Annotated in this window: 108 protein-coding genes, 1 tRNA gene, 1 other RNA gene and 2 pseudogenes (2 of these 112 cut by a window edge); 61 read left to right on the forward strand and 51 right to left on the reverse strand. The window is 71.8% G+C overall.

Translation table 11 applies throughout. The features are described 5' to 3' along the window. The 5 genes and pseudogenes from FL583_RS13575 to FL583_RS13595 all read right to left on the reverse strand — a co-directional run. Positions 1–422, reverse strand: the start of a protein-coding gene (locus tag FL583_RS13575; protein WP_142704975.1) for a beta-ketoacyl-[acyl-carrier-protein] synthase family protein. The gene continues 856 nt to the left of window position 1, outside the view; only the first 422 of its 1,278 coding nucleotides appear in the window; its start codon is at positions 420–422; the stop codon falls past the left edge of the window. Positions 423–426: 4 nt separating this feature from the next. Continuing rightward, positions 427–672 (reverse strand): acyl carrier protein, encoded by a 246-nt coding sequence (locus FL583_RS13580; RefSeq protein ID WP_142704976.1) that lies wholly within the window; start codon positions 670–672, stop codon positions 427–429. Between the two features lie 35 nt (positions 673–707). Beyond that, positions 708–1,661 carry a beta-ketoacyl-ACP synthase III gene (locus FL583_RS13585; RefSeq protein ID WP_142704977.1) on the reverse strand — a complete coding sequence of 318 codons (954 nt, stop codon included), beginning with the start codon at positions 1,659–1,661 and terminating at the stop codon, positions 708–710. A gap of 11 nt (positions 1,662–1,672) precedes the next feature. Beyond that, positions 1,673–2,578, reverse strand: a pseudogene (locus tag FL583_RS13590) (ACP S-malonyltransferase); the annotation flags it as partial. Positions 2,579–2,688: 110 nt separating this feature from the next. Beyond that, positions 2,689–3,858 carry a PucR family transcriptional regulator gene (locus FL583_RS13595; RefSeq protein WP_240746674.1) on the reverse strand — a complete coding sequence of 390 codons (1,170 nt, stop codon included), beginning with the start codon at positions 3,856–3,858 and terminating at the stop codon, positions 2,689–2,691. A gap of 74 nt (positions 3,859–3,932) precedes the next feature. Between FL583_RS13595 and FL583_RS42440 the strand changes: the two genes are divergently transcribed. The 3 genes from FL583_RS42440 to FL583_RS13610 all read left to right on the forward strand — a co-directional run bounded on the left by FL583_RS42440 (position 3,933) and on the right by FL583_RS13610 (position 5,662). Next, positions 3,933–4,361 carry a MarR family winged helix-turn-helix transcriptional regulator gene (locus FL583_RS42440; protein WP_142704979.1) on the forward strand — a complete coding sequence of 143 codons (429 nt, stop codon included), beginning with the start codon at positions 3,933–3,935 and terminating at the stop codon, positions 4,359–4,361. Then, positions 4,361–5,134 (forward strand): alpha/beta hydrolase family protein, encoded by a 774-nt coding sequence (locus FL583_RS13605; RefSeq protein WP_142705110.1) that lies wholly within the window; start codon positions 4,361–4,363, stop codon positions 5,132–5,134. Before FL583_RS42440 ends, FL583_RS13605 begins: the two co-directional genes overlap by 1 nt. Positions 5,135–5,236: 102 nt before the next feature. Then, positions 5,237–5,662, forward strand: coding sequence for a hypothetical protein (locus FL583_RS13610; RefSeq protein WP_142704980.1), 426 nt, complete (start codon positions 5,237–5,239; stop codon positions 5,660–5,662). A 91-nt stretch (positions 5,663–5,753) separates the two neighbouring features. On the opposite strand, the gene FL583_RS13615 is transcribed toward FL583_RS13610, so the two are convergent. Genes FL583_RS13615 through FL583_RS13625 form a run of 3 tightly spaced genes read right to left on the reverse strand, consistent with a single transcriptional unit; the run spans position 5,754 to position 8,243 of the window. After that, on the reverse strand, positions 5,754–6,626 hold the full coding sequence (locus FL583_RS13615) for an LLM class F420-dependent oxidoreductase (protein ID WP_142704981.1): 873 nt from the start codon (positions 6,624–6,626) through the stop codon (positions 5,754–5,756). Then, positions 6,623–7,918, reverse strand: coding sequence for a TIGR04013 family B12-binding domain/radical SAM domain-containing protein (locus FL583_RS13620; RefSeq protein ID WP_142704982.1), 1,296 nt, complete (start codon positions 7,916–7,918; stop codon positions 6,623–6,625). Before FL583_RS13620 ends, FL583_RS13615 begins: the two co-directional genes overlap by 4 nt. A gap of 13 nt (positions 7,919–7,931) precedes the next feature. Beyond that, a complete protein-coding gene (locus FL583_RS13625) occupies positions 7,932–8,243 on the reverse strand; it encodes a hypothetical protein (protein WP_142704983.1) in 312 nt (103 codons plus the stop codon). A 151-nt stretch (positions 8,244–8,394) separates the two neighbouring features. On the opposite strand from FL583_RS13625, the gene FL583_RS13630 reads away from it, so the two are divergent. The 3 genes and pseudogenes from FL583_RS13630 to FL583_RS41650 all read left to right on the forward strand — a co-directional run. Next, positions 8,395–9,507: a sensor histidine kinase gene (locus tag FL583_RS13630; protein ID WP_142704984.1), complete on the forward strand. Its 1,113-nt coding sequence runs from the start codon at positions 8,395–8,397 to the stop codon at positions 9,505–9,507. Further along, complete coding sequence (locus tag FL583_RS13635) at positions 9,504–10,151, forward strand: response regulator (protein ID WP_142704985.1); 648 nt, start codon at positions 9,504–9,506, stop codon at positions 10,149–10,151. The genes FL583_RS13630 and FL583_RS13635 overlap by 4 nt, the downstream gene beginning before the upstream one ends. Before the next feature lie 72 nt (positions 10,152–10,223). Next, positions 10,224–11,003, forward strand: a pseudogene (locus tag FL583_RS41650) (glycosyltransferase family 87 protein); the annotation flags it as partial. 293 nt (positions 11,004–11,296) lie between these two features. Here the strand turns inward: FL583_RS41650 and aceE are convergent. After that, positions 11,297–14,038, reverse strand: coding sequence for a pyruvate dehydrogenase (acetyl-transferring), homodimeric type (gene aceE, locus FL583_RS13645; protein WP_142704987.1), 2,742 nt, complete (start codon positions 14,036–14,038; stop codon positions 11,297–11,299). Between the two features lie 189 nt (positions 14,039–14,227). Here aceE and FL583_RS13650 point away from each other — a divergent pair, with 189 nt between their 5' ends. The 4 genes from FL583_RS13650 (at position 14,228) to FL583_RS13665 (ending at position 15,852) form a co-directional block, all read left to right on the forward strand. Then, positions 14,228–14,635: a YjbQ family protein gene (locus FL583_RS13650; RefSeq protein WP_170323633.1), complete on the forward strand. Its 408-nt coding sequence runs from the start codon at positions 14,228–14,230 to the stop codon at positions 14,633–14,635. Positions 14,636–14,763: 128 nt separating this feature from the next. Further along, the gene (locus FL583_RS13655) at positions 14,764–15,201 is read left to right on the forward strand and encodes a DUF3052 domain-containing protein (protein ID WP_142704989.1); all 438 of its coding nucleotides are present in this window, start codon (positions 14,764–14,766) and stop codon (positions 15,199–15,201) included. Positions 15,202–15,286: 85 nt separating this feature from the next. Then, a complete protein-coding gene (locus FL583_RS13660; protein WP_142704990.1) occupies positions 15,287–15,751 on the forward strand; it encodes a peroxiredoxin in 465 nt (154 codons plus the stop codon). Positions 15,752–15,780: 29 nt separating this feature from the next. Then, positions 15,781–15,852: transfer RNA gene (locus tag FL583_RS13665), tRNA-Val, on the forward strand. A 1,340-nt stretch (positions 15,853–17,192) separates the two neighbouring features. Here the strand turns inward: FL583_RS13665 and FL583_RS13670 are convergent. Genes FL583_RS13670 through FL583_RS13680 form a run of 3 tightly spaced genes read right to left on the reverse strand, consistent with a single transcriptional unit; the run spans position 17,193 to position 23,322 of the window. Next, positions 17,193–18,995 carry a S9 family peptidase gene (locus tag FL583_RS13670; RefSeq protein WP_142704991.1) on the reverse strand — a complete coding sequence of 601 codons (1,803 nt, stop codon included), beginning with the start codon at positions 18,993–18,995 and terminating at the stop codon, positions 17,193–17,195. Then, positions 18,992–20,767: an N-acetylglutaminylglutamine amidotransferase gene (locus FL583_RS13675; RefSeq protein WP_142704992.1), complete on the reverse strand. Its 1,776-nt coding sequence runs from the start codon at positions 20,765–20,767 to the stop codon at positions 18,992–18,994. The genes FL583_RS13670 and FL583_RS13675 overlap by 4 nt, the downstream gene beginning before the upstream one ends. 11 nt (positions 20,768–20,778) lie before the next feature. Next, positions 20,779–23,322 (reverse strand): carboxylate--amine ligase/circularly permuted type 2 ATP-grasp protein, encoded by a 2,544-nt coding sequence (locus tag FL583_RS13680; RefSeq protein ID WP_142705111.1) that lies wholly within the window; start codon positions 23,320–23,322, stop codon positions 20,779–20,781. Between the two features lie 286 nt (positions 23,323–23,608). Between FL583_RS13680 and FL583_RS13685 the strand changes: the two genes are divergently transcribed. The 9 genes from FL583_RS13685 (at position 23,609) to mctP (ending at position 33,267) form a co-directional block, all read left to right on the forward strand. Beyond that, on the forward strand, positions 23,609–24,511 hold the full coding sequence (locus tag FL583_RS13685; protein ID WP_142704993.1) for an NAD-dependent epimerase/dehydratase family protein: 903 nt from the start codon (positions 23,609–23,611) through the stop codon (positions 24,509–24,511). A gap of 116 nt (positions 24,512–24,627) precedes the next feature. Further along, positions 24,628–26,376 (forward strand): hypothetical protein, encoded by a 1,749-nt coding sequence (locus FL583_RS13690; protein ID WP_142704994.1) that lies wholly within the window; start codon positions 24,628–24,630, stop codon positions 26,374–26,376. 448 nt (positions 26,377–26,824) lie between these two features. After that, entirely contained in the window at positions 26,825–27,166 is a 342-nt protein-coding gene (locus FL583_RS13695) for a hypothetical protein (RefSeq protein ID WP_142704995.1), read from the forward strand. Between the two features lie 105 nt (positions 27,167–27,271). Beyond that, positions 27,272–28,522, forward strand: a complete 1,251-nt coding sequence (locus FL583_RS13700; RefSeq protein WP_142704996.1) for a phosphotransferase — start codon at positions 27,272–27,274, stop codon at positions 28,520–28,522. A 1-nt stretch (position 28,523) separates the two neighbouring features. After that, positions 28,524–29,348: a Nif3-like dinuclear metal center hexameric protein gene (locus FL583_RS13705; protein WP_142704997.1), complete on the forward strand. Its 825-nt coding sequence runs from the start codon at positions 28,524–28,526 to the stop codon at positions 29,346–29,348. Between the two features lie 28 nt (positions 29,349–29,376). Next, positions 29,377–30,120: a zinc ribbon domain-containing protein gene (locus FL583_RS13710; RefSeq protein ID WP_142704998.1), complete on the forward strand. Its 744-nt coding sequence runs from the start codon at positions 29,377–29,379 to the stop codon at positions 30,118–30,120. Beyond that, on the forward strand, positions 30,117–31,268 hold the full coding sequence (locus FL583_RS13715) for a bifunctional RNase H/acid phosphatase (protein WP_142704999.1): 1,152 nt from the start codon (positions 30,117–30,119) through the stop codon (positions 31,266–31,268). The genes FL583_RS13710 and FL583_RS13715 overlap by 4 nt, the downstream gene beginning before the upstream one ends. 118 nt (positions 31,269–31,386) lie before the next feature. Continuing rightward, a complete protein-coding gene (locus tag FL583_RS13720; RefSeq protein WP_142705000.1) occupies positions 31,387–31,623 on the forward strand; it encodes a DUF3311 domain-containing protein in 237 nt (78 codons plus the stop codon). A gap of 3 nt (positions 31,624–31,626) precedes the next feature. Beyond that, complete coding sequence (gene mctP / locus FL583_RS13725; protein ID WP_142705001.1) at positions 31,627–33,267, forward strand: monocarboxylate uptake permease MctP; 1,641 nt, start codon at positions 31,627–31,629, stop codon at positions 33,265–33,267. A gap of 34 nt (positions 33,268–33,301) precedes the next feature. Here the strand turns inward: mctP and FL583_RS13730 are convergent, their stop codons facing one another. Next, positions 33,302–34,075 carry a sulfite exporter TauE/SafE family protein gene (locus FL583_RS13730; RefSeq protein WP_142705002.1) on the reverse strand — a complete coding sequence of 258 codons (774 nt, stop codon included), beginning with the start codon at positions 34,073–34,075 and terminating at the stop codon, positions 33,302–33,304. 50 nt (positions 34,076–34,125) lie between these two features. Between FL583_RS13730 and rnpB the strand changes: the two genes are divergently transcribed. Further along, positions 34,126–34,522, forward strand: an RNA gene (rnpB, locus tag FL583_RS13735) — RNase P RNA component class A. A gap of 18 nt (positions 34,523–34,540) precedes the next feature. Here the strand turns inward: rnpB and FL583_RS13740 are convergent. Together FL583_RS13740 and FL583_RS13745 are read right to left on the reverse strand one after the other, a co-directional pair. Continuing rightward, a complete protein-coding gene (locus FL583_RS13740) occupies positions 34,541–35,905 on the reverse strand; it encodes a tetratricopeptide repeat protein (RefSeq protein ID WP_142705003.1) in 1,365 nt (454 codons plus the stop codon). 31 nt (positions 35,906–35,936) lie between these two features. Next, positions 35,937–36,299 (reverse strand): ACT domain-containing protein, encoded by a 363-nt coding sequence (locus tag FL583_RS13745; RefSeq protein ID WP_142705004.1) that lies wholly within the window; start codon positions 36,297–36,299, stop codon positions 35,937–35,939. Positions 36,300–36,472: 173 nt separating this feature from the next. Here FL583_RS13745 and FL583_RS13750 point away from each other — a divergent pair, with 173 nt between their 5' ends. Together FL583_RS13750 and FL583_RS13755 are read left to right on the forward strand one after the other, a co-directional pair. Further along, complete coding sequence (locus FL583_RS13750; RefSeq protein ID WP_142705005.1) at positions 36,473–36,979, forward strand: hypothetical protein; 507 nt, start codon at positions 36,473–36,475, stop codon at positions 36,977–36,979. 10 nt (positions 36,980–36,989) lie between these two features. Further along, positions 36,990–37,385: a hypothetical protein gene (locus tag FL583_RS13755; protein WP_142705006.1), complete on the forward strand. Its 396-nt coding sequence runs from the start codon at positions 36,990–36,992 to the stop codon at positions 37,383–37,385. Positions 37,386–37,387: 2 nt separating this feature from the next. Here FL583_RS13755 and FL583_RS13760 read toward each other — a convergent pair whose 3' ends face one another. Further along, complete coding sequence (locus FL583_RS13760; RefSeq protein WP_142705007.1) at positions 37,388–38,062, reverse strand: SDR family NAD(P)-dependent oxidoreductase; 675 nt, start codon at positions 38,060–38,062, stop codon at positions 37,388–37,390. 97 nt (positions 38,063–38,159) lie between these two features. On the opposite strand from FL583_RS13760, the gene FL583_RS13765 reads away from it, so the two are divergent. From FL583_RS13765 to FL583_RS13775, 3 genes are read left to right on the forward strand one after another with little or no spacing between them, the layout of a single operon-like run. Continuing rightward, the gene (locus FL583_RS13765) at positions 38,160–38,801 is read left to right on the forward strand and encodes a TetR/AcrR family transcriptional regulator (RefSeq protein WP_142705008.1); all 642 of its coding nucleotides are present in this window, start codon (positions 38,160–38,162) and stop codon (positions 38,799–38,801) included. A gap of 5 nt (positions 38,802–38,806) precedes the next feature. After that, a complete protein-coding gene (locus FL583_RS13770; protein ID WP_142705009.1) occupies positions 38,807–38,992 on the forward strand; it encodes an SPOR domain-containing protein in 186 nt (61 codons plus the stop codon). Positions 38,993–39,044: 52 nt separating this feature from the next. Then, positions 39,045–39,458: a DUF1707 SHOCT-like domain-containing protein gene (locus tag FL583_RS13775; protein WP_142705010.1), complete on the forward strand. Its 414-nt coding sequence runs from the start codon at positions 39,045–39,047 to the stop codon at positions 39,456–39,458. Between the two features lies 1 nt (position 39,459). On the opposite strand, the gene panB is transcribed toward FL583_RS13775, so the two are convergent. Next, on the reverse strand, positions 39,460–40,293 hold the full coding sequence (panB, locus tag FL583_RS13780; RefSeq protein WP_142705011.1) for a 3-methyl-2-oxobutanoate hydroxymethyltransferase: 834 nt from the start codon (positions 40,291–40,293) through the stop codon (positions 39,460–39,462). A gap of 200 nt (positions 40,294–40,493) precedes the next feature. On the opposite strand from panB, the gene FL583_RS13785 reads away from it, so the two are divergent. From FL583_RS13785 to FL583_RS13795, 3 genes are read left to right on the forward strand one after another with little or no spacing between them, the layout of a single operon-like run. Further along, positions 40,494–41,843: a glutamine synthetase family protein gene (locus tag FL583_RS13785; RefSeq protein WP_142705012.1), complete on the forward strand. Its 1,350-nt coding sequence runs from the start codon at positions 40,494–40,496 to the stop codon at positions 41,841–41,843. 9 nt (positions 41,844–41,852) lie between these two features. Beyond that, positions 41,853–42,620: a type 1 glutamine amidotransferase gene (locus tag FL583_RS13790; RefSeq protein WP_205752112.1), complete on the forward strand. Its 768-nt coding sequence runs from the start codon at positions 41,853–41,855 to the stop codon at positions 42,618–42,620. After that, on the forward strand, positions 42,617–45,715 hold the full coding sequence (locus tag FL583_RS13795; RefSeq protein WP_142705013.1) for a bifunctional [glutamine synthetase] adenylyltransferase/[glutamine synthetase]-adenylyl-L-tyrosine phosphorylase: 3,099 nt from the start codon (positions 42,617–42,619) through the stop codon (positions 45,713–45,715). Before FL583_RS13790 ends, FL583_RS13795 begins: the two co-directional genes overlap by 4 nt. Before the next feature lie 1,940 nt (positions 45,716–47,655). Here the strand turns inward: FL583_RS13795 and FL583_RS13805 are convergent. Beyond that, positions 47,656–48,639 (reverse strand): helix-turn-helix transcriptional regulator, encoded by a 984-nt coding sequence (locus FL583_RS13805; RefSeq protein ID WP_170323634.1) that lies wholly within the window; start codon positions 48,637–48,639, stop codon positions 47,656–47,658. A gap of 170 nt (positions 48,640–48,809) precedes the next feature. Here FL583_RS13805 and FL583_RS13810 point away from each other — a divergent pair, with 170 nt between their 5' ends. After that, positions 48,810–49,076, forward strand: coding sequence for a hypothetical protein (locus FL583_RS13810; protein WP_142705015.1), 267 nt, complete (start codon positions 48,810–48,812; stop codon positions 49,074–49,076). Positions 49,077–49,124: 48 nt separating this feature from the next. Beyond that, positions 49,125–49,928 (forward strand): putative protein N(5)-glutamine methyltransferase, encoded by an 804-nt coding sequence (locus tag FL583_RS13815; RefSeq protein WP_142705016.1) that lies wholly within the window; start codon positions 49,125–49,127, stop codon positions 49,926–49,928. A 110-nt stretch (positions 49,929–50,038) separates the two neighbouring features. Here the strand turns inward: FL583_RS13815 and glnA are convergent, their stop codons facing one another. Continuing rightward, positions 50,039–51,460 (reverse strand): type I glutamate--ammonia ligase, encoded by a 1,422-nt coding sequence (glnA, locus tag FL583_RS13820; RefSeq protein WP_142705017.1) that lies wholly within the window; start codon positions 51,458–51,460, stop codon positions 50,039–50,041. 174 nt (positions 51,461–51,634) lie between these two features. Here glnA and FL583_RS13825 point away from each other — a divergent pair, with 174 nt between their 5' ends. Further along, complete coding sequence (locus tag FL583_RS13825) at positions 51,635–52,003, forward strand: RDD family protein (RefSeq protein WP_142705018.1); 369 nt, start codon at positions 51,635–51,637, stop codon at positions 52,001–52,003. 129 nt (positions 52,004–52,132) lie between these two features. Here the strand turns inward: FL583_RS13825 and FL583_RS13830 are convergent, their stop codons facing one another. The 6 genes from FL583_RS13830 to FL583_RS13855 form a co-directional block, all read right to left on the reverse strand. Beyond that, positions 52,133–52,849: a DUF4191 domain-containing protein gene (locus FL583_RS13830; protein WP_142705019.1), complete on the reverse strand. Its 717-nt coding sequence runs from the start codon at positions 52,847–52,849 to the stop codon at positions 52,133–52,135. Positions 52,850–52,899: 50 nt separating this feature from the next. After that, entirely contained in the window at positions 52,900–53,085 is a 186-nt protein-coding gene (locus tag FL583_RS13835) for a hypothetical protein (protein WP_205752113.1), read from the reverse strand. Between the two features lie 108 nt (positions 53,086–53,193). Beyond that, a complete protein-coding gene (gene lipA, locus FL583_RS13840; protein WP_142705021.1) occupies positions 53,194–54,129 on the reverse strand; it encodes a lipoyl synthase in 936 nt (311 codons plus the stop codon). A 103-nt stretch (positions 54,130–54,232) separates the two neighbouring features. Continuing rightward, a complete protein-coding gene (locus FL583_RS13845) occupies positions 54,233–54,634 on the reverse strand; it encodes a PPOX class F420-dependent oxidoreductase (protein ID WP_205752114.1) in 402 nt (133 codons plus the stop codon). A gap of 89 nt (positions 54,635–54,723) precedes the next feature. Then, positions 54,724–55,365 (reverse strand): lipoyl(octanoyl) transferase LipB, encoded by a 642-nt coding sequence (gene lipB, locus FL583_RS13850; protein ID WP_420843143.1) that lies wholly within the window; start codon positions 55,363–55,365, stop codon positions 54,724–54,726. Positions 55,366–55,483: 118 nt separating this feature from the next. Further along, the gene (locus tag FL583_RS13855; protein ID WP_142705023.1) at positions 55,484–56,314 is read right to left on the reverse strand and encodes a HEAT repeat domain-containing protein; all 831 of its coding nucleotides are present in this window, start codon (positions 56,312–56,314) and stop codon (positions 55,484–55,486) included. Between the two features lie 233 nt (positions 56,315–56,547). On the opposite strand from FL583_RS13855, the gene FL583_RS13860 reads away from it, so the two are divergent. Continuing rightward, positions 56,548–57,045, forward strand: a complete 498-nt coding sequence (locus tag FL583_RS13860; RefSeq protein ID WP_142705024.1) for a protein kinase family protein — start codon at positions 56,548–56,550, stop codon at positions 57,043–57,045. Here FL583_RS13860 and FL583_RS13865 read toward each other — a convergent pair. The 3 genes from FL583_RS13865 to lpdA form a co-directional block, all read right to left on the reverse strand. Further along, positions 56,999–57,892: a TIGR01777 family oxidoreductase gene (locus FL583_RS13865; RefSeq protein WP_142705025.1), complete on the reverse strand. Its 894-nt coding sequence runs from the start codon at positions 57,890–57,892 to the stop codon at positions 56,999–57,001. The two genes, FL583_RS13860 and FL583_RS13865, sit on opposite strands and share 47 nt — an antisense overlap. Positions 57,893–57,980: 88 nt before the next feature. Further along, the gene (sucB, locus tag FL583_RS13870) at positions 57,981–59,837 is read right to left on the reverse strand and encodes a 2-oxoglutarate dehydrogenase, E2 component, dihydrolipoamide succinyltransferase (protein WP_142705026.1); all 1,857 of its coding nucleotides are present in this window, start codon (positions 59,835–59,837) and stop codon (positions 57,981–57,983) included. A 57-nt stretch (positions 59,838–59,894) separates the two neighbouring features. After that, positions 59,895–61,304: a dihydrolipoyl dehydrogenase gene (gene lpdA, locus FL583_RS13875; protein ID WP_142705027.1), complete on the reverse strand. Its 1,410-nt coding sequence runs from the start codon at positions 61,302–61,304 to the stop codon at positions 59,895–59,897. A gap of 139 nt (positions 61,305–61,443) precedes the next feature. Here lpdA and FL583_RS13880 point away from each other — a divergent pair, with 139 nt between their 5' ends. Next, the gene (locus tag FL583_RS13880; RefSeq protein WP_142705028.1) at positions 61,444–61,755 is read left to right on the forward strand and encodes a hypothetical protein; all 312 of its coding nucleotides are present in this window, start codon (positions 61,444–61,446) and stop codon (positions 61,753–61,755) included. Here FL583_RS13880 and FL583_RS13885 read toward each other — a convergent pair. Beyond that, positions 61,752–63,293: a leucyl aminopeptidase gene (locus tag FL583_RS13885; protein ID WP_142705029.1), complete on the reverse strand. Its 1,542-nt coding sequence runs from the start codon at positions 63,291–63,293 to the stop codon at positions 61,752–61,754. The genes FL583_RS13880 and FL583_RS13885 overlap by 4 nt on opposite strands. Positions 63,294–63,386: 93 nt before the next feature. Here FL583_RS13885 and gcvT point away from each other — a divergent pair, with 93 nt between their 5' ends. Both gcvT and FL583_RS13895 read left to right on the forward strand, forming a co-directional pair. After that, positions 63,387–64,538 carry a glycine cleavage system aminomethyltransferase GcvT gene (gcvT, locus tag FL583_RS13890; protein ID WP_142705030.1) on the forward strand — a complete coding sequence of 384 codons (1,152 nt, stop codon included), beginning with the start codon at positions 63,387–63,389 and terminating at the stop codon, positions 64,536–64,538. Positions 64,539–65,635: 1,097 nt separating this feature from the next. Continuing rightward, entirely contained in the window at positions 65,636–67,288 is a 1,653-nt protein-coding gene (locus tag FL583_RS13895) for a superantigen-like protein SSL4 (protein WP_142705031.1), read from the forward strand. A gap of 33 nt (positions 67,289–67,321) precedes the next feature. Here the strand turns inward: FL583_RS13895 and FL583_RS13900 are convergent, their stop codons facing one another. From FL583_RS13900 to FL583_RS13910, 3 genes are read right to left on the reverse strand one after another with little or no spacing between them, the layout of a single operon-like run. Beyond that, complete coding sequence (locus FL583_RS13900) at positions 67,322–68,119, reverse strand: adenosylcobinamide-GDP ribazoletransferase (RefSeq protein WP_240746677.1); 798 nt, start codon at positions 68,117–68,119, stop codon at positions 67,322–67,324. After that, positions 68,112–69,770, reverse strand: a complete 1,659-nt coding sequence (locus FL583_RS13905) for a nicotinate-nucleotide--dimethylbenzimidazole phosphoribosyltransferase (protein ID WP_142705033.1) — start codon at positions 69,768–69,770, stop codon at positions 68,112–68,114. The genes FL583_RS13900 and FL583_RS13905 overlap by 8 nt, the downstream gene beginning before the upstream one ends. Beyond that, entirely contained in the window at positions 69,767–70,327 is a 561-nt protein-coding gene (locus tag FL583_RS13910) for a bifunctional adenosylcobinamide kinase/adenosylcobinamide-phosphate guanylyltransferase (protein ID WP_142705034.1), read from the reverse strand. Before FL583_RS13910 ends, FL583_RS13905 begins: the two co-directional genes overlap by 4 nt. Positions 70,328–70,353: 26 nt before the next feature. Between FL583_RS13910 and FL583_RS13915 the strand changes: the two genes are divergently transcribed. Then, positions 70,354–70,551 (forward strand): hypothetical protein, encoded by a 198-nt coding sequence (locus FL583_RS13915; RefSeq protein ID WP_142705035.1) that lies wholly within the window; start codon positions 70,354–70,356, stop codon positions 70,549–70,551. Here the strand turns inward: FL583_RS13915 and FL583_RS13920 are convergent. Continuing rightward, complete coding sequence (locus FL583_RS13920) at positions 70,548–71,546, reverse strand: aldo/keto reductase family protein (RefSeq protein WP_142705036.1); 999 nt, start codon at positions 71,544–71,546, stop codon at positions 70,548–70,550. The genes FL583_RS13915 and FL583_RS13920 overlap by 4 nt on opposite strands. Positions 71,547–71,647: 101 nt before the next feature. On the opposite strand from FL583_RS13920, the gene FL583_RS13925 reads away from it, so the two are divergent. Genes FL583_RS13925 through FL583_RS13935 form a run of 3 tightly spaced genes read left to right on the forward strand, consistent with a single transcriptional unit; the run spans position 71,648 to position 74,152 of the window. Then, positions 71,648–72,427, forward strand: coding sequence for an ABC transporter permease (locus FL583_RS13925; RefSeq protein ID WP_205752115.1), 780 nt, complete (start codon positions 71,648–71,650; stop codon positions 72,425–72,427). Beyond that, positions 72,420–73,214: an ABC transporter permease gene (locus FL583_RS13930; protein ID WP_142705037.1), complete on the forward strand. Its 795-nt coding sequence runs from the start codon at positions 72,420–72,422 to the stop codon at positions 73,212–73,214. Before FL583_RS13925 ends, FL583_RS13930 begins: the two co-directional genes overlap by 8 nt. After that, entirely contained in the window at positions 73,211–74,152 is a 942-nt protein-coding gene (locus FL583_RS13935; RefSeq protein ID WP_142705038.1) for an ABC transporter ATP-binding protein, read from the forward strand. Before FL583_RS13930 ends, FL583_RS13935 begins: the two co-directional genes overlap by 4 nt. Here FL583_RS13935 and FL583_RS13940 read toward each other — a convergent pair. Both FL583_RS13940 and nadA read right to left on the reverse strand, forming a co-directional pair. Further along, positions 74,149–74,760 carry a DUF3043 domain-containing protein gene (locus tag FL583_RS13940; RefSeq protein ID WP_170323635.1) on the reverse strand — a complete coding sequence of 204 codons (612 nt, stop codon included), beginning with the start codon at positions 74,758–74,760 and terminating at the stop codon, positions 74,149–74,151. The genes FL583_RS13935 and FL583_RS13940 overlap by 4 nt on opposite strands. A 29-nt stretch (positions 74,761–74,789) precedes the next feature. Further along, complete coding sequence (gene nadA / locus FL583_RS13945) at positions 74,790–75,992, reverse strand: quinolinate synthase NadA (protein ID WP_205752116.1); 1,203 nt, start codon at positions 75,990–75,992, stop codon at positions 74,790–74,792. 113 nt (positions 75,993–76,105) lie between these two features. Between nadA and FL583_RS13950 the strand changes: the two genes are divergently transcribed. From FL583_RS13950 to FL583_RS13960, 3 genes are all read left to right on the forward strand, one after another. Then, positions 76,106–77,227: a glycerate kinase family protein gene (locus tag FL583_RS13950; protein WP_142705040.1), complete on the forward strand. Its 1,122-nt coding sequence runs from the start codon at positions 76,106–76,108 to the stop codon at positions 77,225–77,227. A 96-nt stretch (positions 77,228–77,323) separates the two neighbouring features. Continuing rightward, positions 77,324–77,689: a HesB/IscA family protein gene (locus FL583_RS13955; protein WP_240746678.1), complete on the forward strand. Its 366-nt coding sequence runs from the start codon at positions 77,324–77,326 to the stop codon at positions 77,687–77,689. Between the two features lie 135 nt (positions 77,690–77,824). Beyond that, on the forward strand, positions 77,825–78,796 hold the full coding sequence (locus tag FL583_RS13960) for a carbohydrate kinase family protein (RefSeq protein ID WP_142705042.1): 972 nt from the start codon (positions 77,825–77,827) through the stop codon (positions 78,794–78,796). 21 nt (positions 78,797–78,817) lie between these two features. Here FL583_RS13960 and FL583_RS13965 read toward each other — a convergent pair whose 3' ends face one another. After that, positions 78,818–79,018, reverse strand: a complete 201-nt coding sequence (locus tag FL583_RS13965; RefSeq protein WP_142705116.1) for a sulfurtransferase TusA family protein — start codon at positions 79,016–79,018, stop codon at positions 78,818–78,820. Between the two features lie 29 nt (positions 79,019–79,047). Then, entirely contained in the window at positions 79,048–80,199 is a 1,152-nt protein-coding gene (locus FL583_RS13970; RefSeq protein ID WP_142705043.1) for a cysteine desulfurase family protein, read from the reverse strand. 135 nt (positions 80,200–80,334) lie between these two features. Between FL583_RS13970 and ctaC the strand changes: the two genes are divergently transcribed. Continuing rightward, the gene (gene ctaC, locus FL583_RS13975) at positions 80,335–81,237 is read left to right on the forward strand and encodes an aa3-type cytochrome oxidase subunit II (protein WP_276611606.1); all 903 of its coding nucleotides are present in this window, start codon (positions 80,335–80,337) and stop codon (positions 81,235–81,237) included. Positions 81,238–81,248: 11 nt separating this feature from the next. Further along, entirely contained in the window at positions 81,249–81,665 is a 417-nt protein-coding gene (locus FL583_RS13980; protein ID WP_142705044.1) for a cytochrome c oxidase subunit 4, read from the forward strand. 83 nt (positions 81,666–81,748) lie between these two features. On the opposite strand, the gene FL583_RS13985 is transcribed toward FL583_RS13980, so the two are convergent. The 4 genes from FL583_RS13985 to FL583_RS14000 form a co-directional block, all read right to left on the reverse strand. Then, on the reverse strand, positions 81,749–82,516 hold the full coding sequence (locus tag FL583_RS13985) for a nucleotidyltransferase domain-containing protein (protein WP_142705045.1): 768 nt from the start codon (positions 82,514–82,516) through the stop codon (positions 81,749–81,751). Between the two features lie 174 nt (positions 82,517–82,690). Continuing rightward, positions 82,691–83,740 (reverse strand): anthranilate phosphoribosyltransferase, encoded by a 1,050-nt coding sequence (trpD, locus tag FL583_RS13990; RefSeq protein WP_142705046.1) that lies wholly within the window; start codon positions 83,738–83,740, stop codon positions 82,691–82,693. Continuing rightward, positions 83,737–84,150: a helix-turn-helix domain-containing protein gene (locus FL583_RS13995; RefSeq protein WP_142705047.1), complete on the reverse strand. Its 414-nt coding sequence runs from the start codon at positions 84,148–84,150 to the stop codon at positions 83,737–83,739. The genes trpD and FL583_RS13995 overlap by 4 nt, the downstream gene beginning before the upstream one ends. Positions 84,151–84,199: 49 nt before the next feature. Next, positions 84,200–85,180: a cytochrome c oxidase assembly protein gene (locus FL583_RS14000; RefSeq protein ID WP_205752119.1), complete on the reverse strand. Its 981-nt coding sequence runs from the start codon at positions 85,178–85,180 to the stop codon at positions 84,200–84,202. Positions 85,181–85,238: 58 nt separating this feature from the next. Between FL583_RS14000 and ctaE the strand changes: the two genes are divergently transcribed. The 4 genes from ctaE to qcrB are packed head-to-tail and all read left to right on the forward strand — an operon-like array spanning position 85,239 to position 89,371. After that, a complete protein-coding gene (ctaE, locus tag FL583_RS14005; RefSeq protein WP_142705048.1) occupies positions 85,239–85,871 on the forward strand; it encodes an aa3-type cytochrome oxidase subunit III in 633 nt (210 codons plus the stop codon). 49 nt (positions 85,872–85,920) lie between these two features. Then, positions 85,921–86,715 carry a cytochrome bc1 complex diheme cytochrome c subunit gene (gene qcrC / locus FL583_RS14010; RefSeq protein ID WP_142705049.1) on the forward strand — a complete coding sequence of 265 codons (795 nt, stop codon included), beginning with the start codon at positions 85,921–85,923 and terminating at the stop codon, positions 86,713–86,715. Next, positions 86,712–87,761, forward strand: a complete 1,050-nt coding sequence (gene qcrA / locus FL583_RS14015; protein WP_142705050.1) for a cytochrome bc1 complex Rieske iron-sulfur subunit — start codon at positions 86,712–86,714, stop codon at positions 87,759–87,761. The genes qcrC and qcrA overlap by 4 nt, the downstream gene beginning before the upstream one ends. Further along, the gene (qcrB, locus tag FL583_RS14020) at positions 87,761–89,371 is read left to right on the forward strand and encodes a cytochrome bc1 complex cytochrome b subunit (protein ID WP_142705051.1); all 1,611 of its coding nucleotides are present in this window, start codon (positions 87,761–87,763) and stop codon (positions 89,369–89,371) included. Before qcrA ends, qcrB begins: the two co-directional genes overlap by 1 nt. 51 nt (positions 89,372–89,422) lie before the next feature. Here qcrB and FL583_RS14025 read toward each other — a convergent pair whose 3' ends face one another. From FL583_RS14025 to FL583_RS14040, 3 genes are all read right to left on the reverse strand, one after another. Next, positions 89,423–89,707, reverse strand: coding sequence for an Lrp/AsnC family transcriptional regulator (locus FL583_RS14025; protein ID WP_142705052.1), 285 nt, complete (start codon positions 89,705–89,707; stop codon positions 89,423–89,425). Beyond that, entirely contained in the window at positions 89,704–90,258 is a 555-nt protein-coding gene (locus tag FL583_RS14030) for an NUDIX hydrolase (RefSeq protein ID WP_142705053.1), read from the reverse strand. The genes FL583_RS14025 and FL583_RS14030 overlap by 4 nt, the downstream gene beginning before the upstream one ends. A 1,317-nt stretch (positions 90,259–91,575) precedes the next feature. Then, positions 91,576–93,351: a DEDD exonuclease domain-containing protein gene (locus tag FL583_RS14040; RefSeq protein ID WP_142705054.1), complete on the reverse strand. Its 1,776-nt coding sequence runs from the start codon at positions 93,349–93,351 to the stop codon at positions 91,576–91,578. An 87-nt stretch (positions 93,352–93,438) separates the two neighbouring features. On the opposite strand from FL583_RS14040, the gene FL583_RS14045 reads away from it, so the two are divergent. The 4 genes from FL583_RS14045 (at position 93,439) to FL583_RS14065 (ending at position 99,222) form a co-directional block, all read left to right on the forward strand. After that, positions 93,439–94,812 (forward strand): NYN domain-containing protein, encoded by a 1,374-nt coding sequence (locus tag FL583_RS14045; RefSeq protein WP_205752120.1) that lies wholly within the window; start codon positions 93,439–93,441, stop codon positions 94,810–94,812. Positions 94,813–94,883: 71 nt separating this feature from the next. Next, entirely contained in the window at positions 94,884–95,162 is a 279-nt protein-coding gene (locus FL583_RS14050) for a hypothetical protein (RefSeq protein WP_142705056.1), read from the forward strand. Between the two features lie 1,634 nt (positions 95,163–96,796). After that, positions 96,797–98,092, forward strand: a complete 1,296-nt coding sequence (locus tag FL583_RS14060) for a M48 family metallopeptidase (protein ID WP_142705057.1) — start codon at positions 96,797–96,799, stop codon at positions 98,090–98,092. Further along, complete coding sequence (locus FL583_RS14065; protein ID WP_142705058.1) at positions 98,089–99,222, forward strand: glycosyltransferase family 4 protein; 1,134 nt, start codon at positions 98,089–98,091, stop codon at positions 99,220–99,222. Before FL583_RS14060 ends, FL583_RS14065 begins: the two co-directional genes overlap by 4 nt. Before the next feature lie 3 nt (positions 99,223–99,225). Here the strand turns inward: FL583_RS14065 and FL583_RS14070 are convergent, their stop codons facing one another. The 3 genes from FL583_RS14070 to FL583_RS14080 form a co-directional block, all read right to left on the reverse strand. Then, positions 99,226–99,921 carry a response regulator transcription factor gene (locus FL583_RS14070; RefSeq protein WP_051569974.1) on the reverse strand — a complete coding sequence of 232 codons (696 nt, stop codon included), beginning with the start codon at positions 99,919–99,921 and terminating at the stop codon, positions 99,226–99,228. Between the two features lie 232 nt (positions 99,922–100,153). Next, complete coding sequence (locus FL583_RS14075; RefSeq protein ID WP_205752121.1) at positions 100,154–101,719, reverse strand: sensor histidine kinase; 1,566 nt, start codon at positions 101,717–101,719, stop codon at positions 100,154–100,156. A gap of 67 nt (positions 101,720–101,786) precedes the next feature. Then, positions 101,787–103,562, reverse strand: coding sequence for an AMP-dependent synthetase/ligase (locus FL583_RS14080; protein WP_142705060.1), 1,776 nt, complete (start codon positions 103,560–103,562; stop codon positions 101,787–101,789). A gap of 127 nt (positions 103,563–103,689) precedes the next feature. Here FL583_RS14080 and FL583_RS14085 point away from each other — a divergent pair, with 127 nt between their 5' ends. From FL583_RS14085 to FL583_RS14110, 6 genes are all read left to right on the forward strand, one after another. Then, on the forward strand, positions 103,690–104,496 hold the full coding sequence (locus FL583_RS14085; protein WP_205752122.1) for a metallophosphoesterase family protein: 807 nt from the start codon (positions 103,690–103,692) through the stop codon (positions 104,494–104,496). An 11-nt stretch (positions 104,497–104,507) separates the two neighbouring features. After that, positions 104,508–104,948 carry an SRPBCC family protein gene (locus tag FL583_RS14090; RefSeq protein WP_142705061.1) on the forward strand — a complete coding sequence of 147 codons (441 nt, stop codon included), beginning with the start codon at positions 104,508–104,510 and terminating at the stop codon, positions 104,946–104,948. Further along, complete coding sequence (locus tag FL583_RS14095) at positions 104,948–106,096, forward strand: ArsA family ATPase (protein ID WP_142705062.1); 1,149 nt, start codon at positions 104,948–104,950, stop codon at positions 106,094–106,096. The genes FL583_RS14090 and FL583_RS14095 overlap by 1 nt, the downstream gene beginning before the upstream one ends. Beyond that, positions 106,093–106,335 (forward strand): hypothetical protein, encoded by a 243-nt coding sequence (locus FL583_RS14100; RefSeq protein ID WP_142705063.1) that lies wholly within the window; start codon positions 106,093–106,095, stop codon positions 106,333–106,335. Before FL583_RS14095 ends, FL583_RS14100 begins: the two co-directional genes overlap by 4 nt. Positions 106,336–106,428: 93 nt before the next feature. After that, the gene (locus FL583_RS14105; RefSeq protein ID WP_142705064.1) at positions 106,429–107,373 is read left to right on the forward strand and encodes an ROK family glucokinase; all 945 of its coding nucleotides are present in this window, start codon (positions 106,429–106,431) and stop codon (positions 107,371–107,373) included. Beyond that, entirely contained in the window at positions 107,370–108,011 is a 642-nt protein-coding gene (locus FL583_RS14110; protein ID WP_142705065.1) for an endonuclease/exonuclease/phosphatase family protein, read from the forward strand. Before FL583_RS14105 ends, FL583_RS14110 begins: the two co-directional genes overlap by 4 nt. Here FL583_RS14110 and FL583_RS14115 read toward each other — a convergent pair. From FL583_RS14115 to FL583_RS14125, 3 genes are all read right to left on the reverse strand, one after another. Next, positions 107,996–108,265 carry a hypothetical protein gene (locus FL583_RS14115; protein WP_142705066.1) on the reverse strand — a complete coding sequence of 90 codons (270 nt, stop codon included), beginning with the start codon at positions 108,263–108,265 and terminating at the stop codon, positions 107,996–107,998. The two genes, FL583_RS14110 and FL583_RS14115, sit on opposite strands and share 16 nt — an antisense overlap. An 80-nt stretch (positions 108,266–108,345) precedes the next feature. Continuing rightward, positions 108,346–109,437 carry a hypothetical protein gene (locus FL583_RS14120; RefSeq protein ID WP_142705067.1) on the reverse strand — a complete coding sequence of 364 codons (1,092 nt, stop codon included), beginning with the start codon at positions 109,435–109,437 and terminating at the stop codon, positions 108,346–108,348. Next, positions 109,434–110,216 carry an alpha/beta hydrolase gene (locus FL583_RS14125; protein WP_142705068.1) on the reverse strand — a complete coding sequence of 261 codons (783 nt, stop codon included), beginning with the start codon at positions 110,214–110,216 and terminating at the stop codon, positions 109,434–109,436. The genes FL583_RS14120 and FL583_RS14125 overlap by 4 nt, the downstream gene beginning before the upstream one ends. Positions 110,217–110,536: 320 nt before the next feature. Between FL583_RS14125 and FL583_RS14130 the strand changes: the two genes are divergently transcribed. The 3 genes from FL583_RS14130 to FL583_RS14140 are packed head-to-tail and all read left to right on the forward strand — an operon-like array spanning position 110,537 to position 113,058. Then, the gene (locus FL583_RS14130) at positions 110,537–111,256 is read left to right on the forward strand and encodes a lysophospholipid acyltransferase family protein (protein WP_142705069.1); all 720 of its coding nucleotides are present in this window, start codon (positions 110,537–110,539) and stop codon (positions 111,254–111,256) included. Then, a complete protein-coding gene (gene macS, locus FL583_RS14135; RefSeq protein ID WP_205752123.1) occupies positions 111,246–112,388 on the forward strand; it encodes a MacS family sensor histidine kinase in 1,143 nt (380 codons plus the stop codon). The genes FL583_RS14130 and macS overlap by 11 nt, the downstream gene beginning before the upstream one ends. Positions 112,389–112,425: 37 nt before the next feature. Further along, on the forward strand, positions 112,426–113,058 hold the full coding sequence (locus FL583_RS14140; protein ID WP_142705120.1) for a response regulator transcription factor: 633 nt from the start codon (positions 112,426–112,428) through the stop codon (positions 113,056–113,058). Here the strand turns inward: FL583_RS14140 and FL583_RS14145 are convergent. After that, a protein-coding gene (locus FL583_RS14145; protein WP_142705070.1) for an adenylate/guanylate cyclase domain-containing protein crosses the window boundary here: on the reverse strand, positions 113,022–113,675 show its end. The gene runs 2,970 nt beyond the window's last position; only the last 654 of its 3,624 coding nucleotides appear in the window; its start codon lies off the right edge, out of view — the gene reads right to left on this strand; the stop codon is at positions 113,022–113,024. The genes FL583_RS14140 and FL583_RS14145 overlap by 37 nt on opposite strands.

Here is a 113,675-nt window from a genome sequence, read left to right on the forward strand (position 1 = left end):
TTCTCCCGCAGGACGTCCCACTGGCCGAGCAGCGTCAGCGCGCCGCCGATGCCGGAGCCGACCACGACGGCGAGCCGCTCGGGCTCCACGTCGGGCGAGCCCGCGTCGGCCCAGGCCTCCCGGGCGGCGACGACGGCCACCTGCTGGACGCGGTCCATCCGGCGGGCCTTGACCCGCTCGATGACCTCGGTGGGTTCGACGGCCAACCGGGCGGCGATCCGCACCGGCATCTCGGCCGCCCATTCCTCGGAGAGCTGGCGCACACCGGACCGGCCGGCGAGCATCGCTTCCCAGGTGGAGGTGACATCGCCACCGAGCGGGGTGGTGGCACCCAGCCCGGTGACGAGCACCTCGTTGTCACCAGCGCCGGGGCCCCCCAACGCCGGTGTAGCGGAGACCTCAGCGGAGGGGCGCTCGGTCATGAGCTCAGGCCTGCGCCTGGGAGATGTAGTTCACCGCGTCGCCCACGGTCTTCAGCCCCTGGACGTCGTCGTCCGGAATCTTCACGCCGAACTTCTCCTCGGCGGCCACGACGACCTCGACCATGGACAGCGAGTCCACGTCCAGGTCGTCGGTGAACGACTTGTCGTCGGCGACGTCGTCCTTGGACACGTCGGCGATCTCCTCGAGGATCTCGGCCAGGCCGGCGCGGATCTCGTCGTTGCTGCTCACAGTGAGTGCATTCCTCTCGGTGGTGGGGACCGTGCTCAGGGCAGAGTAATGACCTGGCCGGCGTAGGTGAGACCGCCGCCGAAGCCGAACAGCAGCGCGGGGCCGCCCGAGGGCAGCCCGCCCTCCTCGACGAGCTTCGACAGGGCCAGCGGGATCGAGGCCGAGGACGTGTTGCCGGACTCGACGATGTCCCGCGCGATCACCGCGTTCTTGGCGCCGAGGCGCTTCGCGATGTGATCGATGATGCGGACGTTCGCCTGATGCGGGATGAACGCGACCAGTTCTTCCGGGGAGACCCCGGCACGCTCGCACGCCTGCAGGGCGAACGGCGCGAGCTTCGTGGTGGCCCAGCGGAAGACCGCCTGGCCCTCCTGCCGGATGTAGCCGTCGTCGTCGACGTGCAGTACGTCGGTGCGGCCCTCGCTGCCCCACAGCACCGGCCCGATGCCGTTCTGCTCGGACGCGGTGACGACCGCCGCTCCGGCGCCGTCGGCGAACAGGATGCACGTGGTGCGGTCCTGGAAGTCCATGATGTTCGTGAGCTTCTCGGCCCCGATCACCAGCGCGGTCTTCGACGCACCGGCCAGGATCGCCTGCTGCGCGGTGGCCAGCGCGTAGCTGAAGCCCGAGCAGGCGGTGTTCAGGTCGTACGCGCCGGGCGCGTGGATGCCGAGCCGGGTCGACACCTGGCTGGCCACGTTGGGCAGGATCGTCGGCGGGGTGATCGTCGCGACGACGATCTGGTCGACCTCGGAGGCCTCGATGCCGGCGTTGGCCAGCGCCTTGCCCGCCGCCGCGGCCGACATGTCGACGACGGTCTCGTCCGGGGCGGCGAACCGCCGGGCCTTGATGCCGACGCGGTCCTGGATCCACTCGTCGTTGGTGTCGACGCCCCACTCGGTGGCCAGGTCGTCGTTGGTCACCACGCGGGTGGGCTGGTAGTGCCCCAGACCGACGATCCGGGCGCCGGGCCCGTCGGTGAAACTCATGCATCTGCTCCGATCAGCTCAACGGCGGCCGGCAGGTCGTCGGGGGTGTTGACGGTGACGACCTGGACGCCCTTCATCGCGCGCTTGGCCAGCCCGGCCAGCGTCCCGGCGGGCGCGAGTTCGATCGCGGCGGTGACGCCGAGTTCGAGCAGGGTCGCCTGGCAGAGGTCCCAGCGGACCGACGCGGTGACCTGCTGGACGATCCGGGTGAGCGCCTGGGGGCCGTCGGCCACCGGGCTCCCGTCGAAGTTGGAGAGCAGCGTCCGGGCCGGGTCGCTGACCGCGAGACCCTCCGACGCGGCGGCCAGGCCCTGGACGGCCGGCGCCATGTACGGGGTGTGGAACGCGCCCGCGACCTGCAGCGCGATGACCCGGGCCCGGGCCGGCGGCTCCTCGGCCAGCTTGGCCAGCGCGTCCAGCGGTCCGGCGGCGACGATCTGGCCCGCGCCGTTGCGGTTGGCCGGGGTCAGGCCGAGCGCGTCCAGGCGGTCGAGGACCTCGTCCTCGACCCCGCCGAGGACCGCGCTCATGCCGGTCGGCTCGATCGCGCAGGCGGCGGCCATCTCGCGGCCGCGGACGGCCGCGAGGCCGACCGCTCCGTCGGCCGTGAGGGCACCGGCCAGCGCCGCGGCGGTCAGCTCACCGATGCTGTGCCCGGCGACGACGCCGGCCCGCTCGACGGGCAGGAACGAGGCGACGGTCAGGCCGGCGGCGACCAGCAGCGGTTGGGTCTTGGCGGTGTCCCGGATCTCGTCGGCGTCGGCCTCGGTCCCCAGCTCGACGAGGTCGAGACCGGTCACTTCCGAGTACTGGCCGAGCAGTGCGGACGCACGGTCGGCACCGTCCCAGCCGTGCAGCCACGGAGAGAGGAAACCTGGCTTCTGCGAGCCCTGTCCGGGGGCGAGTAGGGCGAGCACGTATTGAGCCTCGCAATTCTGGGCGTGCTTTCGCGGTATGGCGAGCGACTAACTCCTACGCAGCTTTTTAGAGGAAACCTCCAATCCATGGGGGTACCCGGTGACCCGTCTCACGATTGGCCGTGCATTCGCCCGATCGCGAGCGCCAGCCGCAGGCTGAACGCGTCCCGGGGGTTGGTCGGGACGAGCGTGGTGATCTCCCCGATGCGTCGCAGGCGGTAACGCACGGTATTGGGGTGAACGAACAAGATCCGTGCGGTCGCTTCGAGGGCCCCGCCGCTGTCCAGGTACACCGACAGCGTCTCGACGAGCGTCGGCCCGGCCGCGTCCAGCGGCTTGTAGACGTCGGACACCAACCGGCGGCGGGCCTCGGTGTCGCCGGCCAGCACCCGCTCGGGCAGCAGGTCGGCCGCGGCCACCGGCCGGGGAGCGGCCGGCCAGGCCGCGACCGCGCGCCAGCCGGCCTCGGCGGCCCGGGCCGATTCCGGCGCCCCGGACAGCGCGGGCACCGCGTGCCCGACGACGATCGGGCCCGGCCCGAACTCGGCCAGCAGCGTCTGGGTCGCACGCACCGGGTCGTCGGCGCCGCCGAGGACGGCCACCAGCCGCTGGCCCTGGACGCCGGCCAGCACGTCGAGCCCGGCCCGGCGTCCGGTGTGCACCAGGCTGTCGACGATCTGGTCGGAGTCCATGACCGTGGCCGAGGAAGGCGCCGTCCCGATCACCACCGAGACCGGCGACAGATCCGTCCAGCCCAGGGCGGCGGCGCGGCTGGCCAGCGCGTCGGCCGGATCGCCGCGCAGCAGGGCGTCCACCAGCAGGGCTTGGAGGCGCAGGTCCCACGCGCCGCGGGTCTCGGCCGCCCGGGCGTAGACCTCGGCGGTCGCGAACGCGACCTCGCGGGAGTAGCGGAGGATCGCCTCACGCAGCTCGGACTCCTCGCCCGGCGCGGCGAGCTCTCCGGCCTGCTCCTCGGCCACCTCGACGGTGATCTTCACCATCGCCAGGGCCTGCTGGAGGGTCACCGAGCGGGCCATCTCGCGCGGGGCCGCGCCGAACACGTCGCCGGTCACCTTCGGACGGCTGGCCGGGCTGCGCATCCACTGGACGAGCGAGCCGATGCCGGCCTGGACGACGAGCGTCACCCAGGAGCGCTGATCGGCCGGGAGCGAACGGAACCAGGGGAGCGTGTCGTCCATCCGGGCCACGCTGCGGGTGGCCAGTGCGCCGGACGCGCGCTCGATCCGCCGGAGCGTGGCGGCGAGCGGCGTGGTGGTCACGGGCGAAGCGTGCCATGTCCCGGGCTCGGCGGCGAAATCGGTTACATAGAACAACTATTCAGTAGGGTAGGGGCGTGACCACGGAGAAGCCGCTCGGTGAGGAGCTGTACGTCCGGATCGCCCGCCTGTACCGGCTGGTGTCGACGGACGTCCGGACCGGGCCGAGCGTCGCCCAGGCGCGGACGCTCGCCCGGCTGCTGGCCGACGGTCCGCAGCGGATCAGCGCGCTGGCCGCGGCCGAGCGGATGGCCCAGCCGTCGATGACCGCGCTGGTCGACCGGATGGCCAAGGCCGGCTGGGTCGAGCGCGGGTCGGACCCGACCGACGGCCGGGCCGTCACCGTGACGCTGACCGAGCGGGGAGCGGCCGAGGTCGCGGCCGTCCGCCGGGAGTCCGGCCGGGTGATGGACGAACGCCTCGCCCGCCTCCCGGACGCCGACCGGGACGCGTTGCGGGCCGCGCTGCCTGCCCTGGACGCGCTGCTGGAGACAATCACGGCGTGATGCGTTACGGCGACGACCCCGATCAGGTGGCCGACTTCTACCCGGCCGACGATCCGTCGGCCCTGGTGGTGTTCCTGCACGGCGGGTACTGGCGGGCGGCCTACGACCGGGAGCACGCGCGGCCGCTGGCGGTCGCGCTGGCCGAGGCCGGGTTCGCGGTGCTGCTCGCCGAGTACCGCCGGGTCGGGCGGCCGGGCGGCGGCTACCCGGGCACGTTGCTCGACGTGGCCACGCTGATCGACGTGCTCCCGGACGCGGTCGCGCCCGGGCTGCCGGTGCTGGTCGCCGGCCACTCGGCCGGAGGCCACCTGGCACTCTGGGCCGCCGCCCGCCCGTCCCTCCCGCCGGGCGCCCCCGGCGCGCTCCCCGCACCGGGCTCCGCCGGGGCCGCGGGAGGCCCGCCGGGCTCCGCCCGGGCCGCGCGAGGCCTGGCGGGTGTGCTGGCGCTCGCGCCGGTCGCGGACCTGGCGATGGCCTCGACGCTCGGGCTCAGCAACGGCGCGACCGAGGAGTTCCTCGGCGGGACCCCGGCGGCCGTTCCCGACCGCTACGCGATCGCGGATCCGGCCGCGCTACCGCCGCCGGGCGTCCCGGTGACGATCCTGCACGGCGACGCCGACGACACCGTGCCCCTGGACGTCGCCCGCTCCTACGCCGCCGACGGCCGGGCGTCGCTGCAGGTCCTCGCCGGCTCCGAGCACTTCGGCGTGATCACACCGAGCTCGTCCGACTGGCCCCACGTCGTGGCTGCGCTGAGGGCCCTCACCCGGTAATTCCCGGTGTGTCACATACGTGTAATTACGTCACCAGAGTTCTACTCTGTGCACATGGCGAAGCATCGGGCGATTTGTCCCTCTCTGGTAACGGTGGCGTCGGTGTTGACGCTGTTGCTCGGCGCCGCGGTGATGGCCGAGGTGGCGATCGCGTCGGTGCCCGTCCAGCTGGTCTGGCAGCTGGCGATCGCCTGGGCGGCCTGCTCGATCGCGCTCGGCCTGCGCGAGGGACGCCGCTGGGCGCTCTACGCGGCGGCGCTGCTGGCGGTGGTCAGCCCGGGGCTGGCGCTGGCCGCCGCGGACGCGGTCGGCCCGCTGGCCGCCGCACCGTTCCTGCTGGCCCCGGCCGCGGTCGCGCTCCTCGTCCCGGAGCGTTCGGCGCGCTGGCTGCGAGGCCGCCGACCGGCCACCGGGCGAACCCTCGTCAGCCGCCCGGTGCGGGTCCCGGCCGGCGCGTCGGCCGCGATCGCGGTCCAGAGCGACTACGCGCTCGTGGGCGTCGCTCCGGGTGGCCGCGTGAGCGGATGATCACCTCCCCGGGCTGAGGGTCGGTCGTTCGCGACCGGCCGGGGAGCGAAGAGGCCGGGCAGCGCTCGCGCGCTGCCCGGCTTCGTCGTTCCTAGATGTCCTTCAGGCGCGGGAGAACGCGCTCACAGATCTCGATCGTCCAGGTCGGCGGGTCGTCGGTGGCCCGGTTGCTCACCCAGACCTGCTGGACGCCGACCTTCGCGTACTCGTCCATCGCCCGCAGGAATTCGTCCTCGTCGGCGAGCGGGTCGATCCCGCTGATGATCGTCTTCTCGATCTCGGCCGGGTCGCGCCCGACGTCCGCGCAGTGCTGGTTGAGCACGTCGATCTTGCGGGCCACGGTCTCGACGTCCGGCGCGAACAGGTTGCACAGGTCGCCGTACTGCGCGACGAGCCGGAGCGTCTTCTTCTCGCCCGACCCGCCGATCATCACCGGCGGACCTGGCTGCTGGATCGGCCGGGGCTCGCAGAGCGTCGACTCCAGCTGGTAGTGCGTGCCCTCGAACGGGCCGTCGTCGTCGCTGAACATCTGCCGGGAGATCCGCAGCGTCTCCTCCAGCCGCTCGAACCGCTCGGCCAGCGGCGGGAACGGGACGCCGAGCGACCGGTGCTCCTTCTCGTACCAGGCCGCGCCGATGCCGAACATCGCCCGCCCCTCGGAGAGCACGTCGAGCGTCGCCACGGTCTTGGCCAGCAACCCGGGGTGCCGGTAGGTGACGCCGGTGACCAGCAGGCCCAGCTTGATCCGCCGGGTGATGCCGGCCAGGAAACCCAGCCCGGTGTACCCCTCGAGCATCGGGTCGGTGGCCGGCGCGAAGGCCTCCATCTGGAACCAGTGGTCCATCAGCGTGAACGTGGACGCGCCGCCCTCGTCGGCGGCCTTGGCGGTCGCGGCCAGCAGCGGCGCGATCGCGGTGTTTCCGCCCGGGTAGGTGAAGTTCGGGTAGTGGATCGCAAGTTTCACTGCTCGACCGTACGTCTCCGTGGGGTTCGCCTCGGATAGGCCTTGGCCGTTTCGGCCAGCTGCGTCGCGTGCTCGGCCTGACGGCGCCAGTGGCCGTAGAGTGCCCCGCTCGCGGCCAGCTGATCGATCGTCGTGATCGTCTCGGCGGCGACGAACGCCGGCTCGGCGTCCCGCCAGGGTGTGCCGGGCAGCGGCATGAACGTGTGCGCGTGCACCCGCCCGCCCAGCGCGGCGACCTCCCGGGCCAGCGTCAGCGACGCGTCGGCGTCCGCGGACGACTCCCCGGGCATCCCGAACAGGAAGTCCACGTTGGGCCGGAAGCCGGCCTCGGCGGCGATCCGTACCGCGTCGAGCACCGGCCCGGCCCCGTGCCCCCGTCGCGACGCGGCCAGCATCCGGTCGGAGCCGGACTGGGCCCCGATGATGATGTTGTCGTTGCTCACGTACTTCCGCAGCATCCGCATCGCCTCGGGCGTCACGTGCTCGGGCCGGATCTCGGACGGGAACGAGCCGAAGAACAGCCGCCCGTGCGACGGCAGCTCGGCCCGCACGGTGCCCAGCAGCTCCTCCACCGCGTCGAGGTCGGGCTCCTCGGTCTGGGTGCCGTACGAGAGCGACGTCGGGGTGGTGAACCGGACGTCCTTCATCCCGTCGGCCACCATCGCCCGCACGTGCCAGCGGACGTTCTCGACGCTCCGATGCCGGAACCGGGCCGAGAACATGAACGGCGTCTGGCAGAACTTGCAGGCGTAGATGCAGCCCCGGGTCAGCTCGATCGGCCCGTACTTGTGGTGGCGCAGCGAGAACGAGCCGAACGCGTCGAGTTCGCGGGTGATCGCCGGGCCGGTCCGCAGCGCGACCCCGTCGGAATCGCGCACGGCCAGACCGCGCACGCCGGTCAGCGAATCGCCGGCGTCGACCAGCCGGAGCAGCGTGGTCTCGCCCTCGCCGATCGCGGCCACGTCCCAGCCCGCGTCCAGCACCTGCTGCGGCTCGGCCGTCGCGTGCACGCCCCCGGCGACGTGCAGCACCCGGTCGTCGTCCACCAGCGTCCGGATGGTGGCGAGCTCGACCGCGAGGGCCGGGGCGTCCGGAGAGTAGAAGGACCAGAGGACCAGCACGCGGTCGGCCGTCCGCAGGCCCTCGGCGATCGCCGAGGCGGTCGCCTCCGGCGACGTCGCGAACGCGACGGTGAACGGCGTGTCCGGAGGCTCGGCCTCCAGCGCGCCGAGCAGCGCGTGGTGACCGTAGGTGTTGGCCTTCCGGTACCGCAGGACGAGGGCGACGCTCACCCGCCCATTGTCCCTAAGGGAGGGGAGGCGGCGCGGCTCCGGGGCGCTGGGTGGGGACGACGACGCCGGGCGGCGGGCCCGGGGGCGCGTCCTGGGCCGACGGCGGACGCTCCGGCGCGACGTTCCACGTGACGGTCACCGAGACCGGAGCCCGGGTACCGGGCGACGGTAGGTCGTAGGTGACGTCGACGCGATCCGGACGGCCGGGCGCGCCGCTGCAGACGCACTCGGCGAGCCAGGTACCGGACGGCGTCCGGTCCGGACCGTCCGCCGGGGAGTTGATGGTGACCGTTGTTCCGTCGGGCAGTCGGACCTGATCGGGCACGAGGGATCGCCTCCCTTTTCGGTGGCTGGGGGGAATCGCGCGCTGATCCTGGGTTACCCCCTCGACCAGCCCCTGAATCGAGACCTGTAGGCCCGTGGGCTTACGCCTGCGGGCCGCTGTGCGCGCGCCGGGTCCTGGCTACCGTGGCCGGATGACTGCTTCTCGGCGGGTTGCGGTGATCGTCGGGACGACCGTCGTGCTGGTGTTCGCGCTGGGCTTCACGCTCCCCCGGGGTGGCGGCAGCACCGGCATCGAATATCTCGTCCCGCTCGTCGTGATCTTCGGCGGGGCGCTCTATCTGCTGCGCAACCGGCCGGTGGTCTCGCTGGTCCTGGTGCTGTTCCTGGTCGCGCTCGTCACTCCGCTCAACTACCTCGAGGTCACCGGGTCGGTGAGCCTGCTGGCGATCGGGATTCCGGTCGGTCGGCTCGCCGCGCTGCGCCGCTGGCCGGTGTCCGTCGCGGGGGCCGTAGGCGCCTTCCTGGTCCAGGATCTGCTCGGCGTGGCGTTCTTCGCGCGCGAGTACGGCGACGCGATCAGCGTCAGCACGGTCCTCGCGCTGGTGACGACTTGTGCCTGGACCATCGGGAACACCGTCGGCCAACGGCGGGAGAACGCCGAACTGCGCCGGGCCGAGGAGACCGAGCGGGCGGTGACCGAGGAGCGGCTGCGGATCGCCCGGGAGATGCACGACCTGATCGCGCACAGCCTGGGGGCGATCGCGATCCAGGCCGGGGTCGGACGCCGGGTGATCGACAACCAGCCGGCCGAGGCCCGGAACGCGCTCGACGCGATCGAGTCCACCAGCCGTCAGGCGCTGGCCGAGCTCCGTCGCACGCTGACCGCCTTGCGGCGCTCGGATCCCGAGGGTGTGCCCGCGGCCCCGGCGCCCGGTCTGGCCGATCTCGAGGGGGTCCTCGCCGTTGCTCGCGATTCCGGTGTCCAGGTGGACGTCTCCCGGGCCGGCGACGTGCGGCCGCTGCCGGCGGACCTGGACCTGGCCGCGTTCCGGATCGTCCAGGAGGCGGTGACGAACGTGGTGCGCCACGCGGGAACGGACCGGGCTTCGGTGCGCCTGGAGTACCGGGCGGACGCGCTGGCGATCTCGGTGGTCGACGACGGCGTCGGGAGCGGGGACGCGCCGGGCACCGGCTACGGTCTGGTCGGCATGCGCGAGCGGGTCACGCTGCTCGACGGCGAGTTCGAGGCGGGCCCGCGGCCCGAGGGAGGTTTCCGGGTGTCTGCGCTGGTACCGCTCCCGTGACGATCTCCGTCGTCCTGGCCGACGACCAGCCGCTGATCCGCACCGGCCTGCGCGTGCTGCTCTCCGAGACGCCCGATCTGACGCTCGTCGGCGAGGCCGCGACCGGCGCCGAGGCCGTCGAGCTGGCCGAACGCCTGCGGCCGGACGTCGTCGTGATGGACCTGCGGATGCCGAAGCTCGACGGGATCGAAGCGACCCGCCGGATCACCGCGTCCGTTCCGGACACCCGCGTCCTGGTACTGACGACGTTCGACGACGACGAGTCGGTGTACGGCGCGCTGCGGGCCGGAGCCAGCGGTTTCCTGGTCAAGGACATGGGCCTGGACGACCTGCTGACGGCGATCCGGGTCGTGGCCGACGGGGACGCGCTGATCGCACCGAGCGTGACCCGCAAGCTGGTCGACGCGATGTCCGGCCGGACGGTCGCGCCCGCGTCGTCCGACGGCCTGACCCCGCGGGAACGGGAGGTGCTGACGCTGGTCGGGCGAGGGCTCTCGAACGGCGAGATCGCGACGTCGCTGTTCATCAGCGCGGCCACGGCCAAGGCGCACGTGGCCCGGCTGCTGACGAAACTGGACGCCCGGGACCGCGTGCAACTGGTGATCCTGGCCTACCGGTTCGGGCTCGTCAGCCCGGGGGATTAAGCCCGCTGACCAGTACCTTTGTCGTCCTGAGCCCGATGTGGACGGACCCCTGTCTTCGGCAGTTTCGTCGGCATGGCAAAAGTGGTGCTGGGCTTCCAATTGGCGTTGGTCGGGCTGTTCGCGTTCTTGTGGAACCCGCTGGACTTCTTCATCTACCGGCTCGGCGGGCAGGTCGTGGGGGATGGAACCCGGCTGTACCTGGAGCAGCAGGCCGCGCACTGGTTCACGTACACGCCGTTCGCCGTCGTGTCGTTCATCCCGCTCTCGTGGGTGCCGCTGGTGCCGGCCCGGGTGCTGTGGGAGCTGGCGTCGGTGGGGGCGTTCGCGGTGGCCTGCCGGGGATTACCGCGGTGGGTGCTGGTCGGCGGGCTGTGCCTCGAGCCGGTGTGGCACTCGCTGTTCCTCGGCCAGATCAACCTGATCCTGCTGGCGCTGGTGGTGATCGACTTCCGGCGGACCGGCCGGTTCTCCGGGGTGGGCGTCGGGATCGCGGCGGCGATCAAGCTGACGCCGGGGATCTTCGTGGTGCTGCTGCTGGCCGCCGGGCGGGTGCGGGCGGCCGTGGTCGCCGGGGCCACGTTCGCGGCCGCTACCGCGGTCGGGTTCCTCGTCGCGCCGGAGGCGTCGGTCGTGTACTGGCGGGACACGTTCTACGACACGACCCGGGTCGGGGTGCCGTACGTCAGCAACCAGTCGCCGTACGGGGCGCTGGTGCGCGTGTTCGGCTCGGTCGGGGAGTGGTACCTGGTGGTTCCGCTGGTGCTCGGGGTGGCGGGGGTGCTCGTGGCCGCGGTGTACGCGCGGCGGGGGGATCGGCTGGGGGCGCTGGCGGCCGGCGGGCTGACGAGCCTGCTGGTGTCGCCGATCTCGTGGAGCCACCACTGGGTGTGGGCGCTGCCGGCGCTGGTGGTGCTCTGGCGGGACGGTCGTCGGCGCGGGGCCGTCCTGGCCGGGGTGGTGTTCGCGCTGGCCCCGATGTGGGCGACCCGGCTGGTGGAACGGCCCGGTTCGCTGTGGGGGCTGGTGCCGTACCTGGTGATCGGGGATACGTACCTGCTGGTGGGGTTGGCGCTGCTCGGCGTGCTGGGGTGGACAGCACTGCGCCCCGGCACCGCTGGGGGTACCGGGGCGCTGCTACCGCTCGGTCAGGAGGCTCCGCCGGACTCGCCGGGGGGAGCCGCCGTCACGTCGTCGATGCGGTACTTGGCCACGGCGTCCGCGGCCACCGACGCCTCGATCTCGCCCCGCTGGGCCAGGGCCCGCAGGGTCGCCACCGCGATCGACTCGGCGTCGACCTTGAAGTGGCGGCGCAGGGCGTGGCGGGTGTCGGAGGCCCCGAAACCGTCGGTGCCCAGCGACGTGTAGTCGCCCGGTACCCAGCGCGAGATCTGGTCGGGCACCTGACGCATCCAGTCACTCGACGCGATGACCGGGCCCTCGGCGTCCGCGAGCTGGGCGGTCACCCACGGCGTGCGCGGCTCGGCGTCCGGATGGAGCAGTGCGTCGGCGTCGGCCGCGACGGCGTCGCGCCGGAGCTCGGTCCAGGACGTCACCGACCACACGTCGGCCGCGACGTTCCAGTCTTCGGCCAGCAGCTCCTGGGCCCGCAGGGCCCAGGGCAGGGCCACGCCGGAGGCGAGCAGCTGCGCGCGCCGCGCGCCCTCGGCCGTACGCGGAGCCTCCGCGTACTTGTACATGCCCTTGAGGATGCCCTCCTCGGACACGTGCTCCGGCATGGCCGGCATGACCATCGGCTCGTTGTAGACGGTCAGGTAGTAGTAGATGTTCTCCGGGTTCTCGCCGTACATCCGGCGCAGCCCGTCCTCGGTGATGACCGCGACCTCGTACGCGTACGCCGGGTCGTACGAGACGACCGCCGGGTTCGTCGCCGCGAGCAGCAGGGAGTGGCCGTCCTCGTGCTGGAGGCCCTCGCCGTTGAGCGTGGTGCGCCCGGCGGTGGCGCCGAGCACGAACCCGCGGCCCAGCTGGTCGGCGACGGCCCAGAAGCCGTCGCCGGTGCGCTGGAAGCCGAACATCGAGTAGAAGATGTAGATCGGGATCATCGGCTCGCCCTGGGTGGCGTACGACGTCGCCACCGCCGTGAACGACGCCACCGAGCCGGCCTCGTTGATGCCCTCGTGCAGGATCTGGCCCTGCTCGGACTCCTTGTAGGCGAGCATCAGTTCCCGGTCGACCGACGTGTACTGCTGGCCGTGCGGCGAGTAGATCTTCGCGGTCGGGAACAGCGAGTCCATACCGAACGTCCGGGCCTCGTCCGGGATGATCGGCACGAAGCGGTGGCCGATGTTCTTGTCCCGCATGAGGTCCTTGAGCTGCCGGACGAACGCCATCGTGGTGGCGATCTTCTGCTTGCCCGAGCCCTTCTTCAGCTGGGCGTACATGTCCTTGCCGGGCAGCGCGAGCGGCTTGCTGCGGTCGACCCGGCGGGGGATCGCGCCACCGAGCTGGCGGCGACGTTCCATCAGGTACTGGTACTCGTCCGAATCCTGGCCGGGGTGGTAGTACGGCGGCAGGTACTTGTCGAGCTTGTCGTCCGGGATGTCGAGGAAGAGCCGGTCGCGGAATTCCTTGAGGTCTTCCTCGGTCAGCTTCTTCATCTGGTGGGTCGCGTTGCGGGCCTCGAAGTGGCTGCCCAGCGTCCAGCCCTTGATCGTCTTGGCCAGGATCACGGTCGGCTGGCCGGTGTGCTCGGTCGCGGCCTTGTAGGCGGCGTAGAGCTTCCGGTAGTCGTGGCCACCGCGCTTGAGGTTCCAGATCTCGTCGTCGCTCAGGTGCTCGACCATCTTGCGCGTGCGCGGGTCGCGTCCGAAGAAGTGCTCGCGGACGAACGCGCCGGACTCGGCCTTGTAGGTCTGGTAGTCACCGTCGGGCGTGGTGTTCATCAGGTTCACCAGCGCGCCCTGGGTGTCCGCGGCCAGCAGCGGGTCCCACTCGCGGCCCCAGACGACCTTGATGACGTTCCAGCCGGCGCCGCGGAAGAACGACTCCAGCTCCTGGATGACCTTGCCGTTGCCGCGGACCGGACCGTCGAGGCGCTGCAGGTTGCAGTTGATGACGAACGTCAGGTTGTCGAGCTCCTCGCGGGCGGCGACGCCGATCGCGCCGAGCGACTCGACCTCGTCCATCTCGCCGTCGCCGAGGAACGCCCAGACGTGCTGCTGGCTCGTGTCCTTGATGCCCCGCGAGTGCAGGTACCGGTTGAACCGGGCCTGGTAGATCGCGTTGATCGGGCCGAGGCCCATCGAGACGGTCGGGAACTCCCAGAAGTCCGGCATCAGCCGCGGGTGCGGGTAGCTCGAGAGGCCACCGCCCTGGTGGGAGAACTCCTGCCGGAAGCCGTCCATCTGGTGCTCGTTCAGGCGGCCCTCGAGGTACGCCCGCGCGTACATGCCGGGGGAGGCGTGCCCCTGGAAGAAGATCTGGTCGCCGCCGCCCGGGTCGTCGTGGCCGCGGAAGAAGTGGTTGAAGCCCACCTCGTACAGGCTCGCGCTCGACGCGTAGGTGGAGATGTGGCCGCCGACCCCGATCCCCGGGCGCTGGGCGCGGTGGACCATGATCGCGGCGTTCCAGCGCATGTACGCGCGGAGGCGGCGCTCGATGTGCTCGTCGCCGGGGAACCAGGGCTCGCGCTCCGGCGGAATCGAGTTGATGTAGTCCGTGCTCCGCAGGGCCGGGACGCCGACCTGCATCTCCCGGGCCCGCTCCAGCAGGCGCAGCATGATGTACCGGGCCCGCTGGCGACCGGCGTTGTCGATCACTGCATCGAGCGATTCGAGCCACTCGGACGTCTCGCCGGGATCGATGTCCGGGAGCTGACTGGGTAGCCCGTCGCTGATCACCGGGAGCCGTTCGCGTGAGTTCGCCACGTCGATCCTTCACACTCGTCGGTGGGTGGGGTCCGGTCGATCACGGTCGGCGACCGGCCGAGGCCTCTTTCGCTGTACCGATCCATCCTGCCCCCTGTTGTGGGGGAAGGTTAGGGTCGGGGGACCGTTACTGGCGGGTAGTGTCCACCCTCTGCCTCGGCGGCAGACGCGACCGGCAGGATAGAACACGTGGACAGCGAGATCATCACCGTCCGTACCGGGTCCCAGCCGGTCGTGGTCGACCTGACGTCGCAGGCGTCGTCGTTTCTCCGTGGCCGGGGCGACGGGCTGCTGCACGTCTTCGTGCCGCACGCGACCGCCGGTATCGCGGTGCTGGAGACCGGCGCGGGCAGCGACGACGACCTGCTGGCGGCCCTGGCCGACCTGCTGCCGGCCGACGACCGGTGGAAGCACCGGCACGGGTCGCGGGGCCACGGGCGCTCGCACGTGATGCCCGCTCTCGTTCCGCCGTACGCGACGCTGCCGGTGATCGGCGGGCAGCTGGCGCTGGGAACGTGGCAGAGCGTGTGCCTGGTCGACCTGAATGTCGACAACCACGACCGCCAAGTGCGCTTTTCCTTCGTGACCAGCGGGTAAGAATGGTCCGTCAGTACGAATGGGGACGACGCATCGCGGCCAACACTTGCGTTGCGCTGGATGTATGTGTGGACTACCGGACTAGGCGGCGACTCGCCGCCTGACCGTAGCGAGGAGGGAACCGAAGAGTGAGCGCGACCGCGGGTCACGCCGACGGCGTCAAGAGCCCGGCAGACCGGCTCGGCATCCAGCCGGGCATGGTGGTCATGGAGATCGGCTACGACGATGACGGCGCCGTCGATCTCCGTGACGCCGTTGCCGAGCGGGTGGGCGACGATCTGGTCGACGAGGACTCCGACGAGGTCGTCGACGTCGTGATGCTCTGGTGGCGGGAGGACGACGGCGACCTGTTCGATGCACTGGTCAACGCCCTGACCCCGCTGGCCGACAACGGCGTCGTCTGGCTGCTGACGCCCAAGGCCGGCCGGTCCGGGCACGTCGAGCCGAGCGACATCAGCGAGGTCGCACCGACCGCCGGCCTGCAGCAGACGTCGAGCATCAGCGCTGCGCAGGACTGGTCGGGTGCGCGGCTGGTCGCACCGAAGGCGGCGCGCGGGAAGCGCTGACCGAGGGAGTTCCGGGCGCCTCACACCGGCAGCGCGTCGTTCGCGCTCCCGGTGCCGTTGGCATGTCTGTTCGAGGGAGTCGGGAATGCCCGTCGAGGTCGGCGATCTGGCGCCGGAATTCACGCTGATGGACCAGAACCATCAGCCGGTGTCGCTGGCCGGGTTCCGCGGGCAGCGGGCCGTGCTGGTGGTGTTCTATCCGCTGGCGTTCTCCGGGGTGTGCTCGGGGGAGTTGGCGGCGATCAGGGACGACCTGAGCCGGTTCCAGAACCAGTCCGTGCAGGTGCTGACGATCAGCGTCGACTCGTTCTTCGTCCACCGGGTGTGGGCGGATGCCGAAGGGTTCGCGTTTCCCCTGCTGTCGGATTTCTGGCCGCACGGCGCGGTGGCCCAGAGCTACGGGGTCTTCGACGAGCACAAGGGCACCGCGAGGCGGGGGACGTTCCTGGTGGACGTGTCCGGCGTGGTGCGCTGGAAGGTCGTCACGGAGGTGGGGACGGCCCGGTCGGTGACGGAGTACGCGACGGCCGTGGCCGCGGTGACATCCTGAGGGTGGCTCGCGTTACCCTGTGAGCCTGAGGGCGCATAGCTCAGTGGAAGAGCACTCGCCTTACAAGCGAGGGGTCGTAGGTTCGAACCCTACTGCGCCCACAACGGGCCGCACCCGGCCGGAACTCGGCCGGGCGGAGCCGCCGACGTCCGCTGATGGGCATTGTCGCCGCGAGAGCCATCCTCTGCAGTGAGGCCCAGGCTTCGTCGACGATGAGTTCCTTGGCCTTCTCGCGAAGGTCGTCGAGTGCTTCGCGGTAATTCTCGATGCATTGAACGAGCCCGATCAGAAGGGCGCGCCAGGCATGGTTTCGCGGTCGACTTCGGGGTTGCATCGGACAGGAGACTGTATCGAGGTGAATTAGGTCCGCGACCCGGTTCCGGTTTGCAAGGTCCCGCCGGAAGTCGCCATTCAGCTTTTTCGTGGAAGCGGAATTGATGCTCCGGCGCGGCGCGGCAGAGCAATCGGCGCGCGCACGTGGCGCAATTCGAGTTGTGGTTCCCGGCCTTCACCTGTCACCTCGATTGACGAAGCTCAACCGGTCGACCAGTCGCCATCCCATGGCGAATGTTCCGACACTTTATTCGTCCACGTTGGACCTGTCCAGGATATGGGAAATTAGGGCAGAAGATGAGAAAGCGTTCCTGGGCTCCTGGAGGGGGTGAAGATATCTGCTGCGGCACGTCGGCCATGCTTCGATCGCCTTTTCCCGCTTTCCATTGACCGCATGGCGGTTCTCGATTCTCTTTTGTCACAATCGTGGCCTACTGGCTCGATGGCATTTTGAGCTAGGTGACATCGACGCCGGCCTACTTCAAGAAGCGGGTCTTGAAGAAGGGCGGAGGCGAGCACAGGCGGCAAAATTGATTCCCAATGGCGTGGTGGCGCTGGTCCGGCCGTCACATGCGACGGACGGTGCCGTTGGTCTGGGTGTGACCCCAGACCTCGACACCCTCCGGCCTTCTCTGACTCGGAACTGCTGACCGCCGCCCTGGCTCAGGTCCGGCCCCGGATCCGGTCCGAACACCGCTGGCTACGCCTGGCCACTGACCGCCTGTCCGGAACGGCCTGCCACAGCAGTCCGGCGAACAAAAAGCGCCTCCGCGCGGCCGGCGGCCCGTCGACTCGCGTGCCGCATGAACCGGCTTGCGACACCACGCTGTGGCACGGCGACGTCTGGGTCGCCGACTCCGCGCCGATCGGCTGCGGCGCCTCCCGCGAGACCGTCCGCCGCTCGGAGCCGGCCGGCTACGCCCGATACGGCCGCCACCCCGGCCAGCACCCGCTCAAACCGTTCCGTCAGCTCATGGAATCGGTCTTCCGCACCTTGAAAAGCCAACTCGGCATGCAAGAGCACGGCGCCCGGAGCGACCGGGACCACTCCTCGAGACGTGGGCTGGGGAGGCAGACGGAGGACGCGGTGAGGTCGGCGACCGCGCGTTCAGTGCCTCAGGTGGGTCTCGAGGAAATCGGCGACCGTTCGCACGTACACCACCCGATTCGGCTTCCGCAGAATCACATGCCCCTCGTCCTCGAACCGCAAATACCGCACCGGGGCATTCCTCGCCTCCAGCGCCGCCACCACCTGCTCCGCTTCGTACAGCGGCACATTCGTGTCGTTCGTCCCGTGCACCACCAGCAACGGCGCCCGCAACTGGTCGATCCGATGGATCGGCGACAGATCGTGCAGCAGCTCGCGGTCATCCTCCGGATGCCCGTACTTGCTGACCGCCGCGGCCGCCACCCAGGGTTCCGTGCGCTCGTAGAACGTCTGCAGGTCCGACATCCCACACGTGTCGACGCCGACCGCGAAGAGATCCGGGAACCAGGTCAGCGCGGCCAGCGTGAGATACCCCCCGTACGAGCGCCCGAACACGCCCAGGCGCCGCGAATCAGCCAACCCCGACGACAGGAGATACTGCGCGCACGAACGGACGTCCTCGATGCCCGCATGCCGCTTCCCCAGGTTGTCGGCGTTCACGAAATCCCGGCCGAAGCCCGACGACCCTCGCACGTTCGGCGCGAACACCGTGATGCCCCTCGACACGAGCTCGCGGAACAGCGGGTTGTAGACCGGCCGCTCCTGCGCCTCCGGCCCACCGTGGAAGTGGATCACCGCGGCGCCGGACGTTCCCGGGTACAGCCAGCCGCTCAGCTCCAGGCCGTCGTGGGCAACGAAGTGGTGCAGCTCGGGGACGATCGAGAGAGCGGGCAGCGGCGGCGGGTAGGTCACCGGCTTGGCCGCGCCCGTCTCGACCTCCACCGTCCAGATCGTCGGCGGCAGCGACGGCCCCTCGGCCGACAGCGTGAGGGTCGACGCATCCGTGGAGAGCACCGGGTGGCCGACGACGTCTCCGGGCAGGCCGGTCAGCACGCGCTCGTCGCCGGTCCGCAGGTCGAGGATCGACACCTCGCTGCGTCCGCCCAGGACGTTCCAGAGCAGTGCGACCACGCTGCCGTCCTCGCTGAGCGTGAAGTACTCCAGCTCGGCGTCGTCGCGGGAGGCCACGACGCGAGGCGTCCCGACCGTGCCGGCCGGCACCGCGACCAGCGCGGGCAGACGTCGCCCGACGTCGGTACGAACGAACACCAGCGTGCCGTCCGGGCTGAACCGGCCGAGGTCGGTGGAGCCCTCGCCGTCGGCCGGGTACAGCTGGTGGAACGAACCGCTCGCGACGTCCACCACCTCGAGCCAGCGGGCACTCCGGGGCCCGCACCGCACCAGCGCCAAATCGCCGTCGCGGCTGACGTCGAGAGCGGCCCTCAGGTCGGCCTCGCCGACCGTGACCCGCCACCCGGTGGCCGGGTCGATGAGGTGGGCGGCGCTCCAGCCGACCGCGTCGGCTTCGGCGACGGTCAGCCAGGCGCCGTCGGAGCTCCAGTAGCCGAACCAGCCGTTGGTGCGGCCGAAGCCGCCGATCTGGTGCAGGTCGGTGCCGTCGGGCCGGACGACCCAGATCTCGGTGCGGTCGGAGCCGCCCGGGGCGATCAGAACGGCGATCCACTCGCCGTTCGGTGACCACCGCACGCCTTCCACGGGCTCGGGTCCGGTCTCGACCAGCACCGGGTTCCCACCGTCGACGGAGCTGGTCCAGAGCCTCGGCTCCCCGCTCCGGTCGGACACGTAAGCCACCGCGTCGCCGGAGGGTGAGAGCGTCGGTCCCCAGCTGGCCGGAGCCGCGGCCGGATCGGCCGCGTACGGGACCGGCTCAGAAGCGTCGACCCAGTCGAGCCCAGTGGTCATCCAACTCCCATCTTCTGCAACCACATCTCCAGCAGGCCGACCTGCCAGAGCGCGTTCGACCCGAGTGTCGTACGGGTCTCGTTCGGCTTGTCGAGCAGGGCCCCCACTTGGCCGGGCTCGAAGATCCCGCGCTGCCGGGCCGCGTCCGCCGACAAGGCATCGGCCACCTGCTCCAGCAGCTCACCGGAGAGGTGGCGGATCGCCGGGACCGGGAAGTACCCCTTGGTCCGGTCGATGACCTCGTCCGGCACTACCCCCCGCGCCGCGGCCTTGAGGATGCCCTTGCCGCCGGCGGCGAGCTTGAGCCGGGGCGGGCAGGCCGCCGCCAGCTCCACTAACTCGTGGTCCAGAAACGGTACCCGGGCTTCCAGCCCCCACGCCATCGTCATGTTGTCGACGCGCTTCACCGGGTCGTCCACGAGCATGATCTGGGTGTCGATGCGAAGCGCGGCGTCGATCGTGTCCTCGGCCCCGGGTACCGCGAAGTGCGCCTGGACAAACGCCTTGCTCACATCCGTCGAGAGCCGCCAGTCGGGCTGCAGCAGGTCGTTCAGGGCCGAGTGCGTCCGGTCGAAGAACACGTTCCGGTAGGCGTCCACCGCATCTCGACGAGGGACGTCGGACAACGGCGGGTACCAGTCGTACCCGGCGAACACCTCGTCGGCGCCCTGGCCCGACTGAACCACCTTGACGTGCTGGGAGACCTGCTCGGAGAGCAGGTAGAACGCGACGCAGTCGTGGCTGACCATCGGTTCGCTCATCGCGCCGATCGCCGCGTCGACGGCCGGAACCATGTTCCGGGTCGCGATCCGGATCTGGTGATGGTCGGTACCGAAGCGTTCCGCGACCAGGTCGGAGTAGACGAACTCGTTGCCGCTCTCGCCGCCCGCGTCCTCGAACCCGATGCTGAACGTCTGCAGGCCGGTCTGGCCGGACTCGGCCAGCAGCGCGACCACGAAGCTGGAGTCCAGCCCGCCCGAGAGCAGCACCCCGACCGGCACGTCGGCGACCATCCGGCGCTCCACGGCCAGCCTCAGCGCCGCGAGCGTCCGCTCCCGCCACTCCTCGTCGGAGAGGTCGAGGACGCGCGAAGCCTCCGGCTTCCAGTACAGGACCTCGTCGGTGGTCCCGTCCGGTTCGATCGTCCGGACGGTCGCCGGAGGCAATTTGCGGACGCCGTTGAGGATGGTCCGCGGCGCCGGGACGACCGAGTGGAACGTCAGGTAGTGGTGCAGGGCCACCGGGTCGACGCTCGTGTCGAGGTCACCGGCGGCCACCAGCGCGGGCAGCGTGGACGCGAACCGCAGCCGGCCCGGCGTCTCGGAAAGGTACAGCGGCTTGATGCCGAGCCGGTCGCGCCCCAGCACCAGCCGTGCGGTCGCCACCTCGCCGATCACGAACGCGAACATCCCGAGGAAGCGCTCGACGCAGCGCGCACCCCAGCGGTGGTAGGCCTTGAGGACGACCTCGGTGTCGGACGTCGAGAAGAACCGGTAGCCCGCGGCCTTCAGCTCCTCGCGGAGCTGTTCGTAGTTGTAGATGATCCCGTTGAAGACGAGGACGAGCCCGAGTTCCTCGTCGACCATGGGCTGCGATCCGGCTTCGGAGAGGTCGATGATCTGTAACCGGCGGTGGGTCAGCGCGAGCGGCCCGTTCGCCCAGTGGCCGCCGCTGTCCGGCCCCCGGTCGTGCAGACACGGGGCCATCCGGGCCACCGCGTCGACGTCCGCCGCCCGTCCGTCCAGCCGGAACTCTCCGCCGAATCCGCACATAGGCCTCTCCTCTACAGGATCCAGGTGTCTTTGGCGCCGCCTCCCCGCGAGGAGTTGACGACCAGGCTGCCCTCGGGGGCGACCCTGGTCAGCGCCACCGGTGCGACCACCGGCTTCTCTCCCATGAACACGAACGCCCGCAGGTCGACGTGGCGCGGGGTGAGCCGGGCGCCGTCGAAGACCGGGTGCGTCGAGAGGTGCATGGTCTCCTGGGCGATCCACCGGTGCGGTGCGGCCTTGATCTGCCGCCGGACCAGGTCGATCTCCTCGTCGGAGGCCCGCGGACCGATCAGCACGCCCTCGCCGCCGTACCCGTCGACCGGCTTGACCACCAGCTCGTTCAGCCGCCGCAGGACCTCGTCGCGCTGCTCCGGGTCGCCGCACAGGTACGTGGGGACGTGCGCGAGCAGCGGTTTCTCGCCCAGGTAGTACTCGATGAAGTCGGGGACGTAGGCGTAGATCGCCTTGTCGTCGCCGATGCCGTTGCCGGGCGCGTTGGCCAGCGTCACCGCGCCGGCCCCGACCGCGGACAGCAGCGGCGGCCCGAGCGGCCGCCCGTCGCCGGCCGGGGCGTGCACCAGCGTGTCCTCGTCCAGGCGCAGGTAGATCACGTCCACCCGGCGCCGGGTGCCGTGCCGGTGCAGGTAGACCGCGCGGTCGTCGACCACCAGGTCGGTCGTCCGCACGACCGGGACGCCCATCTCCTCGGCCAGCAGCTGGTGCTCGAACCAGGCCGAGTCGACCGGCCCCTGGCTGAGCACGACGACCTGCGGTCCGCTGCCGCGCATCCGCGGCGGCGCCGCCGCCTCCAGCGTCGACCGCAGGATCCCGGGGAGGGTCTCGGCCGACTGCAGTCCGGCCGGCCGCGGCAGGTCCGGCCAGATGTGGTCGGTCAGCCGACGGTTGGTCAGCGCGTACCCCAGGCCCGAGGGCACCCTCAGGTTGTCTTCGAGGACGCTCCAGCGGCCGGCGGCGTCGTGGACGAGATCCATGCCGGCGATGTGCGCGCGGACCGGCTGGCGGATCAGCGCGGCCAGCGGCAACAGGCCGGGAGCGCCGTCGACGACCCAGCCCGGCACGATCCCGTCGTTCACGACCTCCCGGTCGGCGTAGACGTCACGGAGGAACGCGTCCAGAGCCCGGACACGCTGGATCAGGCCCTTGCCGAGCGCCTCCCAGTCGTCGGCCCGGACGATCCGCGGGATGACGTCGAACGGGAACAGCCGGGCCGTGGTCTCGCCGGCCACCCGGAACGTCATGCGGTGGGAGCGCTGTTCGGCGTCGCGCTCGTGCTCGCGGTCGCGCAGCCCGCCGGCGCCGAGACGCTCGAGCAGCTGGAGCATCGGCTCGTAGGCCGGCACCACGGTTCCCTCGGCGGTGATCACCTCGTCGCCGTCGGAGGTGTACCCGGCCAGCAGGGCCTCCTGGCCGCCGAACCCACCGACGGTGACCGCGCCTCCGGCGCGGGTCTCGGCCAGCAGCATGTCTACGACGTCGGCCAGCCGGCCGCGACGGGCGAACGCCCGGCGCTCGCGGTCGGCGGCGCTGCCCCGGGCCAGGGCCTGGTTGGTCAGCGCGGTCACGTACTCCCAGTCGCCGGCCGCCTCGAGCTGCGGGCGCAGCGAGTCGACCAGCCCCCGGACGGCCTCGGCGGCCGGCACCGGGTGGGCGAAGCCGGACAGGTCGACGAGGTCGCCCTCCAGCCCGGACCGGGCCGCCCGCCACATCGCGGCCCGCTGCAGCGGCCCGCGGATGCGCGGCAGCGGGTACCGGGCCGCGACCGCGTCCCGCTCCCGCCGGACCAGCGCCCGGAACAGGCCCGCGAGCAGCACGACGTCGTCGACGGCCGGGCAGGCGTCGGTGACCCGCAGTTCGATCGTCGGGACGTGGGCCGACGGGCGGACGTCGAAATAGATCATGCCCGGGTCGGTGATCGTGCCCGACGCGATCAGCTCGGCGACCAGCGAGTCGTGGTCCTCGGCCGACTCGACCAGGCCGCTGGCCCCGGCGGTGGGCCAGCGCTGCCAGAGCAGGGAGCGGATGCTCGCGTAGCCGGAGTCCTCCCCCATCCAGAACGGCGAGCTGGCCGAGATCGCCAGCAGCACCGGGAGGTACTGCGAGACCCGCTGGGCGACGGCCACGGCCACGTCCCGGTCGGGCATGCCGACGTGTACCTGGGCGCCGCAGATGAGCTGCTCACGGGCGAGGAGCTGGTAGTCGTCGAGCATGCGCTCGAATCGGGCGTTCGGGGTGAGCGCGAGCTCTTCGACGTCGACCAGAGGGACCGTGCCGGAAGCGACGATGCCGAGGCCGAGGGCGTCGGCCACCTCGCAGGCCTGGCGTCGCAGAGCGACGAGTTCGTCGCGCAGGCGCTCCAGGCTGATGTGCACCTTCGTGTTGGTCTCGACGACCGAGCGGTGCAGCTCCGGGGAGAACGACGACGCAGGCAGGTGGTCGAGGAGGTCCGGGGCGCGCGGGACGAGCTCGCGGCTGTCGAGGTCGACGACGTGGAACTCCTCTTCGACGCCGAGGTCCAGCGGCTCGGACGCCGGCACGGTGGCCGCCTCCGCCAGCCGCTGAGCTTCCTGCTGGTCACCCGCCACCTACACACCGCCTTTGCGTGCGCCGCCGGGGTTGACGGCTGGGGACTGATCGTTTCCGGCCCGAGTACCTGAGGTGTGAGGAGCCGGTAAATTTCCGGCAACACATCCCAACCCCTTTGTCGTCCGGTTCGTCCAGTGCGCTCGCCCCCACGCGTTCCCTTCAGAGTGCCCGGTGGGCGCCAGTGCCAACCACCGTGAGGAATGAGTGGTAATCGGCTGATAAGGGCATGGCAGAGGCATGAGGGTGTTGCTGCTGGGGGCCGACGGCTTCGTCGGGCACCACGTGAGGGCCCGGCTCGCGACGGAGGACGGGCTGTCGGTGATCACCGCGGCCCGCCGCGGCGACGTGCACGCCGACGTCCGGCTCGACCTGACCGAGGGCGTCGTCGGAGTCGCCCACGCGCTGCGCGACGCGATGCCGGACGTGGTCGTGAACTGCGCCGGGGCGCCGTCCGGCGACATCGCGTCGCTGGCCGCGGGAAACGTCGTCGCGGTGAGCAACCTGGTCGACGCGCTGCTGACCGCCGGCCGGTCGATCCGGCTCGTGCACCTGGGGTCGGCGGCCGAGTACGGCCGCGGGGAGGCCGGGGTCTCGACCAGGGAGGACGCCGCCGAGCGTCCGGTCACCACCTACGGCCTGGCCAAGCTGGCGGCGACGCACCTGGTGCGCACCGCGGCCGGCGCGGGCCTGGACGCGGTGTCGCTGCGGGTCACGACCCCGATCGGCCCGGATGCCCCGATCTCCGGCGGGGCCGGAAGGGTGGTCGCGCAGCTGCGGGCCGGCAACTCCGGGGTGACGACGGGCCCGCTGGACGACGTGCGCGACTACGTGGACGTACGCGATGTCGCCGACGCGGTAGCGGCGGCGGCGTTGCGCCCGCGAGGGCAGGCGGCGCTGCCCGCGGTGCTGAATGTGGGGAGCGGGGTCGGGACGCCGACCCGGACGATGGTGGAGACGCTGTTGTCGCTGGCCGGGTTCACCGGGGGCCTGCGGACGGATGGAGGCGGGGCGACGTTGGTGCCGTGGCAGCGGGCGGACATATCGGCGGTGAGGGGGGCGTTGGGATGGACGCCTTCACGGCCGTTGCACACGTCGCTGAGGGATCTGTGGGAAGCAAGCGCGGCGTTGGCGCCCGTGTAACGGTGGCTGGGTCCCGGGTGAACGGGGGCGGCCCGCCAGGAACAGCCCCGGTGATTCGCCGCGCGAGAGGCGCTGGCACCCTCTTGGTGCCGTGATCCTTCCCGCCGAGGAGAGCCGTGGACGACACCGAGGCGCAGATACGAGCGGCGTGGGCGTCGGGACAGGAGGCACGCCTCTCACCCGGTCTGCCGGGCGGCCGTCCGGATGAGGACTCGCCCCTGCCGGCGGTGGAAGCGACCCTGCTTCTCCGGCTCCTGGCCGAAGGTGGCGGCCACCCCAGGGGCTTGCGCCTCCAGGGAGCAAGAATCGTCGGTGAATGGGACTGGAGTTGGCAGACGCTCGACGTCCCTATTCGGTTTCGCCAGTGCGTCATCGCCGAGCACATCGACTTGACGTATTCCACCCTGCCCGGGCTGGAGCTTCTTCATTGCCGAGCCGAAACGCTCGGGCTTTCGGACGCGAACATCGCTCACGATCTGATTCTCGACGGGAGCACCCTCGCGGGGATGCGTGCGGACGGCGCCCACGTAGGCAGCGACGTGCTGCTCCGGGACGGATTCACGTGCACCGGGGAGATCCTCGCGTCATCCGCGGCCGTCGGCGGAGAATTCGATGTTCGGCGGGCCACGTTGTCCAACCGCGGCGGATGCGTCATCGACGCCGACGGGATCACCGTGGGCGGCAACATGTACTTCTTGGAAGGTTGCGAGTCCCGCGGAGAACTGCGCCTGGTCGGCGCGAAGATCGGTGGCCAACTGGTGTTCGAAGGGGCCAAGCTGGCCAACCGCGGGCGCACCGCCCTCGCCGCCGACAGTGCGGAGATCGGAAACGCGGTGTTCTTCGTGGAGGGGTGCGAAATCATCGGCGAAACCAGGCTCCTCGGAGCCTCGATCGCCGGCCAGTTAGGGATCAGCGGCTCGAAGTTCTCCGACCCGGACGGTTACGCGCTGTCAGCGGACGGCATCAAGGTCACCGGTGACGCCTTCGTCATCGACGGATGCCATCTTCGGGGCGAGACCGGGTTCGCCGGCGCGATCCTCCACGAGATCCAGTTCGCGGGATCGACCTTCGAGAACCCGGACGGCGTCGCCCTCGACCTCCGGAATGCCCACGTCAGTGAGGTACTCCAGCTCGGTGGACTGGAACGTCGTCCGACCGGGACGATCGATCTGTCGGGCGCATCGGTCGGTGAACTCTCGGACGACGCGGAGAGTTGGCCCGTGAGGGGAAACCTGATTCTCGCCGGATTTTCGTACACCCGCCTGGGTAGCGAGGCACCCACCGACGTCGAGGCGCGGCTGGCGTGGCTTCGCCGCGCACCGGCCTATTCACCACAGCCGTACCGTCAGCTCGCCCGCGTCATGACCGAGTCGGGTCTGCCCGACCATGCTCGCCGAATCCAGATCGCGGCTCGGGACGACGAGCGCCTGCTCGGGGATCTCGGCTGGTATCAGAGGGCCGCCAACCGGTTCCTCGGCGTCACGATCGCGCACGGATACCGGCCGTTGCGGCCCGCGTGGCTCATCCTGGCCGGAGTCCTGCTCACGTGGTGGATCGTCGCGAGCAACACGGCCGTGTTCGTACCCACCGGTGACAACGTCCCGGAGAACGCCCGAACCGGGAAGCCCTCGATATCGGCGTCCCGCTGCACGACGGAGTATCCGTGCCTGATTCCGGCCGCCTACGCGCTGGAGAACATGACGCCGATTCTCGACCTGCACCAGGCGTCGCTCTGGCAGCCCACGACCGCGACGCCGGCCGGCCGCGGGGTGCGGGCGTGGCTGTACGCGACGAGCATTGTCGGCTGGATCGGTTCCACGCTCATCGTGGTAGCCCTGACCGGCCTCGCCGAACGCCGCGAGTAGCCTGTGCCCCGAGCTCCAGCCCCGATCATCCGATCATCCGGATGGCTGTCCCGCGGAGGACACCGACCTGCCGGAGATCGACGCGAAGGCGCTCCGGCACCTGTTCACCACCCGGAGGCGGCCGCCCTCGAGGGCTTCGCGTCCAGAGCGCCCCGCCTCGTCGGTGACCTCGACTGGATGGCACGCTCGCCGACAGGGGAGTCGACGCTGGCGTGACGTTCGACGGCGCCCTCGTCGAGCACGGAGCATCGTCTGACGGGCCGACTGAACTCGGGCACCCCTGACGCGGTTCGGGCGTCCGTTCGCGTTCGCTGACCTGGATGCGCCTCACCGGCCTCGCAGACCCGTCGCGAGCAGCGGCCCGAGCCCGGCGGCCACGCCGGGTAGCAGCCTCGGCGAAGGCTCAAGCGGTTCGTGGACGGGCCGATCAGGTCTGGGGGAGGGGCCAATGGGCGGAGAAGCTAGGGCCAGGCGGGATCGGCTGGCAATTGCGGCGCTCGTCTTGGGCGGGCTGGGTTTCCTCGGCGGGCTGCCCTACCTCGACCTGTACGGCGTCGGCTTTGCGTTCGTACCCAGTGGGATCACCAAGGGCCTCCTCCTGGCGTCTTGTTCGGTCGGCGGCGTGGTGCTCGGGCCGATCGCCTTTCGGCGGTGCGAGCGGCAGCGGCGGCGGGGGTCCGCACTGGCTCTGGCCGGGCTGGTCGGCGGGGCGCTCGGGTTGCCCGGGCTCGTCATGGCGATCAGCCTCCTGCACGTCGGCGGGTTCGGCGGGCTCGAATTCCGTTGGTGAGTCCGCACCGCCCTCGCTACGGTCGGGCCGATCCGCGGGGCGGGCTTCCGTCCCTGATTCCGGACGGCGCGAGGGGCTGATTCGGTGGGGCGCACGGTCAGTGCGGTGGTCACGCTCCGGGGCACCGTCCTCGGGGAGACCGGGCCGTTCCCGGTCGGCTCCGCGTGGTGGGCCGAGGTCGCGCCGGTGGCGGCGGCGCTGGAGATCGAACTCGGGGTGCCGGTCACGGTCCTTCGGCTGTTGCGCGTCGAGGGGTCGGACGGAGGGCGGGGTGGGCACGTCACCTACCTCGTGGAGGCGACTTCGCGGCCGGTGGGGGCTCTTCGGTCTACGGTGTTCAGCGATCGGCACGAACCGTTGCGGCTTCCTTGGGCCACCCCGGATGGCATCGCGGATTTGCTCCGCTGGGCGGGCGGGTTCGTCACGGTCACCGGGCGGCCGGTGCAGCACAAGTCGTGGAACCTGGCTGCTCTGTTCACGCTGCCCACCGCGGACGGGCCGGTCTGGCTCAAGGCGACGCCTCCGTTCGCGGCCGACGAGGGGAGCGCGATCGCCACGGTCGCGGCGGTGGATCCGTCGCTCGTTCCGGTCGTGCTCGCGTCCGGCCCCGGTCGGCTGTTGCTCTCCGACATCCCCGGCCGCGACCTCTGGCAGGCCTCCGACGCCCAGGTGACGAGCACGATCACCCGCTGGGTCCACGCCCAGGCCGCGCTCGCCCAACTCCCGCCCCCGCCCCCGGCCTCCGCCCCGGCCCCGGCCTCCGACTTGGCCCCGGCTCCGGCTCCGGCCCCGGCTCCGGCTCCGGCTCCGGCTCCGGCTCCGGCCCCGGGCCCGGCCTCGGTACCGGCCGGCGGGCTTCGGGACGGGCGGGGGTCCGTCCTCGGGGAGCGCTTCGAGCGGCTCCTCGCCCGGCTCGCCCCCACGCTCCCGCGCGAGACCGTCACCCGGGCCCGCGCCCTCAATCGGCGCTGGACCGACCTCGACCGGTGCGGCCTGCCCGACACCCTCGTCCACGGCGATTTCCACCCCGGCAACTGGCGCGGCTCCGCCGACGCCCCTCCCACCGTCCTCGACTTCGCCGACGTCTACTGGGGCAACCCCGTCCAGGACGGCCTGCGCGCCATCGACTACCTGCCTCCGGAGCGGCGCGCGACGGCCCGGACCGCCTGGGTCGACGCCTGGACGGCGGCCGCGCCGGGCAGCGACCCCGCGGAAGCGCTGCGCCTGGCCGAACCGCTGGCCCACTTCGCCTACGCGGTCCGCTACCAGGAGTTCCTCGACGGCATCGAGCCCGACGAGCAGATCTACCACCGAGGCGATCCGGAAGCGGTCATCGGGCACGCACTAGCCTGCTGACGTGGTCACGATCGCCGACGTCACGAAAATCTTCGACCGGCTCTACCCGCCCGCTCTGGCCGAGAGCTGGGACGCGGTCGGCCTGGTCTGCGGCGACCCCGCCGCCGAGGTCCAGCGCGTCTACTTCAGCGTCGACGTCGTCGCCGCCACCGTCGACGAAGCCCTGAGCTGGGGCGCCGACCTCCTCGTCGCGCACCACCCGCTCCTGCTCCGCGGCGTCACCGCGATCCCCGCGAGCACGCCGAAGGGCAACACGCTGCACCGGCTGATCCGCGCCGGCGCCGGGCTGTTCGTCGCCCACACCAACGCCGACTCGGCCGACCCCGGCGTCTCGGACGCGCTCGCGGCTCGCCTCGATCTCCGCGACCTGCGGCCGCTGCATCCGCACCCGGGCCGGGAGAACACCGGCATCGGCCGGATCGGTGAACTTCCCACCGCGATGACGCTCGCCGAGCTCGCCGAGACCGCCGCGCACGCGCTGCCTCCGACGAGCGGCGGCATCCGCTTCACCGGCGACCCCGACCGCATCGTGCGGACGGTCGCGGTCAGCGGCGGTGCCGGTGATTCCTACCTGGGGGACGCTACGCGAGCCGGCGTCGACGCGTTCCTCACCGCCGACCTGCGCCATCACCCGGCTTCCGAGCATTCCGAGGCGGGCGGACCGGCGCTACTCGACGTCGCCCACTGGGCCAGCGAACAGCCGTGGCTCGCACAGGCCGCCGCTGCCCTCGACGCTGCCCTCGACCCCGCTACGGTGGAGGTCTTCGTCTCCGACCTCGTCACCGACCCGTGGACTCGTGCGGTGGTTCCGGCGTGGACGTCCTGACAACCGGCACCGGGAGATTGGCAGCATCGTGAAGGCACCGGCCGCGGACCAGCTCCGCCTGCTCGACCTGCAGGCGGTCGACCTCTCGATCGATCAGCTCGCGCACAGGAAGCGCACGCTGCCCGAGCACGCCGAGATCGAGAAGACCGCGGGCACGCTGGCCGAACTGCGCGACGAGCTGTCCACCGCGGAGTCCGGCGTCGAGGAGCTCGACCGGAAGATCCACCAGCTGGAGGAAGAAGTCGACCAGGTCCGCACCCGGGCCCAGCGCGACCAGCAGCGGATGGACTCCGGCACGATCGGTTCGTCCAAAGAGCTCGAGCGGCTGCAGCACGAGGTCGAGACGCTGGCCTCCCGCCAGTCCGCGCTGGAGGACGACGAGCTGGTGCTGATGGAGGAGCGGGAGACCGCCGACGGCGCCCGCTCCGAGGTGCAGACCCGTTTCGACGCGGCGACCGAGGCGCTGGCCGACCTCGAGGTGCGCCGGGACACGCTGGAGACCGAAATCGACACCGACATCGCCGCCCGCACCGCCGAGCGGGAGCCGCTGGCCGCGCAGATCCCCGACGACCTGCGGGCGCTGTACGAGAAGCTGCGGGCGTCCAGCGGCGGCATCGGCGCGGCCGCGCTGCGCGCCCGCCGCTGCGGCGGCTGCCGGATCGAGCTGTACGGCACCGCGCTCATGGAGGCCCGCGAGGCCGACGAGGACGAGGTGCTGCGGTGCGAGGAGTGCCGCCGGATCCTGGTCCGGACGGCGGAGTCCGGTCTGTGAGTGTCGAGCACGTCCTGGTCGAGGCCGACGGCGGTTCGCGGGGGAACCCCGGCACCGCGGGATACGGCGCGGTCGTGCTCGATGCGGCCACCGGGACGGTACTGGCCGAACGGGCCGCGGGTCTGGGGGTCACGACGAACAACGTGGCCGAGTATTCGGGGCTGATCGCCGGGCTCGAAGCGGCGCAGGCGCTCGGGGCGCGGCGGGTCGACGTGCGGATGGATTCGAAGCTGGTCATCGAGCAGTGCTCGGGGCGCTGGCAGGTCAAGCAGGCCCACCTGAAACCGCTGGTGAGTCGGGCCACCGAGTTGCTGCGGTCGTTCCCGGAGACGACGCTCACCTGGATTCCGCGGGCCGAGAACTCCCGGGCCGACGCGTTGGCGAATACGGCCATGGACGGCAACGACATTCGCCGGGATCAGGCGGCGCCCGAGGTCGGCTCCACCGGTACGCCGCCACCGAGCGGTCCGGCGGTGGTTCGCCGGGCGGCGTCGGAAAAAGACGGCGGACCCGGGTGGAGGGGCGGGGCGCAACGGCGGGCCACCACGACGGTGCTGGTGCGGCACGCTTCCTCGGTGCTGTCGCCGGAGAAGAGGTTCTCCGGGCGCGGGGACGTGGCGCTGTCGGACGACGGGGTGCGGCAGGCGGAGCGGGTCGCGGCGCGGCTGGCGGCGCGGCCGGGGATCGACGTGGTGGTCAGCTCGCCGCTGCGGCGGGCCCGGCACACCGCGGAGCTGATCGCGAAGGCGGTCGGGGTGCCGGTCGAGTTCGACGACGACCTGGTCGAGACCGACTTCGGAGCCTGGGAGGGGTTGACGTTCAGCGAGGCCCGGCGGTCGTCGCCGGAGGCGGTGGACGCCTGGCTGAGCTCGCCGGACGTGGCGCCGCCCGGCGGTGAGAGCTTCGCGCAGGTCGCGGAGCGGGTCGACGCGGCGCGGGAGCGGCTGGTCGCCGACCACGCCGGCGAGACCGTGGTCGTGGTCTCGCACGTGACGCCGCTGAAGACGCTGCTGCGGCTGGCGCTCGAGGCGCCGCCGGTGATGCTGTACCGGCTGCAGCTCGACGTGACCGGGGTGTCCGAGGTCGATTGGTACGCGGACGGACCGGCCAACGTGCGCTTGGTGAACGACACGCATCACCTGGGCTGACCGCCGGGCGCGGAGATGGGACCGCTTGGCGCGGCGGCTGCTCTGCTTGAGGCTTTTGCGGGCTAGTGTCTTGTCGCCTGTGCCACGTGACTCGTCACTGCGCGTGAGGAGGACAGCGATGTCCACTACCGAGGAAACACCCTCGCCCTCGGAACAGCCGCCGGCCCGATCCGATCGGAATCATTGGTATTGGCTGCTGCTGGTGCCGATCGTCGTGCCGTTGCTGCCGATGCTGTACAACGGCTCGGATCCGACGCTCTGGGGTATTCCCCGTTTTTATTGGCTGCAATTGCTCTTCGTCGTGCTGAGCGTCGGCGTGACGCTGGTCGTCTACCGCCAGACCCGGGGACGGTGAGCGATGGACGTCAAAGTCACCGAGCTCGTCATCTTCACGGTGCTGTTCGTTTTCGTGAGTGTGCTGGGGTTCGTCGCCTCGCGCTGGCGGCGCCCCGATTCGATGGAGCATCTGGACGAATGGGGTCTGGGTGGCCGGAATTTCGGCGGCTGGATCACGTGGTTCCTGCTCGGCGGTGATCTGTACACGGCTTATACGTTCGTGGCCGTTCCGGCGCTGATGTTCGGAGCCGGGGCGCTGGGGTTCTACGCCTTGCCGTACACGGTCGTGCTGTATCCGATCGTGCTGTTGCCGCTGGTTCGCTTGTGGTCCGTGTCGCACGTCAACGGGTTCGTGACGCCGGCCGATTTCGTCCGGGCGCGGTTCGGGTCGTCGACGCTGGCGTTGCTGGTCGCGATCACCGGGATCCTGGCGACGATGCCGTACATCGCGCTGCAGCTGGTCGGTATCGAGGCCGTGCTGAAGGCGATGGGCGTCGAGGGCAAATGGCCGATCACGATCGCGTTCCTGATTCTGGCTATCTATACGTACAACTCGGGGCTGCGGGCGCCGGCGCTGATCGCGTTCGTGAAGGACTCGCTGATCTATTTGACGGTGATCGTGGCGATCATCGTGATTCCGGCGAAGCTCGGAGGTTGGGACGCGATCTTCTCGGCGGCCGGGGCGAAGTTCTCGGCTCCGGCGGCCCAGGCGGCGGGTTCCGGGGTGCTGCTGAATGCGAACAATCAGTTGAACTACGTGACGTTGGCGCTGGGGTCGGCGTTGGCGTTGTTCCTGTATCCGCATTCGTTGACCGGGGTGTTGGCGGCGCGGTCGCGGGACACGGTGAAGCGGAACATGGCGGCGTTGCCGGCGTATTCGTTTGTTTTGGGGCTGTTGGCGTTGCTGGGGTTGATGGCGATCGCGGCCAAGATCGTGCCGGTCGGGGCTGACCCTGCTGCCGGCGTCGCCGGGGACCGGAACACGGTCGTGCCGTTGCTGTTCGACTGGGCTTTCCCGGACTGGTTCACCGGGGTCGCGCACGCGGCGGTCGGTATCGGGGCGCTGGTGCCGGCCGCGGTGATGTCGATCGCGGCGGCGAACCTGTTCACCCGGAACATCTGGACCGAGTACGTCCACCGGGACGCGGGGCCGGTCGAGGAGGCGCGGGTCTCGAAGATCGTGTCGCTGGTCGTGAAGTTCGTGGCCGTGGTGCTCGTGCTCGGGCTCGACACGCAGTACTCGATCGACCTGCAGCTGATCGGCGGGGTCGTGATCCTGCAGACGCTGCCCGCGGTGGCGCTGGGCGTCTTCACGCGGTGGTTCCACAAGTGGGCGCTGGTCGCGGGCTGGGCCGCCGGGATGGCGTTCGGGTTCTGGATGCTGTGGACGGTCCCGAACCCGGCGACGAAGCACGCGCACTTCGGCGGGTCGGCGTTCAAGCTCTCGGAGCTGGGGTTCGACACGAAGTGGACGATCTACGCCGGGTTCCTGGCCGTCGGCTTGAATTTGCTGGTCGCGGTGGCCGGCACGTGGATCCTCCGGGCGGCGCACGTGGCCGACGGGGAGGACACGACGAAGCCGGCGGACTACACGGCCGAGGCCGGGGATCCGGGCGTGCGTGAGATTCCGGAGTTGGTCGGGGACGGCAAGTCGTCGACGTGAGTGCGACGGTGCAGCCCGGTCGCGGGCTGCACCCTCAGCTCTGGAAGGCCTGGAACAGCAGGACGAGCCCGATCGTGGTGCCGAACGTGACGATCGTGGCGCGCAGGGCCTTGGCGGACAGTTTCCGGGCGAGCCGCGCGCCGAGGTACCCGCCGGCCACCGTGGCCGGGGCCACGATTGCGACGCCGACCCACGACACCGGCCCGAAGATCGCGTACACCGCGACCGTCACCAGCCCGATCGTCGCCGACAGGACGTTCTTGAGCGCGTTGATGCGCTGCAGCTTCTCGTCGAGAACCAAGGCCAGGACCGCCACTAGGACGACGCCGAGCGCGGCGCCGAAGTAGCCGCCGTAGGCGGCGCCGAGCAGCGTGAGGGTCGCCATCGTGGCGGTCTGTTTCTTCGACGAGAGTGCGGCCGGGTGCCCGACGATCTTCTGCAGCCTCGGCTGCAGGCCGAGCACCGCGGTGGCCGCGAGCACCAGGAACGGGGCGACGAACTCGAAGACGTCGGCCGGGGTGACGAGGAGGAGGACGCAGCCGCCGACGCCGCCGAGTATCGCGAGGGGAACCAGGGCCATGGCCCGTTTCCGCTGGTTGGTGAGGTCTTCCCGGCTGCCCCAGACGCTCGAAAGGTAGCCCGGCGTGACGGAGACCGAGTTCGTGACGTTGGCGGCGATGCTGGGCAGCCCGGTGGCGATCAACGCGGGGAACGTCAACAGCGACCCGCCTCCGGCGATCGCGTTCACCGCGCCGGCGGCGAGCCCGGCGACCAGGAGGAGAGCGACGTTGCTCAGTGAGTGGTCCATCGGGTCTCACCGTACGTTTCCGTGGTGCGTAAGATCAGCCGGGCGGTGGACGAGTCGGCTGGGCGGTCGCGTCGGTGCCTCTTCGGGGGTGCCGCCGAGGAACGTCCGGGCTCCACAGGGCAGGGTGGTTGTTAACGGCAACCCGGGGTGACCCGCGGGACAGTGCCACAGAAAACAGACCGCCGGGCGTTTACGTCCGGTAAGGGTGAAACGGTGGTGTAAGAGACCACCAGCGCCCCGGGTGACCGGGGCGGCTCGGTAAACCCCACCCGGAGCAAGGTCAAGAGGAGTGGCTCAGGTCGCTCTGCGTGGACGATCGAGGGCGGCCCGCCCGATGTTCACGGGTAGACCGCTAGAGCCTGTCGGTGACGGCAGGTTGAGATGGATGGCCGCCGGTCGGAGCTTCGGTTCCGGCCACAGAACCCGGCGTACAGGCCGACTCGTCCGCCGCCCTGGCCTGAGCTTTCAGCTAGTGGTCGCGCCGCCGGAGTGGGCCAAGGTCTTTGCTCGGGTGGCAGCCGCTACGGCGGCGGCTTCGTCGCCTAGGGCTCGGGCCACCTCGGACTGCTTGAGCCAGTTGTACGGGCTACACGGGCGGACGTTGAGACGTTCGCTGACCAGCGCTCGGGCCAGCGGCACCCGGCCCGCCCGGATCGCCGCCTCGACCAGCGTTTTGTAGACCGCGTCCCGCTGGGCGTGGCTTCCGCCGAATTCGTTCACGTACGACCGAATCGGCGCTAGCAGGTCGACCACCTCGTCGTACTGGCCTCGGCCGAAGGCGACCAGTGCTCGGCAGACCGGAAGGCCGACCCGGGCGGTCATCGCCTGGTTGCTCACTCCCGGGTGATCCGTGCCCAGCCACGCGATCCGGTCGGCGATCAGCGCCTCGGCCAGGTCGTACCGACCGGCACCGACGTAGGCCATCACGGCGTGGGCGTCGTTGAACGCGTAGAAGGCCTCGGCCGAGCGCGCTTGCCATGGCTCCACCAGCGCCGCCCACCGGTCGGGCTGCGGGTCGCCGGCCAGCTCGAACCGCCAGAGCAGGGCGGCCGCATCCAGCAGCTCGAGCGAGACGCCGGACGAGTTCGGGCCGTGCAGGACCGTGTCGTAGATGCTCAGCGCCCGGTCGCGGTCACCGGACTCGATCGCGTACAGGCCGTAGTGCCACCAGTTGTGGACGTTGAAGAACGTGTCGGTCGACCACTGGTCGAGCCGGTCGTCGAAGTAGCGGATGCCGTCGCCGAAGCGGCCCTGCATCTCGTAGGTGTGCGCGACCGCGTGGATGCCCCAGACGTCCCTCGGGTCGCGGTCGACGGCCTCCCGGCCGACGTCCTCGGAGCGGTCGTAGTGCCCGGCCTCTTCGAGGCCGAACGCGTACATGCCGAGGACGTTCGGGTAGTGGCGGTCGTCGGGGTGCCAGGCGCTGAGCGCGGCGCCGATACGGTCGCGCAGGCTCGTCGCGTTGCCGGTGAAGAAGTCGATCTGGTGGCCGACCGCGAGCGCCAGCGCGTCGCGCGGGTACTCCACGGTGAGGTCGGCGAGCGTCCGCCCGGCCCCGTGGAAGTCGCCCGCGGCCAGCCGCCGGGCGGCGTCCAGATGGGCTTGTTCTTGGAGGTCGGGCGCGGCCGGCCGGGCGTCGGCCAGGAAGAGACGGGTGGCGACGGCGTCGTCGACATCGGTGGTGAGCAGGCCGAGGTACGCGCGTAGCGCGATGGCCATCGGGAACGTGGGGTCCTCGGCGAGGGACGCGTCGGAGGCCTCGACGACCTCGGCGCGGAAGTGGAGGAGTTCGTCGACGGCGCGGTCGAAGTGTTCCTGCGCGGTACCCATGGTTTTTCCTACCACTCGAGTAGGGAAAGTGTCAGGCCTTCACGTCGTGGCCCGCGTCGCGGAGCAGCTCCGCGGCCTTGGCCGCGTGCGCGGCCGGGACCAGCACGAGGTCGGCGTCGTAGGTGGAGGCGACAAAGACGGGGAGGTCGGCGGCGGAGAGCGGAGCGACGATGCTCAGCAGCATGCCGGGGACGTCGAGCTCGTGGGCGGTCTGGCCGGCGAACGCGCGCCAGCCGTCGGGGGAGTCGTCGACGACGCGGATCACGGTGAGGCCCTCGGAACCGCGGACCAGCGCGACCCAGTCGCCGGTGGCGACGATGTCTTCGGTGTCGTGACGTTCCACGGCGAACGTCTCCGGTCGGAGCTCGAGGCGCTGAGGCACGAACGTCGGCATGCGTTTGAGGTTACGCGCGACGACCTGTGGTGCAACGACCTCTTCCCCGGGTCGTTGTGTCACTCACGACTCAGGAATGAACACCAACCTCATTCGAAAAGACGTGAACGAATTTCCTTTCTCCGCCGTGAGTACCGAACCGCTCACAATGGAGGTGATCCATGGCAAGGCGATTGATCTTCGTGCTGGTTCTACTGGCCGGGTGGCAATTACCGGGTCCCGCGCAGGCGGCTACTCGGGATCCGGCGGCGTTCGCTGACATTTGGCGCCCGTGCGGCTGGCGCACCTCGGAGAACAAGATCGTGCGCACCTTCGACCGCTACCGGGCCGACGTGCCCGGGCACTTCCTGCGCGGCGGCAAATCCAACCTGCTCTGCGGGAACAAGAGGTTCGGCTACCGGCACATCCTCCACCGCCACCAGGCCGAGTGGGAACAGGCAGCCTTCCTGGTGCGGCGGAATTGGCGTGACGTCGCCGACTTCTCGATCGCGACCGTTGTCCGGGATCCCGACCAGGTCACCTACAACCCGAAGGTGAAGACCTATTGCTTCTCGCGCGTGGTCTATCTCGTCAACAAGAACAACGCCCGGACCGTCGGAACGAACATTCCGCGGGTGGTCGTCGCCGAGTCGACCAAGCGAATCATCACCGCGTTCCCGTCGAATGAGCAGTGCAAGTAGGGTGCAGCCCGTGGATGTCATTGGCGCGATCGTCGAGGACCTGGAGCCGTACGCGACGGCCCGATTGTCCGAGCAGCCGGGAAAGATCCTCCTCGACACGCTCAACGGCCGGCCGCTGCAGCCGCCCGCGGTCATCGTCGCGCCGGCCGATGCCGTCGCCAACTACGTGCGCTCGAGTGCGGCCTCCGCCCGAGCTCTATGGACCGACGTGGGCCCCGAGGAGGGTGGCTTGCGCCTGCTGTTGGTGCACCTCAACGAGGAAGTGCTCAGCAAGGCGCAAGCCGGCACCACGATCACCGTCGGGGACGACGAGATCACGGTCACCGGCGCACGCGGGAGCGATCTGGCGGACATCGACCCCGACGGCGAGTACTACTGGACCGCCGACCGCCCCGACGAGTTCTGAGCTCACCACGGGACCACCTGGTTCTCGTAGTCCACGAACTGCAGGCCCGGCTCACCCGATCGCTTCTCGATCGTGTCGACGATCGGCGGTACCGCCTCCTCGACGGTCCGTACCGCCCCTGGCCCACCCAGTTCCGTCTGCACGTGACCCGGATTCACCAGCAGCAACGTCCGCGGATCGGACGCGTGCCGGACCGCGTACGACTTCATCAGCTGGTTGAGCGCCGACTTGCTCGCCCGGTACACCTCGTACCCCGCGTTCGTGTTCATCGTGATGCTGCCCTGCCTCGACGACATCACCGCGATCGTGCCGGTCGGCGGCACCAGCTCGGCCAGCGCCTCGACCGCCCGCATCGGGCTGAGCACGTTCGTGACCATGACGTCCACGAACTCCTCGGTCGGCACCTCGGCCGCCGGCACGTTCCCGTTCGTAATGGCCGCGTTGACGAACAGTAGGTCCACCACCACGCCGGCCAGGCGCGTCCGGAGCGCGGCGAGTTGCCCCGCGTCGGTGATGTCGAGCGTCTCGATCCGTAGGCGGTCGTCGGCCAGCGACGGCAGGCCGCCGGGGGAGCCCTCCCGAATCGTCCCGATGACGTTCCACCCGCGCGCGAGGTACTCGGCCGCCAGGCCCAGGCCGAGGCCGCGGGACGCACCGAGGATCAGCATCGTCTTCATGTCACTCCCACAATCGTTTCCAACGCGAACGTTGGAAACGCTACGCCATCCACAGCGCCAACGGCAACGTTGGAGTTGGTCACGGTAAAGTGAAGCCATGCCCCGGGACGTCGAAGCCACCAAGCGACGCCTCCGCGACGCCGCACTCGAGGAGTTCACCGAGCACGGCCTGCACGGCACGACGGTCGAGCGCATCGCCGCCCGCGCCCGCGCCAACAAAGAGCGCCTCTACAGCTACTTCGGCGACAAGAACGCGCTCTTCACGAGCGTCCTCGTCGAAGAGCTCGACAAGGTGGCCGCGGCCGTGCCGGTCCGCATCACGCGCACCGAGGACTACGCCGAGATGGCCGGCCGCACGTTCGACTACCTGCGCGAGAACCCCGGGCTGCCCCGGCTCCTGCTGTGGGAGAGCCTGGCCGACACCGGCCAGGTCGCCGACGAGGCCGTCCGTCGCGTCCACTATCGAGACAAGGCCGAGGCGATCGGGCAGGCCCAGCGCGACGGGCTGCTCGACGACACGATCCCGGCCCACCACCTGATGTTCCTGCTGCTCTCGGTGGCCAACTGGTGGTTCGCGGCCCCGCAGGTCGCCCGCATGCTCACGGCCGGCCCGATCGACGAGGACGAGTGGGTGGCGCGCCGGGCGTCCGTCGTCGAAGCGGCCCGGCAGCTGGCCGAACCCAAGCTCCGTTTGTCCGACGACGACGTCGGGAACCGCTCGAACCGAAAGGGAGGGTGATCAGCATGGCCGATGAGACCCGGTACTGGTGGAACCTGAAGCACAAGCGGGTCGAGACCGACGACGACAAGGGCAAGTCGGCGGACCGGCTCGGGCCGTACCCGACGCGCGAAGCCGCGGAGAAGGCGCTGGAGACCGTCGCCAACCGCAACGCGATCGCCGACGCCGAAGACCGCCGCTGGAACGACTGATCACTCGAACTCCCGGGGTACCGTCAATGCTAGGCACCCCGGGAGGCAGCACATGGCCCAGCAGGAACCTGATCGTCCGCCGGTGCGGGCTTCGGACGCCGAGCGCCAGAAGGTTGCCGACCTGCTGCGCGAACACACCTCCGAGGGCCGGCTGACGATCGAGGAGTACGAGCAGCGCGTCGACAGCGCCCTCAACGCCCGGACCGTCGCCGAACTCCGCCCGTTACTGGCCGACCTGCCGGTCCACGTCGACGAGGTCCTGCCCGCCCACGCCCCCGTCGTACCGGTGAGGCGTCCGGAACGCTCCGACGGCTGGGTCCGGTACGCGTTGATCGCGCTCGCCGTCGTCATGGTGATCGGCGCGCTCGCGGCCGCGAGCCGGGGCGCGGTGGCGGCGTTCCCGCTGCTCCTGCTCGGCATCTTCGTGATCGGCGGCCGCGGAGGCGGCCGCCGCCACCATCACTGACTCAGTGGAACGTGTGCTCCTCGGCCGGGAATGATCCGGCCCGCACGTCCTCGGCGAACCGCCGGGCGGCGTCGTCGAGGATCGCATCCAGGTCCGCGTACTGCTTGACGAACCGGGGCAGCTTGCCCGTGCGCAACCCGGCCATGTCCTGCCACACCAGCACCTGCGCGTCGGTGTGCGGACCGGCGCCGATGCCGATCGTCGGGACCGGCACCGCGTGGGTGATCCGCTTGGCGACGTCGGACGTGACCATCTCCAGCACCACCGCGATCGCGCCCGCCTCGGCCAGCGCCACCGCGTCGTCCACGATCCGGTCGGCGTCGCCGCCGCGGCCCTGGACCCGGTAGCCCGACAGCAGGTTCTCGTGCTGCGGGGTGAACCCCACGTGCGCGAACACCGGGATCCCGGCCCCGGTCAGCGCGTCGACCTGCGGCGCGACCCGCGCCCCGCCTTCGAGCTTGACCGCGTGCGCCCGGCCTTCCTTCAGGAATCGGACGCCGGTCGCCAGCGCCTGCGCGGGCCCGGACTCGAACGACCCGAACGGGAAGTCGGCCACGACCATCGCGCGGGACGCCGCCCCGCTCACCGCCCGGACCAGCGGGATCAACTCGTCGACGGTCACCGGCAGCGAGGTCTCGTGGCCGAACACGTTGTTCGACGCGGAGTCGCCGACCAGCAGCACCGGGATGCCGGCCCGATCGAACAGCGCGGCCGTGTACTGGTCGTAAGAAGTGAGCATCGCCCACCGCTCACCGCGCTCCTTGGCGGCGACCAGATCACGGGCCCGGACCCGACGATGCGACGGGCCACCGTATAGAGAAATCTCCTCGGACATCTTCGTCCCCTTTCCTCCTCGAGGCCCACCGACGCGGGTCCCCGGGTGTGCGCCAATCGTCGCACTCCAGGCACAACGAACGGCGTGGGCTTCGTCACTCGGGCGATTCACCACATCGCGCCCTCACGTCGTAACGTCGTCGTAACAAGGCCCCGGAAGACTTCGGGCCACGCACCGTGAGCACTGGAGGGGTAGCCGTCGTGGACCGTCAGCAGGATTTCGTGCTGCGCACGCTCGAAGAGCGTGACATCCGCTTCGTCCGGCTGTGGTTCACCGACGTGCTCGGGACGCTGAAGAGCGTCTCGGTCGCGCCGGCCGAGCTCGAGGCCGCCTTCGAAGAGGGCATCGGCTTCGACGGGTCGGCGATCGAGGGCTTCACCCGCGTCTACGAGGCCGACATGGTCGCGATGCCCGACCCCTCGACGTTCCAGGTCTTCCCGTTCGAGGGCGCCGGCTCCGGCGAGAGCGCCCGGATGTTCTGCGACATCCAGATGCCCGACGGCTCCCCGTCCTGGGCCGACCCCCGGCACGTGCTCCGGCGCGCGCTGCGCAAGGCGGCCGACAAGGGGTTCACGTTCTACACGCACCCCGAGATCGAGTTCTTCCTGCTGGCCAACCACCCGACCGACGGCACCCGTCCGACCCCGGTCGACTCCGGCGGCTACTTCGACCACACCACCCACGCCACCGCCCGCGACTTCCGGCGGCAGGCCGTGCTGGCGCTGGAGCGGATCGGCATCTCGGTCGAGTTCAGCCACCACGAGACCGCGCCCGGCCAGCAGGAGATCGACCTCCGCTACGCCGACGCGCTGGCCACGGCCGACAACATCATGACGTTCCGGCACGTCATCAAGGAGGTCGCGCTCTTCCAGGGCGTCTCCGCGACGTTCATGCCGAAGCCGTTCACCGACCTGGCCGGCAACGGCATGCACACCCACCTGTCGCTGTTCGAGGGCGAGCGCAACGCCTTCCACGACCCGGGCGACCCGATGACGCTCTCCAAGACCGCGAAGGCGTTCATCGCCGGAATGCTGTTCCACGCGCAGGAGTACACCGCGGTCACGAACCAGTGGGTGAACTCGTACAAGCGGCTGTTCGGGGTGCAGACCAACTCGGTCAACGAGGCCCCGAGCTCGATCTGCTGGGGCCACCTCAACCGGTCGGCGCTGGTCCGCGTGCCGCGGTACGGCAAGCCGCACTCGGCCCGGGTCGAGATCCGCTCGGTCGACGCCGCCTGCAACCCCTACCTGACGTTCGCGGTGCTGCTCGCGGCCGGTCTCAAGGGCATCGAAGAGGGCTACGAGCTGCCGCCGGGGGCCGAGGACGACGTCTGGTCGCTCTCGCCCGAGGAGCGGCGGGCGCTGGGCTACCAGGACCTGCCGCACGACCTGTCCGAGGCGCTCGGCTACATGGAGAAGAGCGAGCTGGTCGCCGAGACGCTGGGCGAGCAGATCTTCGACTTCTTCCTGAAGAACAAGCGCGCCGAGTGGGACGACTACCGTCGTCAGGTGACGGCATACGAGCGTCGGCGGTACTTGCCGTTCCTCTAGCCTGCATACGTGAGCAACCCACGTTTGCTGGTAGTCGAGAACGACGCTGACGACGACGCCCGCCGACTAGGGGACTGGCTCACCGATGCCGGCGCGGAGCTGCACGTCGTCCGCGCGCACGCCGGCGAGCCGCTCCCGGAGTCGCTGGCCGGCTACCAGGGCGTCGTCGTGCTGGGCGGGGCCCAGCCGGCCTACGACACCGACGGGGTGCCGGCCTCGCCCTGGTTCCCGGCGCTGCGGAACCTGCTGCGCGAGGCCGTCGCCGAGCGCGTCGCGACGCTCGGCGTCTGCCTCGGCGGCCAGTTGCTCGCCGGGGCGCTCGGCGGCCGGGTCGAGCCGGCCGCCAGTGGGCCGGAGATCGGTGCGTTCCTGGTCGCCAAGCGCGACGTCGCCGAGAGCGACCCGCTGTTCGCGATGCTGCCGTTCACCCCGGACGTCTACCAGTGGCACGTCGACGAGATCACCGCGCTGCCGCCCGGCGCGGTGCTGCTGGCGTCCTCGCCGCGGGTGCCCAACCAGGCCTACCGGGTGGGCCCGAAGGCCTGGGGCGTCCAGTTCCACATCGAGTGCGACCAGCCGATGCTGGAGTCCTGGGCCGACGGCGACACCGGTTCGCTGGCCCGGGCCGGCCTCGACGCCGAGACCGTGCTGGCCCGCTGCGCCGCCGTGGAGGACGACGTCGAAGAGGTCTGGCGTCCGTTCGCCGGGCGGTTCGTCGCGGTCGCGTCCGGCCGGGGGGTCGGTCCGGGCGTCCCGCTGCCCGTGGTGAACCTATGACGCGACCCGCTCCGGCCGGCACGGGCCGGCTCGCCCGGCTCGGGTTCGTCCAGCCCGACCGCACGGCCGACCTGCTCGGCCCGGACGGCCTGGGCTGGTGGAACCCGCAGGCCTCGGCTCCGGACGGTCCGGAGGGCGAGGCGCTGATCCTCGCGCTCGCCCACGCGGCCGATCCTGACCTCGCCGTGCTCACGCTGCACCGGCTCAACGCGGCCCAGAAGGACCCGTCCGCGCTGGCCCTCGCCGTCCGCACCGACGCCGGCTTCCGCGACCGCCTGTTCGGCGTCCTCGGCGCGTCCGCCTCCCTCGGCGATCACCTCTGCGCTTTTCCGGACGAGTGGCGAGCGCTGGTCTCCGGCGTGTGGGAACCCTCGCAACCGTCACCGGAGCTGCTCCGCGAGATCCTTCTGGACGCGGTGGGAGCGCCCACCGACGCCGGGGAGACCTGGGGCAGCGGCGGGGTACGGGCCCGCGGTTCGGACCCGGACGTCGTCGCCGACCTGCGGCTGGTCTACCGGCGGTGCCTGCTGCGCACCGTCGCCCGCGACCTGAGCGAGAGCGGCCCGGCCGGGCGCTCCGACGTCGCGATGATCTCCACCGAGCTCGCCGACCTGGCCGAGGCCACCGTGCGGGCCGCCCTCGCGGTGGCCGCGGCCGGGCTGCCCGCCGACGCGCCGGCCGTGCGCCTGGGCGTCATCGGCATGGGCAAGTGCGGCGGGCGCGAGCTCAACTACGTCAGCGACGTCGACGTGGTGTTCGTGGCCGAGCCGGGCGCGCCCGGCGCGGACTTTCCCGACGGCGAGAACCCCGGCCCGGCGCTGCGGACCGCCACCACCCTGGCCAGCTCGATGATGCGGATCTGTCAGGAGGTGGCCTGGCAGGTCGACGCGGCCCTCCGGCCGGAGGGCAAGGACGGACCGCTGGTCCGGACGCTCGCCTCGCACGCGGCCTACTACAAGCAGTGGGCCCGGACCTGGGAGTTCCAGGCGCTGATCAAGGCCCGGCCGATCGCCGGCGACCTCGACCTCGGCATGGCCTGGATGGGCGAGATCTCGCCGCTGGTCTGGGGCACGACGACGGGTGCGTCGCGCCGCGACGGCGCGGCCGGCCGCGAGGGCGCGGTCGCCGAGATCCGGGCGATGCGGCAGCGGGTCGAGCAGTCGCTGCCGGCCAAGGAGGCCGCGCGCGAGATCAAGCTCGGCCCCGGCGGCCTGCGTGACATCGAGTTCGCGGTGCAGCTCCTACAACTGGTCCACGGCCGGGGCGACGCCACCCTGCGCAGCGGCAACACGCTCGACGCGCTCCGGGCCCTGATCGACGGCGGCTACGTGGGGCGGCTGGACGGCGAGGCGCTCGACTCGTCCTACCGGTTCCTGCGCACGGTCGAGCACCGGCTGCAGCTCCAGCGGCTGCGGCGCACGCACAGCCTGCCGACCGACCGCGACGAGCTGCGCTGGCTCGCCGCCACGCTGGGCCACCGGGGCAGTGGGGACCCGGTGGAGGGCTTCTCGGCCGAGTGGGCCCGGCACGCCCGCGAGGTGCGCCGGCTGCACGAGAAGCTGTTCTACCGGCCGCTGCTCGAGGCCGTGGCCACGGTGTCCAACGAGGACCTACGGATGGTCCCGTCGTCGGCCCAGGCCCGGCTCGAGGCGCTCGGGTTCACCGACCCGTCCGGCGCGCTGCGTCACGTCCAGGCGCTGACCCAGGGCGTCTCGCGGCGGGCGCACATCCAGCGCGCGCTGCTGCCGGCGATGCTCGGGCTGTTCGCCGACGCGCCCGACCCGGACGCCGGCCTGCTCGCCTACCGCCAGGTCTCCGACCGGCTCGGCGCGACGCCGTGGTTCCTGCGCCTGGTCCGGGACGAGGGGCTGGTCGCCGAGCGGCTGCCGACCCTGCTCGGCACCAGCCTGTACGTCGCCGAGCTGCTCACCCACGACCCCGAGGGCCTGCAGTTGCTGGCCGACGACGCCGAGCTGCGGCCGCGCTCCCGCGAGGTGCTGCACGGCGCGCTACGCGCCGCCGCCGCCCGGCACACCGCGCCCGAGGTGTCGGTGGTCGCCGCGCGGGCGCTGCGCCGTCGCGAACTTCTCCGGACGGCGTTCGCCGACCTCCTCGGCCTGGACGACGTCTCGACGGTCGGGCGCGCGCTGACCGACGTCTCGGACGCCGTGCTGGTGGCCGCGCTCTCGGTGGCGGAACGGGTCGTCGCCGAACAGCGGCAGGGCGACCTGCCGATGCGGATGGCGATCATCGGCATGGGACGCCTGGGCGGCGCGGAGATGTCGTACTCGTCCGACGCCGACGTGATGTTCGTCCACGAGCCGCTCGAGGGCGCGTCCGAGCACGACGCGACGGTGGCCGCCCGGGCCGTCGCCGAGGAGCTGCGCCGGCTGCTCAGCGCCCCGGCGCCGGACCCGCCGCTGGGGATCGACGCGAACCTCCGTCCGGAGGGTCGGCAGGGGCCGCTCGTGCGCTCGCTGGGCTCCTACGCCGAGTACTACCGGCGCTGGTCGAAGCCGTGGGAGTGGCAGGCCCTGCTCCGGGCCCGCCCGGTCGCCGGTGACGAGGACCTGGGGCGACGGTTCATCGAGCTGATCGACCCGCTGCGCTACCCGGCCGAGGGGCTGGACACGGCCGCGATCACCGAGATCCGCCGGATCAAGGCCCGGGTGGACGTGGAGCGGCTGCCCCGGGGCGCCGACCCGGCGACCCACACCAAGCTCGGCCGGGGCGGGCTGGCCGACGTCGAGTGGACCGTCCAGCTGCTGCAGCTGCGGTCCGGCGCCTCGGTGCCGGGGTTGCGCACGACGCAGACGATCGCCGCGCTCGGTGCGGCGCGGGACGCCGGTCTGGTCACCGCGGTGGACCATGATGCGCTGGTGGCGGCATGGGAGATGGCGGCCGAGGTGCGGAACGCGTTGATGCTCGTGCGCGGGCGTCCGTCGGACCAGTTGCCGCGGCACGGCAAGGAGCTGCTCGGTGTGGCGCGGGCGATCGGCCAGCCGGCGGACGCCGAGACCGGCGAGTTTCTCGACGAGTACCTGCGGACGATGCGGCACGGTCGGCAGGCGGTGGAGCGGGTGTTCTATGCCTGACACGGTCTCGCCCGCCTCACCGAGCGACGCCGACCCGCAGGCACCGACCGATCCGGCCTCGGCGGCTTCCGCGGCTTCCGCGGCTTCCGTGGCTTCCCCGGCCGACGTGCCGGACGCGGCGGCGGACCGGGCGGCGGCCGCGCGGGTGGCCGAGGAGCAGCGCGAGCCGGTGCCGCCCGCGGCCGCGCCGCCGGCGCCGTCTCCGGAGCGGGACCCGGCGCCACCGGTCACCGCGCCGGATCCGGACGCCGGGCCGCCCACGGCGGCGATGGGTGCGGCGACGGACGCCGGGCCGGACACGGCGGCGATGGGTGCGGCGACCGACGCCGGGCCGGACACGGCGGCGATGGGGGCGGTGGGGGGCGAGCCCACCGGGGTGCATCTGCGGTTGCCGGTCAGCGAGACCGGGCCGCAGCCGGCGCTGCGTCCCTGGGACGCGTTCGTCGCCCGGCTGCTGCCCGAGCCGCACCGCCTGCCGGTGACCGTCGCGTTCCTGACGTCGCTGCTGCTCGCGGTCGGATTCCTCTCGCTGCCGCTGGCCGGTACCGACCTGTCGGCCCAGGTCGCCCGTGGGCACTTCTTCGAGGAGCACGGGTTCGTCCCGATCGACTTCCGCTGGTACGGCGGCGTCTACCCGTTCGGGTACAGCGCGTTCACCGGTCCGGCCAACGCGCTCTTCGGCTCGCGGGGCGTCGGCGCGATCTCGGTCATCGTCTCCGCGGTCGCGTTCGCCTGGCTGCTCGCCCAGGTCGGCGCCCGACGTCCGCTCACGGCCGGCGTCCTCGGTGCCGTGACCGGCGTGTTCAACCTGGTCAGCGGCCGGACGACGTTCGCCATGGGTATCGCGCTGGGCATGCTCGCGCTGTGCGTGATCGCCGCCTCGGCGCACCGCTACCGGCCGCCGCCCGACCCGTCGGCCCACTGGGCCCGGGCCCTGCTCCGGCCCCGGGCGAGCTGGTGGGAGCTGGTGCTGGCCGGTTTCCTGGCCGCCGCGAGCACGGCCGCCAGCCCGGTCGCCGGGCTGTTCGTCGGGCTGTGCGGGGCCGCGCTGCTGCTCTCCGGCGTCGTTCCCGAGGGGCTCGCGCTCGGGGTCGGCACCGCGGTCGCGATGTTCGTCCCGACGTTCCTCTTCCGCGACGGCGGGGCCCAGCCGTTCAGCGAGGAGTCGATGAAGGTCTGCGTCGCCGCGTGCTTCGCGGTGGTGCTGCTGGTGCCCCGCCGGGGGTACCAGACCGTCCGGATCGCGGCCCTGCTCACCGCGGCCGGTGCGGCCGCGACCTACTACTCGCACAACCCGGTCGGCAGCAACGTCGTCCGGCTGTCGATGCTGTTCGCCGCGCCGGTGGTCGTCGCGGTCTCGACGCTCGACCGCCGGGTGCTCGTCGGCGTCGTCGCGCTGCTCTGCTGGTGGCAGCCGCCGCTGGTCGGGAGCGACCTCGCGTACGCCGGGGCCCGGGAGGCCAGCCGGCTGTACTTCCAGCCGCTCATCAACCAGCTGCAGGCCCGCGGCCCGGTGGGCCGCGTCGAGGTGGTTCCGCTGCGCGACCACTGGGAGTCCACCTACGTCGCGGACGTCGTCCCGATCGCCCGGGGCTGGGAGCGTCAGGTCGACGTGGACCGCAACCCGCTGTTCTACGACGACACGCTGACGCCGGCCACGTACCTCTCCTGGCTCTACGAGAACGCGGTCACGTACGTGGCGGTGCCGCGCGAGTCGAAGCTCGACCCGGCCGGGCGGGAAGAGGCCGCGCTGATCGAGGCGAACCTCTCGTACCTGCGCAAGCAGTGGGAGAACAGCGACTGGTCGCTGTACCGGGTGGTCGGCGGACCGTCGCTGGTGCCCTACCCGGGGCAGCTCGTGTCGTCGAAGGCGACCGGCGTGCGCTTCGCCAGCCCGGTCGCCACCGACCTGACCGTGCGCGTCCGCTGGTCGCCGTGGCTCACCCTGCGCGGGCCGGACGGCTGTATCGAGCCCGACGGCCAGTGGGTGAAGGTGCGGCTGCAGCGCGGTGGCCAGTACTTCTTGACCGGGACGCTCGACCGCCCCTGGCGCTCGCGCTGCTGAGCGGGCCGCCGGCCGGGCTGCTCGGCCGGCTGCTCAGCACGGCGCGGAGCGTGGCCGTGGTGGGGCCGGCGGTACAGGGGGTGGCTGCGGCGCTGAGGGCGGCGGGGGCAGTGGCGGTGTCGGGAGTGCCGGTGTGGGCGGTGCCGGTGGTGGGGGCGGCGGTGTCGGGGGTGGTGGCGGTGTCGGGGGTGGTGGCGGTGCGGGCGCTGGCGGCGGCTCGGGCGAGGGCTCGTGCGCGCTCGTTCTCGCCCGCGGCGGCGCAGGCCCGGCTGCGCCGGGACAGTGCCCACGCGATCGTGCGCCGGTCACCGGCCTCGTGCGCCCACTCCAGCGCCCGCCCCGTCCACAGGCTCGCGGCGTCGGCCTGCCCGGCGTCCGCATGGAGACCGGACGCCGTGACCGCGTAGCGGGCCGACAGCGACAGCAGGGCCGACCGCGTGGGCCCGGTCGCGGAAGCGACCAGCGCGGTGAGCGTGGCGAGGTGGTCGAGCACGGTGGGGAGCGCCGCCCGGGGACCGAGCAGATCGGCCGCGCGAGCCACCACCGACCAGTACCGCCGCAGGTAGGAGAGGGCATCGGCGACCGGGACCTCACGCAGACGCAGGCCCGTCGCGCTGGGCGGCGGGGTGGCCGGGGGAGCGGGCGCGGCGAGCGCCCGGCGGGCCGCGACGACCGCGCCGCCGGCCGCGAGCGCGACATCGCAGCGGCGGTAGAACTCGGCCGACCGGACGTCGCCGGACTCGGCGTTGGCGACGCTCGACCGGCTGTACCCGGAGCGCCGGGCCAGCTCACGCTGAGTGAGCCCGGCGCGGGCGCGATGGTGCCGCAGCACCGTGGCCAACCGGTGCGCGTCGGACACCGCCGACGTTCTGCCGCTACGCTCCACGACCCGGCCCCTCTCCGCCGTCGCTGTCCGGCTGTCCGTCCGGTGCCCGGCATCTTAGAAGCGCCGTCGGACATTTCCCCGGACAGACTTGGCTGGCCCCGAGCGCCGGAACCGCCGGCCCGCGACGGGGGAGAGACGTCCTGATGAGCGAGCACAACCCCTGGTTCGACGCCCGGCCGGCCGAGCCGCCGGACGCGGATCCGTGGCGGCTGCGTCCGCACGAGCGGAACCGCTGGCTGCTGGTGCGGGACGGCGATCCGATCGCGGTGCTCGGGGTGCTGGGCACCGGCGAGTGGTGGATCTGTCCGGTCGGGGAGGCGCTGCCCTGGCCGGAGACGTACTGGACGCGCGACGCGGCGGCCCGGGCGGTCATGCTCTGGTGGCGGTACCGGCGAGCGAGCGGAGGGTGAGCAAATCCGGTCGACCGGGCCGGGTGGCGTCGCTACGATGGCGCGGCCCTGGGCGGTCCGGGGCGCACAGGGTCGAGAAGGGCGAGAACGGTCCTCTCCGAACCGGAGATCGTCCGCCGCCTCCGCGCCGCCGGTTGCGTCTTCGCCGAGGACGAGGCGCACCTCCTCGTGGCCGCGTTCCGGTCGCCGGCCGAGCTGGCCGCCCGGGTCGGCCGGCGGGTCGCCGGGGTGCCGCTCGAGCACGTGCTCGGCTGGGCCGAGTTCTGCGGGCTGCGCATCAGCGTCGACCCCGGAGTGTTCGTGCCTCGGCACCGCACCGAGTTCCTGGTACGGCAGGCCGCGGTCCGGACGCCGCCGGGCGCCGTGGTCGTCGACCTGTGCTGCGGCTCGGGGGCGTTAGGCGTGGCGCTGGCGGCCGCGACCGAGGGCCTCGAGCTGCACGCGGTAGACATCGACCCCGCGGCGGTCCGGTCGGCGCGCCGCAACGTCGGGCCGCTGGGCGGGCACGTGTATCGGGGGGATCTCTACGCGCCGCTCCCGGGGAGGTTGCGCGGGCGGGTCGACGTGCTGCTGGCGAATGCGCCGTACGTGCCGACCGAGGAGATCCGGCTGCTTCCCCCGGAGGCCAGGGACCACGAGCACCGGGTCGCGCTGGACGGAGGAGCAGACGGCCTGGACGTGTTACGCCGGGTCATCGCGGACGCCGAGCGCTGGCTGGCCCCGGCCGGCGTGCTGCTGATCGAGGCCGGCAGGCACCAGGCCGCCGCGCTCGGCGAGCTGGTGGGGACGGCCGGCCTGCGCTGCCGGACGGAGTCGGCCGAGGACGCGCACGTGGTGATCGTGACCCGGTAACGCGGAAGGCCGCCGACCGCCGCTTCGGAGTGAAGCGGCGACCGACGGCCCGGCGACGTCCTGACGTGGACTCTGCCCGGCGTCACCGCCGGCCAGGAGCTACCGCTCGATCAGATGTCGTAGTACAGGGCGAACTCGTGCGGGGTCGGGCGCAGGCGCACCGGGTCGACCTCGTTGGCCCGCTTGTACTCGATCCAGGTCGAGATCAGGTCGGGGGTGAAGACGCCACCCTCGAGCAGGTAGTCGTGGTCGATCTCGAGGCGGTCGAGCACCTCGGGGAGCGAACCCGGAACCTGCGCGACCTCGGCCAGCTCGTCCGGCGGGAGCTCGTAGAGGTCCTTGTCGACCGGCGTCGGCGGCTCGATCTTGTTCTTGATGCCGTCGAGGCCGGCCATCAGCATCGCCGAGAAGGCGAGGTACGGGTTGGCCGACGGGTCGGGCACGCGGAACTCGATGCGCTTGGCCTTCGGGCTGCTCACGATCGGGATGCGCGTGCAGGCCGAGCGGTTGCGCTGCGAGTAGACCAGGTTGACCGGGGCCTCGTAGCCGGGCACCAGGCGCCGGTAGGAGTTCACGGTCGGGTTGGTGAACGCGAGCAGCGACGGGGCGTGCTTGAGCAGACCACCGATGTACCAGCGCGCGGTGTCCGAGAGACCGGCGTAGCCGACCTCGTCGTACATGAGCGGGTTGCCGTCCTTCCACAGGCTCTGGTGGGTGTGCATACCCGAGCCGTTGTCACCGAAGAGCGGCTTCGGCATGAAGGTGACGGTCTTGCCGGCGTTCCACGCGGTGTTCTTGATGATGTACTTGAACAGCATCAGGTTGTCGGCGGAGTGCAGCAGCGTCGAGAACTTGTAGTTGATCTCGGCCTGGCCGGCGGTGCCCACCTCGTGGTGACCGCGCTCGACCGTGATGCCCACCTGCTGGAGGTTGTTCACCATCGAGTCGCGCAGGTCGGCGTAGTGGTCGATCGGCGGGACCGGGAAGTAACCGCCCTTGTAGTTGGTCTTGTAGCCCCGGTTGCCGCCCTCTTCCTCGCGGCCGCTGTTCCACGCGCCCTCGACGGAGTCGACGTAGTAGAACGAGCTGTGCTGGTTCGTGTCGAACCGGATCGAGTCGAAGATGTAGAACTCCGCCTCGGCACCGAAGTACGCGGTGTCCGCGATACCGCTGCTGGCCAGGTACTGCTCGGCCTTCTTGGCGATGTTGCGCGGGTCGCGGGAGTAGGCCTCGCGGGTGAACGGGTCCGCGATGAAGAAGTTCAGCGCGATCGTCTTGTTGACCCGGAACGGGTCGACGAACGCGGTCGACACGTCCGGCAGCAGCAGCATGTCGGACTCGTGGATCTGCTGGAAACCACGGATCGACGACCCGTCGAACGCCAGCCCCTCCTCGATGATGTCCGCGTCGAACGACTCGATCGGAACCGTGAAGTGCTGCATGACACCCGGAAGGTCACAGAACCGGACGTCGATGAACCGAACGCCCTCGTCCTGGATGTACCGGAGTAGTTCGTCGGGCTGGGAAAACATCCATCCTCCGTCAGTGTGGGTCGCTTGCCACAACGTAGGAAGCGCCGGTTGCCTGCCAATGTCCCATCAGTTTCGCGGATGTTAACCGGGGTGACGGTCCGAAGGCAGGAGTGCCCATTTTCGGACAGCTTAGGACGAAGCAGCGACTCAGCGTAGTGCGGATAGGGTTCGGACGTGAGTGCGAGGACGACTGAGCTGCCCACCGGATCGTTCGGACGCCGGTTCGTGGCGTACCTGGTGGACGCGGTGCTGTGCGCGCTGGTCGCCGGTCTCTTCACGTACCCGGACCCGCCCGGGGGCTGGAGCACGCCGGTGTTCCTGGTGGCCTACACCGGGTTCGTCGGGCTGTTCGGCGAGTCGCCGGGGCTGCGGTTGCTCGGGCTGCGTGTCGAGGGTGTTGCCGACGGGCGCCCGATCGGCCTCGGCCGGGCGCTCCTCCGTACGCTGCTGATCATCATCGTGATCCCGGTGCTCGTCCCGTCCGGCGACGGGCGCCGCTACCACGACAAGGTCGTCGGCTCGATCGTCACGCGCCGCCGGTAGTTGCACACCCCCGCCCGGAGAGGGTGGGCGAGCAACCACGCACGGGCGGGCGGGACGATCCGGGCGTAATCGAACGCGCGCCGGTCGCGGAACGACCGGCGCCCGCCCGGCAGGCGTAAGAAAAAGGCTTTAACGCCCGCGGTACATTTGCTGCTTCGCGCCCTTCATGGCGCGGGCTGACTTGGGCATGGGGCCCTTGGGGATCGGCGGGCGGGCACCGCCCAGCCCCTGCAGGCGCTGCGCGACCTGACCGACCTGGCCCGGGGTCAGGTTCTTCGGGAGCTTCTGCAGGTGCGACTGCAGCTTCCGGATCGAGACCTTGTCGTCGTCCTCGCCCACGAGGACGTCGTAGACCGGCACGTCGGTCAGCACGCGGCTGACGCGCTTGCGCTCCTGGTTCACCAGCGGCTTGACGCGGTGCGGAGCGCCCTCCGCGAGGAGGATGACGCCCGGCCGGCCGACGACCCGGTGGACGACGTCCTGCTGCTGGCTGATCTGCACGGCCGGCGTGAATTTCCAGTTCTTCTGGTTACGGTTGCCCGGCATCGACTCGAGCACCGCCAGCGCCGCCCCGGGCTGCCCCTCGACCTGCGCGTACGTGGCCTTCTGGACCCGGCGGCTGAAGATGATGAGCGTGGCCAGGACCGCGATCAGCACGGCGAGCGGGACCAGCACCCACAGGCCGGTGAACCAGGCGACCCCGATGCCGATGAGCAGCGGCACGAGGAAGGCCACCAGCATCAGCGGAACGATCAGACGATCGTGCCCCCGGACGAACTGGAAAACCTGAACGATCTGTCGAAGCCGCTGGCGGAAGCCGACTTTCTCGGGGGTGGTGGAGGCCATAGCTCAAGTCTAGAGCGGCCTGTGCGTTCGTAGAACCGGGAGGTTGCGCCTCAGCGGCTCAAACGCCGGACTTCGGGAGCCGCGAACGCGGCGGCGGCCTCCCGGCGGTCTCGGGCTCGACGGGTGTCTTCGCTCATCGCCGCCCAGGCGTTCCGCCGCGCGGTGCGCTGACCCCCTTCGGGGAGCAGTGCGATCGCGGACGTGAACAGATGGCGGAGCGGCTCGACCGGAGTCACGTGCACCTCCTGCTTACTTTCCGTAGTTTCGCTTTGACGATCAGCAGCAAGCATTCTGCCGGACCGATATGTCTGACGTGTGTCCTCGGCATAACCGCACCGGGAAAGTCAGTGCGTCGCGGCCCGGGCCTCGATGGCCTGCTGGTAGAGCCGGCCGGCGCGGTACGACGAGCGCACCAGCGGCCCGGAGAGCACGCCGGCGAAGCCGATCTCCTCGGCCTGCTCGCGGAACGCGACGAACTCCTCCGGCTTCACCCAGCGCGACACCGGGTGGTGCAGCGACGACGGCCGCAGGTACTGGGTGATCGTGACCAGGTCGCATCCGGCGCCGTGCAGGTCGCGCAGCGCCTCGGTGACCTCCTCGGGCTCCTCGCCCATGCCCAGGATCAGGTTCGACTTGGTGACCAGGCCGGCGTCCCGGGCCTGCCGGATGACGTCGAGCGAACGCTCGTACCGGAAGCCGGGGCGGATCCGCTTGAAGATCCGCGGGACCGTCTCGATGTTGTGCGCGAAGACCTCGGGGGCGGCCTCGAAGACCTGGTTGAGGAGGTTCGGCTGCGCGTTGAAGTCAGGGGCCAGCAGCTCGACGCCGGTGCCCGGGTTGAGCTCGTGGATCTGGCGGACGGTCTCGGCGTAGAGCCAGGCGCCGCCGTCGGGCTGGTCGTCGCGGGCCACGCCGGTGACCGTGGCGTACCGCAGGCCCATCGCCTGGACGCTCTCGGCCACGCGGCGGGGCTCGTCACGGTCGAGCGCGACCGGCTTGCCGGTGGCGATCTGGCAGAAGTCGCACCGCCGGGTGCACTGGTCGCCGCCGATGAGGAACGTGGCCTCGCGGTCTTCCCAGCACTCGTAGATGTTCGGACAGCCGGCCTCTTCGCACACCGTGTGCAGGCCTTCGCGTTTCACCAGGCCCTTGAGCTCGGTGTACTCGGGGCCCATCTTGGCCGTCACGCGGATCCAGGATGGCTTGCGCTCGATCGGAGTCTCCGCGTTGCGAGCCTCCAACCGAAGAAGTTTGCGTCCTTCGGGCTGAACCGTCGTCACAGCCGAGAAGCCTACGCCGGATTGCGGTCGTGCTGACGGGCTGCGGAACGCAGGGTCGGGTTGGGTGGTCAAACTCACCTGTTTCGCTCGGCGGGGCCGAGCGCTAGTCGAGCGTGATCTCGACGCCGATCTGGCCCGGGCGGAGGCCGATCAGGCGCCCGATGCCGGCGGCGAGGGCGGCGAAGCGGAACTGCCAGCCGTACTTGGCCTTCATCGCGGCCTTCAGCGCGGGCATCTCGTCGCGACGGGTGACCCGGGCGTGCGCGGCGACCGGCTCGTCGAGCAGCGACCCGCCGCGCTCGCACGGCGCCACGGTCACCGCCGGGGTGTGCCGCAGCCGCTTCACCTTGCCCGAGTCGACGCCGGTCCAGACGAGCAGCTTGCCGCCGGACGGGGCGGCCCAGACCGGGGTGGGCACGGCGGTCCCGTCCCGGCGGAAGGTGGTCAGGCTGATGCACTGCTCGGCCGCGAGCGCGTCGAAGGCATCGGTGTCCATCTGGGACATCTAGCCACCCCCGAGTAGGACGGATACGGTCGGGTTTGCCTATCACGTAAGTGGCGAATCCGTCCGGCCCTTACCCCGGAGCGGGTTTCTCAAACCCCTCCGGCCAGCTGGGGGAGCCGCGGCTCGACGAGCCCGAGGACGTCGTCGATCGTCACCGTGCGCCCGAGTTCGAGGGAGAGCGACGTGACCCCGGCGTCGTGGATGCCACACGGGACGATGTTGCCGAACCCGGACATGTCGGGGTTGCAGTTGAGCGCGAAGCCGTGCATCGCCACCCGGCGGCTGACCCGGACACCGATCGCGGCGATCTTCCGGTCGGGGCCGCGCTCGTCGGCGAGCACCCAGACGCCGCTGCGCCCGGCCACCCGGGTCGTGGCCACGCCGAGGTCGGCGCAGACCTCGATCAGCATGCCCTCGATGCGCCGCACGTACGCGACGACGTCGAGCGGCCGGGGGAGCTGGACGATCGGGTACCCGACCAGCTGACCGGGGCCGTGCCAGGTGATCTCGCCGCCCCGGTCGACGTCGACCACCGGGGTTCCGTCGAACGGGCGGTCGGCGTCCTTGGTGCGCCGGCCCGCGGTGTAGACGCTCGGGTGCTCCAGCAGCAGGACCGTGTCGGGGATGTCGTCGGCGACCCGGGCGGCGTGCAGGCGGCGCTGCTCGTCCCAGGCCTCGTTGTAGTCGATGTGGCCCAGCCACCGGACGACGGTGGGCGCGGTCTCGAGCATCTCCGTCATGGTTCGGAGCGTACGCCGGGAGCGGCTCGTTGGAGCCGGGCCGGCGGAGGCGGGCGCCTGCAGCGGATCGGTGGCCCGGCCGGGTGAGCAACGGCCGGGCCACCCATCGCTACTGCAGGACGCCGGCCCAGCCGTGGGCGCGGGCGATCGCGCCGAGGGTCGAATCGTCGAGCGCGCCGAGCGCGTGGTGGTCGTTGCCGAGCCGGGCCGCGACCGCGCCAGCCAGCTCGCCGGCCCGGTACGGGGCCAGCTCGAGCAGATCGAGCGCGATGCGCCACCAGCCCGGGTCGGCGTCCGCGGCCAGCGGGCCGCCGCAGCGGTACCAGACGGCCAGCCCGTCGACGAGGTCGTCGCCGAGCCCGTCGGGGTCGGTGAGCCGGGCGACCGCGGCGACCGTGCGGGCCGCGCCGCCGTCCCAGCCGTCGAGGTGGCGCAGGACCAGCGGGTGCAGCGACGAGTCGCCGAGCGCGCCGGCCGCCTCGACCTCGAGGAGCCATACGTCGGACCGGCAGAGCGCGGCCCGGACCGCGGGCAGCGCGCGCGGATCGCGGCGCCGGGCCAGGCCGATCAGCGCCTCGCGCCGGGCCTCACCGTGCCGGTCGGTCAGCCGCGCGGCCAGCGCCTCGCGGACCGTCGCCCCGTCGACCTCGTCCATCTGCGTCCCGAGCCCGAAGCAGGCCCAGTTCCGCACGTCGCCGTCGGGGTCGGCGGTCAGGCTGATCAGCGCGTCGACCGCCAGCGGGGCGAAAGGGACGTTGATCTCCATCGCGGCCAGATGGGGGAGTGCACGGGCCACCGCGGTACGCACAGCCGGCGCGTCATGGTCGACGAGCCCCAACACGGGTCCGAACGCCGCGACCTCTCCGGCGGCGGCGTCGACGGCGCCCGCCAGATCGTCCGGCTCCGAGGTCGGGTCCCCGGCGAGTGTGGTGAGGTCCATGCGATCACCGTCCCCCGAACGCGAACGCCTTACACCGGAACGATCGCACTCTGCGGTCGAGAAGAGACTACGACGCGCCGTCACGTTTGTGTCCAGTCATCGCGGGTGCCTGTGGATGAATTCGTTTGTTGTGTGGCTGCTGTTTCGGCAGTCCGGCTCCGTGTCTTTCTGGTCGTCTTCGTCCTGTGGACGGTCGGCCCGCGATTCGTCGATCCGGCCTAGCGTCCGGCGCCATGAACGAGATTTCGCTGTCCGAAGTTCTCTCCCGGATCGACCGGCTGCGGTGCGGTGAGGCGGTCGCGCTGTTCGCCCCGCTGGCCGACGAACTGGCCGACGCGCACGAGCTGGGAGCGGCCCACCGGGCGATCAACGCGCACTCGATACGTCTCGGGGACGACGGGGTGTCCTTCGTGCCGTCACCGCGGGCCCGGAAGCGTCCGGCCGGCGTTCGTGCGCGGGCCGAGGACGTCGGCGATCTGGCCGGGGTGATCGCCGGTGCGCTGCTCGGCCGGGAGGTCGACCCGGACGGCTGGGCCGATCGCGCCGTCGCCCTCGGCGTCCCCACCGACCTGGTCACGGTGCTGGCGACGGCACTCTCCGGCCGGGCCGCACAGCGACCTACGGCGTACGAACTGGCCGCCGCGCTGCGGGCCGCGTGCGACCCGGTACCGCTCGACCGATTGCTCAGCCCAGCGCGTACCGAAGGGCCGAGTCCAGTGTCGGGTCGGTGAACGTGAAGCCGTGGTCGAGCAGGACGGACGGCACCGCCCGCTGCCCGGCGAGGATGCCCTCGTCGGCGAAGCCCCAGAGAGCCGCGCGCAACGCGAATGCGGGCACCGGCACCACGGCCGGCCGGTGCAGCTGGCGGGCCAGCTCGGCGGTGAACTCGGCGTTGGTGGCCGGCTCCGGGCCGGTCAGGTTCACCGGCCCGCGGACGCCGTCGTTCTCCAGCACGAACTGGATGGCCGCGACCTCGTCGCGCAGCGAGATCCAGGGCCAGTACTGCTGCCCCGAGCCGAGCTTGCCGCCGAGCCCCAGCGCGAACAGTGGCTTGATCCGGCCGAGCAGTCCACCCGACCGCGCCAGCACCAGGCCCGAGCGGATGTGGGCGACGCGCACGCCGGCCTCCTCGGCGGGCGCGGTCGCGCCCTCCCAGGTGCGGCAGAGGTCGGCCAGGAACCCGGCGCCGGCCGGCTCGTCCTCGCGCACGACCTGGTCGCCGCGGTCGCCGTACCAGCCCACCGCCGACGCCGAGACCAGCACCTTCGGCGGCTTCTCGGCCCGCGCGACCGCGGTCGCGATCGTCGTGGTGCCGTCGATCCGGCTGTCGATGAGCGTCCGTTTGTACCCGGACGTCCAGGGGCGGTCGCCGACCCCGGCCCCGGCCAGGTGCACGACCGCGTCCGCACCGGAGACGACGTCCGGCGCGAGGTCGTGCGCGGCCGGGTTCCAGCGCACCTCGTCGGACGCTCCGGGTTCGCGGCGCACCAGCCGGACCACCTCGTGCCCGTCCGCGCGCACCGCGTTGACCAGGGATGTTCCGATCAGGCCGCTGGCCCCGCTCACGACGATCCGCATGTCTGAATCCTCTCGCGCCCGCCGTCCTCCCGCGACTCGACACGAGAGGCCCGTCCCTTCCGGGACGGGCCTCGGGCGCCGGTACGGGTCAGGCGAGCCCGAGCTCACCCTCGAACGCGCCACCCTCGAGACGCTCCTTCATCGCGACGAGGAAGCGCGCGGCGTCCGCCCCGTCGACGATCCGGTGGTCGTAGGAGAGCGCCAGGTACACCATCGACCGCGGCGCGATGACCTCGCCGAGGTTGGGGTCGTTGATGACGACGGCCCGCTTGACGACCGCGCCCGTGCCGAGGATCGCCGAGTTCGGCTGGAAGATGATCGGGGTGTCGAACAGCGCGCCCCGGCTGCCGGTGTTGGTCAGCGTGAACGTCGCGCCGGCCAGTTCGTCCGGGCTGACCTTGTTGTTGCGGGTCCGGTCGGCCAGGTCGGCGATCTTCCGGGCCATCCCACCCAGGTTCAGGTCACCGGCGTCCCGCACGGTGGCCACCAGCAGGCCGCGCTCGGTGTCGACCGCGATGCCCAGGTGCTCGGCCTCCGGGTAGGTGACCGTGCCCTCGTCGAGGTTGAGCACCGAGTTGATCTGCGGGTACTGCTGCAGCGCCTCGACGGCGGCGACCGCGAAGAACGGCAGGAACGAGAGGTTCACACCGTGCCGGGCCTGGAAGTCGGCCTTGGCCTGCTTGCGCAGGTTGGCGATCTTCGTGACGTCGACCTCGACCACCGTGGTCAGCTGGGCCGCGACCTGCAGCGACTCGACCATCCGGGTCGCGATCACCTTGCGCAGGCGCGACAGCTTCTCGGTGCGTCCGCGCAGCGGCGACGGGGCGGCCGGGGCCTTCTTCGCGGCCGGCGCGGCTTTCTCGGCGGCCGGGGCCGCGGCCGGAGCGGCGGCCGGAGCGGCCGCGGCGGCCTTCTTGGCTTCGGCGGCGTCCAGGACGTCCTGCTTGCGGATCCGGCCACCGACGCCGGTGCCTTCGACGCTGCCCAGGTCGACGCCGTGCTCGGTGGCGAGCTTGCGCACCAGCGGGGTGACGTAGGCGCCCTGGCCGTTGTCGGACGCGGGGGCGCTGGACGCGGTGCTGGACTCGTCCGGGGCGCGCGAGGGCGCCGGGGCGGTCGCGGGCGAGGCGTCCTGCGGCGGGGTCGACTCGACCGCGGCGCGGGCGGGCTCCTCGCTCTCCTCGGCCGGCGGGTTCTCGGGCTGCACCGACTGCGGCTCGGGCGTCGGCTCGGACTGCGGCTCGGCCTTGGCGGCCGGGGCGGGCTCCGACTTGGCCGGCGCCGCGTCGCCGGAACCGATGACGCCGAGTTCGCCGCCGACCTCGACCGTGGCGTCTTCGTCGGCGGTGATGGAGAGGAGCGTGCCGGCGACCGGCGACGGGATTTCGGTGTCGACCTTGTCGGTCGAGACCTCGAGCAGCGGCTCGTCGACGGCGACGGTGTCGCCGACCTGCTTGAGCCAGCGGGTCACGGTGCCCTCGGTGACCGACTCGCCGAGCGCGGGCATCTTCACCGAGGTGTTGTCACCGCCGTCGGACGAGGGAGCGGCCTCGGCCTGGGGCGCCGGAGCGTCTTCCTCGGTGGAGGGAGCCTCGGAGGTCTGGGCCTCCTGCGCCTCCTGCGCCTCGGCCGGGGCTTCCTCGGCGGGGGCCTCTTCGGCCGGGGCCTCTTCGGCCGGGGCGGGCGACGAGGAGCCGGCGTCCTCGCCGGCGTCGCCGATGACGCCGAGTTCGCCGCCGACCTCGACCGTGGCGTCTTCGTCGGCGGTGATGGAGAGGAGCGTGCCGGCGACCGGCGACGGGATTTCGGTGTCGACCTTGTCGGTCGAGACCTCGAGCAGCGGCTCGTCGACGGCGACGGTGTCGCCGACCTGCTTGAGCCAGCGGGTCACGGTGCCCTCGGTGACCGACTCGCCGAGCGCGGGCATGGAGACGGAGGTCGGCATGGTCTGTGCGGCTCCTCAAACTATTTGATCGTTGACACGGCAGGTTTTGATTCCGCTTTAAGGGTGGGCGGGCGGGGGGTGCAGGGCTGGACCGTGTACGTGCAGAGGCTTCCCCGCCAGCGCGAGATGAGCCTCTCCGAGCGCTTCGGACTGCGTGGGATGGGGATGCAGGAGCGGCGCGACATCCTCGGGAAAAGCTTCCCAGTTGTAGATCAGCTGGGCCTCGGCCGCCAATTCACCCATCCGGCTGCCGACCAGATGGACGCCGAGCACCGGACCGTCCTTGGCGCGAAGGACGGTCACCGCGCCCGCGGCCCGCAAAATCGTAGCCTTGCCGTTCCCGGCCAGGTCGTACTGGACTTCTTCGATCTCGTAGCCCCGGGCCCGCGCCTCGGTGGTCGTGAGGCCGACCGACGCGACTTCCGGCTCCGAGTACGTGACCCGCGGGACGCCCGCGTAGTCGATCGGCGTCACCGGCAGCCCGGCCACCCGCTCGGCGACCAGGATCCCTTCGGCGAACCCGACGTGCGCCAGCTGAGGCGTCGGAATGAGGTCGCCCACCGCGGAGACCGTCGGGAGGTTCGTCCGGCACAACCCGTCGACCAGGACGTGACCCCGCTCGGTGGCGACGCCGGCCTCGGCGTAGCCGAGGCCCTCCGAGACCGGCCTCCGGCCGACCGCGACCAGCAACACCTCCGCCTCGAGCACGCTCTCGTCCTCGAGCACCACGCGGACGCCGTCCCCGGCGCGTTCGGCGCGCGCGAACCGTTTACCGGTGGAGAACCCGATCCCGCGTTTGCGGAACGCGCGTTCGAGCCGCCGGGAGGACGACTCCTCCTCGAGCGGCAGCAGCCGGGGGAGCGCCTCGACGATCGTGACGTCGGCCCCCAGGGAGCGCCAGGCGCTGGCGAACTCGACGCCGATGACGCCGCCGCCGAGCACGACCGCGCTGGCCGGGACCCGGTCGAGGCGCAGGGCGTGGTCGCTGGTGAGCACGTGCGTGCCGTCGATCTCCAGGCCGGGCAGCGTGCTCGGCGCCGAGCCGGTGGCCAGCACGACGTGCCCGCCCTCGTACGTGTCGTTCCCGACCTGGACGGTCGTCGGCGAGGTCAGCCGGCCGGTGCCCGCCACGACCGTGATGCCACGGCTCGCGACCAGGCCGGTGAGGCCCTTGTACATCTTCGCGACGACGCCGTCCTGGTAGGCGGTGACCGCGGCCAGGTCGACGCCGAGGAACTCGGCCTTCACCCCGAAGCGGGCCGCCTCGCGGGTGGTGTCGGCGACCTCGCCGGCGTGCAGCAGCGCCTTGGTCGGGATACAGCCCCGGTGCAGGCAGGTACCACCGAGTTTGTCCTTCTCGACGAGGACGACCGAGAGGCCCAGTTCGGCGGCGCGAAGCGCACAGGAGTAGCCGCCACTGCCACCGCCGAGTACGACGATGTCGTGCGCTGGCCGACCTCCGCCCACTACGTCTCCTGCGCTCCGTCCGACGATCCCGCCCAATCTTGTCACTCGGCGGATCCGGGGCGCGACGTGGGGCTGTTCCGGCACGACGAGTCCGCAGGTCGTGCCGGTTGCCTACACTTGAACGAAGGAGGTGGCCGGTGTGAGTTGGTTACGCCGCAGCAAGAGCACCCGGCCGGGCACGCCGCGCGGTGCGCAGCGCGAAGACCTCGCGCACCTGGAGGAGTTCGCCCGCACCCGGCGGGGCGTCGAGGCCTACGTCGAGCCGCAGACGAACGTCACCGCGATGACGGTCATCCTCATCGCCGCCGACGGCGAGTGGACCCGACGCCGGATCGGCAGCCCGGACGACGCCCGCAAGCTCGGGCAGCGCCTGAACATGCCGGTCTACGACGTCGCCGCGGTCGGGTACCCCAACCGCATGCGCGAATGGAGCCGACGCAACAAGGCCTAGCCGTGTTCGGCGATGTCTTCCACGAGCGCGAGAAGCGTGCGCAGGGGGACGCCGGTGCCGCCCTTCGGGGTGTAGCCGTGCGGGGTCTTCGTGTTGTACGACGGTCCGGCGATGTCGATGTGCACCCACTCGACGCCGTCCGGGATGAACCGCGACAGGAACGACCCGCCCTGCAGCATATGCCCGGCCCGGTCGAAGCCGGCGTTGATCTGGGTCACGTCGGCGATCGCCGAGTCCATGCCCGAGCGCACCTCGTCCGGCAGCGGCATCGGCCACATCGGCTCGCCGGTGCGCCCACCGGCGTCCTTGATCCGCGCGCTCAGGTCGGCCGAGCCCATCACGCCGGAGATCCGCTCGCCCAGCGACACGACCTGGCCGCCGGTGAGCGTCGAGGTCTCGACGATGTAGTCGGGGGAGTCCTCGGCCGCCCGCGCGATCGCGTCGGCCAGGATCATCCGGCCCTCGGCGTCGGTGTTGAGCACCTCGACGCGGGTGCCGCCGTACATCGTCACGACGTCGCCCGGGCGGTAGGCCGATCCGGACGGCATGTTCTCGGCCATCGGCACGTACGCGGTGACCTTCACGGCCGGCTGCAGCTGGGCGATCGCGGTCATCGTCGCGACGACGACGGCCGCGCCGGACATGTCGCTCTTCATGTCCTGCATGCCCTGGGCCGGCTTGATCGAGATGCCGCCGGTGTCGAACGTGATGCCCTTGCCGACCAGCGCGACGCTCTTCGTGCTTTCCGGCGGCGTCCAGGAGATCCGGACCAGCTGCGGGCCCGCGGCCGACCCCAGCCCGACGGCCAGGATGCCGCCGTAACCGCCGGCCACCAGGGCGTCCGTATCGAGCACTTCGACCTCGAGGCCGGCCTCGACGGCGGCCGCCGCCGCCTGGGCGGCGAAGGTCGGCGGGCGGAGGTCGTTCGGCGGGGTGTTGATCCAGTTGCGGGCCAGCCGCACCGCGTCGACGACCGCCTTAGCGCGGTCGGTCTCGGTCTGCAGTTCGACGTCCCCGCGGCCGGTCGCGTCGGCCAGGTAGACGATCTCGCGGACCGGCGGACGGTAGGTGGGAGCGAGCTCGCTCTTGTACTGGACGAAGTCGTACGCGGCCAGCGCGGCGCCCTCGAGGACAGCCTGGGTGAGCGTCGGGTCGGCGTCGACCAGGGCCAGGCCGACGCGATCGGTGCCGGTCAGCGCGCGGATCGCGGCGCCGGCGGCCCGGCGGTAGTTCTCGTGCGGCTCCGGGCTGCCCGGCTTCGGCTCGACCGGGCCGAGGCCGACCGCGGCCACGACCGGGGCGGTGGTGGCGCCGAGCGTGGCGACCTTGACGACCTCACCGGCGACGCCGTTCGCGCCGAGCCGGGCCAGCACGTCGAGCAGCCGGCCACCGAGCGCCGCGTCCACGGCGACCGCGCCGGGACCGAGACTGAGCTGCTCACCGTCACGATGAACGCCGATGATGACGGCGTCGACCTCCGCGTCGACGGCGCCGGCGGCGGAGACGGTAAGCACGGCTGCCTCGGTGGGACGCGTCATTCTCGCTCCAGAGCTTGTCCTGCGGTGACTCGGCGATGCTACGGCGCGGCACCCGGGTCGGGTACGGCAGACCCTGGCGGTACGTTCGCCAGCATGACCAGCAGCGACCCGAGTGGCCACGACGCCGCGCCCGCAAACGCTCCTGATTCGCCCGGCCTGCGGCGTTCCCCGCTGCACGACCGGCACGTCGCGCTCGGCGCGAAGTTCGCCGAGTTCGGCGGCTGGGAGATGCCGCTGCAGTACACCGGCGTGATCGACGAGCACACCGCGGTGCGCACCGCGGTCGGGGTCTTCGACGTCTCGCACCTGGGGAAGGCGCTGGTGTCCGGGCCCGGGGCGGCGGAGTTCGTCAACGCGTGCCTGACCAACGACCTCGGGCGGATCGGGCCGGGGAAGGCGCAGTACACGCTGTGCTGCGAGGAGTCCGGTGGGGTCGTCGACGACCTGATCGCCTACTACTACGCCGACGACCGGGTCTTCCTGGTGCCGAACGCGGCGAACACGGGCGCGGTCGTTGCGCTGCTGGCGGCGGCGGCTCCTGCGGGGGTGACCGTGGCGGACCAGCACACGGAGTACGCGGTGCTCGCGGTGCAGGGGCCGCAGTCTTCCGCGCTGCTCTCGTCGCTCGGGCTACCGGCCGACCACGACTACATGGGTTTCGTCGAGGCCGAGCACGAAGGTGTGCCGGTGATCGTCTGCCGGACCGGGTACACCGGTGAGCACGGGTACGAGTTGCTGCCGCTCGCGGCGTACGCGGAGCCGCTGTGGGACGCGCTGCTCGGAGCCGGAGCGGCGCTGGGGGTGCGTCCGGCCGGGCTGGGGGCGCGGGACACGCTGCGGACCGAGATGGGATACCCGCTGCACGGGCAGGATCTCTCCCGGGAGATCAGCCCGGTCCAGGCCCGGAGCGGGTGGGCCGTCGGCTGGAACAAGCCGGCCTTCTGGGGACGCGAGGCGCTGCTGGCCGAGAAGGCGGGTGGCCCGCGACGCCGGCTGACCGGGCTGGAGTCGCTGGACCGGGGCATCCCCCGCCCGGGAATGGCCGTCCTGGACGCCGACGGCGCGGCGATCGGCACCGTCACGTCCGGCACGTTCTCGCCGACGCGCAAGGTCGGGATCGGGCTGGCGCTGCTGGACACCGCGTCCGGTGCGTCGGCCGGCGACGAGGTGACGATCGACGTGCGCGGACGCCGGTCGCGGGTCCGGGTGACCGAGCCGCCGTTCGTTCCGTCACACGTGCGCTGAGGGCCGAACCCGGCGAAAGCCGCGGGCGTTGTGTGTTCGCGAGGGGTTCACCGGGTACCGCCTCGCGGGGGCACGTCGGGCCTTGGGCGCGGCGTAGCCTTGAGCTGAATCCCTGGAAATCGACCGTTTCGACCTGCCTGAGGCGAATGTCCGAGCCAACTCTTCCTGCCCGTCCTGACCCGTCTCGCCGGAACGTTTCTCCGGACGTTCCGTCGGCGTCCTCGCCGGCGCCGGACAGACCTGATGAGGTGCCGTCGGCCGCTTCGTCGGCGGCTCTGGAGGAGCCGACGACCCGCTCGATCGACTCGTTGGACCTTCCGCCGCTCCCGCCGCTGGGGGCACCGAGCGCTCCGTCGGGAGCGGTGCCGGCGTCGGGTCCGTCCGGTGCGTCGGCACCGGCGTCGGCCTCGTTGCGCGCTGCGCCGGAGGCGGAGGCGTCGCTCGGCGCTGCGCCGGAGGTTGCCGAGGCCGGCTCGGCGTCCGTTGAGGCCGGGGACCGTGCGGCGGCGGCCGGGGTCGGCGAGGTGTCGGCGGAGGCTGACGCGGAGGCGGCTGAGGTAGAGGCTCGGCGGTCCGTGCTCGGCGAGGCGGCGGCCGAGGCGAAGGCCGGTCCGTCGGCTCTGCCGTCCGCGCCGAGCGCGGCCCCACGGCCGACGGATGCGTCGACTGCCGCGTCGCCGACGCGGCCCGCAGAGGCCAGGACGGCGGCGGGCTCCCCCGAGACCGGGTCGGCGGCCCGGCCGAGCGCGACTGAGCCCACGGCGCGGCCCGGCGGCGCTGCGTCTGGGACGCGGCCCGGCGGGATTGGGTCCGCGGCGCAGCCCGGCGGGGTCGAATCCGTGGCGCAGCCGAGCGGCACTCAGGCTGCGGCGCGGGCCGGCGAAAGCGACGTCGGCGCGGCTGGGAGGCTCGGTGCGGGTGCGGCCGGGGCGCCGCGCACCGGGAACGAATCCGTTGCGCAGTCGAGCGGGCCTGGGCTAGCGGCGCAGCCGAGTGCGAGTGCGCTGGCAGGAGAGCCGAGCGGGGCTGAGACTGCGGCGCGGGCCGACGGGGGCGAGGCGGCCGGGGCCGGGCGGCCCGCTGAGGGCGCCGGCGGGGTGCCGCTCACTGGCACCGAGTTCGGGTCCGCGGCCGAAGCCGCGACCGGCTATCTGGGATCTGCGGCGGGTGGCGGTCGCCCCTACGGCGCGGCCCGCCCGGGCGGCACCGGCGTGGGCGCCCACGGCGTGCGGTCCGACGCTTCGGGCCACCCCGCGAACCCAGCCGGCGTGGGCGGCTACGGTGTCCGCCCCGATGTGGGCGGCGCCGGCGAATACGGCGTCCCCGCGACCGGCCCCGGCGTGCCTCCCACCGCCCCCGGCACGGACACCCCACACGGAGTGGCCGCCACCGGCGTACCCGCCACCGGCCCCGGTGGGTCTCCCACCGGCCTCGGCGTTCCTGCCACCGGCACCGGCTCCGCCCACGGCGTGCCCGCTACCGGCCTCGGACACGACCTGCCCGCCACCGGAACCGGCCCCGGCGGGCCTGCGGCCGGCCGTGGCGGGCCTGCTACCGGCAGCGCTACGTCGGCGTACGGCGGCGGGTTCGGCGCAGCGGCCAACGGCGCCGGCTACGGCGCCCGCGCCACTGGCGTCGGGACGGGCTCGTACGGCGGCGGGCCGATTCCCGCGTCCGAGGTGCCGGACGCCCTCCGGGGGCCCGAGAGCGAGAAGGAGGAGCCGAAGAAATTCCTCGGCATCTCCGGCCCGCAGGTCCTGGCCGGCGCGATGGCCGCCTCGACGTCCGCGGTCGCGGCGTCCTACCTCGGCGTCGCCGGCACGGTAGTCGGCGCCGGGCTCGGCAGCGTCATCGCCACGGTCACCACGGCGGTCTACCAGAAGTCGATCCAGCGCTCCAACAAGGTGCTGGCCAAGGTCGTGACCACCACCGTCGGCGGCAAGACCGAGAGCCTCGACGGGATGCTCCACGCCGGTCGCGACTCCTCGAGCGTCGCCCCCGACCCGCACCTGCCGGACGTCTCCCAGGTCGGCCGTGGCCTCCCGGACCCGCACCTGGCCGAGCACCATCCGGCCCCGCCCCACCCAGCTGAGCACCATCCGGCTCCGCCGCACCCGGCCGAGGGCGAGACGCACGTACTCGGTGCGGTCGGGCGGGACGAGACCGCACTGATGCCGTCGGTCACCTCGACGTACGGCTCGGCCCCGGTCACCCCGCCCATCGCATCCCCTCCCGTTACGCCTCCGCCCGACCGGCCCGCGGGACGGGTCTACGGTGGAGGACCCTCCTGGTACTCCGACATGCCGTGGAAGCGCATCGCGGTGGCTAGTGCGACCGTGTTCCTGCTGGTCATGGGCATCATCACGGTGATCGAGGTCGTCACCGACCGGACGGTCGCGGAGGCCGTCCGCGGCGAGCAGGGCAAGGGCACGACCGTGGGGCGGATCGTCGGGAACGACAAGACCGCGCCGTCGCCGTCGCCGACTCCGACCGAGACGACGAGCGAGTCGCCGACCCCGACCGACAGCCCGTCGGACCAGGTCAGCCCGTCGGACGAGACGTCCGAGAGCCCGAGCGGCGAGCCGTCGAACTCGGCCGAGCCGTCGGACAGCGGAGCGCCGTCCGACGGGGCGTCGGACGCGCCGCTCCCGCTCCAGACGCAGGGCGACAGCGCCACTTCGGCGCCGGTCGTGCCCGAGCCGATGGAGGGCTCGATCGAGACGACCCCCAGCGCCAGTCCGCTCGGCTGACCCGCCCGCGACGCCTCGCCTGCGGGCGGGGCGTCAGCGGGTGAGGGTCAGCGAGAGCGACCAGGGCTGGATCACCAGGACGACCAGCGCCGCGGTCGTCGACACCTCGCAGGCCGCACCGAGGACGTCGCCGGTGATTCCGCCGAAGCGCCGGACGCAGTGGCGCACTAGGGCCCAGGCCACCACGAGCCCGGCCGCGACGGCGAGCGGCCCGCGCCAGACGGTGGGGCCGCCGACGCCGGTGGCGACCGCGGCCAGCGCGACGACCACCAGCGTCGTGAGTCCGACCGTGACCGGGGTGAGCGTCTCGGCCACGAGCGCGCCGAGGCCGGACGGGCGCGCGGCCGGGACGCCGACCCGGCAGGCCCAGGTCACCGCGAGTCGGCCGGTGGCCGCGCCGACCGCCGGGAGCAGGAGCGCTGGAAGTACCGCGTGGGTGCCGGCGACGACGGCGAGGCAGCCGACCTGGGTGACGGCCACCAGGATCATCGTGATGACCCCGAACGGGCCGATGTCCGGCGCTTTCATGATCGCGAGCGCGCGGTCGGGGTCGCCGTAGCTCCCGAGGCCGTCGGCGGTGTCGGCCAGGCCGTCGAGGTGCAGGCCGCGGGTCACCAACGCCAGCATGCCGACGCCGAGTGCGCCGGCGACCAGCGCCGGGATGCCGACGATGAGCGCGATCAGGAGCACCAGGCCGGCGGTGAGGCCGATGCTCGCGCCGACGAGCGGAGCGAGCAGCATGGCGCCGCCCGCCGTGTCGCGGTCCATCCGCCGCGCCCGGACCGGCGCCACCGACAGCAACGAGAACGCGAGCCGCCCCCACTCACCCACCGCCCGGCGCCGCCCCTCTCCCGCCGTCGAGCCCCCGCCCAGGCCCCGCCCCCTCCGCCCCGCCCGTGCTCTCGGGTTCGCCCGAGCTCTTGGGTCCGCCCGTGCTCTCAGGGCCGCCGGTGCTTTCCGGCCTGCGCGCGCTTTCCGGCTCCGAGGCCGGAGCTTGATCGGACGCCACCGCCGGGCGCTTCACAGCCGCCCGATCTACCGCAGCCACCTCGCCCGCCGCTTCTGACCCGGCGGTCGCCTCCGACCCGGCGCCCCCCGCCCCGGTCATCCCGGCAGCCCCGGTCACCCCGGCCGACGCCCCCGTCCCGGCCGGCTCCCCGCCGTCCGCCGTCCCGGCCGGCTCCCCGCCGTCCGCCGTCCCGGCCGGCTCCCCGCCGTCCGTGGGCTCCCCGCCGTCCGTGGGCTCCCCGCCGTCCGCCGCCCCGGTCGCCGAGGCGGCGGAAGCCGCTGCAGCGCGCTCCCCAGCCTCAGCGAGTCCGGAAGGCTCAGCGCCTCCGGCCGGGACCTCCTCCGCGGCAGGCTCCTCCGGGGCCCGGGCGCCGGCCTCGTACCCCCCGACCCCGCCGATCACATCGCCCTCGTCGACGTGAACCTCGGGCGCCTCCTCGACCACCTCCGGCTCCGCGGCCGGCTGGGGCGCGGCCAGCGCCAGCTCGATCGCAGCCGACAGGACCGGCAGCGCCAGCAGCGCCCCGGCGCCGTCGCCGAGCCGCACCCCCAGATCGACCACCGGCTTCAGCCGAAGGTCACCGAACGCCTGGCGCTCGGCCGCCCGGCCGGACGCGTGCGGCACGCACCACCAGGTGCGGGCGTCCGGGGCCAGCGCGCGGGCGACCAGCGCGGCCGCGGCCGCGCCGACGCCGTCGAGCAGGGCGGGCGTGCGCCGGGCCGCGGCCCGGACCAGGAACCCGGCCGCGGCCGCGAGGTCGGCCCCGCCGCCGATCGCGAGCAACCGGCGGGTCGCGAGCGTCGCCGCCGCGGCCGACACCCGGTGCAACCCGTCGCGGATCGCGGCGCACCGCTCGATCCACAGCGCATCCGGCACGTGCGGGTCGAACCCGAACGCCTTCACCGGCTCGACCTCGCACAACGCGCCGATCACCACGGTCGCCGGCACGATCGCCGACTCGGTCAGCACGGCCGGGATCACCAGGTCGGCGCCCGCGTCGACCTCCTCGTCCGCGACCAGCGCGCCGACTTCGAGCGCCGCCTCGACCTCGGCCGCGGTCAGCGGATCTTCGACCGCGACCGCCGGGCTGCCCGCCCGGACGCGCCGCGCCGAGACGTCGCCCGGCAACTCGTCGCCGGCCAGGCCGACGTCGACCAGACGGACGGAGACGTCGGAACGGCGGGCCAGCAGGGGGAGCGCGCCCTCGCCGAGCAGCAGCGCGCGGGCGGCCTCGGCGCCGTCGGTGACGCCGTGGTCGGCGGCGAACACCACCAGGCGGACGCGCCGGAACGGCGTGGGGCCCTCGCGGACCGACCCGACCCAGCGGACGAACCCACCCAGCGCACCGGGTGCGGCGCCCCAGCCGGTGAGCCGGGCCTCCGCGGCCTCGCCCGCCACCCAGTCGGCCGCAACCGGCGTCAGGCTCTCCACCAACGACCCAATTTCCGGCGACCCAACTTCCGGCTCAGTCACGTCAGGAGGCTATCCGGCCCGTCCGACAACAGGAGCCCCCGCCCGGCCACGACCAGCACCGAACGGTCGCAGACCGCGGCCAGCCGCTGGTTCAGCGACCCCTGGGCGTCGACGAACACCCGTCCGGACCGGGTGGCCGGCACGACCGTCCAGCCGACCTCCGGGCTCACCAGCACGACGTCCGCCCGGCACCCGGCCACCGCGGCCACCAGGTCCGAGACGGCCTCGCCCACCGCTGCGAAAGGGTCCGGAAGCTCCCAGGCCGCCGCCGCGTCGAACGCTCCGACCAGCCAGTTCCCCACGTCGTCGACCAGCAGCACCGACCCGGCTCCGGCCGCGCGCAACTCGGCCGGGAGCTCGGCCGGGCCGCCGCCGACCTCGACCGTCTCCCAATCCGACGGTCGGCGCGACCGGTGCGCGGCCAGACGGGCCGCCCAGTCGGCGTCACCGGGACGGGCCGGCGACGTCGCCAGGTACCGCACCGGACCCGGACCGGCGAGCCGCTCGGCCCAGCCGGACTTCCCGGAGCGGATTCCGCCCAGCACGAGCGTGCGCAACGGTCCCTCCGATGTAGGTTCTGGACATGACGTGGCAGTGGCGATACCAGGGCAACACCGGCGGCGGCGAGCTCGGCGAGGTCTCGGAGGAGTTCCCGAGCCAGTCCGATGCGGAGAGCTGGCTCGGCGAGGAGTGGCGCCAACTGTCCGCCGCCGGCGTCGACCAGGTCACGCTGGAAGAGAACGGCCGCGTCGAATACGCGATGCCGCTGACGAACGACTAGACCCGCCGTTGGGGCGAGCGGGTCAGGGCCGGGTCGCGCTCGATCACCGGGTCGAGCACCTCGTCGATCGCCTTCAGCAGCGACGCGTCCAGGCGCACGCCGGCCGCCTTCACGTTCTCGGTGACCTGCTCGGGCCGTGACGCCCCGATGATCGCGGCCGACACGTTCGGGTTCTGCAGCACCCAGGCGACCGCGAGCTGCGCCATCGACAACCCGGCCTGGTCGGCCAGCGGCGCGAGCTGCTGCACCCGGGAGAGAACGTCGTCGTTCATGAACCGGGAGATCATGTCGGCGCCGCCCTTCTCGTCGGTCGCCCGCGAGCCCGACGGCAGCGGCTGACCCGGCTGGTACTTGCCGGTCAGCACGCCCTGCGCGATCGGCGACCAGACGATCTGCCCGAGCCCCGCGTCCTCGGACGCCGGCACCACCTCGGCCTCGATGACCCGCCAGAGCATGCTGTACTGCGGCTGGTTCGAGATCAGCGGCACGTGCAGCTCCCGGGCCAGCGACGCGGCCCGCGCGATCTCGTCCGCGCGCCACTCCGACACCCCGATGTAGAGCGCCTTGCCCTGCCGGACGACGTCGGCGAACGCGAGCATCGTCTCCTCGAGCGGCGTCTCGTGGTCGAACCGGTGGGCCTGGTACAGGTCGACGTAGTCGGTGTTCAGCCGCTTCAGCGACAGGTCGATGCCCTCCAGGATGTGCTTCCGGGAGAGGCCGCGGGCGTTGCGCCCCTTCCCGACCGGGAAGTACACCTTCGTGAACAGCTCGTAGTCGGCCCTGCGCACGCCTTCCAGCGCCTTGGCCAGCACCTTCTCGGCGCGCGTGCCCGCGTACACGTCTGCGGTGTCGAACGTCGTGACCCCGGCGTCGAGCGCGGCTCGGACGCACGCGATCGCCGCGTCTTCCTCGACCTGCGAGCCGTGGGTGAGCCAGTTGCCGTAGGCGATCTCGGAGATGTACAGCCCGGAACGACCAAGGGTGCGGAATTCCATGGCTCGAAACGCTACTCTCGACGCCTGCCGGCCGTCGGCGGGCATCCACAGGGTGCGCGGCGTGGTGGCTCATCCGAGCTCATCACCCCGAGGAGAGACCTGTGTTCGTCGCCCTGGTCAGGGCCGGCTTCCGACGTCATTCCACCTACCGGCGCGCTGCGCTGGCCTCCGCCGCCACCAATTCGATGTTCGGGTTCCTGCGGACGTACATCCTGCTGGCCGCGGTCACCGGCGCCGGCGGCACCGCGGCCGGGTACGACCCGGCGTCGATCGCGATGTACGCCTGGGCCGGTCAGGGGTTGCTCGGAGTGGTCGAGCTGTTCAGCTGGACCGAGGTCGCCGACCGCATCCGCACCGGCGAGATCGTCAGCGACCTGCAGCGTCCGGTGGATCCGCTGCTCGCCTACCTCGCCGTCGACCTCGGCCGCGCCGGGTACGCGCTGCTCGTCCGTCTGACGGTCCCGATCGCGATCGGCGCCCTCTTCTTCCCCCTCCGGTGGCCGACGTCCGGTTGGACGTTCCCGCTGCTCGCGGTATCCGTCCTGCTCGCGACGACGGCCAGCTTCGGCACCCGCTACCTGTTCAACCTGCTGACGTTCTGGTGGCTGGACCCCCGCGGACCGAACACGCTGTGGCTGTTCGGCGGGACGCTGTTCTCCGGGCTGGCGCTGCCGATCGGGTTCTTCCCCGGCTGGGCGCAGACCGCGCTGTGGTGCACACCGTTCCCGTGGATGCTGCAGGCACCGCTCGACGTCCTGCTCGAACGGGGCGACCCGCTGCGCCTGATCGCCGGCGGAGCGGCCGCCACCACCGCGGTGCTCGCGCTCGGCTACGTCGTCGAGCGGGTGGCCCTGCGACGGCTGGTGGTGCAGGGTGGCTGACGCCTATCGGCAGCTCTTCGCGGCCCAACTCCGGGGCCAGCTCCAGTACCGGGTCTCGTTCGGCGTCGACCTGCTGCTGAACGCGGCGATCACGGTGATCGACGTGCTGATGGTGCTGACCGTCTTCCGCGTCACGCCGTCGCTCGCCGGGTTCGACCTGCGGGACACGCTCGTCATCACCGGCACCGCCACGCTGTCGTTCCAGATCGCCGACGTGGCGGTCGGGAACCTGGAGAAGCTCCCGTTCTACCTGCGCACCGGCCTGCTGGACGCGGTTCTGCTGCGTCCGTTGTCGGCCTTCGGCCAACTGGTCGTGCTCGACTTCCAGGCCCGCCGGGCCGGCCGGATGGTGCAGGCCTCGGTCGTCTACGGGCTCTCCCTCGGCCTCGCCGGCATCAGTTGGACGCCCGGCCGCGTGCTGTTGGCGGTCACCGCGCCGATCGGAGGCGCGATCTGCTACGGCGCGATCTTCACGACCGGAGCCGCGGCGATGTTCTGGCTCATCGATGGCTCGGAGGTGGCCAACATGTTCACGTACGGCGGGCGGGACTTCGCCAGCTACCCGATGCCGATCTACGGCCCGCTGTTCGGCCGGGCGTTCGGATTCGTGCTCGGGCTGGCCGCGGTCGGGTACTTCCCGGCGCTGGCGCTGCTGGGGCGGACGGATCCGCTGGGGACGCCCGGCTGGCTCCACTGGTGCGCGCCGCTCGTCGGGGTGCTCTGGGCCGGGGTCGCCGCCGTCGCCTGGCGCTTCGGCGTCCGCCACTACCAGAGCACCGGCTCATGATCGTCGAGGCGCGGGATCTCCGGAAGGAGTTCGTCGTCCGGACGAAGGCCGGGCGGTTCCGCCGGACGCGGCGGACCGTGGCCGCGGTCGACGGGGTGGACCTGGGGATCGAGCCGGGCGAGATGGTCGGGTACCTCGGGCCGAACGGGGCCGGGAAGTCGACGACGCTGAAGATGCTGACCGGGATCCTCGTGCCGTCGGCCGGGCACGTGCGGGTGTGCGGGCTCGCGCCGGTACCGGAGCGGACGCGGCTGACCCGGCGGATCGGCGCGGTGTTCGGTCAGCGGAGCCAACTGTGGTGGGATCTGCCGCTCGCCGACTCGTTCGCGCTGCTGCGGGCGGTGTACCGGGTCGGTGCGGCCGACCACGCGCGCCGGCTCTCCGAGTGCGTCGAGCTCCTGGAAATGGAGCCGTTCCTCCGGACGCCGGTCCGGCAGCTGTCGCTGGGCCAGCGGATGCGGGGCGAGCTGACCGCCGCGCTCCTGCACGACCCGTCGCTGTTGTTCCTGGACGAGCCCACGATCGGGCTCGACGTCGTCAGCAAGGAGGCCGTGCGCGGGTTCCTGGCTGAGCTGAACCAGCGCTACGGGACGACGCTCGTGCTCACCACGCACGACCTGGCCGACATCGAGCGGCTGTGCGGGCGGCTCGTGGTGATCGATCACGGCCGGGTCGTGCACGACGGCACGCTGGCCGCGCTGCACGCCCGCTACGGCTCGCGGCGGCGGCTCGTCGTCGAGCTCGACTCGCCCGGCCCGCCGTTGAGCGTCCCCGGAGCGTCCACCGAGGTGGTGGAGGCGGAAGGACGGCGGCAGACCCTCGCCCTCGACGGCCCGCTGCCCGCGGTGGTGGCGGCCGTGGCCGCCGCCGCACCTCTCCGAGACCTCCGCGTCGTGGAACCCGCCATCGAAGACGTGATCCGGAAGCTGTGGTCCTAGACCTTGTCGCCGACCTTTACCTGGGGCGACGGCGAGCGCATGCGACGGAACTGGACGCTGCGCATGACGCCGTAGAAGCTCAGGCTGCCCAGCTTGTCGGGCGCGTTCGGGAACCGCTCGCGGACGTTCTTCCGGATCAGGCGCGAGATCAGGAAGACGTCGGCGAGGATCGCGACGATCAGCAGCAGCCACAGGATGTTCGCCCCGAACCGCACCGGAGCCGGCCACTGCGGCTGCGAGAACAGCAGCACGGCCAGCGCCCCGATCAGGAAGTACGAGCCGACGTTGCGCCGCGAGTCGATCAGGTCGCGGACGAGCCGCCTGACCGGCCCCTTGTCGCGGCCGGTCAAGTACTTCTCGTCGCCGCGGCGCATGCCCTCGTACGCGGCCGACCGCTCCTCGCGCATCTTCGTGCGCATCGCGGCCTTGGCTTCCTTCTTGTCCGTCGGCGCCGACGTCATCGCCCGCGGACGGCTGTTCGCGGTGCGCTTCGGCGTCGGCGCGCCCTTCGGGGCGGTGTAAGCCCGGCCCGAGGGCTGGATGACCGGTTCGACCGTCTCCGGGACGTCCTCGGAGGCGGGGGCGGACTTTCGACGGAGGAGGCTCACCTGACCAGCGTATCGGCCGGTCGAGCGGTTCATCCGGGCAGCGCCAGCATTTGATCCAGCGCAAGACGGGCGAAGTGGGCCGTATCGGCATCGACCGTGATCCGGTTGACGACCTCGCCCCGGGCCAGCGACTCGAGCGACCACACCAGGTGCGGCAGGTCGATCCGGTTCATCGTCGAGCAGAAGCACACCGTGCGGTCGAGGAACACGATCGTCTTGTCCGGGTGCGCCAGGGCCAGGCGGCGGACCAGGTTCAGCTCGGTGCCGATCGCCCAGGTCGAGCCGGCCGGGGCCGCGTCGAGCGTCTTGATGATGAACTCGGTCGAGCCGACCAGGTCGGCCGCCGTGACGACTTCGTGCCGGCACTCCGGGTGCACGAGCACGTTCACACCGGGGATGCGGGTGCGGACGTCGGTCACCGAGTCGAGCGTGAACCGGCCGTGCACCGAGCAGTGCCCGCGCCAGAGGATCATCGACGCGTCGCGGAGCTGCTGCGGGGTCAGGCCGCCGCCCGGCTTGTGCGGGTCGAACAGCACGCAGTCGTCCAAGCCGAGGCCGAGCTCGAGAACGGCGGTGTTCCGGCCGAGGTGCTGGTCGGGCAGGAACAGCACCTTCTCGCCCTGGGTGAACGCCCAGTCCAGCGCCTTCTTCGCGTTGGACGACGTGCAGATCGTGCCGCCGTGGCGTCCGGTGAACGCCTTGATCGCGGCCGAAGAGTTCATGTAGCTGACCGGCACCGTGGTGTTCGCGACGCCGGCGTCCTGCAGGACCTCCCAGGCCTCGTCGACCTGCTGGGCGGTGGCCATGTCGGCCATCGAGCACCCGGCGCCCAGGTCGGGGAGGATCACCTGCTGGTCCGGCCCGGTCAGGATGTCGGCCGACTCGGCCATGAAGTGCACGCCGCAGAACACGATGTACTCGGCGTCCGGACGGGCGGCGGCGTCGCGGGCGAGCTTGAACGAGTCGCCGGTCACGTCGGCGAACTGGATGACCTCGTCGCGCTGGTAGTGGTGGCCGAGGACGAACGCCCGGTCGCCGAGCTCCTCCCGGGCCGCCCGGGCCCGCTCGACCAACGAGGGGTCGGAGGCGGCCGGTAGGTCGCCCGGACAGTCGACACCCCGCTCCGAGGCCGGGTCGCTGCCCCGGCCGAGCAGCAGTAAGGCGGCGGCGGTGGGTGACGGCTCGGCGAACCCGTGCTCGGTGAGGGTGGGTAGGCCCAGGTCGGTGCTCACGGTCTCTCCGATCGACGCGTATTACCGCGGGGTTAAACATCGTGACACTTTTCGCGGCCGCATCCAGTGGTGCTGATCACTTTGAGAAGAACTTGATGCGGCATCATCGGCCCATGCGAGTTTTGGTGGCACCGGATTCGTTCGGCGGCACGCTCTCGGCCGAGCAGGCCGCGGCGGCGATCGCGACCGGCTGGGCCCGTCAGGCCCCGCACGACACGGTGGTGACCCGTCCGCTCTCCGACGGTGGCCCCGGCCTGGTCGAGGTGATCAGAGCGACGCTCGGCGGCGAGCTGGTGCCGGTGAAGGCCCGCGGTCCCCGGATGGAACCGCTGGAGGCCTCGTTCCTGCTGCTGGACGACGTCGCCTACCTGGAGTGCGCGACGGTCGCCGGGCTCCAGCTGGTGCCCGCGGCCGAGCGCGACCCCAAGGTCACCACCACCTACGGCCTCGGCCTGCTGCTCGCGGCCGCGGTCGAGTCCGGGGCCCGCACGGCGGTGATCGGCCTCGGCGGCAGCGTGACGAACGACGGGGGAGCGGGGCTCCTGGCCGCGCTCGGCGCCGGGCCGGTCGGCGTGTCCGGGACGGCGCTGCCGCCGGGCGGAGCCGCGCTGCGGGCCTGCGAGGGGCTGGCCGGGGTCCCGGCGCTGCGCGGGATCGAGATCGTCGCCGCGACCGACGTCGACAACCCGCTCACCGGCATCCACGGCGCGTCGGCGATCTACGGCCCGCAGAAGGGCGCGTCGGACAACGACGTCCAGATCCTCGACGCGGCCCTGGAGCAGTGGGCGCGGGTCCTCGAGCGCGGCCTGCCCGGGTGCCCGGCCGGCGTCGGGGACCTGCCGGGCGCCGGGGCCGCCGGCGGGCTGGGAGTGGCGTTGCTCGCACTCGGCGGCCGGCGCGAGGCCGGCATCGCGCTCGTCCGGCGGCTGATCGGGTTCGACTCCGCGGTCGCCGAGGCCGACCTGGTGATCACCGGCGAGGGCTCGTTCGACTACCAGTCGCTGCGCGGAAAGGTCGTCGCCGGAGTCGCGGCGGCCGCGTCCGAGCAGGGTGCGCCGTGCGTCGTGCTGGCCGGCCGGGTCGCGGTGGGGCGTCAGGAGGCCGCGGCGGCCCACATCGACGAGGCCCGATCGCTGGTCGAGCAGGCCGGCTCGGTCGAGGTCGCGATGAACGACGCCGAGAACGTCCTGATCGAGCTGGCGGCCCGGACGGCCAAGGACTGGAGTCGCTCCTGATCGGTTCTCGAAAGTTTGTGCAACCATGGGGGAATGGGCGCCGGGAAGACTCTGGTTGTCCCGGTAGTTGACCAGCGACACATACGGGAGCCGACTGTGACCGTCTCCGAGACCACCCACGAGCACGCCCCGACCAGCGACGGCGTCCTTCTGACCGACGGCGCCGCCTCGAAGGTGAAGGCGCTGCTCGACCAGGAAGGTCGGGACGACCTGCGTCTGCGCATCGCCGTGCAGCCGGGTGGCTGCTCCGGCCTGCGTTACCAGCTCTTCTTCGACGAGCGCTCGCTCGACGGCGACACGATCCTCGACTTCAGTGGCGTCGAGGTCGCGGTCGACCGGATGAGCAAGCCGTACCTGGGCGGGGCGACGATCGACTTCGTCGACACGATCGAGAAGCAGGGCTTCACGATCGACAACCCGAACGCGACCGGCTCGTGCGCGTGCGGCGACTCGTTCCACTGAGCTAGTCAGTTTTTCACGGCGTCCGCCACCGATCTCCGGTGGTGGACGCCGTTTCGTGTGCATTAAGCTATTCGCCGTTTGCCGTGGTTTCTCGGCGTGTGCCCCTTCTGATTAGCCGGATGGAGAAAACCCCGGATGAAAATTGCTGTCACCGGGTCGATCGCGACCGACCACCTCATGCACTTTCCGGGGCGTTTCGCCACCCAGCTGATGCCGGATCAGCTCGACCGCGTCTCGCTCTCGTTCCTCGTCGACGACCTGGTCGTGCGCCGGGGCGGGGTGGCCGCCAACATCGCGTTCGGCATGGGTCAGCTCGGCCTGCGGGGGATCCTGGTCGGGGCGGTCGGCAACGACTTCGCCGACTACCGGTCGTGGCTCGAGCGGCACGGCGTCGACTGCGGCTCCGTGCACGTCTCGGAGTACGCGCACACCTCGCGGTTCGTCTGCACGACCGACGACGACATGTGCCAGATCGCGTCGTTCTACGCCGGCGCGATGAGCGAGGCCCGCAACATCGAGCTCGCACCCGTAGACGCCCGCGTCGGTGGGCTCGACCTGGTGCTGGTGGGGGCCAACGACCCGGAGGCGATGGTCCGGCACACGGCCGAGTGCCGCCAGCGCGGGCTGCGGTTCGCCGCCGACCCGTCGCAGCAGCTCGCCCGGATGACCGGTGACCAGGTCCGGTTGCTCATCGACGGGGCCGCGTTCCTGTTCACCAACGAGTACGAGAAGACGCTGCTGGAGTCGAAGACCGGCTACAGCGAGGACGAGATCCTCGACCGGGTGGAGATCCGGGTGACGACGCTCGGCAAGGACGGCGTCGAGATCGTCGGGCACTCGATCGGACGGATCCACGTCGAGTGCGCGACCGAGTCGGCCAAGGCCGACCCGACCGGCGTCGGTGACGGCTTCCGGGCCGGGTTCCTGACCGCGCTGTCGTGGGGCCTGGACCTGCAGCGGGCGGCCGAGGTCGGGAACCTGCTGGCCACCTACGTCCTGGAGACCGTCGGCACGCAGGAGTACACGGTCGACAAGACCGAGTTCGTCAAGCGCCTCGGCAACGACTACGGCCACGAGGCCGCCGAACTGGTGTCCGCGCACCTCTGACGTCAGATGGGAGCCCCCGCCTCAGGCGGGGGCTTCCGCGTTCCTGCGGACGTCGTACACGCCGACGTCGGGAGAGCCGGCGAAGTCGTGGTGACGCATCCGGCACCAGGCCGGGATGTCGACGCGGGCGGCCGGGTCGTCGGCCAGGACCCGGACGACGCCGCCGGCCGGGACATCGGCGATCCGTCGGGCCAGCTCGATCACCGGGAGCGGGCAGCGCATCCCCCGGCAGTCCAGCGTGAGGTCGGGGTTCACAGGCCGGTCACGCCCGCGGTCGCGCGCAGGTCGGCGACGATGCCGGGCAGCTCGGCGAGGAACCTCTCGACGTCCTCGGCTTTCGTGCCGAAGTGCAGGGACACCCGGACGTTCCCGTGGGACAGCACGCCCATCGCCTCCAGCACGTGCGACGGCGACAGCGTCGACGACGTGCACGACGACCCGGACGACACCGCGAACCCGCGGGCGTCCAGCGCGTGCAGCAGCGCCTCACCGTCCACGTAGAGGCACGAGAACGTGACCAGGTTCGGGAGCCGCTCGGTCGGGTGCCCGACCACCTCGACGTCCGGCACGGTGGCCGCGACCCGCTCCCGGATCCGATCGACCAGCGGGGCCAGCCGGGCCGCCTCCGCTGCCGCCTCGGCCTGCACGGCCCGCAGCGACGCCGCCGCGGCCACGATCGACGGCACCGGCGGCGCCCCGGGGAACCGGCCCCGGTCGTCGGCCGGGTACGGCGACGTCCAGCGGGTCCCGGTGCGGACGACCAGCACACCGACGCCCGCCGGGCCGCCCCATTTCCGTGCGCTCCCGGTCAGCAACGACCAGCCGCTCGGCACCGGCGAACGGCCGAGTGACTGCGAAGCGTCCACATACAGGGGAACGCCCGCCGAGGCGCACGCCGCGGCCACCGACGAGACCGGCTGCACCGTCCCGACCTCGTGGTTCGCGCTCATCAGTGCGGCCAGTGCGACGCCCGGCGCGCGGACCGCGTCGGCGAAGGCCGACGTGGACGTCGTCCCGGTCCGGTCGACGCCGACGCTCACCGACTCGCCGGCCCAGGCCGACGCCGCGTGCAGTACGGCGGAGTGCTCGACGGCAGAGTGGACGAACGTGGAACCCGCGCGCCGGCGCCCGGCCAGGCCGCCCAGGACGGCCAGGTGCGCGGCGACCGTGCCGTTCGCGCAGAACGTGACCTCGTCCGGGCGCGCACCGATCACCTCGGCGACGACCGCCCGCGACGCGTCGAGCAGTTGGGCGGCCTTGCGGGCCTCGGAGTAGAGCCGCGCCGGATCGGCCCAGCCGTCGTCGATCGCCGCGGCCAGGGCCTGCTTGGCGACCGGGTGCAGCGGCGCCGCGGTGGCGGCGTCGAAGTACGTCCGTACTGGCGGGTGGCGGTCGTCGGACACGTCCCGGAACGCTACCCCGGCGCGTCGCCTACCCCTGCGGGTCGGCGCACCGGGGGTCCAGTAGTCTACGTTCGGTCGAAGGGATGAGACCCGACTGGAAGTTTGGTCGTCGGGCGCCGATGAGGAGGGCGACTGGTGGGGGTCAACCCGTCAGCGAGTGCCGAACGCCGTAGCCGGCGATTCGGTCGGGCCGGGCGCTTTGCCGCTGTCACCGGCGTTGCCGGTCTGACCGCGCTGACGCTGTCCGGCTGCTCCACCGAGGAAGTACTCCGGTTCGGATGGCCGAAGGGGATCACCCCGCAGGCCGACCAGATGATGGATCTCTGGACCGGGTCGGTCATCGCCGCGCTCGCGGTCGGTGTGTTCGTCTGGGGCCTGATCTTCTGGGCGGTCATCCGCTACCGCAAGAAGAGCGACGAGCTGCCCACGCAGACGCGCTTCAACCTGCCGATCGAGATCCTCTACACGGCGGTCCCGTTCCTGATCATCGCGGTGCTCTTCTACTACACCGCGATCGTCCAGACGTTCGTCGACAAGCAGAAGGCGAACCCGGACGTCACGGTCTCGGTCGTCGCGTTCAAGTGGAACTGGCAGTTCCTCTACCCGGAGGAGCTCGACGCCGACCGGCAGCCGATCGGCACGATCGGCTCGACCGAGCAGATCCCGGTCCTGGTCGTGCCGACCGGCGAGCGGATCCGGTTCGTCGAGACGTCCAACGACGTCATCCACTCGTTCTGGGTGCCCGCGCTGCTGTTCAAGCGCGACGTGATCCCGGGCCGGACGAACTCGTTCGAGGCGACGATCAACAAGGGCGAGGAAGGTGCCTACGTCGGCCGGTGCGCCGAGCTGTGCGGCACGTACCACGCGAACATGAACTTCGAGCTGCGCGCGGTGACGTCGGAGAAGTTCGACCAGTTCATCGCGGCGAAGAAGTCCGGTGCGTCGACCTACGACGCGCTCCAGTCGATCGGTGAGTCGCCGACGGCGACGACGACGCACCCGTTCAAGACCAAGCGCGACGCGCGTACGCCGAGCTAGGAGCAGCGACGATGAAGAGCGAATCCAGGATCTTCAACCTGCTCGCGGCGTTCCTGATCGCGATGGCGGTCGTGTACTACTTCTGGACGCGGGGTAGCTCGTACCACACCGACTGGGTGGGGACGACCGCGCTGATCCTGTCCGCGGTGCTGTGCGGGATGTGTGGCCAGTTCTTCTCGCTGGTCGCGCGCCGGATCGAGGCTCGGCCGGAGGACCGGTCGGACGCCGAGATCTCGGAGGGGGCCGGTGACCTGGGGTTCTTCAGCCCGGGAAGCTACTGGCCGTTCGGGATCGCGGTGTCGGCGACGGTGACCGGGCTCGGTCTCGCGTACTGGTTCCCGTGGCTCATCGCCCTCGGCGGCGCCGCCGTCCTGCTCAGCGTGAGCGGCCTTCTCTTCGAGTACTACACCAAGCCCGGAGAGCACTGACAACGGCGCTCGGCCCCACACGAAACCGCCCCCGGAGGGGGCGGTTTTTGTTTTGACGTTGAGCCCTGGACGGGGGGCGCCCACTAGGCAGCGTGTTGGGCGGCCCAGGCTAGCTCTGCGGCGGACCTCACCACCGCCTGCTGATCTGGGTTGAGGTAGGGCTCAACAACGGGGGCCAGTTGGGCGTAGAGGCCCAGGGCGGCTCGGCAGGAGTCGGCGAGCTGCTCGCCCCGCAGACCGAGCGCGGAGTCCTGCGAGCGCCGCCAGGCCGGCCCCATCGCGTCCGCCACCAGCTCGAACAACTGGTGCTCGCTCGCGTACAGGATCCGGTGGTGCACCGCGGCGACGAACGGTAAGCGGGTCGCGAGCCGGTTCCGCGTCACCGCGGCCGTGGTGCGCCGCCCGGCCGCCAGCGACCCGACGAGCCGCTGCACGACCTCGGCCCGCCCGGTCATCTGCCCGGCGATCCAGGCCCGCCGAGGCCCCTCGATGTCCGACCACCGCCACGCCCCGGCCTCGGCCGACAGCTCGTTCGCGGCCCCCTCGGCGTCGTGCAGGATCACCGCGGCCCGCCACCCGGGCACCGTGCTCCCGGCAAGCTTGGGGTCGGCGAACGACGCCCGCACCGCGTCCGCGGTGCGCCACGACACCGACATCAGCAGGCCGCCGAGCTGACGGTGGATGTACTCCGGCCCGTTCCCGAGAGCGACGAGATCGACGTCGCTGTGCTCGTGCGCGTCGCCCCGGCTCTGGCTACCGAGCAGGACGACACCACTGGTTCCGTCGGCGACGAGATCGGCGACGGTCGCCGCCACCGCGGCGGCTACCCGCGGGGGGAGAGGGGGCGGCACGGGCTAAGTGTCCCATCGGGTCCGGTCTGACGGAACGTTTCGTCAGCATTTCTTCACGTGCTGTCAGCAAGTGTCCGCGTCTCGTTCGCACGCGGCTCACCTGCGGTAACGCTAGTTCGTCGACCAGCCGGAAAGCGACGTTGTGTTCGTCACGTCCCCCAGCCGATCGGCTGGTCAATCCTGGGTCGCCACCGCGATCCAGCGGTCGAGCGCGGCCCCCGCCGCGCCGGTGTCGATCGCCTCCGCGACCCGCTCCAGACCGGCCCGCAGCGACGCTTCCAGGCCGCCCGGGAACCCGTCGAACGCGGCCACCGCGGCGGCCGCGTTGACCAGCACGGCGTCCCGGACCGGGCCGCGCTCGCCGGCGAACACCGCCCGGGCGACCTTGGCGTTGAACGCCGCGTCGGCGCCCCGCAGATCCTCCCGGGAAGCGCGCGGAATGCCCAGGTCGGCGGCGTCCACGACGGTCTCGGTGACCGACCCGTCGGCGACCAGCCAGATCCGGGTCGGCGCCGTCGTCGTGAACTCGTCCAGGCCGTCCTCGCCCCGCATGACCAGCGCCGACGCGCCCCGCTGGGCGAAGACGCCGGCCATGACCGGCGCCATCCGCTCGTTCGCGCAGCCGACCGCGCTGGCCCGGACCCGGCCCGGGTTCGTCAGCGGCCCGAGGAAGTTGAAGAACGTCGGGACGCCCATCTCGCGACGGGCGACGCCGGCGTGACGCAGCCCCGGGTGGTACGTGGGCGCGAAGCAGAACGCGATCCCGGCCTCCCGGACGCACGCGGCCGCCCGCTCGGGCGTCATCGTGATCGGGATGCCGAGGTATTCCAGCAGGTCAGCGGCGCCGGTGCTGCTGGAGGCGGCCCGGTTGCCGTGCTTGACCACCGGGATGCCCGCCCCGGCCACGACGATCGCGGCCATCGTCGAGATGTTCACCGTGTGGGCCTGGTCGCCGCCGGTACCGACGATGTCGACGGCGTCGGGGGAGACGTCGATCGGGGTGGCCGCCTCGAGCATCGCCGACACCAGGCCGGTGACCTCCTCGGGCGTCTCGCCCTTGGCCCGCAGAGCCATCGCGAACGCGGCGATCTGCACCGGGGTGGCGTCGCCCGACATCACCTGGGTCATCGCCCAGCCGGTCTGTTCGGGCGTGAGCGTCTCCCCGGCCAGCAGGGTGTTCAGCAGGAGCGGCCAGGTCGGGGCCGGGCCTGTCGATACGGTCATCGGGCCGCGGGGAGCGAGCCCAGCGTCGTCCGCAGGACCTCGGCGACGGTCGCGGCGGCCGCCACCGGGTCGAGCGGGTGCGACAGCACGGCGTCGGCCTCGGCCCACGTCGCCAGCCACTTGTCGACCTTGCGGGCCAGCACGAGACAGATCGGCGGGCAGTCGTCGATCTCGTTCTTGAGCTGGCGGGAGATGCCCATGCCGCCGGTGGGCCAGGCTTCGGCGTCCAGCAAAAGGAGGTCGATGCCTCCGGCGTCGACCAGGTCGACGACCTGGTCTCCCTCGGCGGCCTCGACCCAGGTGATCGGGCCGACGTCGGCCGCGGGCCGGCGGCCGACGGCCATCCGGATCCGCTCGCGGACGGCCGCGTCGTCGCTGTAGACGAGAACGGTCGCGGGCGATGCGCTCATGAGGGGCCTCCGAGGTGCGGGACGCGTTGAGCGGATCGTAGCGTTGCGCTCAGGCCTCAGGGGCCGGGCGTCCCTGGGAACGGGCCGCTAGGCGGGCCAGCCGGGCGTTGTAGGCCTCCAGCGCGTTGTCCTCGCCGGTGGTGCGGTCGAGCTGCCGGTCGATCCGGGCCGCGGTCCGTTCGTCGGACCGGATCCACTGGGTGACGAACGCGGCCAGCATCAGCAGGCTGATCAGGTCACCCGACGACCACAGCAGGCCGCCGCCGATCTGCTGGTCGTAGGCCGGGGTGATCCAGCTCAGGTGCAGGCCCTCGTAGTACGACGTGGCGATCCGCCCGGCCATCTGCATGATGATGACGCCGAGCACCGCGTGCAGCGGCATCGAGATGATCATCATCAGCGCCCGGGCCGGGTAGGGCCAGCGACCGGGCAGCGGGTCGAGGCCGATCAGCGGCCAGAAGAAGAGCGAGCCGACGATCAGGAAGTGCACGTGCGTGAACTCGTGCAGCCAGGTGCTGGTCAGCGTGGCCGGGTACCAGCCGGAGAGGTAGAGCGCGTACGGCGTCGCGATGAAGAACGCGAACGCGATCAGCGGGTTGCTGACGAGCCGGAAGAAGCGGCTGTGCAGGAAGCTGAGCAGCAGGTTGCGGGGTTTCGCCGGCAGGGTCCGGAGCGCGAGCGTCACCGGGGCGCCCAGCGCCATCAGGATCGGCGCGACCATGCTCAGCAGCATGTGCTGGATCATGTGGGCACTGAACAGCGTGTCGTCGTAGGTGCCGAGCCCGGAGAGCGTCGCGATCGCGATGACACCCAGCCCGCCGGGGACGAATGCGAGAGTTCGTCCGATCGGCCATCGGTCGCCCCGCGTCCGCAACTTGTGGACGCCGTAGAGGTAGAGCCCGGCGACGACGATCAGCGCGATCGCCATCCACTGATCGATGTTCGCGGAAGTGAACAGCGTTGCGGGCGTGAACTCGGGGAGCGTCGCTTCGCTGGTCAGAGCGGGGGTTTGGCTCGTCAGGGACAGCACCGCTCCACCTTAGGCCGAAAAGAACGACACGACGTAGGCACCCGGTGCGTGCGCTGGGATGGGCGCGGGACATAATGCGTTCGTGACGACGGCCACGACCAGTTTCGAGAAGAGCCAGATCCACTCGCTGACCCGGCCGAACATGGTCAGTGTCGGGACGATCGTGTGGCTCTCCAGCGAGCTCATGTTCTTCGCGGCTCTGTTCGCGATGTACTTCTCGATCCGGGCTTCCGGACCGGGGCAACGCCTGTGGGCGGAAGAGACACAGATCCTGAACGTCCCGTACGCGGTGGTGTTCACGGTGATCCTGGTGGCCTCGTCCGTGACCTGCCAGATGGGCGTGTTCCGGGCCGAGGTCGGTGACGTGTACGGATTGCGGCGCTGGTTCGCGCTGACGTTCGTGATGGGACTGATCTTCGTTCTCGGCCAGGCGAACGAGTACCGCAACCTGGTCCACGAAGGCATCACGATCCAGGCCAACGGCTACGGGACGATGTTCTATCTGACCACCGGCTTCCACGGTCTCCACGTCATCGGTGGCCTGATCGCGTTCCTGCTGATGATGGGGCGCAGCACGCTCGGGCGGTTCACGCCCGCGCAGGCCACCAGCGCGATCGTCGTCTCGTACTACTGGCACTTCGTCGACGTCGTGTGGATCGGCCTCTGGGCCACGATCTACCTCGTCAAATGACGCCGGCCGCGCACTGCACGACTGGTTCCCCGACCGACAAGGTGAATCCATGATCGCCTCCGCCGCCGCCAAAATGGGCGGCCGGATTCGAAAGCGAGCCGGCCGCGCCGGACGCCTGACCGTCCTCGTCGTGGCGCTCGGTCTGTTCGGCACCGGCTACGCGGCGCTCGCGCCGAACGGCCAGGCCGACGACACGACCAGTTCGATCGCCGTCCGCGAAGGGCAGAAGCTCTACAACGAGAGCTGCATCTCCTGCCACGGGCCCAACGCCCAGGGCGTGCAGGACCGCGGCCCCAGCCTGATCGGTGTCGGGTCCGCCTCGGTCGAGTTCCAGGTGGGCACCGGCCGGATGCCCGCCGCGCGTCAGGAAGCCCAGGTCGAGCGCAAGCAGCCGGCCTTCAACGACGAGCAGACCGACCAGCTGGCCGCCTACGTCCAGTCGATCGGCGGAGGCCCGCAGATCCCGGACGGTGACCTGCGCGGCGACGAGGCGCTCGGCGGCGAGCTGTTCCGCGTGAACTGCTCCTCCTGCCACGCGTTCTCCTCGAACGGTGGGGCCCTCTCCTCCGGGAAGTACGCGCCGTCGCTGAAGCCGACGACCGACCGCCAGCTCTACGCGGCCATGCTGACCGGCCCGCAGAACATGCCGGTCTTCGGTGACAACCAGCTCTCGCCGGACGAGAAGAAGGCGATCATCGCCTACGTCCAGACGCAGAAGACGGACGCCGACCCGGGTGGCTGGGGCATCGGCCGGACCGGCCCCGTGCCGGAGATGGTCGTGATCTTCGGAATCGGCATCGTGGTGTGCCTCTTCGGGGCGCTGTGGATTGCGGGTAAGTCATGAGTGACTCAACTACGGATGTGGAGTTCGATCCGAAGGATCCGAACCACAGCCAGTTCGACCTGGTCCGAGAGGGCGCCCGGCGCGACGGGGTGGAGATCGTCCACTACCAGCCGCGGTTCGCGGTGGCGGGCACGAAGCGGGAGAAGCGGATCGAACGCGCGATCGCGTTCCTGCTGCTGCTCACCGGGCTGTCCGCGCTGGCGTTCATCGTCATCTACGTGGCCTGGCCGTACAAGTACGAACAGGGCTACCACCTGGACAAGCTGTACACCCCGCTGCTGGGCTTCACGATGGGCCTCGCGCTCTTCGGGCTCGGCGCGGCGATCATCGTCTGGGTCAAGAAGCTGATGCCGGAGGAGGTGGCGGTCCAGGACCGCCACGACAACAACCCCGACCTGGTCGAGCGGCAGCTGACCGCGGCGACGCTGATGAGCGCGCTCGACGAGACCGGCATCAAGCGGCGTCCGCTGCTCAAGGGCGCGCTGGCGCTCGGGGCCGCGCCGCTCGGCATCATGGCGATCATGCCGCTGGGCGCGCTGATCAAGGACCCGCACAGCAAGGACGAGCCGCTGTTCCACACCGGCTTCAAGGAGGGCGTCCGCCTGGTCCGCCAGGACGGCACGCCGATCCGGGTCGGTGAGGTCTCGGCCGGTGGTCTGGAGACGGTGTTCCCCGGCATCCCCGAGGGCACCACGCTCAAGTACGCGGACTCGCCGACGCTCCTCATCCACCTGCGGGAAGAGGACGCGGCCGAGTTCAAGCCGCGCAAGGGCTACGAGAACGCGCACTACGGCAACTACTTCGCCTACTCGAAGATCTGCACGCACGCCGGTTGCCCGGCGAGCCTGTACGAGCAGCAGACCAACCGTCTGCTCTGCCCGTGCCACCAGTCCCAGTTCGATGTGAAGGACAGCTGCCGCCCGATCTTCGGTCCGGCCACCAGGCGCTTGCCGCAGCTTCCGATTACAGTTGACGAAGAGGGCTACTTCGTCGCGAAGAGCGACTTCAAGGAAGCCATCGGACCGGCATTCTGGGAGCGTCCGTAATGCCACTGCTGCCAAAGATCAAACCTGCCGCGGTCGGCACGTGGGCCGACGACCGGTTGGAAGCGTCGACTCCGCTGCGGCGCGTCTTCAACAAGGTCTTCCCTGACCACTGGTCGTTCATGCTGGGCGAGATCGCGCTGTACTCGTTCATCGTCCTGCTGCTGAGCGGCACGTTCCTCACGCTGTTCTTCACCCCGTCGCCGACCGAGACCGTCTACGACGGCGTCTACACGCGGCTGCAGGGCGTGGAGATGTCGAAGGCGTACGACTCGGCGCTGAACATCTCGTTCGAGGTCCGCGGTGGTCTGGTCATGCGCCAGATCCACCACTGGGCGGCGCTGCTGTTCGTCTCGGCGATGCTCGTGCACATGTTCCGGACGTTCTTCACCGGAGCGTTCCGGCGTCCGCGCGAGCTCAACTGGGTCATCGGCGTCACGCTGTTCGTCCTGGGCATGTTCGAGGGCTTCCTCGGCTACTCGCTCCCGGACGACGCACTGTCGGGCACCGGCCTCCGGATCGCGTCGGCGATCATCTACTCGATCCCCGTGGTCGGTACGTGGGTGTCGTTCGCGCTGTTCGGCGGGGAGTTCCCGGGTGAGTTCATCCTGGAGCGCTTCTACATCATCCACGTGCTGATCCTGCCGGCCGCGATCCTCGCGCTGGTGGCCGCGCACATGGGCCTGCTGGTGAAGCAGAAGCACACCCAGTTCCCCGGCCCCGGGCGCACCGAGCAGAACGTCGTCGGTCACCGGATGTTCCCGGGCTTCGCGGCCAAGGCCGGCGGCTTCTTCATGATCGTCTTCGGTGTCATCGCGGCGCTGGGCGGCCTGGTCCAGATCAACCCGATCTGGCTGTTCGGCCCGTACCAGGCGGCGGTCGTCTCGGCCGGTTCGCAGCCCGACTGGTACATGATGTGGCTCGACGGCGCGGTGCGTCTGATGCCGGCCTGGGAGTTCCGCAGCTTCGGCTACACGATCCCGGCGATGTTCTGGCCGTCGGTCGTGCTGGCCGGCGTCATGTTCACGCTCGCCGGTGCGTACCCCTGGTTGGAGCAGCGGTTCACCAAGGACCGCGCGCATCACAACCTGCTCCAGCGTCCCCGGGACGCGCCTGCCCGCACCGGCCTCGGTGCGATGGCGATCGGGTTCTTCATCGTGCTGCTGCTCTCGGGCGGCAACGACATCATCGCCGACAAGTTCGACATCAGTCTGAACGCGACGACGTGGGCGGGCCGGATCGGCCTGTTCGTGGTCCCGCCGCTGGCGTACTTCTTCACCTACCGCATCTGCCTCGGTCTGCAGCAGCACGACCGCGAGGTGCTGGCGCACGGTGTGGAGACCGGCATGATCCGGCGCTTGCCGTCGGGTCAGTTCATCGAGGTCCACCAGCCGCTCGGCCCGGTGGACGAGCACGGACACGGCCACCTGGAGTACCAGGGCGCCACCGTGCCGAAGAAGATGAACAAGCTGGGCGCCGGTGGGCGTGCGGTACGCGGGTTCTTCTTCCCGGTGGAGAAGCCCGAAGAGGCCGCGCGGCCCGCGGTCGCCGACTCGGGCGATCGTCCGAAGGAGCTCAGCGGGGCGTCCGCGAGCGACGACGGCAACTACTGAGATCCGAGCACGACGAAGGGCCCCGCCAACGGCGGGGCCCTTCGTCGTAGGTCATTCCGACTCGAGGCCGATGGAGAACGCGGCGTCCAGGTCGTGCCGGGAGTAGGCGCGGAACGCGATGTGGGTCTCGGTGTCGACGACACCCTCGACCTTGTTGATACGCCCCGCGATCACCTCGGCGATCTCCTCGAACCGGGTGACCCGCACGATCGCGATCAGGTCGACGTTCCCCGCCGTCGAGTACACCTCGCTGACGCCGGGCAGGTCGGCGAGCGTCTGCGCGACCTCGGGGATCAGGTCGGTCTCGCAGCTGATCATGACGATCGACGTGATCACAGTGACTCCTCTGGCTCGGTGACAGCGTAGTTGGGCCGCTCCGGCGTGCCCTCGCCGGACACGAGCCCGGCCCGGCCCAGCAGCCGGAACGTAGGCCCGGTCAGCGGCGGCAGCGCGTCGAGCGAGTACCACTCCGCCTCACGGATCTCGACCCCGTCGGCGCGGATCGTGGTGGTGAGGGCGTCGACCGTGGCGGTGAAGACCATGTCGACCTCCTGGACCCAGGGGTTGACGTGCGCGTTCGGGACGATCGGCTGCAGTTCCTCGGAGGGGAGGTCGACGCCGGTCTCTTCGCGCAGCTCGCGGGCCGCGCCGTCGCGGGGGTGCTCCCGCTTGTCGAGCAGGCCTCCGGGGAGCGACCAGCCGGGTTGCGGTGGCTGGTGGAGCAGCAGGAGCCGTCCGTCGTGGTCGCGCAGGAGGACGACGGAGCCGACGGTGTAGTTCGGCGTCCCGAGCCGGACGATCGGGCGGCGGAGCTTTGGCGGGAGCCGCCGGAAGACGTGGATAGCCCGGCGGAGCACCGCTTTGCGCACGGTGCGGTAAGAACCCATGGTTCGACAGATTAGAGCGGCGGGGGATGGGGCGGACTGGCGCCTGGGGGTGGGGCGGCGGGGCGCAGCGCAGGGGTGGAGGTGGCGGGGCGCGGCGCGGGGGTGGAGGTGGCGGGGCGCGGCGCGGGGGTGGAGGTGGCGGGCGCCGCGGGGGGTGGAGGGTGGGAGGTCGCGCGCGAGGCGGAGGTGGGAGGTCGCTGCGCGGGGGAGGTGGGGAGGTCGCGGGGGGTGAAGGTGGGGGTGCCGCGCGCGGTGGAGCGATGAGGGCTCGCTACGTGGGTGCGGCGGCCCGGGCCTGCTGTGCGCGGTGGAGGTGGTGAGGGCCGCCTGCGGCGTGGCGGGCCGCGAATTATCGACTTTTCGGGCCTTCCCGGGGGCTCAGAAGCCCGGAATCCCGTGAATCTATGGCGCCTGGTCGCCGAGTGGCCCGCTCGGCGGGGGTTCGGCGCGGTCGGTTCCGCTCGGAGGGGATTCGGCGCGGCCGGAGGTTCTCGTGGCGCGATTACTCGCGTGGCGCGGGTTCGGCGTGGCGAGGGTTCGCGTTGGGATGGCCCGGCGGATCGCCTGACGGTGGGTGGCTAGGCCCATCGGAGGCAGACCGGCGGGCTCGCCGCCCGCCGAGCATGCGGCAGCCTGGGAGCGCGAGGTGCCCACCCTCCGGCCCGGCCGTCGGTCGGCCTCTTCTGACCTTGAGCCTCCGGTCTGGTGGCCGGTCGGCTCATCCTGTGGACCGGACCTAGGCGAACCTCCCTGTCGCTGAGAGTGCGGCGGCCCGGGAACGCGCCTTGGCCTGTCCTCGGCCCGGTGGCCTCGCGACGCACCCGGCCTTGCGACGTACCCGGCCTTGCGACGGACCTGGCCTTGCGACGGACCTGGCCTTGCGACCCGCCGGTCTGAGCCTTCGTCCGTTACGGTCCGGCCGGCCCCGTCCCGGAGCGCCCCAGCAGACCCGCACCGGCCGCCCCAGCCTCAACCCACCCCCCGCGGCCGCCCCCAGCCTTAGCCCCGCCCCCGCCCCAGCCCGGCCGCAACCTCAAGGCCCCGGCCCGACCCCCGGCCCCGACCCCGGCCCCGACCCCGGCCCCGACCCCCGGCCTCAGCGCGCTGGCCCCGACCCCCGACCCCCGGCCTCAGCGCGCTGGCCCCGACCCCCGACCCCCGGCCTCAGCGCCCCGGCCCCGACCCCCGACCCCCGGCCTCAGCGCCCCGGCCCCGACCCCCGGCCCGCCTGGACGGCCCGCCCACGTCGTCGGCCCCGCCCCCGGCCCCCGGCCCCCCGCCCCGGCGCCGCCCGCCCCGGCCGGCGGCCGCCACCCCTCAGACCGCGGCTCGCGCCGGGCGGGACTCTGGGCGCAAGCGTCGCCGATCGTCGAACGGATCCGCTCCCTGGCGGCCCGCCTCGATACGACTCAACAGCTCCCCCCACCTCCCCGCCCCCCGCGCCGGAGAGGACCAGATCGTGTCGACCTTCACCAGCCGGGTCTCCGGCCGCTCCACCCACGACAGCACCCGCTCGACCTCCTCCAGGTGCACCCCATCGGTCAGCGGATCCGGCACCACGGTCTCGGCCGCCGCGATCAGCTGATCGACGATCGGCAGGGGCGGGACGCCGCGGGCCGCGACGCCGGCTGCGGCCAGGCGGCCGAACCGCACGACCGAGATCTCCCAGCCGCCCTGGCCGTCGGAGCGGGCCGCGACCATCTCGGGGACCGCGCTGATGGCCCGGGTGCGCTGCGAGCGGATCACCGCGCGCAGGAGCGTCGCCAGGCGGTTGCGGGCCGTCGCGGCCTCTTCGTAGCGCTGGCGCTCGGAGAGCGTCTCGATGCGGGCCAGCAACCGCTCGACCAGGCGCGACGGGTCACCGTGCACGGCCTCGCGGAACGCCTCCGCGTGGCGGCCGTAGGCCTCGACCGACACCCGGTGCTCGCACGGCGCCTCGCACTTGCGGATCTCGTAGAGCGCGCAGGCCGGCTTCGTCTTGCGCGTCGAGAGTACGCCGCCGCACTGACGGATCGGCAGGACGTCGTACACCGCGGTCGCGGCGGCCTCGGCCGAACGGCGGGACGAGAACGGGCCGAGGTACGCCGTGCCGTCGTCGCGCGCCTGGCGCACGAGAGACAGCCGCGGGTAGGCGTCGGTAGTGAGACGGAGCCACAGGCGACGTTCGGGGTGCTTGGACCTCCGGTTGTACGGCGGCTTGTGCGCGGCGATCAGCCGCAGCTCGCGGACCTCGGCCTCGAGCGAGTGCGCGCACACGATCGCCTCGATGCGCTCGGCCGCGCCGATCATCTCGGCCATCCGCGACCGCTGCTCGGACGAGACGAAGTACTGCCGGACCCGCGTCCGCAGGTCCTTACTGGTGCCCACGTACAACGGCCGGTCGCGCGCGTCGCGGAACAGGTAGACGCCGGGCGCGCTCGGGACGCCCTGGGCCAGGTGCCGCTTGCGCCGCTGGGCCTCGGAGACCTGCGTCGTGAAAGTCTCGAGCTCTTCGAGCGTCTGGATGCCGAGGTTGCCGAGCCGCTCCAGCAGCCCGTGCAGAACATGGACCGTCGCCTGAGCGTCCGCAAGTGCACGGTGGACCGGCGTCGTCGGGGACCGGAAGAACTGGGCGAGCGTCCCCAGCTTGCAGTTGCGGACCTCGTCGCGGCTGAGCGCGCGGCGCGCGAGCACCGCGGTATCGACCTTGCGGAAGCCCGGCCAGACCTGGCCGTGGGCCTCGCACGCGGCCTTCAGATGACTCAGGTCGAACGGCGCGTTATGCGCGACCAGCACCGACCCGCGGGCGAACTCCAGAAAGGCCGGCAGCACCTCGGGGATCGGAGGGGCCTGCGCCACCATCGCGTCGGTGATGCCGGTGAGGACGGTGATGAACGGCGGGATGCCGATACCGGGATCGACCAGCGTCTGGAACTCGCCGAGCACCTCGCCGCCGCGGACCTTGACCGCACCGATCTCGGTGATCGCCGAACCGCCGGGCGCACCCCCGGTGGTCTCCAGGTCGACGACCACGAACGTGGTCTCGCGGAGGGGCTGACCGAGCTCGTCGAACGTCGACTGGATCCAGCGCCCAGCAGGTGCGGCCTGTTGCATGCGGGAACCGTAGACGGAGGGTCGGACAAAATTGCGAGGCTGCAGGTCATGCGGCCGTTCGAAGCGGGGAGTGGAAGACTGACGGGTGTGACCGGCGAGCACTTCCGAGCGAACGACGGTCCGGACGCAAGTCCGGACGTCGCCGCTGGTGCTGCCCCCGAACCGGTGCTCCCGGACGCGGTCCGGGCCCGCGTGGTCGCGCTCGCCGTCGACCTGTTTCCGAGCCTCGGTCCGGACGTCCTGCCGGGGCCGCTCCGCCGGTTCGCGCACTTCACGCCGGCCCGCCGGGCGAAGATGGCCGGCCCGAGCGTCGCGGCCGCGCTGACCGCCGACGCCGAGTTCCGCGAGCGCCTGGCCGAGAAGGCCGTGGAGGCCGCCGGTCCGCTCGGTGAGGCCGTCGCGGCCGGGACGCCTCCGGGTGCGGCCGACCCGGTCGAGGTGGCCGCGCTGGCCTACCTGGCCCGCCCCCCGCACTGGACCGCGCTCGTCGAGGCCGCCTCCGCCACGGCGGCTGCCGCCGCCGAGTCGGAGCAGGTCCAGGCGGCCACCCGCCAGCTCGACCGGCTCGCCGAGCAGCTAGACCGCGTCCGGGCCAATGCCAAGGCCGATACGGACAAGCTGAGGTCCGATCTGGCGACCGTCCGGTCCGAGGCGGACGAGTTGCGAGCGCGCGTTCGCGAGCTCAGCAAGGCACTGCGCGACTCCGAGCAGGACGTCCGACGGCTCACCGAAGCCGTGTCGACCGAGCGCGGGCGGGTCGCCGCGCAGTCCAGCACCGCCGACGCCGAGATCCGACGCCTGCGCAGCCGGCTGGCCGACGCCGAGCGCGAGCGGGAGCAGGGGAAGTCGGCGACCCGGGCCGGCCGCGCCACCGAGGACGCCCGGCTCTGGTTGCTGCTGGAGACGATCGGCAACGCCACCCAGGGCCTTCGCCGCGAGCTCGCGCTCGCGCCCCCCGACACGCTCCCCGCCGACGCGGTGGCGGCCGAGGTGGCGGGGGCCGCTGCCGCGGTCGAGAAGCCGGGTGCCGGCCGGCTCTGGGCCGCCGACGATCCGGCGCGGCTCGACCAGCTGCTCGGCCTGCCTCGCGTCCACCTGGTGATCGACGGGTACAACGTCACCAAGACCGGGTTCGGAGAGCTGGCGCTCGAACAGCAGCGGACCAGGTTGCTGGCCGGGCTCGCGGGCATCGCCGCGCAGACGAACGCCGAGATCACCGTGGTGTTCGACGGGGCTTCGCGGTTGGCGGTGGCGCCCGGCAGCCCGCGCGGGGTCCGGGTGATCTTCAGCCCGGCCGGGGAGACCGCCGACGAGGTGATCCGGCGGCTGGTGCGGGCCGAGCCGTCGGGCCGGCCGGTGGTGGTCGTGTCGTCGGACAAAGAGGTCGCGGACGGGATCCGCCGGGCCGGCGCGTATGCGGTGCCGTCGATCGTGCTGGTGAAGCGGCTCGAGCGGGCGTAATCCGGTTTTGTCGTACCCCGTGGTTACCGTGCGGAGTGAAGTCAGTGATGCACGGAAGGAGGCGACGACAAATGCTCATCGATTGCGACGCGTGCGGCGTCCGCGGCTCTGGCTGCGCCGATTGCGTCATCAGCGCGCTGGTCGGCGGCCCGCCGCCCGGCGTCGAACTGACCGCGCTGCCGGCCGGTGTTCGGCTCGACGAGGAGGAGAACGTGGCGCTGCTGGCGTTTGCTGCTGGCGGGTTCGAGCCGGAGTTTCTGGCGATCACGGCGGCTGAGCCGGGTCATGAGGATGGGTGGTTGGGGGCACGGCGGGATGCTGAATCTCGGGGTGGGCGGCGGGCGGGCTGAGGCTCGTGCGGCCGGGCCTGGGGCGGGCCGGGCTGCGGGGCCCGGGGGTCCGGGGGGCCGGGGTGCGGGGCCTGGGGCGGCCGGGGTGCGGGGCCCGGGGGCCCGGGGCGGGCCGGGGTACAGGGCCCGGGGCGGGCCGGGGTGGTGGGCCGGGGGTCCGGTGCGGGCCGCAGGGGCGCGGGGTGGGCCGCGGGGGCGCGGGCTCCGGCAAGCGGGTGGGGTGCGGGGGTTCTGAGGCTCTGAGGCTCCGAGGCCAGGGAGGGCAGCTCGGCCGGGTGGATCGGCGGTGCCTGAGGCCGGTACTGCCTGAGGCCGGCGGTGGACTGGGGTCGTGCAGCCCTCAGCGCTTGGTCGGCCGTACGTCAGCGGTCGTCAGCCGGTCGGCGGTCCGCAGCGTTCTCCCGCCCGGCAGTGGCTCGGCGTAGCGCGGTCGCTCGCGATCCGGCCTGCTGTCGCAGGCCATTCGCGTCTTTCACGGCGACCCGCATCGTGCAGTTCTCACACGGCTAAGGGCGCCTGGCATCCGTCCTGTCCGGCCGCGCCCAAGCTTCCGTGCCGGTGGTGCCACGCCGCTCGGTGGTGCCGTCGAGCGTCAGGCGACTCCGGTCCGACCGACCCGTTCCCCCTGGTGGCGCCCTGTGCCGACCCGCGCCCGGGTGGCGTTCCTCCGCCGTCCGCGTCCGCTGGTGCGTTGCCCGGCGGCGCGCGTCAACGTGATCCGCAGGGCGGGGCCACCGGCCCCGGTCCGAGCCCCTTCGAGTCCGTGGAAGTCCGCGCCCGGCGCGCCCGGGCTTGGCCGCGGCGCGCCTCGGAGAGCGGACGTGCCTTCTCCGCGAATTCACGGGTTAACGGGCTCTCCCGGCCCCCGGGGAGACCGTTTAGCCGCCAATTCGCGGAGCGGTCGTATCCGGCGGCGCGGACGCGCTCTGCGCGAGCGCGGGTGCCGGCGGTCACCGGCAGCCGAACCGCCTCGGCGCCGTCGGAGCCTCAGGGCCTCCGCCGCAGCCCCCGGCACCTCCGCCGCAGCCCCCGGCACCTGCGCCGGAGCATCGGCGCCGCCGCAAAACCGCGACGCCGCCCCGAAGCGCAACGGCGCCGCTGCCAGAGCCTCGCCCGCTGTCAGAGCCGCCGCCGGAGCCTCGGCGCGCCTCCGCCAGAGCCCCGGCACTACCGCCGGAAGGGCGGGTCCGCCGCCGGACCCTCGGGTCCGCCGCTGGAAGGTCGGCCCCGCCGGGACCTCAGCGCCGCGCCAGGACCTCACTGCCGCGCCGGAGCCTCAGCGCCGGGCCGGGCCTTGCTGCCGCGCCGGGGCCTGAGCGCCGGGCCGGGCCTTGCTGCCGCGCCGGGGCCTGAGCGCCAGGCCGGGGTCTCCCTGCCGTGCCAGGGTCTCAGCGCCGCGTCAGGACCTCACTGCCGCGCCCGAGCCTCAGCGCCGGGCCAGGGTCTCACTGCCGCGCCGGGGGCTGAGCGCGGGGCCGAGCCTCCGCGTCGCGCCCGAGCCTCAGCGTCGCGTCCTAGCCTCAGCGTCGCGTCCTAGCCTCAGCGTCGCGTCCTAGCCTCAGCGTCGCGCCGGGAGCTCAGCGTCGGAGCCGGGGCCTCCGCGGGCGGTTTCGGTCGGCTGCGAGAATCGATTCGTGTCCAGCCGCGTCGTCGCCCTGATCGCCTTTCTGATCCTCGGCGCTGCCACCGTTCTCGCGGCCGGCTTCCTCACCCCCTGGCGGCCCGCTCCGGCCACCCCCACCACGGCCGCGGCGGTGCCTCGGCCGGACCCCTCCACCGACTTCAGCGACGACGAGATCGCTCGGGGGAGTGCGTTCCGGGCGGCCGTACGCCCCTGGTCGCTCAGCCGGATGGTGCTCGGGCTGGTCGTCGCGGTCGCGCTCGGGCTCACCCCGCTCGGGGCCCGGCTCATCGGTGCCGCAGCCCGGCCCCTCGGAGGCTCCTGGTGGGTCCAGGCACTCATCGGGGGCATCGTGCTCAGCCTCGTCGCCACGGTCGTCACGCTGCCGCTGGCGGCCCGCAGCGAGGTGATCCTCCGGCGGTACGGGCTCTCCACCCAGAACTGGACGTCCTGGTTCGCCGACCTGGGCAAGGGGTGGGCGATCTCGGCGGTCCTGACCGCGGTGATCACGCTCGTGTTGTACGCGTTGATCCGCGCCACACCGAGCTGGTGGTGGACGTGGGCCGCGGGCGGGGCGGCCGCGTTCGTGTTCCTGGCCTCGTTCGCGTTTCCGGTCCTCATCGAGCCGGTGTTCAACAAGTTCACTCCGATGCCCGATTCGGCTCTCCGCACCCAGCTGCTGCAGCTGGCCGCTGGGGACGGCGAACCGGTGAAGGACGTCCTGGTCGCCGACGCCTCCCGGCGAACCACCGCACTCAACGCCTACGTCTCGGGCTTCGGGGCCAGCCGACGCATAGTCGTCTACGACACGCTGCTGAAGGACGCCCCACCGGACGAGGTCGAATCGGTGGTCGCCCACGAACTGGGGCACGCGGTCGACCGGGACGTCGTCACCGGCACCGTGCTCGGTGCGCTGGGTGCGGCCGCCGCGGTCTGTGGCCTCGCGGTCGTCGGTGCGTGGAGTCCACTCCTGCGGAGAGCGGGCGTCGACGACCTGACCGATCCGCGGTCGCTGGCCCTGCTACTGGCGATCGTCGCCGTGGTCGGGGCGCTCTCGACGCCGATCCAGTCCGTGGTGTCACGAAAGATCGAGGCCCGCGCCGACGAGCACTCGCTGGAGCTCACCCGGGACCCGGAGGCGTTCGTGTCGATGGAACGCCGGCTCGCGTTGGTCAACCGGGCCGATCTACGGCCCAACCCGTTCTACCAGTTCTGGTTCGGCACCCACCCGACCACAGTGGAACGCATCGCCGCGGCTCGGGACTTCGCGGCCCGCGAAGACCTGCCGATCCCGGGGCCGGCCCGATGAAGACGCTGCTGGTCACCAACGACTTCCCGCCCCGCCCCGGTGGCATCCAGACGTTCGTCCACCAGCTGGCCGTCCGTCAGCCCGCGGATTCGCTCGTCGTCTACACGTCCGACTGGAAGGGCGCGGAGGAGTTCGACGCGCAGCAACCGTTCCCGGTGGTCCGGGACCGGAGCAGCTTGCTGCTCCCGACGCCGGGCGCGGCGAAGAAGATCGTCGCCACCGCGATGGAGCACGGGTGCACCTCCGCCTGGTACGGCGCGGCCGCACCGCTGGGTCTGCTGGCGCCGACGCTGACCAAGCACACCGGAATCACCTGGCAGGTGGCGCAGACGCACGGGCACGAGGCCGGGTGGGCCGCGCTCCCCGGAGCCCGGCAACTGCTCAGCCGGATCGCCGACGGCGTGGACGTGATCACCTACCTGGGCAATTACACGCGCTCGAAGCTGGAGGGCCCGGTGAAGAACCGCGCCCAGCTCGTGCACCTGCCGGGTGGCGTGAACACCAGCGAGTTCCACCCCGACGTCGACGCCACCGAGGTGCGGAAGCGGTACGGCCTCACCGACCGGCCGACGATCGTCTGCGTGTCCCGGCTGGTGCCCCGGAAAGGGCAGGATCAGCTGATCCGTGCGCTGCCCGCAATCAGGAAACGAGCCAAAGACGCCGCCCTGCTCCTCGTCTCCGGCGGCCCCTACCGCGAGAAGCTCCAGAAGCTCGCGGCCGAGCATCGCGTCACCGACCACGTGAAGTTCACCGGCTCGGTGCCCTGGGCCGAACTCCCGGCCCACTACGCGGCCGGCGACGTGTTCGCGATGCCGTGCCGCACCCGACGCGGCGGGCTGGACGTCGAAGGGCTGGGCATCGTGTACCTGGAGGCGTCGGCGACCGGGCTGCCGGTGATCGCGGGCGACTCCGGCGGAGCGCCGGACGCGGTGCTCGAGGGGGAGACCGGGTACGTGGTCGGCGGCCGGGACGTCGACGCGCTGATCGAGCGGGCGTCAGAGCTGCTCGAAAATCCGGAGAAGGCCCGAGGAATGGGCAAGGCCGGCCGTGCCTGGGTGGAACGGGACTGGCACTGGGACACCCTGGCGGCCAGGATGTCCCAGTTGCTCAGCGGCCCGGACGGCCGCTGAGCTCTACAGACCCGGCGTGTTCGGTGCCTCCAGCAGACCCAGCCGCAGCGCCGTCATCAGCGCCTGGGCCCGGTTGCCGGCGCCGAGCTTCTCGTACAGCTTCGAGATGTGCGTCTTGGCCGTCGACTCGCTGACGTAGAGCTGCTTGGCGATACCGGCGACGCTCATGCCGTCGGCGAGCAGCCGCAGTACCTGGCTCTCGCGCGGCGACAGGTGCGGGCCGCTCGGGGTGAGCCGCCGCTTCATCGCGCTGGCCAGATCGGACGCGGTGAACGCGTTCGGCGAGGACGCGGCGTGACGCGCGGACGCGACCACCTCGTCGGCCGGCGCGTTCTTGGGCACGAACGCCGACGCTCCGGCCTCCAGCGCGCCGAACAGCTGGTCGTCGCCGGCGTACATGGTGAGCACCACGATGCCGATGTCGGCCCGGGACGACCGGAGCGCCTTCGTGGCCTCGAGCCCGCTGCCGTCCGGGAGCCGGAGATCCATGATCACGACGTCGGGCTTCAGCTCGGCGGCCTTGCGGAGCGCGTCGGCGACCGACCCGGCCTCCCCGACGACCTCGAAACCAGGGTCACGTTCGAACGCGTGGCGGAGCCCTTGCCGGATCAGATCGTGGTCATCGACGAGGAGAACAGTCGTTACCCCGCCGCTGGCCTCGCCCCCCGGCGGGCTGGGGAAGGACCTGTTGTCAGTCACTGTCTGGCCGCACCTCCTGCGCGATCACGTTATACGATCCGTCGCCTAAAGTTCTCATATCAGGGTCTCTGTAGGTGTTGGCCAGGAAGAATGGTTTCCGACCGGCCATAGTGGACCAACTTACGCCCCAATCGAAGCCGCGGAAAACGCTCGTTGGAATGAATTATGCCATTCGCGACGTAAAGTAGCTACGCCGCTACGAATTGCGCCCAAAAATCCGACAAAACTATTCTCAACTAGCAGTTCCCTGTCTCGTCTTACCCCCCAGCACAACGCGAACTGTCGTCCCTTTGGGGGCACGAGGCACGATTTCCAACTCGGCCCGCACCCGATTCGCCCGTTCGGCCATGATCGTCATTCCGTAGCGGCCGTCGGGACGTTCCTTGCCCAGCCCCTTGCCGTCGTCGCTGACCTCGATCTGGGCGTACGGAGGGTCGACCTCGCAGGTCACCCAGAGGTTCGCGGCGCCCGCGTGCTTCCGGGCGTTGGTGACCGCCTCCTGCGCGATCCGCAGCAGTTCGGATTCCACCGCGGCCGGCAGCCGGGCCGTCGACTCGTCCAGCGACAGGTGCACCCGCAGGCCGGCCGAACTGCCGATCGTCCGGGCGTAGTCGGCGATCGCCGACCCCAGCCCGCCGTGCCGGTCGACGTCGCTGCGCAGCTCGAACAGCGAGAGGCGCAGTTCGGTGATGACCCGGGTGACCTCGGTGCGCAGCAGTCGCAGCGTGCTCTCGGCGGCCTCGCTGCCGGACGGGAGGTCGGCGATCGCGTTGTCGATGCCGTACCCGACCATGACGAGTTCCTGCGCGACGCCGTCGTGGATCTCGCGGGCCAGCCGCTGTCGCTCCTCGGTCGTCGCCAGCCCCCGGACCTCGTCGAAGAGCAGCGCGGTCTCCAGCCGCAGCGCGGCGTTCCCGACGACCTCGACCGCCTCCGGCACGACAGCCGGCGGATACGCGCCGACGCGGTCCGACTCCAGGACGACCAGCCCGACGGTCCGCACGCCGGTGATCATCGGCAGCACCAGCACCGACACGGGTCCGGACGACCCGGCCCGGTCCAGCGAGCGCGACGAGATCTGCGGTTGCTGGCTGGCCCAGGTGTCGGCCAGCGGTGTATCGGCGTCGAACGACGTCTCCCAGGCGACGCGGCCCGGCGCCCGCTGCGTCAGCACCTCGAGCCGCCCGCCGCCGCTGCCGGTCAGCACCGCGCTGCGGTCGGTCGGCGCGACCTGCCCGAGCTCCTCCAGCAGCCGGTCGGCCAGGCTGCCGGGGTCGAGGCCGCCGGGCAGCTGCCGAGCGATCGTCCGCAGCTGGGTCAGCAGACGCGCGGCCTGGACGAACTCCGGCTCGACGGCGTCGGCCCGGCTGCGCACCAGCCGGTGCACGGCCAGCCCGAGGAGGCCGGCCAGCGTGGCCACGACCGTCCACTCCAGCGCGGACAGGCCGAACGTCAGGTCGCCCAGCTGGTCCTGCAGGGCCCCGGAGATGACCAGCGCCACGACCGCGACCACCATCAGCCCGGCCAGCTCGAGCCCGCCGGCCACCGCACCGACCGCGAACGCGGGCGCGGCCAGATAGCTCAGCAGCAGCGCCGGGTGGACCGCCGCGTCCTCGCCGGGCGGCGTCGCGGCGGCCATCGAGACGACGATGACCTCGGCCAGCCACCCGATCCGGGCCGGCCACGGACGCTCCGGCGCGACCAGCCCGGGCGCGGCCGCCAGCGCGAACAGCGCACACCAGAGCAGCGTCGGGGCGATCGACTTCGTGCTGGCCAGCGACAGCACGACGACCAGCACCAGCAACGCACCCCGGACCAGCCGGGTCAGGGGCGTCGGTTCCCACAGCCCCGGCGGGAAGACGCGGTCAGCTATAGATCGCAGCGATCTCGTCGGCGTACTCCTTCTCGACGACGGATCGCTTCAGCTTCATGCTCGGCGTCAGCTCGCCCGTCTCTTCGGTGAAGTCGCGGGGCAGGATACGGAACACCTTGACCGCTTCGGCGTGCGACACGGCCTTGTTGGCGTCGTCCACGGCGTTCTGGATCTCGGCCCGTAGGTCGGAGTCGTTCACGAGATCGCCCACCGTAGCGTCCGACGCCTTGTTGTGCGCGTCCCGCCACGGCCCGAACGCGTCCGGGTCGATCGTCACGACCGCACCGATGAACGGCTTGGCGTCGCCGACGACCATCGCCTGGCTCACCAGCGGGTGCGCCCGGATCCGGTCCTCGAGCACCGCCGGGGCGACGTTCTTGCCGCCCGCGGTGACGATCAGCTCCTTCTTGCGCCCGGTGATCGTCAGGAAGCCCTCGTCGTCCAGCGAGCCGAGGTCGCCGGTGTGGAAGAAGCCGTCCTTGAGCGCCTCCGCGGTCGCCGCCGGGTTGTGCCAGTACTCGCGGAAGACGTGTTCACCGGCGATCAGCACCTCGCCGTCGTCGGCGATCCGGACGGTCATGCCGGGCAGCGGCCGCCCGACCGTGCCCAGCTTGACCGCGTCGTCCACGTTGGCCGCCGTGGCCGGGGACGTCTCGGTGAGCCCGTAGCCCTCCGACACCCAGAGCCCGATCCCGCGGAAGAAATGCGCGAGACGGACCCCGAGCGGGGCGCCCCCGGAGATCGCGTGCGTGCAGGCCCCTCCGAGAGCAGCCCGCAGCTTCGAATAGACCAGCCGGTCGAAGAGCGCATGCTGCACACGCAGAAGGAGCCCGGGAGAGTCCGACGACGAATACGCCACCGCTACCCGGTCGGCCCGATCGAAGATCGCGCCCTTCCCCTCCGAGTGCGCCTTCTGCTTCGCGCCGTTGTAGACCTTCTCGAACACCCGCGGGACGGCCAGCACGAACGTCGGCCGGAACGTCTGCAGGTCGTCCATCAGGTTCTTGACGTCCGGCGCGTGGCCGAGCGTCGCCCGGGACTGTACGGCGCCGAGCTGGATCAACCGGGCGAACGCGTGCGCCAGCGGCAGGAACAGCAGCGTCGAGGCGCCCGCGTTGAACATGCTCGGCAGCACCGGCAGCGCGTTGCCCACCTCGAACAGCAGGTTCCGGTGGGTCAGCACGCAGCCCTTCGGCCGCCCGGTCGTCCCCGACGTGTAGATGATCGTGGCGACGTCGTCGGGCCCGAGAGCGGCCCGCCGGGCGGCCACCTCGTCATCCGGAACAGACGACCCGGCCTCGACGAGGAGGGACACCGCCGAAGCGTCGATCTGCCAGACCCGGCCCAGGTCGGGGAGCTCGCCCCGGACGGCCTCGACCATCGACTGGTGCGCGGACGTCTCGACGACGACCGTGACCGCACCGGAGTCGCCGAGGATCCACTGGACCTGCTCGGCCGACGAGGTCTCGTAGATCGGCACGGTCACGCCGCCGGCCGTCCAGATCGCGTAGTCGATCAGCGTCCACTCGTACCGGGTCCGGGCCATCAGCCCGACGCGTTCGCCGGGCTTGACGCCGGTCGCGATCAGTCCCTTGGCCACCCCGACGACCTCGTCGCGGAACTGGAGCGCGGTCACGTCGGTCCAGCCGTCGAGCGGCCGCCGGAACGTGACCTGGCTCGGTGCTTCGTCGGCGGCACTCCACACCGGGTCGGTCAGATTCGCCCCATCGGGGACGGTGTAGACGGCGGGCTGAGCGAACTCACGCACCACGGCCTCCCATTCCTGTGTTCGAACACAGCACGGTACCGGCGGTTACTTCACGGTATCTCGGGTGGGTCCGCCCCGTGGTGCGCGTCACGTCGGGCGCGTTCTGCGAGGTGGCAGACTTCCAGAGGTGCCCCGCATCCACGTCGTCTCGGACGTCCACGGCCGCGCCGACGCGCTGGCCACCGCCGGTGACGGAGCTGACGCGCTGGTCGTCTGCGGCGACCTGCTGAACTACCTCGACTACGCGCACCCGAGCGAGGGCATTCTCGCCGAACTGCTCGGCCCGGAAGCCGGCGCCGAGTTCGCCGCGCTCCGCAAGGAGCACCGGTTCGGCGCCCTGCGCAGCGCCGGCGCCCGGCTGATGGACGACCCGGCCGCGTTCGCCGAAGCGGTCGTCGCCGCGGCCCGCCGCCAGTACGCCGAGCTGTTCGACGCGATGCCGGTGCCGGCCTACTGCACCTACGGCAACGTCGACATGCCCCGGCTCTGGCCGGAGTACGTCGACGACAAGCACCGGCTGTACGACGCCGAGGTCGTCGAGATCGGCGGGTGGAGGTTCGGGTTCGTCGGCGGGTGGCCCCGCCGTCCCATCCCGCCGGAGCTGCTGAAGGCATCGAAGATGCCGATCGTCCAGTTCGGCGCCGACTCGAGCCCCGAGGAGTACGCGGCCAAGGTCGAATCGCTCGGCCCGGTCGACGTGCTCTGCTCGCACGTCCCGCCGGCCGTGCCCGAGCTGCGCTGGGACACCGTGACCCGCCGTCCGGAGGTCGCCAGCGAGGCGCTGCTGGACTACGTCCGCGAGTACCAGCCGCGGTACGCGCTCTTCGGCCACGTGCACCAGCCGCTGCAGCGCCGGCTGCGGATCGGCAAGACGGAGTGCGTCAACGTCGGCCACTTCCGCGCAACCGGCAAGCCCTTCGTACTGGAGTGGTAACAAGAGCAGCTATGGCGGACTCTTCCCAGCAGTCGATCACGATCCCGGCCTCGCCGCCGACGATCGCCGCGGTCATCGCCGACTTCGCGTCCTACCCCGAGTGGGTCGACGCGGTGAAGTCGGCCGAGGTCGTCAGCGAGTACGAGGACGGCTACGCCCACCAGGCGCACTTCGTGCTCGACGCGGGCGTCGTCAAGGACGACTACACGCTCGAGTACGCCTACGCCGAGGACCTCACCCGCATCGAGTGGACGCTCGTCCGGAGCACGATGATGAAGCTGCAGAACGGCAGCTACGACCTGGTCGACAACGGCGACGGCACCACGACCGTCACGTACACGCTCGAGATCGAGTTGAACGTCCCGATGCTGGGCATGTTCAAGCGCAAGGCCGAGAAGAGGATCATGGACACGGCGCTCAAGGACCTGAAGAAGCGGGTGGAGTCGCTGTAATGCGGGTGGTGCTGTTCACCGGTAAGGGCGGGGTCGGCAAGACGACCTCGGCCGCCGCGACCGCGGTCCGGGCCGCGGAGAACGGCACCACGCTGGTCGTCTCCACCGACCCGGCGCACTCGCTGGCTGACGCGCTCGGCGTCCCGGTCGGCCCGGAGCCCACCCGGATCGAAGGCCGGCTCTGGGCCCAGCAGGTCGACAGCCAGGCCCGCTTCGAGGAGTACTGGGCCACGCTCCGCGACTACCTCACGATGCTGCTCCAGCACGGCGGCCTGACCGGGGTCGCGGCCGAGGAACTCGTCGTCCCGCCCGGCCTCGACGACCTGTTCGCGCTGTTCGCCGTCCACGCCCAGGCCCGCTCCGGCCGCTTCGACACGCTCGTCGTCGACTGCGCCCCGACCGCGGAGACCCTCCGTCTGCTCACGCTTCCCGACGTGCTCGGCTGGTACACCGACCGCCTGATGCCCCTGCACCGGCGTCTCGCCGGGGTGGCCCGCCCGGTACTCGGGCGCGACCTCAGTGCTCTCATTCCCGACGACGGCGTGCTCGCCGCCGTCGCGCGTCTGCAACAGGCTCTGGCCGACGTCCGGGAGCTGCTGACCGACCCGGCGACGACCGCGGTCCGGCTGGTGCTGACGCCGGAAGCAGTCGTGCTGGCCGAGGCGCGCCGGACGTTCACGGCGCTGGCCCTGTACGGGTTCGTGGTCGACGGCGTCGTGGTGAACCGCGTGATCCCGGACGGCGACGACCCGTGGCGGGCCGGCTGGGCCGCCGCCCAGCAGGCCCGGCTGGCCGAGGCCCGGGAGAGCTTCGCCGGCGTGCCGCTGCGGACCGCGCCGTACCTGCCGTCCGAACCGGTCGGCGGGCCGGCCCTGGCCGCCCTCGCCGACGCCCTCTACGGCGACGACGACCCGGTCGCCGCGGTGCCGGTCGAACCCCCCTTGCGCTTCTCCGGCGAAGGCGTGCTCTCGGTGGCGCTGCCGCTGGCCGAGCGGTCGGACGTCGTGCTGTCGCGGGTGGCCGACGAGCTGATCCTCACCGTCGGCGGGCGCCGCCGGGTGCTGGCGCTGCCCGAGGTGCTGAAGCGGCGCACGGTCGCCGGTGCGTCGCTGCAGGATGGCCGGCTGGAAGTACGGTTCCGGGAATGACGACCCCCGGCCCCATCATCGACGAGGCGGCCAAGTTCGCGGAGGCGCTGCTCGGTCGCGTCGGAGCCCGTGATCTGCCCCCTGAGCTGGTCGAACGACTCTCCGCCGCGGTCGCCGACGCCGCCGTGGCCGGAGCCGGACTGCTTCGTGTCGTCGCCGAGGTGGCCACCGAGTGGGGCAAGCAGGCGGCCACCCCGCCGGACCCCGAGCCACCGGTGCAGCACATCGACATTGACTAATGGCGAGTTCGCGCCACGGGTAGAGCGATGGAGACGTCCGGTTCGCCGTGCCATACGCTGCGACACAGCGAATCGGAGAGTGGTGAGGGGCGCGTGACGCTGACCGTCGGAGTCGACGTCGGAGGAACGAAGGTGCTGGCCGGAGTGGTCACTCCGGACGGCGAGGTGCTGGCGACCGTGCGGCGGCCCACTCCGAGTCAGGACGTGAACGACACCGCTCGGGTGATCGCCGAGGTCGTCCGCGAGCTCGACGAGGAGTACGACGTCGAGGCCGTGGGCGTCGGCGCAGCGGGCTGGATCGATGCATCCCGCTCGGTCGTGCTGCACGCGCCGAACCTGGCCTGGCGCCGGGAGCCGCTCAAGGACCGGATCCAGGAGCGGGTCGACGTCCCGGTCGTCGTCGAGAACGACGCGAACGCGGCGGCCTGGGCCGAGTACCGCTTCGGCGCCGGTCAGGACCAGCACCACCTGATCCTGATCACGGTCGGCACCGGCATCGGCGGCGGCGCGGTTGTGAACGGCGACATCTACCGCGGCCACTTCGGGGTCGCGGCGGAGTTCGGTCACGTCCGGGTCGTGCCCGACGGCCACCCCTGCGGCTGCGGTGCGAGCGGGTGCTTCGAGCAGTACGCGAGCGGCAAGGCGCTGGTGCGCTTCGCCAAGGAGCAGGCCCGCGAAGACAAGGCGGCGGCCCGCGTCCTGCTGGAGATGGCCGGCGGGGACGTCGACGCGATCGACGGGCCGATGGTGACCAGGGCCGCACAGGCCGGTGACGCGGCCTCGCTGGCCGCGTTCGCCGACCTCGGCGACTGGCTGGGCTGGGGGATGGCCGACCTGGTGTCGGGCTGGGACCCGCAGTGCATCATCCTCGGCGGCGGGGTCGCCGAGGCCGGTGACCTGATGTCGATCCCGGCCCGGGAGACCTACGCGAAGGTCACCGCGCTCCGCGGCCGCACCGACGTGGCCGAGGTCCGGATCGCGGCCCTCGGCAACAAGGCCGGCCTGGTCGGCGCGGCCGACCTCGCCCGCATCAGGTGAAAGTCCTCACCTGGAACGTCCACGGACTCCGTGACGACGTGGACGCGCTGGTGCGCACCGTCGTGGGCGTGGCCCCGCAGGTGGCACTGATCCAGGAGGCGCCCCGGGTCTTCCGGTGGCGGGCCCGGGCGGCCGAACTGGCCCGGAGGTGCGGGCTCGTCGTGGCCCAGGGCGGGGCGTCGGGGAATCTGGTGCTCGTGTCGCTGGCGGTGGCGATCCGGGACACCGCGATCGTCCGGTTGCCGTTCACCCGGGGGCAGCACCCCCGGGCGGCGGTGGTCGTGCGGGCCTCGCTGGCGGGCGCGGATTTCGCCGCGGTCGGCGTCCACCTGGGACTGACCGAACCGGAACGGGTCGCGCACGTGCCGGTGCTCCTGAACGCGCTGCCGGACGAGCCGACGATCCTCGGCGGGGACATCAACGAGACCGACGGCGGTCCCGCGTGGAAGGCGCTGGCCACCCACCTGGCCGACGCCGGCACCGACGACCCGTCGCCGACGTTCCGCACCCGGCGGATCGACGGCCTCTTCGTGACGCCTGGGCTACCGGTGCGCGACTACCGCGTCCTGGACATGCCCGACACCCGCGTGGCCAGCGACCACCGGCCGGTCGTGGCCGACGTTCAGCTCACGCGCTGATGCGGCCGCACCACCCGCACGGCGGCGAGCCACCGCTCCAGCGGTAACGACGTGCCCCGGCGCACGGCCTGTCCGGCGTCCAGCAGCACCGAGTCCGGGACCTCGGCCAGCGCCGCGATCTCGGTGCGGGCCAGCAGCGCCTCCCGCTCGGGCTCGTCGAACCGGCTCGGCTCGTGTCCGGTGAGCGAGCACCACAGCGCGAGCACCTGCTCCCGGCGGTTCAGGTACCGAATCGGGGCGAGCGTTCCGGTCATCGCGACCACCTCCCACCGTTCACGGTGAGGGCCCCGGTGTACGTGCGTGCGGCTACTACGTGACAGCCGAGCAAAACCTGCTAAACGACCGCGCCGTCGTCGGGGTCGTCGTCGCTCCACCCGTCACGCAGACGCCAGACCAGCGCACCCGCTCCACCGAGGATGCCGACCAGCGAGAGCAGCAGCCGGACGTGCTCGCTCAGCCCGAGCGTCCCCGACCGGAACAGCAGCACGAGCCCGCACGCGATCGCCAGCAGCGCGCCGATGACCGGCAGCGACAGCCGGGGCAGGGGCGGCGGCGGGGGCGGCTCGTAGCCCTCGTCCGGATCGGTGTCGAAGTCGGTCGGCGGAGCGTCGGTGCCGGTCAGGCGATCGCGGCCGGTCGGGCGGGCGAGGTCGGCCCGGAGCAGCTCGGGCCGGAACGGCTCCCGCCGTTCGGGCCCCTTCGGGTCACCGCGGTCGTCCGGGACGTGGTCGGTCGCCGACCGGTCGGGGCCGGTTCCGTCGGTCTCGCGACGGTCGGACGCCCGGCGGTTCCGCTCGGCCGGTGGTGCTTCGGTGTCGGCCTCGGCGGCCGGGCTCGCGCCGGCCTCGGCGTCCGCGTCGGTCTCCGGACGGAGCGGCTGATCGGCCGCGCCCGGCCTCCGGACCGGAAGCGGATCGGCGGTCGGGTCGGCCGGCGGAGCTGCGCTCGCGGTCGGATCCGGACGCGGCCCCGGCGCGTCGGACTCCGGCACCGCCGTCCGCCGTGGACGCTCGGGCGCCGCCGTCGCGTCGTACCCGGCGATGATCTTCTCCCACTCGGCGTCGACGTCGACCTCGATCGGACGCTGCGGCGCCGCCTGGATGCTCTCCTCGGTGGACGACGACCCGGCGGCCGACTCGTTCTGAACCGCGTCTTCCTGGACGGCCTCGAGCAGCCCCCGGGCCTCGTCCAGCCGCTCGCGGTCGACCCAGAGCCGGTCGGTCGGCCGGGCCGGCAGCGACGTCGAGCGCACCACCGGGTTCAGGTCGGCGCTCGGAGCCAGGAACGCGGCGATCCCGACGATGCCCAGCACGTCGAGCAGGTGCTCACCGATCCGCGGGTCGACGTCGGCCAGCGCGACGAACTCGGTCGCGTCCAGGCCGTTGTCGCGCCGCCCCCGGTGCGGACGCCCCGCGGTGCCGCTCATCTGGCACCGGCCAGGAGCGATCCGACGAAGTCCACGCTGCCGGCGAAGATCACCGGTGCATCGTTGTCGAGCGTCGCCACGTGGAAGCTGTCGGTCAGCACGGTCTCCGAGACGGCCGTGGACGACACCTCGGCCAGCAGCGTCGCGCTGTTCTCGGGTTCGACCACGTGGTCGTCGGCGCTGCGGAACAGCCGGATCGGCACGGTGACCTTCCCCAGGTCGGCCCGCACGACCTTCCAGAGTTTGCTCAGCGAGGCCGCGGCCTTCAGCGGCAGACGCGAGTAGGCCAGCTCGTCCTGGCCCGGCTTCTTGATGTCGTTGCGGATGCCCGGGAACGACCCGATCAGCTTGCTCGCGACCGGCAGCAGGGCCGCGTCCTTACGCAGGGTGAAGTAGGACGGGTTCACGAGGAGCAGCCCGGCGGGTGCGGTCGGGAGCCCGGCGTGCACCTCGGCCAGCCGGGTCACCAGCGTGCCGCCCATCGACAGCCCGCCGGCGACGATCGGCGTGCCGGGGGCGAGCCGCTCGCGCAGCGCCAGGTACTCGCGTTCGACCTCGGCGTACCAGTCTTCCCAGGTCGTCCGGTTCAGGTCCGGCCAGCGGGTGCCGTGGCCGGGCAGCAGCGGGCACGACACCGTGTAACCGGCCGCGTGCAGGGCCTCGCCCCACGGGCGGATCGATTTCGGGGAACCGGTGAAGCCGTGGCTGAGCAGGATGCCCGCCGGTGCGTCGGATCCGGCGTCGAACAGGAAGGGCTCTGCGCCGGGCAGCACGGACACGTCACACCTCCCAGGAGCGCCACGGGAGGAGCGGTCCCGCGGCGAGCGTCGGACCCCATCGTGACACGAGGCGGCGTCATCGGCGGCGCGTTCGATCCACCTCGACACCGCCCGGACCAGTGAGTCGGATGAGACGCATGGGACAACGCCCGTCTCACCAGTCCGGGAAGGGTGTATTCGGCATGGATCGCCCGGCCGTGAACCCGCGCGGTGAGCGTGGTGAACGCCACTAGGGGGTAGAAGGAGTCCGACACGCCGAGCGCTCGGCCGGCGAGCAGAACACCGGTACGCTCGATCCGCACAGGTCCTGAGGAGGTCTGGTGTTTTACTGGGTGTGCAAATACATCCTGATCGGGCCTTTCCTCCGGCTGTTCTTCCGGCCGGTGCTCGAAGGCGTCGAGAACATTCCGGCCACGGGCCCGGTCATCCTGGCCAGTAATCACCTGTCGTTCAGCGACTCGTTCTTCTTCCCGCTGATGGTCCCGCGCCGCATCGTCTTCCTGGCCAAGTCCGAGTACTTCACCGGCAAGGGCGTCAAGGGGATGTTCTCCCGGCTGTTCTTCAGCGCGGCCGGCTGCGTCCCGATCGACCGGACCTCCGGCTCGGCCGCCGAGGCGGCCCTGACGACGGGGGCGCGCGTCCTCGCGGAGGGTCACCCGCTCGGCATCTACCCGGAGGGCACCCGGTCGCCCGACGGCAAGCTCTACCGGGGCAAGACCGGGGTCGCCCGGCTCGCGCTGCAGACCGGGGTCCCGGTCGTCCCGGTCGCGATGATCAACACCGACCAGGTCCAGCCGATCGGTCAGCTGATCCCGCGGATCATGCGCGTCCGCATGCGCGTCGGGAAGCCGCTCGACTTCAGCCGCTACGCCGGCCTGGCCGGCAACCGCTTCGTCGAGCGGTCGGTCACCGACCAGATCATGTACGACCTGATGCAGCTCTCCGGTCAGCAGTACGTCGACGTCTACGCCGCTTCGGTCAAGAACAACACCACCCCGGCCGACGCCGGGCAGCGCGCCGCCGAGAGCGTTGCCGCCTGAGATCGGTCCCGGTCGCCGGCCGGCCGGTTTCACGGTCGAGGTCACCGGGTGGCGGGCGCTGGCCGCGTTCCGCTGGCTGACGCTGGTCTACGCGACCGCGCTCAATCTCGACGACCTGGGACGCGTCGCCCACCCGGCCTGGTGCGTGGCCACGCTGGCGGTGATGGCCGGGTGGAGCGTCGTCGCGACGTACTGCTACGCCCGGCCGCGGTTCCGGACGCCCGCGCTGCTCGTCGTCGACCTGGTCGTGACGCTGGCCACGGTGCTGGCGACCCGGCTGGTCGAGACCCCGGAGCGCATCGCCGGCGGCGAGTTCACGGTGCCGACGGTCTGGGCCGCGACCGCGGTGATGGCCTGGGCGCTGCGCTGGGAGATCGTCGGCGGGCTGCTCGCGACGCTGGGGCTGGGCGTCGCGAACGTGGTCGTGGTGAGCGGGCAGCCCACCCGGGGCACCGTGCACAACATGATCCTGGTGCTGCTGGCCGCGATCGTCATCGGCTACGTCGCCGAGGTGCTGCGTCAGGTCGACCGGATCATGATCGACGTCTGGCAGGAGCAGGGCGCGGTCGCCGAGCGGGACCGCCTCGCCCGGCAGATCCACGACGGCGTCCTCCAGGTGCTGGCGCTGGTCAAGCGACGCGGAGCGGAGCTCGACGGCGAGGGCCGGGAGCTGGCCGAGATGGCCGGTGAGCAGGAGGCCGCGCTGCGGGCGCTGATGACCGGCGGCTCGGCCGCGCCCGCCGACGGGGAGGTCGACCTGACCGCGCTGGTCTCACCGTCGACCGCCGCTTCGACGATCGAGCTGGTGGCGCCGGCTGAGCCGGTGATGCTCCCGGCGGGCGCGGCCGCCGAGGTGGCCGCCGCGATCGGCGCGGCGCTGCACAACGTGGCCGAGCACGCGCCGGGGGCGCGGGCCTGGGTGGTGATCGAGGACGAGCCGGACGCGGTGCTGGTCGTCGTCCGGGACGACGGCCCGGGAGTGCCGGCCGGGCGGTTGGCGGAGGCCGCGGCCGAGGGTCGACTCGGTGTGGTTCAGTCGATCCGCGGCCGGGTGCGCGAACTCGGCGGGTCGGTCCGTATCACCAGCGAAGCCGGCGAAGGTACAGAAGTGGAGTTCCGTGTCCCACGGTGACGAAGTCACTCCGGCTCCCGGCGGGCCCCGCCGCGTCATGGTCGTCGACGATCACCCGATGTGGCGGGACGCGGTCGCCCGCGACCTCGGCGAGGCCGGGTTCGACGTGGTCGCGACGGCCGGCGACGGTGCCGCCGCGGTGCGGATCGCGGCCGCGACGCGTCCGCAGGTCGTGGTGATGGACCTGCAGCTGCCGGAGCTCTCCGGCGTCGAGGCCACCGCCCGCATCCTGGCCGCCGACCCGGCCTGCCGGGTCCTGGTGCTCTCGGCCAGCGCCGAGCGTCCGGACGTGCTCGACGCGATCCGGGCCGGCGCCACCGGCTACCTGGTCAAATCGGCCGGAGCACAGGAACTCGTGGACGCGGTGGCCCGCACCGCCCGGGGCGAGGCGGCGTTCACCGCCGGGCTGGCCGGGCTGGTGCTGGGGGAGTACCGGCGGCTCGCGGCCGGCCCCGAACCGGCCGACGGCCCCGCGCTCACCGGCCGGGAGACCGAGGTGCTACGGCTGATCGCCCGCGGGCTGACCGCGAAACAGGTCGCGACCCGGCTCAGCCTGTCGGTCCGCACGGTCCAGAACCACCTGCAGAACGTCATGGACAAGCTGCAGGTGCACAACCGGGCCGGGCTGGTGCGCTACGCGATCGAGGCCGGGCTCGACGAAGGGTCCTGATCGGTGATCGGCCCCGGGTCGTCGGGGACGTCCCCGTTCGCGGGGTCGCCGTCGAGCGGGTCGCTGTTGGCCAGCCGGAGCAGCAGGCGGGCCCGGTTGCGCAGGCCGAACGTGGTCAGCCGGGTGGTGAGCTCAGGCACCGGCGCGACCTCGCCGGCCCGGGCCGCCCGCAGCGACCAGGCCGTGGCCAGCGACGCGTCGGTCGCGTCGCCCATCCGCTCGTAGACCGAGGCCGCGACCGCATGGTGCAGCGCGGCCGTGCCGTGGTCACCGTTGTGCGCGGCCAGTGCGCCGTTGACGACCGACCGGGCCGCCCGCACCCACAGCGTCTCGCGGGGCGCGGCCTCCAGCACGTTCTTCAGCCACCCGGCCGTCTGCTCGGCGTACGTCCCGCACTTGACGCCGGTCAGCACCGCGGCGTGGGCGGCGGCGGCGAGCCACTCGCGCGGGGCCAGCGGCTCGGCCGCGTGCTCGGCCTCCAGCCGCCGCATCGCGACCGTGGCCTGCTCGGCCGCGCCGGTGACGGCCCGGTACAGCGCCGCGTGGGCGAGCGCGTTGGCCAGCGCGAGCCGGGTGCCGTGCCGGGCCGCGGTGACGACGATCAGCTCCGGGTTGAA

This window comes from Cryptosporangium phraense, from assembly GCF_006912135.1.
GTDB classification, from domain to species: Bacteria; Actinomycetota; Actinomycetes; order Mycobacteriales; family Cryptosporangiaceae; genus Cryptosporangium; species Cryptosporangium phraense.

Bases quoted from the DNA above. Each gene is read 5' to 3' on its own strand.
- FL583_RS13585 (WP_142704977.1), bottom strand. From the start codon at position 1,661: ATGAGTTTCACCGACGGGCCCGGCGCCCGGATCGTCGGTCTGGGGCAC.
- FL583_RS13605 (WP_142705110.1), top strand. From the start codon at position 4,361: ATGCGTTACGGCGACGACCCCGATCAGGTGGCCGACTTCTACCCGGCC.
- FL583_RS13630 (WP_142704984.1), top strand. From the start codon at position 8,395: ATGACTGCTTCTCGGCGGGTTGCGGTGATCGTCGGGACGACCGTCGTG.
- FL583_RS13660 (WP_142704990.1), top strand. From the start codon at position 15,287: ATGCCCGTCGAGGTCGGCGATCTGGCGCCGGAATTCACGCTGATGGAC.
- FL583_RS13670 (WP_142704991.1), bottom strand. From the start codon at position 18,995: ATGACCACTGGGCTCGACTGGGTCGACGCTTCTGAGCCGGTCCCGTAC.
- FL583_RS13675 (WP_142704992.1), bottom strand. From the start codon at position 20,767: ATGTGCGGATTCGGCGGAGAGTTCCGGCTGGACGGACGGGCGGCGGAC.
- FL583_RS13685 (WP_142704993.1), top strand. From the start codon at position 23,609: ATGAGGGTGTTGCTGCTGGGGGCCGACGGCTTCGTCGGGCACCACGTG.
- FL583_RS13695 (WP_142704995.1), top strand. From the start codon at position 26,825: ATGGGCGGAGAAGCTAGGGCCAGGCGGGATCGGCTGGCAATTGCGGCG.
- FL583_RS13720 (WP_142705000.1), top strand. From the start codon at position 31,387: ATGTCCACTACCGAGGAAACACCCTCGCCCTCGGAACAGCCGCCGGCC.
- mctP (WP_142705001.1), top strand. From the start codon at position 31,627: ATGGACGTCAAAGTCACCGAGCTCGTCATCTTCACGGTGCTGTTCGTT.
- FL583_RS13730 (WP_142705002.1), bottom strand. From the start codon at position 34,075: ATGGACCACTCACTGAGCAACGTCGCTCTCCTCCTGGTCGCCGGGCTC.
- FL583_RS13740 (WP_142705003.1), bottom strand. From the start codon at position 35,905: ATGGGTACCGCGCAGGAACACTTCGACCGCGCCGTCGACGAACTCCTC.
- FL583_RS13745 (WP_142705004.1), bottom strand. From the start codon at position 36,299: ATGCCGACGTTCGTGCCTCAGCGCCTCGAGCTCCGACCGGAGACGTTC.
- FL583_RS13760 (WP_142705007.1), bottom strand. From the start codon at position 38,062: ATGAAGACGATGCTGATCCTCGGTGCGTCCCGCGGCCTCGGCCTGGGC.
- FL583_RS13765 (WP_142705008.1), top strand. From the start codon at position 38,160: ATGCCCCGGGACGTCGAAGCCACCAAGCGACGCCTCCGCGACGCCGCA.
- FL583_RS13770 (WP_142705009.1), top strand. From the start codon at position 38,807: ATGGCCGATGAGACCCGGTACTGGTGGAACCTGAAGCACAAGCGGGTC.
- FL583_RS13775 (WP_142705010.1), top strand. From the start codon at position 39,045: ATGGCCCAGCAGGAACCTGATCGTCCGCCGGTGCGGGCTTCGGACGCC.
- panB (WP_142705011.1), bottom strand. From the start codon at position 40,293: ATGTCCGAGGAGATTTCTCTATACGGTGGCCCGTCGCATCGTCGGGTC.
- FL583_RS13795 (WP_142705013.1), top strand. From the start codon at position 42,617: ATGACGCGACCCGCTCCGGCCGGCACGGGCCGGCTCGCCCGGCTCGGG.
- FL583_RS13810 (WP_142705015.1), top strand. From the start codon at position 48,810: ATGAGCGAGCACAACCCCTGGTTCGACGCCCGGCCGGCCGAGCCGCCG.
- glnA (WP_142705017.1), bottom strand. From the start codon at position 51,460: ATGTTTTCCCAGCCCGACGAACTACTCCGGTACATCCAGGACGAGGGC.
- FL583_RS13830 (WP_142705019.1), bottom strand. From the start codon at position 52,849: ATGGCCTCCACCACCCCCGAGAAAGTCGGCTTCCGCCAGCGGCTTCGA.
- FL583_RS13845 (WP_205752114.1), bottom strand. From the start codon at position 54,634: ATGTCCCAGATGGACACCGATGCCTTCGACGCGCTCGCGGCCGAGCAG.
- lipB (WP_420843143.1), bottom strand. From the start codon at position 55,365: ATGCTCGAGACCGCGCCCACCGTCGTCCGGTGGCTGGGCCACATCGAC.
- FL583_RS13855 (WP_142705023.1), bottom strand. From the start codon at position 56,314: ATGGACCTCACCACACTCGCCGGGGACCCGACCTCGGAGCCGGACGAT.
- FL583_RS13860 (WP_142705024.1), top strand. From the start codon at position 56,548: ATGAACGAGATTTCGCTGTCCGAAGTTCTCTCCCGGATCGACCGGCTG.
- FL583_RS13865 (WP_142705025.1), bottom strand. From the start codon at position 57,892: ATGCGGATCGTCGTGAGCGGGGCCAGCGGCCTGATCGGAACATCCCTG.
- sucB (WP_142705026.1), bottom strand. From the start codon at position 59,837: ATGCCGACCTCCGTCTCCATGCCCGCGCTCGGCGAGTCGGTCACCGAG.
- FL583_RS13885 (WP_142705029.1), bottom strand. From the start codon at position 63,293: ATGACGCGTCCCACCGAGGCAGCCGTGCTTACCGTCTCCGCCGCCGGC.
- gcvT (WP_142705030.1), top strand. From the start codon at position 63,387: ATGACCAGCAGCGACCCGAGTGGCCACGACGCCGCGCCCGCAAACGCT.
- FL583_RS13915 (WP_142705035.1), top strand. From the start codon at position 70,354: ATGACGTGGCAGTGGCGATACCAGGGCAACACCGGCGGCGGCGAGCTC.
- FL583_RS13920 (WP_142705036.1), bottom strand. From the start codon at position 71,546: ATGGAATTCCGCACCCTTGGTCGTTCCGGGCTGTACATCTCCGAGATC.
- FL583_RS13935 (WP_142705038.1), top strand. From the start codon at position 73,211: ATGATCGTCGAGGCGCGGGATCTCCGGAAGGAGTTCGTCGTCCGGACG.
- FL583_RS13950 (WP_142705040.1), top strand. From the start codon at position 76,106: ATGCGAGTTTTGGTGGCACCGGATTCGTTCGGCGGCACGCTCTCGGCC.
- FL583_RS13960 (WP_142705042.1), top strand. From the start codon at position 77,825: ATGAAAATTGCTGTCACCGGGTCGATCGCGACCGACCACCTCATGCAC.
- FL583_RS13965 (WP_142705116.1), bottom strand. From the start codon at position 79,018: ATGCGCTGCCCGCTCCCGGTGATCGAGCTGGCCCGACGGATCGCCGAT.
- FL583_RS13980 (WP_142705044.1), top strand. From the start codon at position 81,249: ATGAAGAGCGAATCCAGGATCTTCAACCTGCTCGCGGCGTTCCTGATC.
- trpD (WP_142705046.1), bottom strand. From the start codon at position 83,740: ATGACCGTATCGACAGGCCCGGCCCCGACCTGGCCGCTCCTGCTGAAC.
- FL583_RS13995 (WP_142705047.1), bottom strand. From the start codon at position 84,150: ATGAGCGCATCGCCCGCGACCGTTCTCGTCTACAGCGACGACGCGGCC.
- ctaE (WP_142705048.1), top strand. From the start codon at position 85,239: ATGGGCGCGGGACATAATGCGTTCGTGACGACGGCCACGACCAGTTTC.
- qcrC (WP_142705049.1), top strand. From the start codon at position 85,921: ATGATCGCCTCCGCCGCCGCCAAAATGGGCGGCCGGATTCGAAAGCGA.
- qcrA (WP_142705050.1), top strand. From the start codon at position 86,712: ATGAGTGACTCAACTACGGATGTGGAGTTCGATCCGAAGGATCCGAAC.
- qcrB (WP_142705051.1), top strand. From the start codon at position 87,761: ATGCCACTGCTGCCAAAGATCAAACCTGCCGCGGTCGGCACGTGGGCC.
- FL583_RS14030 (WP_142705053.1), bottom strand. From the start codon at position 90,258: ATGGGTTCTTACCGCACCGTGCGCAAAGCGGTGCTCCGCCGGGCTATC.
- FL583_RS14040 (WP_142705054.1), bottom strand. From the start codon at position 93,351: ATGCAACAGGCCGCACCTGCTGGGCGCTGGATCCAGTCGACGTTCGAC.
- FL583_RS14050 (WP_142705056.1), top strand. From the start codon at position 94,884: ATGCTCATCGATTGCGACGCGTGCGGCGTCCGCGGCTCTGGCTGCGCC.
- FL583_RS14065 (WP_142705058.1), top strand. From the start codon at position 98,089: ATGAAGACGCTGCTGGTCACCAACGACTTCCCGCCCCGCCCCGGTGGC.
- FL583_RS14090 (WP_142705061.1), top strand. From the start codon at position 104,508: ATGGCGGACTCTTCCCAGCAGTCGATCACGATCCCGGCCTCGCCGCCG.
- FL583_RS14095 (WP_142705062.1), top strand. From the start codon at position 104,948: ATGCGGGTGGTGCTGTTCACCGGTAAGGGCGGGGTCGGCAAGACGACC.
- FL583_RS14100 (WP_142705063.1), top strand. From the start codon at position 106,093: ATGACGACCCCCGGCCCCATCATCGACGAGGCGGCCAAGTTCGCGGAG.
- FL583_RS14115 (WP_142705066.1), bottom strand. From the start codon at position 108,265: ATGACCGGAACGCTCGCCCCGATTCGGTACCTGAACCGCCGGGAGCAG.
- FL583_RS14120 (WP_142705067.1), bottom strand. From the start codon at position 109,437: ATGAGCGGCACCGCGGGGCGTCCGCACCGGGGGCGGCGCGACAACGGC.
- FL583_RS14140 (WP_142705120.1), top strand. From the start codon at position 112,426: ATGGTCGTCGACGATCACCCGATGTGGCGGGACGCGGTCGCCCGCGAC.